Origin of the sequence: Klebsiella sp. CN_Kp100 (assembly GCF_040065315.1) — a bacterium.
GTDB classification, from domain to species: domain Bacteria; phylum Pseudomonadota; class Gammaproteobacteria; order Enterobacterales; family Enterobacteriaceae; genus Klebsiella; species Klebsiella oxytoca.
Map to the genome: position 1 here is coordinate 57,672 of NZ_JBEAIJ010000036.1, position 112,879 is coordinate 170,550.

Sequence of the window (112,879 nt, forward strand, 5' to 3'; positions counted from 1 at the left end):
ACTTAACCATCTGAAGGGATTCACATGACCACAACACGACGCACGCTTCGCCATGCCTGCTGGTATGCATTCATTGGCCCCTATATTGGCCTGCTGTGGGCCATCGTCACCATCGTCATACAGTCGCGCCGTTCGGTGGGTAGTTTCTTTGAATTTGTCTTTTCTGAACTGCCGTATTTTCTCATCGTCCCCTGGGCTGCTGGCGCCATCCCGGCGCTACTGACCGGGATCGCCGTCGCTTTTTTGCCCACGGGCATTCATGCGATTCATTACCGGCGTATCCTCGCCAGCGCGACCATTGGCCTGGCCATATGCGCGGCAATACCGCTAACCGGCGTGCTGCTTTTCTCCGATACCGATCTGACGACCTTTATTCTGCGTGGTCATGGGTTCCGGGTAATCGCAGGTTCTGGCCTGTTCTCCGGACTGATTATGGGATGGCTGATAGCCTATCTGCCGGGCAGGGAGCAGAGAAAAACGCCAAATGAATAAGTTCCTGCATCATATCGGCTGGTTTGCGGAGCTAGGGCCGATGATTCCCAGGCTTCCGCCGCGGATCGCGGCACATCGGTAACCCTTATCCAGACGGCCCGGCTCCTCCGACGACCGCACACCAGCAGCCCCTGCCCCGGTATTCAACACGCGTGAAAACGCTGGATAAAGGGCCCCTGGCAGCGTTAACATAGCGGCGCTTTCCTCTCCGTATTATCGCGGCTGCTGAACCCGATTAATCTGAGAGAGAAAAGACCATGGAAACAACCCGTAGCCGGGACTGGCGCATGGCGCAAAAGCAGCGCAATAAGTCTCGCGATGTTCACACCGCCCTCTTACGTTTTCGTCGCGAGAAAAACTGGAAGCATCTCTATTTGCGTTCAGAAAAATTGCTACGCGCCGCGCAGCTGGGAATGGAATATCCCCGTAAAACTCGTCGCCAGCTGGCGCATCAGGGAATGGAAGAGCTGTTATCGAATTGATCAACGTGCTGTTTGTTTGTAGCCGCAATCAATGGCGAAGCCCGACGGCGGAACAGGTGTTCCGCCGTTATCCTGGCATGAACGTGCGCTCTGCGGGCACGAGCCGGAACGCCAGAAAAACCCTTACTCCTGAACTGATTAACTGGGCGGATATTATCTGCGTGATGGAGCAGAAACATAAAAATCGACTGGTCGCTGAATATCGTCGCCTGGTCGAAAATAAACCGCTTTACGTGCTGGATATCCCCGACGACTACCGCTATATGGACCCCGAACTTGTCGCCCTGCTGAAAGAGCTGGTCCCCGCCCTGCCCGAACTGAGCTAATTTTCTATCACCGTTTTACCCTGACTTCATCCTCGCTTCACAGTAGTGAAATACCTTTCCCGACGGACAAAAAAACAGGGAAGGAAACGATCGTGACAGGACGAATGATTCATCATGCAGGCTGGTTCGTGGCCCTTGGGCCGTTAATACCGCTACCGCTCATTCTCTTTTTACCCAGGGTCATCTCAGTTGATGAGCTCCTCAATCATCTTCCGGAAGTATTATCCCTCACCTGGGGTATTGGCTTTTTACCCGCATTGTTAACCGGCATTTTCATGGCTATCCTGACGGGCCACGCTGATTGCGCCTGGTACTATCGAATGCTGGCAGGCGGGATTGCCGGGCCTCTGATAACGGCCATTTTCTGCGGCATCATCGGCGCCTTTATTCCGATGTTTTTCTATTTAATCCCGCTGTTGCTTATCTCGGCGCTGCCGTCCGGCATCGTTATGGGACTGCTGATTCCCTGGCTCCCGCCGCGGATCGCCCGGCATCAGTAATCATCATCCAGACGACGCCAGTCGTTTTCTAACTGTCGCCGATCGCTGTCCAGCTGGCGCTGACGCTCGTCAAGCTGGCGGCGGCGATCTTCAAGCTGTCGTCGTCTGTCTTCATACTGCCGCTGGCGATCGGCGCTTTGCTGACGGCTGCCCTGATAGCGCCCATCATCATAGTCATCGTCGTCGGAACGGCTATCGCCCGGGTGGTAAGCATCGTTAATAGCCTGCTGAATATTGCCGATAGCGTCGTCGATCACATCGGCGTGCGCCAGCTGGCCGGCGAGGGATAGGGTGCAAAAAAGCAAAGCGGTAGTATAACGTTTCATAAAGCCAGTCTCATCGGTGGGCTGGCTTTACGTTAATCAAGCGCTACCGCGGCGAGTAGCGGAGGAATCTCAAATCCGCTGCTGCTCAATCGCGCCGATCGCGTCTACCCGCCCCTGGTGGCGCCCGCCCTCGAATTCGGCATCCAGCCAGGCATCGACGATCATTTTTGCCAGTTCAAGGCCGATCACCCGCGCGCCAAAGGCCAGAATATTGGTGTTATTATGCTGCCGTGAAAGCTGCGCCGAGTAGGGCTCGCTGCACACCACCGCCCGAATACCGGGATGCTTATTGGCAGCGATAGAGATGCCGACGCCAGTGCCGCAGATCAGGATCCCGCCGTCGACCTCACCAGCGGCAACGGACTCAGCGACGGCGCTGGCATAGCGCGGATAATCGGTACGTTCCGTAGACCATGCGCCTTTATCCACGACGTCAATCCCGCGCTGGCGCAGATGCGCAACGATATCGTCTTTCAGGATAAAACCGACATGATCGCATCCAAATGCAATCCTTTTCATACTTAGCCTCGCCTGTTGTTAACTTTACAAGGATGGTTGGCGTTGTGATTTAAACGCCTAAAAATGCCCCTGGAAACGCTGAAAATAGCATCATCCGGCTCCTTTCTACACGCTGATATTTTACAAATCAAGTCGAAAACGTTATTTAACGCCATATGCACTTTTCAGAAAAAGAACCATATAAATCACACAATAGTATGATTTATAATGAATTTATTACATGTAAAAGTAAAAATGAATTTTAGCAAAACTTCACAATAAACATAACTTTATAAAAAAATAAATTTTGTGAAGTTGGCGGTATCTTTTTTGTTTTGCCTGTGGTGATATAGTGTCGTCTTCATTTTATGGACAAAGAGAAAGCGATGAGTCAGTCAGAATCCAGTTCGCTCCCTAACGGTATCGGCCTTGCCCCCTGGCTTCGCATGAAGCAGGAAGGCATGACCGAAAACGAGAGCCGTATCGTCGAATGGTTGCTTACCCCCGGCAATCTCAGCGATGCGCCGGCCATTAAAGACGTCGCGGAAGCGCTGTCGGTATCAGAAGCCATGATCGTTAAGGTTTCTAAGCTGCTCGGGTTTAGCGGTTTTCGTAACCTGCGCAGCGCGCTGGAGGCCTACTTTTCGCAATCTGAGCAGGTGCTACCGACCGAGCTCTCCTTTGATGAAGCGCCGCAGGATGTGGTGAACAAGGTGTTTAACATCACTCTGCGCACCATTATGGAAGGCCAGTCGATCGTTAACGTCGACGAGATTCACCGCGCGGCGCGCTTTTTCGCTCAGGCTAACCAGCGCGATCTTTACGGCGCGGGCGGCTCCAACGCCATCTGCGCCGACGTGCAGCATAAATTTTTACGTATCGGCGTGCGCTGCCAGGCCTACCCGGACGCGCATATCATGATGATGTCCGCCTCGTTGCTGAAAGAAGGCGATGTGGTGCTGGTGGTTTCACACTCCGGGCGCACCAGCGATATTAAATCCGCGGTGGAGCTGGCTAAAAAGAACGGGGCAAAAATTATTTGCATCACCCACAGCTATCATTCGCCGATTGCCAAATTAGCTGATTTTATTATTTGTTCGCCAGCACCAGAGACGCCTTTATTAGGCCGAAACGCCTCAGCGCGTATATTACAACTGACATTATTAGATGCATTCTTTGTTTCCGTTGCCCAGCTTAATATTGAACAAGCGAATTTAAACATGCAAAAAACCGGCGCAATTGTTAATTTCTTTTCTCCAGGCGCGCTGAAGTAAATAAAAAGCCGATCCCACATAAGTGGGATCAATAAAATTGTATCTTACACCGAGAGTATTGATATGAATAAATATCTGAAACTTTTCAGCGGCGCGGCTATGGGCGTAATGTTATCCACCAGCGCCTTTGCCGCCGCCGATTATGCCGTGGTCTTAAAAACCTTATCCAATCCATTCTGGGTGGATATGAAAAAGGGTATTGAAGACGAAGCCAAAACCCTGGGCGTGAGCGTCGATATTTTTGCCTCACCTTCTGAAGGGGATTTTCAGTCGCAGCTGCAGCTGTTTGAAGACCTGAGCAATAAAAACTACAAAGGTATCGCCTTTGCGCCCCTCTCATCGGTAAACCTGGTGATGCCGGTGGCTAAAGCCTGGAAAAAGGGCATCTATCTGGTCAACCTCGATGAAAAAATCGATATGGATAACCTGAAGAAAGCCGGCGGCAACGTAGAAGGTTTTGTCACCACCGATAACGTGGCGGTCGGGGCGAAAGGCGCAGAGTTTATCATCGACAAACTGGGTGCTGAAGGCGGCGAAGTCGCTATTATCGAAGGCAAAGCCGGTAACGCGTCCGGTGAGGCCCGCCGCAATGGCGCCACCGAAGCCTTCAAAAAAGCGAGTCAAATCAAGCTGGTTGCCAGTCAGCCTGCCGACTGGGACCGCATCAAGGCGCTGGACGTCGCCACCAACGTGCTGCAGCGTAACCCGAACGTTAAAGCGATCTACTGCGCCAACGACACCATGGCAATGGGCGTCGCCCAGGCCGTCGCGAATGCCGGCAAAACCGGTAAGGTACTGGTGGTCGGTACCGACGGCATTCCTGAAGCGCGCAAAATGGTCGAAGCCGGACAGATGACCGCCACAGTCGCCCAGAACCCGGCGGATATTGGCGCTACGGGTCTTAAGCTGATGGTCGATGCTGAGAAGAGCGGCAAAGTCATCCCTCTGGATAAAGCCCCGCAGTTTAAGCTGGTGGACTCCATTCTGGTGACGAAATAAGACTGACCTTGTACTGACGGTTGCCCTCACCCCGACCCTCTCCCCCACGGAGAGGGTGAAAATATAAGGAAAATCTATGCTCACGCCATATATTTCAATGGCGGGGATCGGCAAATCCTTTGGCCCGGTTCACGCATTAAAATCGGTTGATTTAACTATTTACCCCCATGAAATACATGCGTTATTAGGGGAAAATGGTGCCGGTAAATCAACGCTGATGAAAGTTCTGTCGGGAATACATGAACCGACCAAAGGCACCATTACGATTAATAACGTTAACTACGACAAGCTTGATCATAAATTAGCGGCCCAGCTCGGCATTGGAATTATTTATCAGGAGCTCAGCGTCATTGATGAATTAACGGTGCTGGAGAATTTATATATTGGCCGCCATCTGACGAAAAAAGTCTGCGGCGTCAACGTGATCGACTGGAAAGAAATGCGCGTGCGGGCGGCGATGATGCTGCTGCGCGTCGGGCTGAAGATCGACTTAGACGAAAAGGTGGCAAATCTCTCCATCAGCCACAAGCAGATGCTGGAAATCGCCAAGACGCTGATGCTTGATGCCAAAGTCCTGATCATGGATGAACCGACCTCCTCGCTGACCAATAAAGAGGTGGACTATCTGTTTCTGATCATGAATCAGCTGCGGAAAGAGGGCACCGCCATTGTCTATATCTCGCACAAGCTGGCGGAAATACGCCGCATCTGCGACCGCTACACGGTCATGAAAGACGGCAGCAGCGTCTGCAGCGGGATGGTCAGCGAAGTGAATAACGATGACATCGTTCGTCTGATGGTTGGCCGCGAACTGCAAAACCGCTTCAACGCCATGAAAGAGAGCACCGGCAATATCGCCCGCGAGACGGTGTTTGAAGTGAAAAACGTCACCAGCCATGACAAGAAAAAGGTACGCGATATCTCGTTTAGCGTGAATCGCGGCGAAATTCTCGGTTTTGCCGGACTGGTCGGTTCCGGGCGCACCGAACTGATGGACTGCCTGTTTGGGGTTGATAAACGTAGCAGCGGTGAGATTTACCTCAACGGCAAAGCGATCTCCCCCCGCTCGCCGCTGGACGCTTTAAAGAAAGGCATGGGCTACATCACCGAAAGCCGCCGGGAAAACGGCTTTTTCCCCAATTTTTCTATCGCCCAGAATATGGCAGTCAGCCAGAGCCTGAAGCGCGGCGGCTACAAAGGGGCCATGGGGCTGTTCCGCGAAGGCGACGAACGCAAAACGGCGGAAGAGCAGCGCAAGCTGCTGGCGCTGAAGTGCCATTCGGTCGATCAGAACATTACCGAGCTATCCGGCGGTAACCAGCAGAAGGTGCTGATATCGAAATGGCTATGCTGCAGCCCCGAAGTGATCATTTTTGACGAGCCGACGCGCGGTATCGACGTGGGCGCAAAAGCCGAAATTTATAAAGTGATGCGCCAGCTGGCCGATGACGGAAAAGTCATCCTGATGGTGTCATCCGAACTACCTGAAATTATCGCCGTCTGCGACCGCATTGCCGTGTTCTGCGAAGGGCGACTGACGCAAATCCTGACCAATCGCGACGATATGAGCGAAGAGGAGATTATGGCATGGGCACTACCACAAGAGTAAAAGGCGATATGGACGAGAAAAAACCGTTTAACTTCGCGCTGTTCTGGGATAAATACGGCACCTTTTTTATCCTCGCTATCATCGTCGCCATCTTCGGCACCCTGTCGTCAGAGTACTTCCTGACGACCAACAACATTACGCAGATCTTTGTCCAGAGTTCGGTCACCGTGCTGATCGGCATGGGCGAGTTCTTCGCGATCCTCGTCGCCGGGATCGACCTGTCGGTCGGGGCGATCCTCGCGCTCTCCGGGATGGTCACCGCCAAGCTGATGCTGGCGGGCGTTGACCCGTTCCTTGCGGCGCTGATTGGCGGCGTGCTGGTCGGCGGCGCGCTGGGCGCCATCAACGGCTGTCTGGTCAACTGGACCGGGCTGCATCCGTTCATTATTACCCTCGGCACCAACGCCATCTTCCGCGGTATCACGCTGGTTATCTCTGATGCCAACTCGGTGTACGGCTTTTCATTTGATTTCGTTAACTTCTTTGCCGCCACGCCGCTGGGCATCCCGGTGCCGGTGATCTTCTCGCTGATTGTGGCGCTGATCCTATGGTTCCTGACCACCCGTATGCGCGTCGGCCGCAATATCTACGCGCTGGGCGGCAACAAAAACTCCGCTTTCTACTCCGGTATCGACGTCAAGTTTCACATGCTGCTGGTGTTCATCATTTCCGGTATTTGCGCCGGACTGGCGGGCGTGGTCTCCACCGCGCGTCTCGGTGCAGCAGAGCCGCTGGCCGGTATGGGCTTTGAAACCTACGCCATCGCCAGCGCCATCATCGGCGGTACCAGCTTCTTCGGCGGCAAAGGACGCATCTTCTCGGTGGTCATCGGCGGCCTGATTATCGGCACCATCAATAACGGACTGAACATTCTGCAAGTACAAACCTACTACCAGCTGGTGGTAATGGGCGGATTAATCATCGCGGCTGTCGCCCTCGACCGTCTTATCAGTAAGTAAGGAATTTATCATGAAAATTGCTCCCTCTTTAATGTGTATGGATCTGCTGAAATTTAAAGAACAGATCGAGTTTATCGACCAGCATGCAGACTATTTTCACATCGATATCATGGACGGTCATTTTGTGCCGAACCTGACCCTGTCGCCGTTTTTCGTCGGCCAGGTCAAAAAGCTGGCCAGCAAACCGCTGGATTGCCATCTGATGGTCACTCGCCCGCAGGATTACATTAGCCAGCTGGCGCAGGCGGGGGCGGATTTTATCACCCTGCATCCGGAAACCATCAACGGCCAGGCCTTCCGCCTGATCGAAGAAATTCGACGCCACGGTATGAAAGTCGGGCTGATCCTTAACCCGGAAACCCCGGTTGAGACCATGAAGTACTACATTCATAAAGCCGACAAAATCACGGTGATGACCGTCGATCCGGGCTTTGCCGGACAGCCATTTATCCCGGAAATGCTGGAGAAAATCGCTGAACTTAAAGCCTGGCGCGAGCGCGAAGGGCTGAACTACGAGATCGAAATCGATGGCTCCTGCAATAAAGCCACCTATGAAAAACTGATGGCGGCGGGCGCGGACGTCTTTATCGTCGGTACTTCGGGCCTCTTTAATCACGCCGAGAAGATTGAAGAGGCATGGCAGATCATGGTCGAGCAAATTCTGGCGGCAAAAAACGAGGTACAGCCTCATGCAAAAAAAGCGTAACGTCGTCGCGGGCGTGGATATGGGAGCGACTCATATCCGTTTTTGCCTGCAAAAGGCGCAGGGCGAAGCGCTGCACTGCGAAAAGCTGCGTACCGCGGAGGTGATTAACGCCGACGGCCTGGTTAACGGCATTAAAAACCTGCTACAGCAGCAGCTAAACCAACATGATGCCCGCTGCTGCGGGCTGGTGATGGGGTTTCCGGCGCTGGTGGCAAAAGACAAGCGGACGATTATCTCCACCCCCAACCTGCCTCTGGCCGCTGACGATCTGTATAACCTGGCGGACCGGCTGGAAGCGGCGCTGGGCTGCCCGGTGGAGTTTTCCCGCGATGTGAATCTGCAGCTCTCTTTTGATGTGCAGCAGAACGGCCTGCAGGAGCAGGAGGTGCTGGCGGCCTATCTTGGCACCGGTATGGGCTTCGCGGTCTGGCTAAACGGCGGGCCGTGGACCGGCGCCCACGGCGTGGCGGGCGAGCTGGGGCATATCCCCCAGGGCGATGACGCCCTCACCTGCGCCTGCGGAAACCCCGCCTGTCTGGAAACCGTCTGCTCCGGCATTGCGCTAAAGCGCTGGTATGAACAGCAGCCGCGCGCGTACGAACTGGGCGAGCTGTTCGTTCATGCCGCACAGGAGCCGTTTGTGCAGCAGTTGCTGAATCATGCCGCCCGCGCCATCGCCACCAGTATTAACCTGTTCGACCCCGCTGCGGTGATCCTCGGCGGCGGCGTAATGGATATGCCCGCTTTCCCGCGCGACGCCCTAATCACCAGGGTTAAAACCTACGTTCGCCGTCCGCTACCGTATCAGGCCGTACGCTTTATCGCCGCTTCCTCCTCGGCGTTTAACGGCGCCCGGGGCGCGGCGGCGCTGGCGAGAAGCCGTTATTTGACCTAGCCCAATAAGCGCAGCACCGCTTTCAAGCCTGCCCGCTATCCTCCCCGGAAGCGGAGCTGCGCCCCTCCCGGGCTATCCATCATCGTCTGTCCGAGCGCGTCACCTGCTCCCGCGTCGACACGTCAAAACTGACGATAGCCTGTTTTTCGTCAGCATTTCGCCCAAAAAAACAACGTATCATCAGGCGATACCCACAATGAAAACATGGCATAGAAGATGCATAGTGACGGCGCGATAGCGCGTATGCGCCAATTGATTAACTGGAGCAAGACCGATGAAAAAAGTCGTCACGGTTTGTCCGTATTGCGCATCAGGTTGCAAAATCAACCTGGTGGTCGATAACGGCAAAATCGTTCGGGCGGAGGCGGCACAGGGGAAAACCAACCAGGGAACCCTGTGTCTGAAAGGCTATTATGGCTGGGACTTCATTAACGATACCCAGATCCTTACCCCGCGCCTGAAAACCCCTATGATCCGTCGCCAGCGCGGCGGCAAGCTGGAATCCGTCTCCTGGGATGAGGCGCTCGATTACGTCGCCACTCGCCTCAGCGCTATTAAAGAGAAATATGGCCCGGACGCGATTCAGACTACCGGCTCGTCCCGCGGAACGGGTAACGAAACCAACTATGTGATGCAAAAATTCGCGCGCGCCGTTATTGGTACCAATAACGTCGACTGCTGCGCTCGCGTCTGACACGGCCCATCGGTTGCAGGTCTGCACCAATCGGTCGGTAACGGCGCTATGAGTAATGCCATCACCGAGATCGACAATACCGATCTCGTGTTTATCTTCGGGTATAACCCGGCAGATTCACACCCTATTGTGGCGAATCATGTGATTAACGCCAAACGCAACGGGGCAAAAATCATCGTCTGCGATCCGCGTAAAATTGAAACCGCGCGCATTGCCGATATGCACATTGCGCTGAAGAACGGCTCGAATATCGCGCTGCTCAACGCTATCGGGCACGTGATTATCGAAGAAGACCTCTACGATAAATCCTTCGTCGCCAGCCGTTCTGAGGGCTTCGAAGAGTATCGCAAAATCGTCGAAGGCTACACGCCAGAGTCGGTGGAAGAGATCACCGGCGTGAGCGCCCAGGAGATCCGCGCCTGCGCCCGTATGTATGCCAGCGCGAAATCCGCCGCGATCCTGTGGGGCATGGGCGTGACCCAGTTCTACCAGGGCGTGGAAACCGTACGTTCGCTGACCAGCCTGGCGATCCTCACCGGCAACCTCGGCAAGCCGAGCGTCGGCGTCAACCCGGTGCGCGGCCAGAACAACGTTCAGGGCGCCTGCGACATGGGCGCGCTGCCGGATACCTATCCGGGCTATCAATACGTTAAGTTCCCGGAGAACCGCGAGAAGTTCGCCAAAGCCTGGGGCGTCGATAGCCTGCCGGCGCACACCGGCTACCGCATCAGCGAGCTGCCGCACCGCGCGGCGCATGGCGAGGTTCGGGCGGCGTACATTATGGGGGAAGATCCGCTCCAGACCGACGCCGAGCTGTCCGCAGTGCGTAAGGCATTCGACGATCTGGAACTGGTTATCGTCCAGGATATTTTCATGACCAAAACCGCCTCAGCGGCCGACGTTATCCTGCCGTCCACCTCGTGGGGCGAGCACGAAGGCGTCTATACCGCAGCGGACCGCGGCTTCCAGCGCTTCTTTAAAGCGGTAGAGCCGAAATGGGACCTGAAAACCGACTGGCAGATTATCAGCGAAATCGCTACCCGGATGGGCTACAAGATGCACTACAACAACACCCAGGAGATCTGGGACGAGTTGCGGCATCTGTGTCCGGATTTCTACGGCGCCACCTACGAGAAAATGGGCGAGTTAGGCTACGTCATGTGGCCGTGCCGCGATGAGTCCGACGCCGATCAGGGGACCTCTTATTTGTTTAAAGAGAAGTTCGATACCCCGAACGGTCTGGCGCAGTTCTTCACCTGCGACTGGGTCGCGCCAATTGACAAACTCACCGACGAGTACCCGATGGTGCTGTCGACGGTGCGCGAAGTCGGCCACTACTCGTGCCGTTCGATGACCGGTAACTGTGCGGCGCTGGCCGCGCTGGCGGATGAACCTGGCTATGCGCAAATCAACACCGCCGATGCCGAACGTTTGGGCATTGAGGATGAGGCGCTGGTGTGGGTGAACTCGCGTAAGGGCCGTATTATCACCCGCGCGCAGGTCAGCGATCGTCCGAATAAAGGGGCGGTCTATATGACCTACCAGTGGTGGATTGGCGCCTGTAACGAGCTGGTTTCCGAGAACCTGAGCCCGATAACCAAAACGCCGGAGTACAAGTACTGCGCCGTCAACGTTGAGCCGATTGCCGACCAGCGTGCCGCTGAGCAGTACGTCATTGATGAGTACAACAAGCTGAAAGCCCGCCTGCGCGAAAGCGCGCTGGGTTAATCGGACCGCCTCCCCGGAGGCGGTGCTTCGCACCTGGCCGGGCTATCGGACCGCAGAAGACTGTGAATCAATCCCCCCGGATGGCGGCTAACACCTTATCCGGGCTAACGGACCGCAGACGACTGTGAATCTGTAGCCCGGGCAAGGCGCGTCGGCGCCGCCCCCGGGGAAACAGACGACACGATTATTCGGATAAACCATAAGTATCCCCCACGAGTTCCCGGCGTTTTCTTCTTCTTCCCCTGCCTTTATACTGCTCGTTATGTCCTCTACCGATAATAAAAAATGAAATACCTCTATTTACTGCTGGTGATAGCAAGCTTCACCTCAGGCGCCATGGAACCAGGTAGCCAGTATAGACAGCAGGCCGAAGCCGGCGATCCACGTGCACAATATTACCTGGCGGATACTTACGTCAGTTTCGGCGATTTTCCCCAGGCCGAATTCTGGGCGCAGAAAGCCGCAGACAACGGCGATGGCGACGCGCTGGCGCTGCTGGCCCAGCTCAAAATCCGCAATCCTCAGCAGGCCGACTACCACCAGGCTAAAGTGCTGGCGGAAAAGTCCGTACAAACAGGCAGCAAGGCGGGGGAAATTGTTCTCGCCCGGGTGCTGGTGAACCAGCAGGCCGGTACGCCGAACTACCCCCACGCCATCACTCTCTTACAGCACGCCGCGCAGGATCCGGAAAGCGATTCAGCCGTTGACGCTCAGATGCTGCTGGGGCTGATTTACGCCAGCGGCGTTCATCTTCCGGAAGATGATGTCAAAGCGACGCAGTACTTTAAAGAGAGCTCTGCCCTCTCCCGTACCGGCTACGCCGAATACTGGGCCGGGATGCTTTTCCTGCAGGGGGAAAAAGGCTTTATCGAACCGAACCGGCAGAAAGCGCTGCACTGGCTCAACGTTAGCTGTCAGGAGGGGTTTGATACCGGCTGTGAAGAGTTCGACAGGATAAGTAAAAGATAAGAAAAAGCCCGGCGCAGCCCATACGCCGGGCTTGTTGGAGATGTTCACCAGCCGATCTGGCTGGAGTGTTTCGGCCGGGTCAGGCGTTAGCCGCCGACAGAAACGCGACGCTTTTCTCTCAGGCCCGGTGCGATGTCACCGGGCTTTCTGTTTTATTGCGCCGTTTTATCAAATTTGCCCAGCACTTCACGCTCATACGCCAGCGCTTTTTTGCGGTCAAATTTGTGTTCCCACTTGGCGATAACCAGCACCGCCAGCGCGTTGCCCACCACGTTCAGCGCGGTACGCGCCATATCGAGGATACGGTCAACGCCGGCGATAAACGCCAGACCTTCCAGCGGAATGCCCACGCTGCCCAGCGTCGCCAGCAGCACCACGAAGGAGACGCCCGGTACGCCGGCAATCCCTTTCGACGTCACCATCAGCGTCAGCACGAGGGTAATTTCCTGCCAGATGGACAGATCAATACCGTACAGCTGGGCGATGAAGATAGCCGCAATACTCTGATACAGCGTCGAGCCGTCGAGGTTAAAGGAGTAGCCGGTCGGCACCACGAAGCTGGTGATCGACGCTGGCGCGCCGTAGGCTTCCATCTTCTCGATAATACGCGGCAGCACGCTCTCGGAGCTGGCGGTAGAGTAGGCCAGAATCAGCTCATCCTTCAGAATGCGGATCAGGGTCCAGATGCTCAGTCCGCATACCCGCGCCACGATGCCAAGCACCACCAGCGCGAAGAACAGAATGGCGAAATACACCAGAATCACCAGCTTCGCCAGCGGCCACAGTGAAGCGAAGCCGAAGGTCGCCACGGTCACCGAGATCAGCGCGAACACGCCCACCGGCGCGTAGCGCATCACCATGTGCGTCACTTTAAACATGGTTTCAGAGATAGAGCGGAACACCGTGACCAGCGGTTCACGATGGGTAGCGGGCAGCGAGGAAAGACCGAGACCAAATAGCACCGAGAAGAAGATGATCGGCAGCATGTCGCCCTTCGCCATCGAAGCCACGATATTGGTCGGTACCAGCGAGAGGATGGTGCCCATCAGGCCATGCGCGTGGCTCTGTACTTCTGCCGTGGTGTTTTGATATTTCGAAATATCCACCGCCGCCAGCTGCGACATATCAATGCCACTTCCTGGCTGAAAGACGTTAGCCAGGGTAATCCCCAGCACGATGGCCACCGTGGTGATCACTTCAAAATAGATAATGGTTTTCGCGCCGATACGGCCCAGCTGCTTCGCATCGCCTACGCCGGCAATGCCGACCACCAGGGTCGAGATGACGATCGGTACGACGATCATTTTAATCAGATGGATAAAGATATCGCCCGCCGGGGTCAGCAGGTTCGAGATTAACCAGTCACGGCTTTCGGCGTGGTAATGCAGGTAACTGCCCAGAAGTATGCCCAGCACCAGAGCCAGCAAAATTTGCCAGGCCAGGCTGACTTTTGTTTTTTTCTTCACTACAGACTTCCTCGATGAAAGGCGCCATTCCAGGAGGTAATGGCACCCACTGAAAGGGGTATGAATTGTGTTGCGTTGCTTTATGGGGTTATTTAACGCGCAATATCAGTATCATTTGCACGGCATGCTGCGCAAGTCTTTAAGAACAGCGGTTTACTCTGGTTTTATGCATAAACTCGCTAATATCCCCACCTTATCTTGCATAAGTATTTGTTATAAAAAATATTTAATAAATTCATTTTCTATAAATCCATTTCAGAAATTATTTCACCTCAAAGTTTCATTTGATTGATTTTCATTCAGTTCAATCAATGCGTGATCTGTCCCCCAAATAGCAAACAAAGCCGCCAAAGCCCCTACTATTAACGTTTATTTGACATATATTTAACAATCTACAGGAGAAAAAAAGCCATGAGCCAAATACATAAACACTCTATTCCCGCTAATATTGCGGAACGCTGCCTGATTAACCCGGAACAGTACGAGGCGCAGTATCAGCAGTCCGTCACCGACCCTGATGCCTTCTGGGGCGAGCAGGGCAAAATTCTCGACTGGATCAAGCCCTACACGCGCGTGAAAAACACCTCGTTCGCGCCGGGTAATATCTCCATCAAATGGTACGAAGACGGCACCCTTAACCTGGCCGCTAACTGTCTCGATCGCCATCTGGCGGAGCGCGGCGACCAGACGGCCATCATCTGGGAAGGCGACGACGCCAGCCAGAGCAAAAATATCACTTATCGCGAACTCCACCGTGATGTCTGCCGCTTTGCCAATGTCCTGCTCGACCTCGGCATTAAAAAGGGCGATGTCGTGGCTATCTATATGCCGATGGTGCCGGAAGCCGCGGTGGCCATGCTGGCCTGCGCCCGCATCGGCGCTATCCATTCGGTGATTTTCGGCGGCTTCTCACCGGAAGCAGTCGCCGGACGTATCATCGATTCCAACTCCCGCCTGGTGATCACCTCTGATGAAGGCCTGCGCGCCGGTCGCGCGATCCCGCTGAAGAAGAACGTCGACGACGCGCTGAAAAACCCGCACGTGAAGAGCATCGAAAACGTGGTGGTGTTTAAACGTACCGGCGGCAAAATCGACTGGCAGGAAGGCCGCGACCTGTGGTGGAGCGATCTGATTGAGAAAGCCAGCGCGGAACACCAGCCTGAAGAGATGAACGCTGAAGATCCGCTGTTTATCCTTTATACCTCCGGCTCGACCGGTAAGCCAAAGGGCGTACTGCATACTACCGGCGGTTACCTGGTCTATGCGGCCTCAACGTTTAAATACGTTTTTGACTACCATCCGGGCGACATCTACTGGTGCACCGCCGACGTCGGCTGGGTCACCGGCCACAGCTACCTCCTGTACGGTCCGCTGGCCTGCGGCGCGACGACGCTGATGTTCGAGGGCGTACCGAACTGGCCAACCCCGGCGCGCATGTGCCAGGTGGTCGACAAGCATCAGGTCAACATTCTTTATACCGCCCCCACGGCGATCCGCGCACTGATGGCGGAAGGCGATAAGGCTATTGAAGGCACCGACCGCTCTTCCCTGCGCATTCTCGGCTCCGTCGGCGAACCAATCAACCCGGAAGCCTGGGAGTGGTACTGGAAGAAGATCGGCAACGAGAAGTGCCCGGTGATGGACACCTGGTGGCAAACCGAAACCGGCGGCTTTATGATCACCCCGCTGCCCGGCGCCATTGAGCTGAAGGCCGGTTCCGCGACGCGTCCCTTCTTCGGCGTTCAGCCGGTGCTGGTGGATAACGAAGGCACGCCGCTGGAAGGCGCCACCGAAGGTAACCTGGCGATCGCCGACTCCTGGCCGGGCCAGGCGCGTACGCTGTTTGGCGACCACGAACGCTTCGAACAGACCTACTTCTCGACTTTTAAAAATATGTACTTCAGCGGCGACGGCGCGCGCCGTGACGAAGATGGCTACTACTGGATCACCGGTCGCGTCGATGACGTGCTGAACGTTTCCGGCCACCGTCTCGGAACCGCCGAAATCGAATCGGCGCTGGTGTCGCATCCGAAAATCGCCGAAGCGGCGGTGGTCGGTATTCCGCATAACATTAAAGGCCAGGCCATTTACGCTTACGTCACTCTCAACCATGGCGAAGAACCGACGCCGGAGCTCTACGCCGAGGTGCGCAACTGGGTCCGTAAGGAGATTGGCCCGCTGGCGACGCCGGACGTACTGCACTGGACCGATTCGTTACCGAAAACCCGTTCGGGCAAAATCATGCGCCGTATACTGCGCAAAATTGCCGCGGGCGATACCAATAATCTCGGCGATACCTCAACGCTTGCCGATCCTGGCGTGGTGGAAAAACTGCTCGAAGAGAAGCAGGCCATCGCTATGCCATCATAAACTAACCGATCCCCTACACCCTCTCCCCACCAGGGGAGAGGATATAAATACCCACTCCCCAAGGATTTCAGGTAGCAGGAAAGCGGTAAACAGGCTGACTCCCGACAGTTAACTGCCGGGGGGATAAGTGTTGCCGACGACCGGCGCGTGGATGACAAAAGGGAACCTCTGGAGACGCTATGATGAACGATCAGATTTGTCAGCGGATAGAAAATAGTGCGCATTTTAAGGAGCTTGTTGCAGCCCGGCAAAGGTTTGCCGCCATCCTGTCACTGATTATGCTGGTGATTTATGTGGGCTTTATTCTGCTTATCGCCTTTGCCCCCGGCTGGCTGGGCACGCCGCTGCATGCGGGAACCAGCGTCACCCGGGGTATTCCGATTGGTATCGGCGTGATCGTTATCTCTTTCGTATTAACCGGAATATACGTCTGGCGGGCAAATGGTGAATTTGATCGGCTGACAAAAAGCATTCTCAGCGAGGTTAAAGCATCATGAAGAAAGTCCTGACGGCGCTCGCCGCCACGCTCCCTTTGACCGTCAATGCCGCAGATGCCCTCACCGGCGCGGTACAGCGCCAGCCGACCAACTGGCAGGCGATCATCATGTTCCTGATTTTTGTCGCCCTGACGCTGTATATCACTTACTGGGCGTCAAAACGCGTACGTTCACGCAGCGACTACTACACCGCGGGCGGCAACATTACCGGTTTCCAGAACGGTCTGGCGATTGCCGGCGACTTTATGTCGGCGGCCTCGTTTCTCGGTATTTCCGCACTGGTTTACACCTCCGGCTACGACGGGCTGATCTACTCGCTCGGTTTCCTCGTCGGCTGGCCGATTATTCTGTTCCTGATCGCCGAACGCCTGCGTAACCTCGGCCGCTACACGTTTGCCGACGTGGCCTCTTATCGTCTCAAACAGGGGCCGATTCGCACCCTTTCCGCCTGCGGTTCGCTGGTGGTAGTGGCGCTCTACCTCATCGCCCAGATGGTCGGCGCGGGTAAGCTGATTCAACTGCTGTTCGGCCTCAACTACCACGTCGCGGTAGTGCTTGTCGGCGTGCTGATGGTGCTCTACGTCCTGTTTGGTGGCATGCTCGCCACCACCTGGGTGCAGATTATTAAAGCGGTCCTGCTGCTGTTCGGCGCCAGCTTTATGGCCTTTATGGTGATGAAGCACGTCGGCTTCAGCTTCAATAATCTGTTCACCGAAGCAATGGCGGTGCACCCGAAAGGCTCGGCGATTATGAGCCCCGGCGGACTGGTAAAAGATCCGATATCGGCGCTCTCGCTCGGCCTCGGGCTGATGTTCGGCACCGCGGGTCTGCCGCATATTCTGATGCGTTTCTTCACCGTGAGCGATGCCAAAGAAGCGCGTAAGAGCGTGTTCTATGCCACCGGCTTTATGGGTTACTTCTATATTCTGACCTTTATCATCGGCTTCGGCGCCATCATGCTGGTGGGGGCGAATCCGGCGTTCAAAGACGCGGCCGGGCAGCTTATCGGCGGCAACAATATGGCGGCAGTACATCTGGCGGATGCGGTCGGCGGCAACCTGTTCCTTGGCTTTATCTCAGCGGTCGCCTTCGCCACGATTCTGGCGGTGGTTGCTGGCCTGACGCTGGCGGGCGCATCGGCGGTGTCTCACGACCTGTACGCTAACGTGTTCCGCAAAGGCGCGACCGAGCGTCAGGAACTCAAGGTGTCGAAAATTACCGTACTGATCCTCGGCGTGGTGGCGATTCTGCTGGGTATCCTGTTCGAGAATCAGAACATCGCCTTTATGGTCGGCCTGGCGTTCTCCATCGCCGCCAGCTGTAACTTCCCGATTATCCTGTTGTCGATGTACTGGTCGAAGCTGACCACGCGCGGGGCGATGATTGGCGGCTGGCTGGGTCTGCTGACCGCGGTGATTTTGATGATCCTCGGCCCGACTATCTGGGTGCAGATCCTCGGTCACGAAAAGGCGATATTCCCGTATGAATATCCGGCGCTGTTCTCTATCGCCGTGGCCTTTATCGGTATCTGGTTCTTCTCTGCTACCGATAGCTCCGCGGAAGGCGCGCGCGAGCGTGAACTGTTCCGCGCCCAGTTTATTCGTTCGCAGACCGGGATCGGTATTGAGAAAGGTCAGGCGCATTAATGATTACCCCTACCCCGGCCTGACGGCTGGGGTAGGGGTGATTCTAGTTATAAGTGAATGTTATCGTTCCGCTGGCGTTGGCCGTTCCAGGCGTCACTTCAGCCCCGGTTTTGTAATAGTTAGTTGAAAAGATGAGCGAGTTCGATGCAGCAGCGCCGCCGGGATTATTCGGGTAGGTGAAGGTTGCGTAGCTGGCCTCAGCTCCGGCATTCAACGTTACACTTCTGCTGGATGTACTTAAATAAAAACTGGTGTTTAACGGTATAACCTTCCCGTTGAGGCTTAACTGCACACCCACACCGGTTGCTACGTTTTCCCCCGCCGTTAACGCAATAACGCTCCTGTTCGGATTATCGCCGTCGGCTTCAGTCGCCGTCACACGCATTGATATATTGGTTCCGGGCTCGCAGGAAAGCATCAGCGTTTGCTGGGCGGAGCCGGCTGTCGAGGAAAGAGTAAACTCACTCGTTTTCACGGAGCCCATAGGGAAATTCAGCGCGGTCGTACCTGCCGTACAGCCCATCGGCGTCAGCTTGATTTGCGTCGTACCGCTGATGTGCAGTTGGGAAATAACCATCGTGCCAGTGCTATCTTTAAGCGAAACCGATGAGATAGGGTCCTTTATCGACAGAGAGCTGTTGCTGGCGATTGCGCCTCCCGTGGCCACCAGCTGTAGCTGGTAGGCGGGGGAATAGTTTGTTGTGGCATAGTAATCTAAAAACCCCCCTGGTTTTCCAAGATAAAACTCTGAGTCGCCAATATAATGCTCAGTGTAATCAGGGAGAAAATCGTCAGTATCGCCATCATATTCACCGGTAATATTCAGCCAGACTTTCACTCTTAAACCAATACCCGGTACGGATGTCGTATAGATATGATCGCCAGTAAGTGCGCCTGCATTTGCTGAAGACCATTCAAAACGGGCATACATCTTCCCCTCACAGTTCCAGACCTGAGTATTCGAACGCGTTATTCTCCCGGAGTCATAAAGGACCGTTCCGGCAGAATAACTCCCCGCATTAATTAATATTTGTTCGGGTAGATTTGCCATCGTCACATCACCATAATTGGCCCCAGAGCTACAGGACCAACCATAAATAGGGAAAACCAACATCAATAGTAATAAAAAATATTTATTCATATATATCCCTAAACACCTTCCGTCATTTGTATGACACGTTGAAAGTGACCGTATAGGCAACGTTTCCTGGCGTTACTTTGCCGTATGGCGTATACATTCTGGCCGCCATATCAAAGGCGTGCCCGCCAGGGGAGGCCGTAAATGCATAGGTATAACTCTCGTTTGGACCCAGCGTTTTCCCATCCGCGGCACTCACAAGCTGTAAGCCAACATCCTTTGCCCCATCAATCAGCTCACTGACATAAATTGCGGGATAAGTACGATCAAACGGAGCGCCGCTAAACGTTATCGTCACTGAAGACGTACCGGTTGAGCAGTTATCAAATGCCAGGGAAACGGTTGTGGTATCGCTACTGGCCCCCGGTTTACCGGTCAGACGCTGAGAAGAAACCGTCCCCAGGCTGATAGCATTGGACGGTTTTACAAAAACCTCACAGACAGGTTCTTCAATATTGCCGGTGACATTAAAATTGACGGTACTCGTAGCGTCATAGGCCCAGGCAGATGAAGCACTGGCCAGTAGCCCTGCTATTGCAGCTATCGCTAGCCGCAATGGCGATTGAGCATGGTGTATCCGCATCGCTATCATTTTAGTGGTGTGCTCAAAACACAATATATTGAGATTGTTCATCGGCAATCCGCCGTATAAAAAACAATATCGTCAATTGATTTGTTAGATGATAAATCATAATTGACATAACACTGGCGAGTTAAAGCATCGCCCCACTTCACAAATAAGCGGCCTTTTTCTGGCAGCCCGGTCAAATAGGCCTGCCCGGAATCACCGACAATAGCGCTGCGTTTTTGTTTATACTCCTGACTTTCATCCTCTAGCGTAATCACCGCGCCAAACGGCACATCTTTATGATGAAATTGCAAGGTCATCATGGCCTTATAGCCAATCCAGGTATCATATTTAACTTTTACGATCGCATTGCGCGTCGGGACCACCGTTCTGACGATATTATCTATTTCCGCTCCCGAGACCTGCTGTTCATCAAGGGAGAGATTGTTTTCATGATAAGGACGAACGAAAGGCACTACGGCATACCCGGCAGAATCGGTCATGACGTTAGTCTGCCCGCGTACCGCGATATCCCTGACGCCAGGCGCTTCAATCAGCGCAACGCTCTCGCCCAGATAGCGTGACAGCGTTATCCCGCCGGAATGGGCGAGCATCCCACCGCGTAGCGAATAATTATAGTGGGCGCTGTTGCTGTCATAACCGTATCCGGCGGTGACTTCACCTTTTGAGCCCTGGTAGTTGAGGTTGATGTTCCCTGAGGTGCTTTTATCGCTGGCGTTATATCCCTCCTGCACGTTCCAGTTCAGAGAACGATCGGCGAAAGCGGAGCCATTTAAACCAAGACTGTGAGTGGTGTCTCCCACCCGGCTGCTGTTCATATTGTAGCTGGCTGATATATCGGCGCCGAAAGGAATACTCACGGTTAGCGAAATAATGCTGTCGCTGGAAGGCGAGCTATTTTCATTCTGGCCGCTGCTCTGCACATTGCGGTTATAGGCGTAGTTAATGAAGTAGGACATCCGGCCAAACGTATTGCTATAACTCACGCCCAGCGACTCCATCCGCGAGTTATCCCAGTAAGACTCACTGACCAGCGAAAGGGAGAGTGAACCGAATCCGGAGAAAATCTGCGACGCTGAAGCGTCAAAGCGGTCTTTAGTCCGACCGGATGACGAACAGCAGGCGCGATGAGAGTCCGCCCGATCGATAAAGTTCTGCAGAGAATAATAACCATGCGTTGAGTAACGGTACCCGGCAACGGAAAAGTTTGTCCCCGTCTGTGGAAAATCTTTACTAAAGCGCACGCGGTATGACTGCCCTTCGCTGGATGAAGCGTTATCCGATGAGGAATTTTCTTTTATGTCAGCCCAGGACTGAGAAGCATCAAAAGAGAGCGCCCCGACTGAACCCAAATTAAACCCGGCCCCCAGCAGGAGATTACTGTATTTATCCTCTAATTGCTGAAAGCCGCCGTACAGCGTGACGTTGCTCAACGCTCCCCAGGCAACGTTGGATTGTAGAAACTGATACTCCTTTCCGCCCGCGCTTCCCGGGCGCGTCTTGCCGCCGCTGAAAGCGTAATCAACCTGCCCTTCACGTTGTAATATTGCCAGTGAAGCAAACGGCACCACAAAGCTCTGCTCACTACCGTCTGATTCTTTCACCGTCACGTAGAGATCGCCCGCGCTTCCCGTGGGATAAAGATCGTTTATCTCAAAGGCGCCGGGAGAGACCGTTGTTTTATAAATGCTGTATCCGTTTTGATAAACCGTCACGTCTGCGGTCGAGCGCGCGATGCCTTTTATGACCGGTGCGAAGCCGTTCAGGCTGTCCGGGAGCATCTCTTTATCAGAGTTCAGTTGCAGGCCGGTGAAGCTGATGCTGTCAAACACCGCCGAAGAAGTATAGGTTTGCCCCACTATCAGCTGACCTTTCAGGGCGTGGATATCGCGTGAAATATAGCTATAGACGGAGTCCCACTGGCTGCCATCGTCATTATGATTGAGGGTGCTGTAATTACGTAAACGCCACGGCCCAACATTCAACCCCGGCTGCAGGCTGACAAACTGGCTGGAGGTGGAAACGCCTCCATCTCGCGGATCGGTTTTTTGCCCGGAAATGTTGTAATTCAATAGCCCGGCGGTAATGCCCTGCTGCCATCGGCTTTCCGGGACATACCCCCGCGGACGGTGCACTAAAGCCACCTGGGGTAAGGTAAAGTCGATTCGTTGTTGCGAGAGCTGTACCGCTGTCTCCCATCCGGGGATCGCAGACAGTTTTGCGCACTCCGAACCCGCCACGGTAAGCTCAGGATAATCTTCGGTTTTAATCGACCACTCTTTCAGGCGCGCGACGGAAAGACATGGCCGGGATGAAGCGGCGTTATTTTGATCCTGTCGCGTAAAAATGACGGACTCAGAAGCCACAAACGTATGGTTAATATAGACATCCAGGTTGTAGTCACCTGGCGGAATCGTCTCTTCAGAAATATAGGTTAAGTCAACGGCGGAGGTACCGGTTTCGTTTACCTCCAGCAGGTGGGGATTGAAGTACTCACCTGCCATCGCCGGGAGAGGTATTGTGGCAAAGCTGAAAATGAAGGCGGCATAGCCGCTGGTCAATAAAAAGGTATAACGCTTTCCAACGTTATTGAATGATGGCGGTATATTTCGGTCCAGGCATTCCATAATCATTGATCACGCTCCATGTGATTTTCTTTTTGCCCGCAGAAGAGGCATTTGCTACCGGTATTTTTATTGTTGAAAAGGGGGCAACAAGCCACGCTTCAGGTACTGCTTTGCCGTTCACCAAAACTTCAGAGAAATTCATATATAGAGGAGAAACATTTTTCACTTTTATATCTCGCCCTTCAGCAGACCACTGCAGCTTTTCGGCAAAATTTTCTGGTATGGCGCTTTTCAATGCGGCGGGTCGAAAAATAAGCTTTATCCTGGAATTAATCGCAAACTGAACCATATTTTTGTCCGGCGCGTTCTCCATGGCGGGAATCCCTTTAATATTCAACCAGAACATGGATTCCCGATCCTCCGCTAAAGGTTTACCCGAACGTAGAATGCGTACAAATCCTTGCTCTCCGGACTTCAGGCGAAATAGCGGAGGCGTTGTGATGAATGAATCTTTCGCTGGCGAGGCCGCATCGACAACGGAGATCCAGGATTGAACGATATTGGTCACATTATCCTTATTTTGAACAGATACCGTCGTCGACTTTTGTGTGCCATCGAATATCACCCGCGTGCCGCCCACGACTACGCTTGCCTGCGCCGCAGACGCACACAAATAAAAACAAATAAAGTAGAATAATCTGTTCATAATGGAGTCCAGTAAGGGAAAGAGTTACCCTTTCCCTTGGTATTTATTAGCGTCTGAATTAATAGTACGTAACGTTGTAGGTTACCGTTGTCTGAACGGCGCCTTTAGTCGGTTCAGCACTGCCTGCTTTCGCCATTTTTACGGTGAAAGGAATGGTCGCAGCGCCGGAGGAAATATCCACATCGGCGCCTTCAGTATTATTTTTAAGCAGCGCACCCTGGTTATCAAAAATAGCTACGGCAACGCCCGTCGCAGGTGATGCGGAAGCCTGGTTCTTAAAGTAATCGCTATTAGTTTCATCGGCTTCACCGCCAAAGGTGACTCTGGCCTTAGCGTTACCGCCATCAGCCACTTTCGGGCAACCGGTCAGGGTGAAAGAAAAATTCTTGGCCGCGCCATAAGTATTCGCCTTCAGATCCGCGACGGAGGAAGTCCCCATCTCAATGGATGAGACGCCGTTATCGATAGTAGCTGTACAGGTAGTATCAGAGACCGTGCCGGTAAAAGTAATGGTGTTATCCGCCTGCGCCATTGTCACCAGTGAGCAGCCCGCAGAGAAGGCGACTATTTTAGCCAGAGTTATTGCATTCATTTTCATTGGTATTCTCCTGTTTATTAAGATTAACAATCAGTCCATCAATTGTTTATGGCACTCTATTAGAGAAGGGAAACAGGCATCAACTCAATCTATAAGTTATATCAGCGCTTAGGGAAATAAACTGCCTGCTTACAATATTATTTTAAATATTGGAGCAAAAGCTCAAGCTCCACATGAATCCATTCAATAATAAAAGCTCACCTCAATAAGATATCCAAAAACAAGATAACCCTCAATAACTAATGAAGAATAATCCTAAAATCATAAATGAGATTAACCTATAAGATAAAGACATGATTTAAAAATAAACAAATAAAAACAACAGATTGCAAAAACCACTCATTCATACTGCAAATAAATATAGTGATTTATATTTGTGAATCAAGTTAAAATGAGGCGATTTTGAAACATTTAGTTACACTTAAACGTAAAATAAGTGAGATTAACATCGGTGGATAAACTTCATCTACTTTTACATGACTTCATGTTTTCAACGATTCAAGTGTTGATTATATTGGTTGAGGTATATCAAATATGAAATGACAACTGAAATAAATATTGATGATATATATTTTTTCTGTGGTCTATTTCCTTGCGGAGGACAAACCACAGAAAATAATAGTCAGAACATTGCCCAGCGCACCAGCGGCGCGGCCAATACCATCACAACGCCGGAAAGCATCATCACCAGGCTGGCGACGACGCCCTCCTGCGGCCCCAGTTCATAAGATCGCGCGGTACCGGCGCCGTGGGATGCCGCGCCGAAACCCGCTCCTTTAGCCATCCCTTCGCGAATAGAAAGACGCAGAAACAGCACATCACCCACCGCCATGCCGAATACCCCGGTGACCACGACAAACAGGGCGACTAAATCAGGCTGACCGCCCAGCGGTTTAGCTGCCGCCAGCGCAAAGGGCGTGGTCACCGAACGTACCGCCAGGCTACGCTGGATCTCATCGGGCAAGGTAAACAGCCGCGCCAGCCACACCGAACTGGTCACCGCAACAACCGACGCGGTCGTTACTCCGGCCGTCAGCGACATCCAGTGGCGTTTAATAATCGCCAGATTGTCATACACCGGCACGGCGAAAGCGATAGTCGCCGGGCCCAGCAGCCATAGCAGCCAGTGGGCCTCCCCCATATAGCTTTGATAAGAGATATGGCCGAATACCAGCATCATCACCAGCAGGATCGGGGTGAAAACCAGCGGCATCAGGGGCAGTTTATGGAAGCGGCGATAAAGCCGTTTATTGGCAAAATAGAGCCCCAGCGTGACAAGAAGACACAGGACGCTCAGCTGGAAATCACTCATGTTTCATCCTGCTGACTTCATAGCGATACACTTTATCAACCACCCATGCCGTCGCGCCCAGCACCATCATGGTACTTAAGCCAATCACCAGAAAGATGCGCCAGCCCTCCACCATCAGCAGTTGCGCGTAGTTGACGACCGCCACTACCGCCGGCACGAAGAACAGCAGCATCTCGGCCAGCAGCCAGCGGGCGCCGGCGCGTACCCAGTTTAAAGGGATCACCCGGCAGACTATCAGTGTCAACATCATCAGCATGCCGACAAGGTTCGCCGGAAGCGGCAGGTGCAGCCAGTTAACAAAATAGTCAGCGCAGACGAACAGTCCGGCGTAGATCAGTACCTGAACAGGTACCTGAAGACGTTGCATAACGAAGGGCGTCACGCGAGCTGGCGCAAAGGCCATGAGCGGTATTCCTGAAAAAGAAGACAGGCGAGCAGTATAGAGAGCCGCCGGGCCCGGCAGAAATGAATTAAAATCATCACAGGTATAGTCTCAGGGAATAATTATGGATATCCGAACGCTGCGCTATTTTGTCGAAGTGGTGCGCCAGCAAAGCTTTACCCGCGCAGCGGAGAAGTTGTTCGTCACGCAGCCGACCATCAGTAAGATGCTCAAGAATCTGGAAGATGAGCTGAACTGCACGCTGCTGATCCGCGACGGTCGTCGGCTGCTGCTGACCGATACCGGTCGGGTAGTTTTCGAGCGCGGACAGGCCATCCTTGGTGAATTTCATCAGTTGGAGTCGGAGCTAAGCGATATTAATCATCTGCATAAGGGCGTACTGCGTCTCGGCATTCCGCCGATGGTCGGGATGTTGATGGCCGAACCGATTAGCCGCTTTCGCCAGCGCTATGCGGGTGTGGAATTGAAAATCTCCGAATTCGGCGGGCTGACCGTGCAGCAGGCCGTAAGCAACGGTGAACTGGATTTAGCCATGACCGCGCTTCCCGTTGATGAGGCCAGCGGCTTAACCACGCTCTCGCTGTTCAGCCATCCGCTCTGCGTGCTGACGCCGAGAACGGCGCAGTGGGAAGGCATCAGTTCGTTGTCGCCGGAAGCGCTCGCCGCACATCCGCTGGTGATCTACAACGAGGATTTCGCCCTCAGCCAGCAGCTGATGCGGCTATTTACTCAGCATGAAGTTAAGCCGCGTATCGCCGTGCGCAGCGGACAGTGGGATTTTCTGGCCGCGATGGTACAGGCCGGAATTGGCGTCGCGATTTTACCGGAGCCGATTTGCCAGCGCCTCGACCCGCAGAGCTTTTGCTGGATACTGTTACAAAGCGATCTACGCTGGGAACTGGGAATGATTTGGCGGGAAGGCGTGTACATGTCGCACAGCGCGCGGGCGTGGCTGGAGTGCAGTAAGGCGTTCTGGCTGAAGTAAGATGCCGAAAGCGGCACGCTTAACCGCGGCGTCAACGCCTTATCCGGGCTACAGATTCCCAATCGTCTGAGGGGCGGTAGCCCGGACAAGGCGACTCAGGCGCCGTCGCGGACGAGTACGGTGTTACTGATCCTCGATAAGCAGCGCTTCCAGCAGGTCGAGATCGTGCAGCAGCTTCTGCAGCGTCTCGTTACTGATCTGCCGGGTGGCGCGCAGATGGTACAGCTCCCCGCGTTCAGAACGCAGCGCCGCCAGACGGAACCGGCGCTCGAGGCTCTCTTCCAGCATCGAGGTTTCCACATCGTTACGCCCATCAACGCGACGGCGCAGGTTACCAATTACCCGCGAGCTGACCTCAGTCAGCAGCTGATTATCGATGTTTTCTTTGGTATCCGCCGCCAGACGCTCTTCCATTTTCTGAATCGCGACAATCGCCACATCCGCCGTTGCCGCCCGCGCCAGGCGCTCCTCTTTGCGCTGCTGTACATGGTCGGTCGACTCGATATGGCGCAGCAGAATCGGCAGCACAATCACGCCGACAAACAGAGAGAACAGAATCACCCCGGCGGCAAGGAATACCAGCTCATAGCGCGCCGGGAAGACGTTGCCGTCCGGCAGCAGCAGAGGAATCGACAGCACACCAGCAAGGGTAATGGCCCCGCGAACGCCGGCGACGGAGGAGATGAGCAGCTCGCGCGTGGTCCAGGAGCCGAACTCCATCGGTTTCTTTTTCAGGAAACGCTGGCTCAGCTTGCGCATCGTCCACAGCCAGCCAAAACGCACCAGCATCAGGGCGGCATAAATCAGGATGATATCGGTAAACAACATCCAGGTTTCGACGTTGGGATCCGCCTCTGCGGCCACCAGCGAGCTGGAGAGAATATCCGGCAGCTGCAGGCCCAACAGCAGGAACACCATGCCGTTAAACACGAACTCCAGCATCGCCCAGGTGCTGTTGGCGCGCAGGCGCATCGCCAGCGGCGCGCTGCGCATCACGCCGGAACGGGTGATGGTCATCCCCGCCGCGACTGCCGCCAGGATGCCGGAAAAGCCGATGTGTTCAGCGATCAGGTAAGAGGCGAACGGCAGCAGGAACAGCAGCACAATTTGCGTTGCCGGTTCATCGCCGCCCCAGCGGCTAAGGAAGCGCATTGAGCGCCCGTACAGCCAGCTGACCACGAAGCCCGCGAGAATACCGCCGACTGCCACCTTGAAGAACTCCACCGTCGCGCCGCCGACGGTAAAGACCATCGTGCCCATCGCCACCGCAACGGCAAACTTCAGGGAGACCAGGCCAGACGCATCGTTCATCAGCGCTTCGCCCTGCAAAATTCCCATAATTTTTTTCGGAATACGCCCTTCGCCGACGATGCCGGACAGCGCGACGGCATCCGTTGGCGACAGGACGGCCGCAAGGGCAAAAGCCGGAATCAGCGGGATACCGGGAACGATCCAGTAGATGAGATAGCCAATACCGACCACCGTCACCACCACTAACGCCAGCGCCAGACCGAAGATTTCTCGCCCATGCTCAATAAACTCGCGGGTCGGCGTCTTCCAGCCATCGGCAAATAGCAGCGGCGGGATGAACAGAACCAGAAAGAGTTCAGGATCGAATTCAACATGCAATCCGAAGGTAGGCCAGGCCAACAGCGCGCCGATGGCGATTTGGATTAAAGGTAGTGGAACCTGAAAGGGCAGTACGCGTGTAACCACCCCGGAGAGAGAGACCACGAGGGTCATGATGAGTATGGTAAAGAATATTTCCATGTGTTCCCTGTTTGCTGCGTTTTCTTTTTTACACCTGAGGCGTCATGTCTCGGCATAATACGCTACTCAGATTAACGCAAAAGGAAACAGGATGTGGCTTAAAAATTAAACGGGCGGCTAAAGCCGCCCGCCGTTAGCAGGAAAAGTTAAATCGCCCAACCGCCAGCATAGAAGATGACCAGCGCCGCGGCGATAATCACCGTCCCCAGGTTCAGCTTACACCATTCGCCGGATACCAGACGGCCAATCACCAGCGCCGCAAAACCAATCATGATGCCGGTAACGATGTTACAGGTCAGCACGATAAAGACCGCGGTGATGAGCCCCGCCATCGCATCAACAAAGTCGTTGAAATCGATTTTCGCCACGTTGCTCAGCATCAGCAGGCCGACGTACATCAGCGCCGGCGCGGTAGCATAAGCCGGAACCAGATAGGAGAGCGGAGAGAGGAACAGGATCAGCAGGAACAGTACGCCGACGGTCACTGCGGTCAGGCCGGTTTTACCGCCCGCCGCCGTACCGGCAGCAGACTCGATATACACTGCCGCCGGCGCCGCCCCGACCAGGCCGGAGAAGACGCTGCTCAGGGAGTCGGTGGTCAGCGCTTTGCCGCCGTTGATAATCTGCCCGTCTTTATCCAGCAGGTTCGCCTGACCGGCCACCGCGCGGATCGTGCCGGTGGCGTCAAACACCGCGGTCATCACCAGCGCAAGCACGCTTGGCAGCACGACCGGGTTGAGCGCGCCCACGATATCCAGGCTGCCGATCAGCGAGTTGCCTTTATCGTCGCTCAGCGACGGCATGGCGAAGATGCCGGAGAAGTGAACGTTAGGATCGAAGATCAGGCCGATAATCGAAACGCCGATAATCGTCAGCAGGATACCGCCCGGCACTTTCAGTTTTTCGAGGCCGATAATCACCGCCAGCCCGACCAGCGACATAATCACCGGGAAACTGTCAAAATTACCCAGCGCCACCGGCAGACCGTCCAGCGGGTTTTTGATCACCAGACCAACGCCGTTGGCGGCAATCAGCAGCAGGAACAGACCGATACCAATCCCCGTGCCGTGCGCAACGCCCTGCGGCAGGTTACGCAGGATCCAGCTACGAATGCCGGTTGCGGAGATGACGGTAAACAGTACGCCCATCAGGAAGACCGCGCCCAGCGCGACCGGAATGCTGATCTGTTGGCCCAGCACCAGGCTAAAAGCGGTAAAAGCGGTCAGCGAGATGGCGCAGCCAATCGCCAGCGGCAGGTTCGCCCACAGCCCCATCACCAGCGAGCCGACGCCGGCAACCAGACAGGTGGAAACAAATACCGCAGCTGGCGGAAAACCCGCTTTGCCGAGCATCCCCGGCACCACGATGACGGAGTAGACCATCGCCAGGAAGGTGGTAAGACCGGCAACGATTTCCTGACGCACGGTACTGCCGCGAGCAGAAATTTTAAACCAGGCGTCTAATGAACCGCCGGTACGCGCTGAAGGCGTAGACATAGAAAACTTCCCCTGAGAATTTTTATCGTTCGTCTGGATGCGAGGTGGACCATCCACTGCCAGTTAAACGCGATCTCCTTGTGCTACATCGCAGCGCCAGGGGCTGTGAAAAGCAAACGTTTAACTCCGCGCATACAATACGGTGTGAAGAATGACTTTGCTCCCCCCTGTCAGCAGAGGAAATGATGAGCAAAATAAAAAGGCAAACGATTATCCAGCCTTTAGACGGGCCTTTTCAACAGAAGTTTGTCGGATTTAGCTAAATTTCGCTTATGACGTTCATGAAATAACCAGCCGATGCGCAAACGTTATCGTCCATGCGCAATCCGGTAACATTTTTGTATTGCGCTGATAGCAATTTTCCCCTGTCATCGGCTTTAGTAATGGTTCATTCGCCGGGTAAGGTAAATGGGCCCCCACGCTCAATCGCCTTCTGCCAGGCCGGACGCTGCTCTACCCGCTGAACCCACTGCGTCAGATGCGGTAAATCCCCCACCCCGCCGCGCGCCAGCAACGCCATTGCCGGAAAGCTCATCTGAATATCAGCCATACTCAGCTCAGCGCCGGCAAACCAGCGCTGGCGAGAAAGGTGCGATTCAATAAAGCGGGCATGGGTCTCAACCTGTCGGTTAAGCCAGGCCTTTTGCACCCCTTTGCCTAATGCATTGCCCAGCGTGCGTATGCCAAACGGCACCGGGGGCTTGCCCAGGCTGGAAAACACCAGCTTCATCAGCAGCAGGGGCATCAGCGAACCCTCGGCATAGTGCAGCCAAAAGCGGTATTGCAGTTTATCTTCCACCGACTCAGGCTTTAAGCGCCTGGCGCTATCATAGGTTTCCTGTAAATACTCCAGAATGGCGCCGGACTCCGCCAGAATATGGCCGTTATCTTCAACGACCGGCGATTTCCCCAACGGATGAACGCTTTTTAACTCCGCTGGCGCGAGCATATCCTTTCCCCGCTGATAAGAGACAACCTGATAAGGCAGCTGCAACTCTTCCAGCGCCCATAATACGCGCTGCGATCGTGACTGATTGAGATGATGTACCGTTAACATGGGCCTCTCCCGCTGTTTGTTCAAATTAACTATAGGAACAGGCAGCGAATGACGGGAATTTTTCGGCAACCTGAGGCGGCAAAATCAGAGAAAAGAGCCACACTTAAGTTGTCGGCGCAAACCGGAACCTCCATCAATATATTGCGCAATACTGAGGTGAGCCGACGTCGGGGGAAACCCTCCTGCGTACCAGCGGGATAGTGCGAAAGACCAAGACCGGAAAACAACTAAAGCGCCCTGTTGTGGCGCTTTAGTTTTTTTAATCCTCTTCCAGCAGCCGTGCGCCGGTCCCCTCTTCTCCCAGCTTATCGCCCGGGTTGCGTAACGGACAGTCGCGGCGCGACAGGCAGCCGCAGCCGATGCAGCCATCAAGCTGATCGCGCAGCGCGGTCAGGGTGTGAATCCGTCGGTCCAGCTCCTCCCGCCACTGGGACGACAGCATCTTCCACTCTTTGGCGCTGAGGTTATGCCCTTCCGGCAGTACGCCAAATGCATCACCGATAGTGGCCAGCGGAATACCAATGCGTTGCGCAATCTTAATGATCGCCACCGCACGCAGGACGTCGCGCCGGTAGCGCCGCTGATTGCCCGCGTTGCGCTGACTGTGGATCAGCCCTTTGCTTTCATAAAAGTGCAGCGCGGAGACGGCCACGCCGGTTCGTTTTGCCACTTCGCCGGGAGTCAGCAGCATTTTGATGCGGGGAGATTTCTTTTCCATAAAGCGCTTTACCTCAAGTTAACTTGAGGAATTATACTCGCCCGCAGACAAAACGACGAATCGAGAGAGGCCGCTTTATGTCCCATCAGGATATTATCCAAACGCTTATTGAATGGATTGATGAACATATCGATCAACCACTTAACATTGATGTAGTCGCCAGAAAATCGGGATACTCAAAATGGTATCTCCAGCGGATGTTCCGCTCCGTGATGCATCAAACGCTAGGTGATTACATTCGCCAGCGCCGTCTGCTGCTCGCTGCGGAAGCGCTAAGAACCACCCAGCGCCCTATTTTTGATATCGCGATGGATCTCGGCTACGTATCGCAGCAGACTTTCTCACGGGTGTTCCGCCGCGAATTCGACCGTACGCCTACCGACTATCGCCATCAGATTTCCGCCTGATAACGTTGTTGCCAGGGGCAGAGGCTGGTGCGGTCGTTAGCCAGCCACTGCATATACTCCTGCGGCGGCATCGCTTTCGCAAAGAGCCAGCCCTGGCAATATTGCACGCCCCGCTTTTGTAGCCAGGCGACCTGCTCTGCCGTTTCCACGCCTTCAGCGACGATCTTTAAATGCAGGCTGTTCGCCATCTGGATGATATGTTCGGCAATCAGGTGGCTGGTGGTGTTGTTTGACAGCGTATCGACAAAAGATTTATCAATCTTGAGGATATCGACGTTGAGCGCATGGAGATTGTTCAGATTGGAGTAGCCGGTGCCGAAGTCATCGATAGCGATTTCATATCCCGCGTCGCGAAAAGCCTGAATCACCGGCGTCGTTTTCGGGACGTCAATAAACCCGCGTTCGGTCACTTCGATTTTTATTTGTTCCGCCTTGATGGCGTAGCGCCGGACCTTCTCATTGATATGCTCAATCAAGCGCGCGGATTGAAAATCAGCAGCCGAGAGATTAATCGCTACGTACAGGTGCGGATGCCGCGCCAGAAATTCGCCGAGATCGGAAAATACCTCATCGATGACATAGTCGGTAACCTGGGCGATCATCCCTTCGTTTTCCGCCAGCGGAATAAACTCCGCCGGACTCATCACCGGGCCATCAAACCCCGGCCAGCGCAATAACGCTTCGGTACCAACGCAGCGGTGATTTTTAATATCGATAATCGGTTGATAGTGCAGGCACAGCTGGCGACGGCTTAACGCGCGCTGCAGCATATTACGCGGAGAGTGGTACTGCTGCCGCGTGCGCGACCACACCAGTAACAGCAACACGCTGCAAATCAGCCCCAGCGGCAGAGTCAGCGTCACCTGATTATAAAAATTCTGGTAATAGCTGACGCGCGAGGTGGACATGATGACGGCAATCGGGCGAACGGTGGAATGGGCGATGGCATAAACGCGGCCATCCTGCTGAAAGAGCGCCTCTTCAGCGCGAATCAGATGACGTAGTTCCTCAGGATCGGCGTTCTTGCTGACGGAAAAAAAATGGTTCGTTTTGGTATCAAACACGCCCCAGGCGAGATTGCTGTCACTGGATATCAGCGCGCTGAACGAGAGCGGATTAATCACCACCACATAGTGGCCGCGCTGCAGATAGTTCATCGCATAGCCAGGGTAGAAAGGCGTTTCGCGGTAGTAGTAAATCGCGATATCCGGCTTTTTGGTATAGGTTGCGGCCGGAATTTGCCACCCCATCTCGCGGCGTACCGCAGTGGAGCAGAAAAAATGGCTGCCGTTGGCGTAGATTAAGTCGTCGATATAGAGCAGACCGCGTACAATGCCGAGCAGATATTGCTGATGATACGGCGAACACACTTCTCCCTGATACAAACGGGCCTTATCGCGCGCTTCGTCAGCTTCTCGAATAACCAACTCCGTTTTTTGTAGCGCCAGCCGAGAAAACAGCCGCAGCTGATCGGCGGTTTCCGCTTTGGCGCGGATTTGCGCAAACCACAATGCCAGCACCACCGGTAGCAGAATGACCAGCACGATGCCAACAATTCTCAACGCCTTGTGTGGCGCGCTACGACTCATTTACGCTTTTTATCCATGCGATACGCCTTAATCAAGGTGAAAGGCCCCGATGATTCCTCTTACTGTGATATGAATCAGGGTATCTCAGCAACCCACGCTTTGACGTAAAAACCTCATGACTATGAATGATGAATAATACTTGCTAATGCAAGACGTGAGAAACATTCTCAACATAATGAGATTAGCCCCACTATCTAATTCGGTTTATCCGTATAATTCGCCGGAATATGTAATAAAATCCGCAGAACCTAAACCTTATTAAAAAAGAAATGCGCTCGACTATCGCTTATAATCGACCTTCGCAATGAAAGCTCTCCCTCCCCCTTATTAACCACGAACTTTGCAGGGTCAATGAGCGCACGAAAACTCCCATTTTGGACTGGTGAATAAAAGAACAAATGTGATATAGTTCACATTAGCTGATGAAACAAAAACGTTGTTTCATTACGTTTCTGTTTGCCTGAAGATAGCCAGAGCATCGCATCACCGTCAGTCTCGCCAGGTTGTCAAAGGCTTCCAAATTTCGTTGAGGATAGGTTGATGGCTTCCATTACTACCAGTGTCGTACTTTTGCGCTGGCCGCTCGTGAGCGCAGTGCTGATGTTTCTGGCCAGCTCGTTGAACATTCAGCTGCGTAAAAGTGATTATGCCGGTTTAGCGGTAATCTGTAGCTGTATTGGCCTGGCCGCGGCCTGCTGGTTTGCCACCGGTCTGTTGGGCATTACGCTGCTGGACGTGGCGAAAATCTGGGGCAATATCAAGGACGTGATGATTGAAGTCATGAGCCAGACTCCGCCTGAATGGCCGATGATGATGACCTGATTTCGGGCCGCCTTATCCGGGCGGCCACGCCCACACCATCGTGAATGCCCGCACTGGCGAAGCGCCGTTAGCGAAAATCCCCGGTCCGCACTGTGCATAGCCGGGCGACAGGGCCAACAAAAGGGTAGCCCGGAGGACAGGGACTACGTGCCGCCTCCGGGAGGATGTGTCTCTTCTGGCCACCAGAGGAGAGTAAGACCTTTGCCACCGGGAACCTGCTGCACTTTCCCCCCTTTGTGACAATACATCACCTGCATGAACAACAACAATGGCCAGATACGGGTCAGGTTTTACCGTATCTGCTGGCCCAGATCGTGCTGCCCCGACGGCAGCCCCGGTACTGCACGTGGAAAGTCGTTTGGGCAGCGTTTTATGGCGCAGAGCGCCTGGTAACGGCAGGAGTCTGCCGTCGTGGCGGTAGAATGATAAGGACAGGAAGGCCGCTCCCGCAGCTTCTCCCACTGCGCTTCATCGTATCGCGTGATGTTATAAACTTTTACCGCATGATATTGCTCGTTGATTAACACGCTCGATGAGTAGAGTTTTATCGACTCTCCCGGCAGTAATAAAATGTCGGCCTCATACCACAGAATAAACTTTAAAAACCGCAGGCTGGAAATTGAGGAAAAAGCTACCCCGGAATGCGGGCAGACAAGAGTATTATGAATAGTCCATTTCATTTTCTATCCTTGCGTGCATTGCTGATTAATGACTCTATATATTGATAGCATTCATCATAGATAACCGCAAGGCGATCGATTAATAATGTGATATCAGACAATACTCAAAGCGCTTTATACTCACTAAGATGTAGCGTGAATATTGCATTATAACAATGAATGGTTAGCCATAATAATCAACGATAGCGCCAGCAATGAACATACATAAATAAGTATATATTGACAATAAATTACAGGCTACCAAAAGCGGTAGCCTGTAATATTACACCGGGAGTGAGTCAAAAATATCTAAGCGATTGTGCGCATATTAAACGCGGGCATCACCAGGTTTTACCAATATTAAACTGGAACTGCTCAGCTTTATCTCCATCGTATTTTTTAAATGGCTCAGCCCAGGAAAACACCAGCGGGCCTAACGGCGACATCCACTGCACCGCAATCCCGGCAGACATACGGATATGCGAAGGGTCGCCATAGTCCGGGATCCCTGCCGCCAGCGTCTGACCGGTATTTTGCCAGGTGGTACTCCATACCGTACCGGCATCGAGGAATAGCGACGTTCGCAGGCTGTCGGCATATTTGTCATTCACAAACGGCGTCGGCACAATAAATTCGCTGTTCAGGACCGCCATCGCGTTACCGCCAACCGCATCGGATGAAGAATCCAGCGGACAGGTGCTGTAGCTGCTTTCAGAACCATTACAACGATAATACGCTGCTTTTGGGCCAATCGTATTGGACGAAAATCCGCGAACCGACGACGATCCACCGGCATAAAAGTTATCGTAAAACGGCACCGATTTGCCGTTCAGCCCATCGGCATAGCCCGCACGCAGGTGCTCCATCCACACCCAGCTTTTGTTCTCGGTCAGCGGCATATACTGGGTGGTATCGAAAGTTACTTTGTAATAGCTGTTATCCGAACCGGGTACGGTAACCTTGGCGGTCAGGCTGCTTTTATTCCCCGCCCGGGGGAAGAAACCGCGATCCAGATTGTTATAGCTCCAGCCAACGCTGGCAAAATAGTCATTGGCGCTATAGGTCGCACCGCTATCGCCATCTTTGGTGACAACGTCAGGATAGATGCCCCGCGAGTTAAGATAGCTCCAGGTGGTGAGCTCCGGGTCCATATTGGTCAGGCGGTTATGGACATAGTCCAGGCCCAGGTTAAGAGCGTTATTCTCGCTAATCGGGAATCCCAGCGTACTGCCGACGCCGTAGCTTTGCTGGTTGTAACTCCCGGAATCGGCATCCGAGGCGTCGTAGCTGTTGTAAAAGATTTTACCGCCGAGGCTAACGCCATCCACGGTGAAGTAAGGGTTTGTCGCTCCCAGCTCAAGATAGGACTGGTAACTGTTGCGCGTGCCGTTGAAGCTGACGCTATTACCGGTTCCCAGCCAGTTATCCTGGGTGACGCCGAGCTGGTAGCTCACGCCGCTATCGGTGCCGAAGCCCAGACCCACGTTAAAGGAACCGGTATTGCGCTCCTTCACCTTATAGACCACGTCCACCTGATCCTGGCTACCGCTTACCGGTACGATCTGCTTGTCGACGGTTTCGAAAAATCCTGTACGATCCAGCCGCGTTTTTCCCTGCTCGACCTTCTCATCATTCAACCACGCACCTTCCATCTGGCGCATTTCGCGACGTAGCACCGCATCACGGGAAGTATCGTTACCCTGAAAGCGAATCTGGCGTACCGAATAACGGCGTCCGGCATCGACACTGATATGCAAAATGACGCTTTTTTCCGCATCATTAATATCCGATGTGGTGTTCACCTGCGGCCAGGCATAGCCGTATTTTCCCAGCAGCGTCTTAATACTGTTCTCGACCGCCGTGATTTCCGCACCGCTATACCATTTCCCCGCTAAAGGCTTCACCAGCGCCTCAATTTCCTGATTATGCTGCGCCATATCGCCGGTCACCATCGTACTGGCGACTTTATAACGAGCACCTTCGGCAATATTAATGGTGATATATAGCGATTTTTTATCCGGCGTAATACTCACCTGGCTTGAATTTATGCTAAAACGCGCATAGCCGCGATCGAGATAATAGCTACGAAGGGTTTCAAGATCCGCCGCCATCTTTTGCTTTTGATATTTCTTATCGCCAATCACGTTCCACCACGGAACGCTGTCACGTAGCTGCAGCTGATCCAATAATGTTTCTTCACTAAAAGCCTGGTTGCCAATAATATTTATTTGCGCAATTTTCGCCGAGACCCCCTCCTGAAAGACAAACTTTAAATCAACGCGGTTACGCGGCAGCGGGGTGACGACGGCATGAACCTGAGCGCTGTATTTTCCTGTACTGTAATAGAAATCCTGTAATCCTTTTTCTATTTCCGTAAGGGTATTGCGATCCAGCGCGCTGCCTTCTTCAATGCCGCTGGCGGCCAGGTTCTCTTTCAGGGCATCATCCTTAACGGATTTATTGCCGGAAAAACTGATTTTAGCGATGGTAGGCCGCTCTTTTACCTGTACTACCAGCGTGCTGCCATCGCGCAGGATCTGTACGTTGTCAAAATTGCCGCTGGCATACAGGGCGCGGACCGAGTCGCTGATATCCTCATTAGAAACCTCTTCTCCTGTATGAACAGGCATGCTCAGTAGCGCGGCGCCGACGGTAACGCGCTGTAGACCCTCGAAACGAATGTCATCAACCGTATATGAAGTTGATGCATAGAGCGTTAAAGGGGAAATCAATAGACCGGCGATGATACTCGTTTTTTTTAGCATGAAGGTGTCGTCTAGAAGATATTTAGCAATAGCAGATACCTGCCGGGAATAATGCTGTTCATTGCACCAGACAGTTGCTGACGCAATCTTAAATAACCTGAACGAGGCGCAGAATTGCACGCAATTATGACGAGAAAATGGAGAAAATATGGATACGAGAGAATATTGAAAAAAATATTTTTCTACGGAACCTTCCCTCTTGAGCCTGGTCAGATAAGCATTTCCTCATAACATGGAAACTCTATAGTTTTTGTTTTTTTAACTAAAAAAACAAAAAGCCCCCTTTCTCATTGGTTGAAAGGGGGAAAAGATCTTGTTAGGAATGATGCTCTCTGGAATAAACCAGGAACAGGGAGAAATTAACGCATAATCCCGTAGATAAAATGAAGAGATATTGAATAAATTATGCAGCCAGATTTCTATAGTAATGAAATGGGTAGACATTATGCCGCGAAATGAAATTCAGCGTTCAGTGCTTAACGAACTGGTGCAATGGATAAAAAACAATCTTGCAAAGAAGCTCACGATGCAGGCGCTAAGCCGCTTTTCCGGCTACTCCGAATGGCATCTCTTTCGCCTGTTTCGCCACTATTTTAACATGTCGCCGATGGCGTATATCCGCCAGCAGCGAATGCAACTATCCCTTAATTTATTGCAGATCAACCCGCCTTTCCGCATCGTTGATATTTGTCTGATGGCTGGTTATGAAGATATCAGCGCCTTTAACCGAACCTTTAAAAGGTATTATACGATGACACCAACGCAGTTTCGCAGAAGCCTGAACCTGACCTGATAGAGGATCCCCCTCCTCCGCATTGCTGCGGTTGGGAATGGAAGGGGGAAGAGGAACTACTTTAGAATGGAAATGGCAGGATGCCACCGTTAACCGTTTCCGGGATCAAGCAGATCCGATTAACAGGATTCATTGTAGGCTGCTAAGTTGAATTAATTGTGTAGAGGCCGTGGAGATTTTGTCATAATTTATATCACTGGTTTTTCCCGGCATAAAAAATAACAAGCCGGAATAGTTCATTATTCCGGCGGGTGTTTGAATCGTTAATCAGAAATGCGTATTCACGCTGACATAAAACGTCCGCCCCGATTCATTATAAGTTTCCGCACCTGCACCATACAGATAAGCGCCGGTCGTCGAATTTCCCGTCGTCTGCGCGTTACCGGCACGGTAGTGGCGAATATCGAACAGGTTGTCCACTCCGCTGGTCAGGCTCAGGTTTTTATTCACATCCCAGGTCGCGCTAAGACCGACAATGCTGTACGGGCTCACTTCGTTCAGCTCGCTGCCGGAAACAGACTCGCCTTTATAATTGAAGCGTTTAGGTTTCTGGCGGCCATACCAGGTGAACGTGCTCTGCAGCGAAAGATCGTCGCGTGCCTGCCAGCTCAGGGTAGAGTTCAGCGTAAACTGCGGGATCACCGACAGGCGATCGCCGGTGGTCTTATTCTTACTCTGCAGCATCCACGTCAGGTTGTTGCTCCAGTTGACCGTTTCGCTTACCGGGAGATTCAGCGAGCCCTCCAGCCCTTCAACCAGCGCCTTCGGTACGTTTTCCCATTGGTAAATATTGGTGGTGCCGTTGCTGGCCGTCCCCACCGCCGAGTAGCCCGATTCAATCTTGTTATGGTAATCGTTACGGAAGTAAGTCAGCCCGGCCTGATAGCCATTGTGCTTATACTCAAGGCCAATCTCTTTATTGACGCTGGTTTCCGCCTTCAGATCGCTATTCCCCATCAGGTAACAGGCTGAGCTACTGGCATAGCAACCCTGGCCGTTGCTGTAGAGGATATAGTTCGGGTTAAGCTGATAAAGGTTCGGCGCTTTATAGGCGCGGGCGATCCCCAGCTTCAGCGTCCAGTCATCCGCCAGCCCCTGCGAGAGATTCAGCGATGGGCTCCAGTTATTACCGACGATGCTGTGATGATCGAAGCGCAGAGCGGGCGTCAGCATAGTGCTATCGGTCAGCGCGATATTGTCTTCGGTAAACAGCGAGAAGATCTCGGCGCTGGAATAAGGACTACGGCCGGTTGCCGAAACGCCGTCAATGGAGCCATAAGAGAGTGACTGGGTAGTCGACACGCCATCCTTCATCCGCTGCTGGTTCCACTCGGTACCCAGCGTCAGATTCTGCTCAAATCCCAGGGTAAACGGAATATTGACCTCGCTGTGCAGCAGCACATCCGACAGGTCGATATCGGAGAATTCGCTGCTGGAGAAGATCCCTTCCGTTCCGCCCGCCAGCCCCTCGTTCATGCGCGAGTTACGGGTGTGCTCATACTGCGCCCAGGTATTGCTGGTCACGCCGTTATCCCAGCCGCCGGTCCACGTCACGCCGTAAGTCTGACGATAGAGACGGTTAGTCTCTTTACCGTACATACTTTTCACCAACGTGCTGGTGTTAGTATTCTGGGTATCCCCTGCATACAGGTTGCCCTGGCGGCTGTAGCCGGTTTCAAACTCCAGCGCCTGCATTGGCGCAAACTCCCAGCGCAGCTTGCCGTGAATATCTTTATTCACTACCCCTTCGCGTCCTGCAGGATACGATCCCGCATAGCTACCGGTTCGCGCTGCTTCATGACCGGAATTAATATCCTGGGCATCGGCCTGCGTTTTGCTCAGATTTCCCCATAAATTAAAGCTGACCTCATCCGATAGCGGGCCGTTGAGGCTAAAGTTTGTCCGTTTCGTCGCGCCCTCTTTACGGTGCTGAGGCGCGTTCATATAGGTATTCCATGAACCATGCCACTCGCTGGTGGCCGGTTTAGTGACAATATTGACCACTCCGCCCATCGCGCCGTTACCGTAGCGGGCCGCAGCAGGGCCGCGAATGACGTCGATATGGTCGATCATTTCCGCCGGCACCCAGCTGGTATCACCGCGGGTATCGCGGTCGCCGCGCCAGCCATAGCGCACGGAATTACGGCTGGTCACCGGTTTACCATCCACCAGAATCAGGGTGTTCTCCGGCCCCATGCCGCGGATATCGACCTGGCGGTTATTGCCGCGCTGCCCGCTGGTAGAGTTACCGGTGAGGTTGACGCCGGGCTGGGTACGAATCAGCTCGGAGACATCGCGCGCGGGCGGATGTTTACGGATTTCTTCGGCGGTGATGGTGGATACTCCGGGGGCTTGCAGCGTTTGCGCCGCCGCGGTGACCACCATGGTTTCATCGTCATTTACCGCAGTCGTTTCAGATTTCTTCGTATCGTCTGGAGTCGTGCCATCAGCGGCCTGCGCTGGCAGCATCCCTCCCCAGATGGCCATCGGGATCAGCGCGGCCAGCGAGTAGTGTGAACTGTGTTTCATGGAATATGCCCTGTTTTCTTTTTTGCTGTCGGGGCACGCCTTCTTCTTCCGTCAGATAAACAACGGCAATGACTTCCCTGCATAGAGCAACATCTCTTTTTGGCGTAGTCAGGCCCTCCCGCTTAAATAGCGAGATAGCAATCATAATGGGTGGCCAAAATAGATTTATTACTCTGGCAAAAACGAAGAAATAAACGCGCCACGCTATTCTTTGATAGCCTTTGCCGAACAGCAGTAATAGGATTATTGTGCCACACAACGTTATTAGAAATGAGATTTATTATCAAGTCGATAATCATTTATCGCATGAATGTTTTTAGTTAATGCAATAAAAACAAAAAGATATAAATAGCAGAAGCGCATTTAGCAGGAATAGAAATTAAAAAAATGAATAATATCCACATTAAAAAAACATAATTCAATCATATTGCCTCCACAATTAATTAGAGATTTATAGTTTTATAATCTCGCCAAAAATACCGAGCATGCTAATTAATAAAATAATTAAAATAACCGGCTAACCGACTCTCAAACTTGTTCGCGGACATGCTAACGGCCAGAAATTGACTAAAATAAGACCATCCCCCTGCGGAGCACCGCGCCATGAACACTTCGTCGTTCTATCGATACCTTGTCGGCTGGCTGGCATGCTTTGCCGCGCTACTGTGCCTCACATCCGGTTACGCGGCTACAGAGAACAAACGATCAGAACCAGCGGAACGCGACGCCCTGGAAGTCAACGTTGACGATATGCTACAGCCATGGAGGGGAGATTTACCGGGTATGCTCGACCGGCGAACCATTCGCGTATTAACCCCCTTCAGCAAAACTTTTTTCTTTATCAATAAAGGCACCCAGCGCGGCGCGACTCACGATATATTTATGGAGTTTGAACGCAGTCTCAATCAAAGCCTGGCGAAAGAGAAAAAGCTCAAGCATCGTCACCTTAAAGTGCGGATCATCTTTGTTCCGGTGGCCCGTGACCAGCTCATCAGCGCGCTTAACGCAGGAAAAGGGGATATTATTGCCGCCAACCTGACGATCACGCCTGAGCGTCAGCAGGAAATGACCTTTACTGCACCGCTCTATTCTCACGTTCAGGAGCTGCTTCTTTCTGGTCCCGGCTCTCCCAAAGTGGACAATCTACAGCAGCTTTCCGGTAAAACGGTCTTCGTCCGCACCTCATCCAGCTATTACGCGAGCCTGGTCGCGCTCAACGCACGCTTTGCGCAGCAATCACTGCCCCCCATCACCATCGAACCGGCGCCCGAAGCGCTGGAAGATGAGGATCTGATAGAGATGCTCAGCGCGGGCCTGATCCCATTGATCGTGGTCGACCGCCACAAGGCCCTGTTCTGGAAACAGGTCTTCCCCAGGATTCAGGTTCATCAGAACATTGTTCTGCGCGACGAAGGTAATATCGGCTGGGCGGTACGTAACAATAGCCCGCAGCTGCTGGCCCTGCTTAATGCGTTCATCAATAAGAATCGCCAGGGCAGCAGGCTGGGTAATACGATACTGCTGCGCTACCTGAAGGATGGCAGCTACGTTAAAAACGCGGCGGGGCAAAAAGAAAGGCGTAAATTTCTGGCCATGGTGGAGATCTTTCGCAAATATGGCGATCGCTACGATGTTGACTGGCTGCTGATGGCCGCTCAGGGGTATCAGGAATCGCGGCTTAATCAGTCGGTGCGTAGCCACGTCGGCGCCATTGGCGTTATGCAGGTCATGCCGAGCACCGGTAAGGAGCTCAACGTCGGCGATATTAAGCAGCTCGACCCCAATATTCATGCGGGGGTGAAATACATGCGCTGGATGATAGATCGCTACTATGGCGATGAACCAATGACCCAGCTTGATAAGGCGCTGTTCTCGTTCGCCTCTTATAACGCGGGCCCCGGGCGCATTGCCCGGCTACGGGCGGATACTAAAAGGCGCGGTTTTGACCCGAACGTGTGGTTTGGCAACGTTGAGTATCTGGCCGCCGAGAAAATCGGCTCCGAGACCGTAAGCTATGTCAGCAATATCTATAAGTACTACATTGCTTATCGGCTGATCGTGGATGAAATGGCGCGTAAGCAGCAGGCGACCGCGGCTTCTAAAAATCAGGTCGCGTCGGCAGTAAATCCGCCTGCCACACCTGCCACACCTGCCACACCTGCCACACCGTGAATTAATGCAGATAAGCTGTGTCAGAAAATAGAAAAAGCCCCAAACAGGGGCTTTTTCAGAGAGGGCTTTACGACGCTAACGCTTCGTTAGAACGGAATATCGTCGTCAAAGTCCATCGGCGGCTCATTGGAAGGCGCTGCCGGAGCCTGCTGCTGCGGACGCGACTGCGCGCCGCCGCTGAACTGGTTTCCGCCCTGCGGCTGCTGAGGCTGTCCCCAACCGCCCTGCTGCTGACCACCGCCTGCCGGGGCGCCCGCGCCCTGCTGACGACCGCCGAGCATTTGCATCGTGCCGCCAACGTTGACTACAACCTCGGTGGTGTATTTTTCCTGACCGGATTGGTCAGTCCATTTACGGGTGCGCAGCTGGCCTTCAATATAGACCTGAGAACCTTTGCGCAGATATTCGCCGGCCACTTCCGCCAGTTTGCCGAACAGCACAACGCGGTGCCATTCAGTCTGCTCTTTCATCTCACCGGTCGCTTTATCACGCCAGGATTCGGAAGTAGCCAGCGTAATGTTGGCAACTGCGCCACCACTCGGCATGTAGCGTACTTCCGGGTCCTGGCCCAGATTACCGACGAGAATCACCTTGTTTACGCCTCTGCTGGCCATGTTTGTGTCTCCTGAATGCGTTTCTTAATAGTGTAAACGCGCGAGTGTACCATTTCCAGGTGCTATGTTGATAGCTGGGAAGTATGTTCCAGAGAACTCTCGCGGTACGACATTTTTGCATACCTCGCCGGGAAATGCATTCCAATACTGTATATTCAAACAGGTTAAATTGTGTCATAATTAGCCGTTTCTGCCGTTTGTCCTTCTAACAAACCAGGCAATCCGCGTATCTACCGGGAAAGGTGAATGGATAAGATCGAAGTTCGGGGCGCCCGCACCCATAATCTCAAAAATATCAACCTCGTCATCCCGCGCGACAAACTCATTGTCGTCACCGGGCTTTCGGGTTCAGGCAAATCCTCACTGGCTTTCGACACGTTGTATGCCGAAGGGCAGCGTCGCTACGTTGAATCGCTCTCCGCCTACGCGCGGCAGTTCCTGTCGCTGATGGAGAAGCCCGACGTCGACCATATTGAAGGGCTGTCGCCGGCGATTTCCATTGAACAGAAATCAACGTCCCACAACCCCCGCTCTACGGTAGGCACCATTACCGAAATTCACGACTATCTGCGCCTGCTGTACGCGCGCGTCGGCGAGCCCCGCTGCCCGGATCACGATGTGCCGCTGGCGGCGCAAACCGTGAGCCAGATGGTGGATAATGTTCTCTCCCAGCCTGAAGGTCAGCGCCTGATGCTGCTGGCGCCGATCATTAAAGAGCGCAAAGGCGAACATAACAAAACGCTGGAAAACCTCGCCGGGCAGGGCTATATCCGCGCGAGGATCGACGGCGAAGTCTGCGATCTCTCCGATCCGCCGAAGCTGGAGCTGCAAAAGAAACATACCATCGAAGTCGTGATCGACCGCTTTAAGGTCCGCGACGATCTCAGCACGCGTCTGGCCGAGTCCTTTGAGACCGCGCTGGAGCTGTCGGGCGGCACAGCCATCGTCGCCAACATGGACGATCCGAAAGCCGAAGAGCTGCTGTTTTCCGCCAACTTCGCCTGCCCGATTTGCGGCTACAGCATGCGCGAACTGGAACCGCGCCTGTTCTCCTTCAACAACCCGGCAGGCGCTTGCCCGACCTGCGACGGCCTCGGCGTCCAGCAGTATTTCGATCCGGAGCGCGTGATTCAAAACCCTGAGCTGTCGCTGGCGGGCGGAGCGATTCGCGGCTGGGATCGGCGCAATTTTTACTACTTCCAGATGCTGAAGTCGCTGGCGGAACATTATGAATTCGACGTTGAAGCGCCCTGGGGCACGCTCAATAGCAGCGTACAAAAGGTCGTGCTGTACGGTTCAGGCAAAGAGAATATTGAATTCAAATATATGAACGATCGCGGCGATACCTCCGTACGCCGCCATCCGTTTGAAGGCGTGCTGCATAATATGGAGCGCCGTTATAAAGAGACGGAATCCAGCGCAGTACGCGAAGAGTTAGCTAAATTCATTAGCAATCGTCCCTGCGCCAGCTGTGAAGGAACACGCCTTAAGCGCGAAGCGCGGCACGTGTTTGTGGAAAATACGCCGCTGCCGACCATCTCAGACATGAGCATCGGCCACGCGATGGACTTCTTCAACAACCTGAAGCTCTCCGGCCAGCGCGCGCAAATTGCCGAAAAAGTACTGAAAGAGATTGGCGATCGTCTGAAATTCCTCGTCAATGTCGGCCTGAACTACCTGACGCTCTCCCGTTCGGCGGAGACCCTCTCCGGCGGCGAAGCGCAGCGTATCCGCCTCGCCAGCCAGATCGGCGCAGGCCTGGTCGGCGTGATGTACGTACTGGATGAGCCCTCTATCGGTCTGCACCAGCGCGATAACGAACGCCTGCTGGGAACCCTTATCCACCTGCGTAATCTCGGCAACACGGTGATTGTCGTTGAGCACGATGAAGACGCTATTCGCGCCGCTGACCACGTTATCGATATCGGCCCTGGCGCCGGCGTGCACGGCGGTCAGGTCGTGGCCGAGGGTAAGCTGGAAGATATCATGGCGGTGCCGGAATCACTGACCGGCCAGTTCATGAGCGGCAAGCGTAAAATTGAGGTGCCGAAACAGCGCGTACCCGCTAATCCAGAGAAAGTGCTGAAGCTGTCCGGCGCGCGCGGTAACAACCTGAAAGACGTAACGCTGACGCTGCCGGTGGGGCTCTTCACCTGTATTACCGGCGTTTCAGGGTCGGGTAAATCCACGCTGATCAATGACACGCTGTTCCCGATTGCCCAGCGCCAGCTCAACGGTGCCACCATTGCGGAACCGGCGCCGTACCGCGATGTACAGGGTCTGGAACATTTCGATAAAGTGATCGACATCGACCAGAGCCCAATCGGTCGTACGCCGCGCTCCAACCCGGCCACCTATACCGGCGTCTTTACTCCGGTCCGTGAACTGTTTGCCGGCGTACCTGAATCACGTTCGCGTGGCTACACGCCGGGCCGCTTCAGCTTTAACGTGCGCGGCGGCCGCTGTGAAGCCTGCCAGGGCGACGGCGTGATCAAAGTCGAGATGCACTTCCTGCCGGATATCTACGTACCGTGCGACCAGTGCAAAGGCAAACGCTATAACCGCGAAACGCTGGAGATTAAGTACAAAGGCAAAACGATTCATGAAGTGCTGGATATGACCATTGAAGAAGCCCGTGAGTTCTTCGATGCGGTTCCGGCGCTGGCGCGTAAGCTGCAAACGCTGATGGACGTCGGGCTAACCTATATTCGCCTTGGCCAGTCGGCGACTACGCTCTCCGGCGGCGAGGCCCAGCGCGTCAAGCTGGCGCGCGAGCTGTCCAAACGCGGTACCGGGCAGACGCTGTATATCCTTGATGAACCGACCACCGGTCTGCACTTTGCCGATATTCAGCAGCTGCTGGAAGTACTACATCAGCTGCGCGATCAGGGTAATACCATCGTGGTGATTGAGCATAACCTGGATGTCATCAAAACGGCTGACTGGATCGTTGACCTTGGGCCGGAAGGCGGAAGCGGCGGCGGAGAGATCCTCGTTTCCGGAACCCCGGAAACGGTCGCCGAATGCGAGGCTTCATATACCGCTCGCTTCCTCAAGCCCATGCTGAAGTAACCTCACCTGCCTCTTCTCGTCCCGGGAAGAGGCATCATTTCCTCTCATTTTTCTCCCGCTGATATTTTGTGATTTGCGGCCGCACGACATCTGTCATCAGATAGCGTCACGGCCATAAATTGCAGGATGCATCATGTCTTTCAAACACGGATTTTATCAATTCACTCTTATCGCGGCGCTATTGGTGACAACCGCCTGCAGCTGGGTAGACGGCTACAGCAATACGGCCCACCAGCAGCTATTGATGCTGGAACAGCGTCATCTGCAGTTCATCAGCGATGCGGCGACAGCGCCGGTCGACCAACGCTTACTAAGACAAGAGGATCGCCAGATTCGTCAGCTATTTAGCCTGGCATTAAACGACGGCGATGCGCTGCGGCAGAATAATCTGCGCGTGCTGGAGAAGAATTATCAGCGGCTTTACACGCATGTTTCCCGCCAGGATGCAGCGCTGACGCCCTTCACGGCCGGAGCTCTGGCGCAACAAACGGAATATCTTTATCAGCAGGCCATCAGCGGCGAACAGCTGCGCTCAGGGAGATAACCATGTCCATCATTAAAGAAGTCAGCGCCCAGGTGACCGGCGCAGGCGTGAATACGGCAGAATGGCTACAGCTTATGGAGGCGATAGTAAATGATGAAGACAGCGGCATTCGCGACGCCGGAATGCTCACGCTTCAGGCATTACAGGAGAAAGCGCGCGGCTGGTTAAGTCAGGACGACCTCATTCTGCTCCTCGAAGGGCAGCGCGATATTGCCAGCATTCGCGCCAGCAATGAACAGATCGCCATGCAGACGCACCTGCACTCCACGCTGCTTCGCCTGTTTGATGTGACCCTGCTGGCGCTGGGGAGGATTTAACGCTATGGCAATAGTTTACGCTTAGCCTCGGAAAGAGAATCAAGCGCCTGCTGGTATGAAGCATCCACCAGGTAGTAAATTTGCGAATCAGGCAGGGAGCCATCCAGAAACACCGTACTCCAGTGTGCTTTATTGAGATGTTTGCTGGGGCGAACGTCGCGATGCTGCTGCCTTAGCAGTTCCGCAAGCTCGGGGCTGGTTTTTAACGATACCGCAGGCCGATTGTCCTCCACCTCTTTTACCATCGCAAACAGGACGTCCGCCGCTTTGATCTGCGTCGCTTTCCAGTCGCTATGTACGCTTTGTTCAGCGCCCGGCTTTGCCATGCAGTACTGCAATAAATCCGAAATTGTCATTTTTATTCCCCCATTAGCGTCGCGATGATATGGCGCGATCCGCCGTGAATACGATGCTCCCCTAGCCAGATACCCTGCCAGGTCCCCAGCCTGACGCGTCCGTCCTGAACGGGCAGCATCAGCGATACGCCCAGCATCGAAGATTTAATGTGCGAGGGCATATCATCAGGACCTTCATAATCGTGTTCATACGGCGCATTATCCGGTACGGCATGCAGAAAATGTTGTTCCATATCGTAGCGGACGGTCGGATCGCAGTTTTCATTTAGCGTCAGGGAAGCAGATGTATGCTGGAGCAGCAAATGCAGCAGGCCAGTTTTAACTCCCGAAAGCTGGGGAATCTGGCTTAAAACCTCATCAGTGACCAGATGAAAGCCCCGTGATTTCGGGCCTAAGGCCAGAGTTTGCTGATGCCACATAAACCGCTCCTTTTACCGATCAACCTTCCTAAGTGTGCAGCAATAAGCGAAAAGGTAAAACCTCCGACGCGCTATTTTGCACAAAAAAACGGCAGCGCGTCGGCTGCCGTTTGAGCTAATGATGTTTACGCCGATGGATGGCTTAATATTCTGAATTCACAATGACCTCTTCGCCCTGAGCGCCCGCCATCGGCAGCGGTTTATAGGAGGAATTCGAGGCTCGCAATATACGGATCCCACGCGCGCCTACCTCTCGGGCGGCGGAGATATCGTTATCCGAATCGCCGTAGAAGACTTTGATCCCTTTCTCCTGTAGCCACTGCGTTTTGGTGTTCTGACCGGGCTTATCGCCAGCAAAAATAACCGGGTTCATATTCGCTGCCGGGATGAGAAAATCATCCTGTAGGGTTTTCGTTACCGTTTCGGTTTTGGTCTGGCTACGTCCGGTCACAAAATAGATGCTATCGCCGCGCTTCACGTGCATCGCAATCAGCTGGCGCGCCACCTCTTTCGGCATGCTGAATTCATCCCAGCCGTTGTTCATTTTTTCCCAGAACTCCGGATTTTTCAGGTAATCATCGCTGCCGGGGGAATAGGTTTTCTGTCCGCGCCAGAAGCCCGGGCTGGAAAACAGGACGGTATCATCAATATCAAACCCGACGGCCATCGGCTGGCGCCCCAACAGGCTATTTTCAATCTGGGCCACGGAAACCCAATGGATCGGCGCCTGTTCGGCGAGTTTCGCCATATTGGTGCCCGTCCACAGCGGCTGCGGTGTGGAAGCGCGAGCAACGACGGAGCTATTTAGCGTGAACAGTAAGCAGACGGCCCCAAAGGCCAGGGTGATCTTGCGCATATTTTTCCCTAAATAATCGAATCGTTATAATTTTCAATAATGTGTACGCTTATTAATGCATCAAGACCTTACCCCCCGCTGACGCGGATAGGAAGATTTTTCTGCTCTGATGTCATATAAAAAGAGAATGATCACACTTCAGGTAGGGAATTACCCGCGTCATGATTTGACGCGGGCAAAAAAGGACAGGAAAAACTTATATTACAGCAGCAAATGCCTGCGCGACGCGCCGCACGTTGCCTGAATTCAGCCCGGCTACGCACATACGGCCGCTGGCGATCAGGTAGACACCGAACTCATCGCGCAGGCGGTCAACCTGGGCTGGGCTGAAACCGGTATAGCTAAACATCCCGCGCTGCTTAAGCAGGTAATCAAAATCACCGCCCGGCACCGTCTCTTTCAGCACATTCACCAGCTCGTGACGCATGGCCAGAATACGGGTACGCATCTCTTCCACTTCCGCCAGCCATGAGGCTTTCAGCTCGCTGTCGCCCAGTACCGCCGCCACGACCTGCGCGCCAAAGTTCGGCGGGCTGGAGTAGTTGCGCCGTACGGTCGCTTTCAATTGCCCCAGTACACGACCCGCGGTTTCTGCATCTTCACAGACGATCGACAGTCCGCCCACGCGTTCACCATACAGGGAGAAGATTTTCGAGAAGGAGTTGCTCACCAGCAGCGGGATCCCGGCGCGCGCAATGGCGCGGATAGCGTAGGCATCCTCTTCCATGCCGGCGCCAAAGCCCTGATAGGCAATATCGAGGAAAGGAATTAAATGACGCGCTTTCAGCACCTCAACGACGTCGTCCCACTGCGCATTGCTGAGATCGGCTCCCGTTGGGTTATGGCAGCACGGATGCAGTAGCACGATATCGCGCTCCGGTAGCGATTTGAGTTTTTCCAGGAACGCCTCAAAACGCACGCCATTGGTTTTATCATCAAACCATGGGTAAGTACTTACTTCGAATCCAGCCCCTTCGAATATCGCGATATGGTTTTCCCACGTCGGATCGCTAACCCACACCTGCGAGCCCGAGAAGTAGCGTTTTAGGAAATCAGCGCCGACTTTCAGGGCGCCGGAGCCGCCCAACGTCTGAATGGAGGCCACGCGATGTTGCGCCAGTACCGGATGATCGGCACCGAACAACAGCGGCGCGATAGCGTGACGGTAGGCGTTCAGTCCTTCCATAGGTAAATAGATTGAGGCGCCGTGCGGCTGAGCATTAAGGCGCGCCTCCGCTTCGGCAACAGCCTGCAGCTGCGGAATAATGCCGTCTTCGTTGTAATAAAGACCGATGCTGAGGTTTACTTTGTCACTACGTGGATCGTCTTTAAAACGCTCCATCAGGGAGAGAATGGGATCGCCAGCGTAGGCGTCAACTTTCTGAAACACGTGATGTTTCTCCAGGTTTACATGAGGCAAGTCATAACACAATAAACTGGATGCGAAAGAAGGTCGAGGGGATGTTGACCTTCTTTATTCCCTATAGCATAAAGCCTCATAAACTGGAGCAGCACGACGTAAAAAAGGATAATGAATTTATGGATAGCCCCCCGATTGCGGACGTTGATTTTACAATGCTCTGGAAGGAAAGCGGTTATACGATAAAAAATTACGTTAAACCCGCCTCTGATAATCGATTTATAACGCCGCAGACAAGGACAAACGCCATGACTCCCGAGATATTACTCTTGCGTGGGAAAATCAATCAACTTTCTGAAATTACTGAATATATTGAGTTAGAACTCACAGATAACCCTCAATGGGAAGCGCCGTCTGATACCAGCTATTTAAATGAAAAAGATTGGGCTGACCCCGATATTGTTGACAACGTCAGGGCGATGCAGGCCACCAATAAACTTATCAGTTGGTTTGGTGAGGATAATGAGGGGTACGTGGGACTATGGCGTGGTCCGGATAATATTCCTCTGGAGCAGGCACAGGTGGTACGTCTGGATTCAGAAGGGCAATATGAACTGGTAGCAGACACCATCGCAAACTATCTGGCAATCAGTTGTGACGAAGACGAATTCCCACATATCCGCCAGTTACTCACAACCACCGGGTTTAGCGTGGCGAATTCAATCGATGAGATTTGGCAACGCATTGATGACTCAATTGTTCAACCTAATGATTATCGTAACCGGCTTTATAACGACGCACGAATCCTACGCGGAGAAGACCCAATAGAATGAAGTGGCAGCCAGCAATTCTACGAAATAAGTCAGGATGGGCTGGTGGACCATGCCCCGGCAACGCTGCCAGGGCAAACGAGAAAGAACGTTAATCCACGTACTTCATCGACACCCGTGAAGTCAGGCGCGTAATAAGTTCGTAAGCACTTACTTTTGTGATTTCGGCAATACGTTCGACGGGTAAACCTTCGCCCCACAGCACGACCGCATCGCCAGCCTTATCCTGCGCTTCAGGCCCAAGATCGACGCAAATCATATCCATCGCCACGCGTCCGACAATCGGCACCTCACGCCCGTTAACCAGCACCGGCGTTCCGGACGGCGCGGCGCGCGGATAGCCATCGCCATAGCCCATCGCCACAACGCCTAAACGCGTATCGCGCTCGCTGATCCAGGTTCCGCCGTAGCCCACCGGCTCGCCGGCTTTATGCTCGCGGACCGCAATCAGGCTGGAGGTCAGGGACATCACCGGCTGGCAGCCAAAATCCGCGCCGGTGGATCCACCGTCGAGCGGCGACACGCCGTAGAGAATGATCCCCGGACGCGCCCAGTCGAAGTGCGACTGCGGCCACAGCAATATACCGCCGGATGCGGCGATAGAACGCAGCCCCGGTTTCCCTTCCGCGAAGGTGGTAAAGATATCCAGCTGACGTTCGGTCGCGCCGCACTCTGGCTCATCCGCACGGGCAAAATGGCTGACGATATTTACCGGCTGACGGACGTTTTTACACTGGCTCAGGCGCTGATAGAAGGCTTCGGCCTGTTCGGGCAGAACGCCTAATCGGTGCATTCCGGTATCCAGCTTCATCCATACGGTGATCGGTTCGGGTAAGTCGGCATCTTCCAGCGCCGCCAGCTGTTCCGGGCTGTGTACCGCAGTATGCAGACGCTGGGCGGAAATAATCGCCAGGTCAGCGGCTTCAAAGAACCCCTCCAGCAGCAGAATCGGCTGGGCGATACCGCCCGCGCGCAGGCGCAGGGCTTCTTCAAGACGGGCAACGCCAAAAGCATCGGCGTCCGGGAGCGTTCGCGCGGTCTCAAGAAGACCGTGTCCGTAGGCGTTCGCTTTCACCACCGCAACCAGTTTGCTGGCAGGCGCCAGTTCCCGTAATCGTTGCAGGTTGTGTCGCAGAGCGCGGCGGTTAATGACTACAGTTGCCGCTTGCATTTGAATTCCTTAATAAAAGCATCTCCTAAATCCTTCGTGTTGCAGGAAGGCGACAAGCCTGAGAATCCCCGGGAGCTTAGTAAACTAAGTGACCGGGGTGAACAGGCGTAGTCAACGCATCTGCGGCATGAAGGATGACGGAGATTTATTCGTCGTCGTATTGTGGCCCAGCATAATTATCAAAACGCGACCACTGACCGTTAAACGTCAGGCGCACCGTCCCGATAGGACCGTTACGCTGTTTACCAATAATAATTTCGGCGATGCCTTTTAAGTCACTGTTTTCGTGGTAAACCTCATCACGGTAGATAAACATGATTAAGTCGGCATCCTGCTCAATGGAGCCAGATTCACGCAGGTCGGAGTTCACCGGGCGCTTATCCGCACGCTGTTCCAGGGAGCGGTTAAGCTGCGACAGCGCCACCACCGGCACCTGCAGCTCCTTCGCCAGCGCCTTGAGCGAGCGGGAAATTTCGGCGATTTCCAGCGTACGGTTATCGGAGAGCGACGGCACGCGCATCAGCTGCAGGTAGTCGATCATAATCAGGCCGATGCCGCCGTGCTCGCGGGCGATACGCCGCGCGCGTGAACGCACTTCCGTCGGCGTCAGGCCGGAGGAGTCATCAATATAGATGTTGCGTTTTTCCAGCAGAATCCCCATGGTGCCGGAAATGCGCGCCCAGTCTTCATCATCCAGCTGACCGGTTCGAATACGGGTCTGGTCAACGCGCGACAGCGAGGCCAGAGAACGCATCATAATCTGCTCCGAGGGCATCTCCAGACTGAAGATAAGCACCGGTTTATCCTGCAACATCGCCGCGTTTTCCACGAGGTTCATCGCAAACGTCGTTTTACCCATCGATGGACGCGCGGCAACAATAATCAGATCCGACGGCTGAAGACCGGCGGTCTTTTTATTGAGATCGTCATAGCCGGTATTGACCCCGGTGACGCCGTCATGCGGCTGCTGGAAGAGCTGCTCAATTCGCGCCACGGTGGCGTCGAGCACGTCGGCGATATTTTTCGGCCCTTCATCTTTATTCGCGCGGCTTTCGGCGATTTTAAAGACCCGGGATTCGGCGAGGTCGAGCAGATCTTCGCTGGTGCGGCCCTGGGGATCGAAACCGGCTTCGGCGATTTCATTGGCCACCGAGATCATTTCGCGTACCACCGCGCGCTCGCGGACGATATCGGCATAAGCGCTGATGTTCGCCGCACTTGGCGTATTTTTCGATAATTCCGCCAGGTAGGCGAATCCGCCGACGCTGTCCAGCTGCCCTTGACGCTCCAGCGATTCGGCGAGCGTAATCAGGTCGATCGGACTGCCCGACTCCTGCAGGCGCGCCATTTCGGTGAAAATATGGCGATGCGGACGAGTATAGAAATCTTCCGAAACAACGCGCTCGGCAACGTCGTCCCAGCGTTCGTTATCCAGCATTAAACCGCCCAACACCGACTGTTCCGCTTCAATCGAGTGCGGCGGGACCTTTAACCCATCGAGCTGATAATCTCGCTCGCGGGGTTCAGTCTGTGGTTTGTTGAAGGGTTTATTTCCTGCCATAGTGAATGGAGTTACCGAGATAGTGAATGGGTCGAAAGATTACCACATTTCTGGAGGAAGCATGGCAACACGAATTGAATTTCACCAGCACGGAGGGCCTGATGTTCTGCAAGCGGTGGAGTTCACGCCGAAAGATCCCGCAGAGCACGAAATTCAGGTAGAGAACAAGGCCATCGGCATCAACTACATTGATACCTATATCCGCAGCGGCCTCTATCCACCGCCGTCATTGCCGAGCAGCCTCGGCACCGAAGCCGCTGGCGTCGTGAGCAAAGTCGGTAACGGCGTGAAGCATATTAAAGCCGGCGACCGGGTGGTCTACGCGCAATCGGCGCTGGGGGCCTATAGCTCCGTGCATAACGTACCTGCCGATAAGGCCGCTATTTTACCGGACGCCATCTCTTTCGAGCAGGCGGCAGCGTCGTTCCTGAAAGGGCTCACGGTTTATTACCTGCTGCGTAAAACCTATGAGATCAAAGCAGGCGAGCCGTTCCTGTTCCACGCGGCGGCCGGCGGCGTCGGGCTCATCGCCTGTCAGTGGGCCAAAGCGCTGGGCGCTAAGCTGATCGGTACCGTCGGCAGCGCGCAAAAAGCCGAACGCGCTAAACAGGCCGGCGCCTGGCAGATCATTAACTATCGCGAAGAGAATATCGTCGAACGCCTGAAAGCGATCACCGACGGTAAGAAAGTTCAGGTGGTTTATGATTCCGTCGGTAAAGATACCTGGGAAGCGTCTCTTGATTGCCTGCAGCGCCGGGGGCTGATGGTGAGCTTCGGCAACTCTTCGGGCCCGGTGACCGGCGTGAATCTCGGCATTCTCAACCAGAAAGGTTCGCTGTACGTTACCCGCCCGTCGCTGCAGGGCTATATCACTACGCGCGAAGAGCTGACGGAGGCCAGCAACGAGCTGTTCTCGCTGATCGCCAGCGGGGTGATAAAAGTGGATGTTGCGGAGAGTCAGAAATATGCATTGAGCGATGCCCGCCGCGCGCATGAGGTGCTGGAAAGCCGGGCGACGCAGGGCTCGAGTTTGCTGTTGCCATAGTTATGGCTTTTCCCTAAATGAGCCGGGCGACAGGAAGAGGGTAAGTGAATGAATCCCCAGGAGCTGACAACAGTAAGTGACTGGGGTGAATGACAAATCTGTCAGAAACAGATTTGAACGCCGCAAAGCGACGGTCCGTAAGGGCGAGTCTCATGGATGAGACGAGTCACTCAGCAACCAACGCCCCTGCAGCCTGAAGTATGACGGGAGAAGAAGAAAAGTTTAGGGCTTCCCCCTGGGAAGCCCTTACTTTTTTTGTTCGGCTGTATGTAGGGTACAGCTCGATGAATTCGTTAACGCGCTAATAGTGACAGATTTAATAAGCAAAGCCTACGCTGTTTTATGCAAAAAATCTTCAGGTTGTGACATACCGCTCAATACCTTAGTAACGCCAGCGGTTATTACCGCGATAACGGTTCCCGGTTGGCGATTTTATCGCCCGAATCACCCACACCGCGACTACGGCCAGTAGCAGCCAGGGCAGCAGCTTAATCATTAACGCAAACAAACCACCGACAAACATCAGCGCGGTCGCGACCACAATCGCGGCAATAATTCCCAGCAGTGAAACGCCGGTGACCAACAGCATGACAAAAAAGCCAATAACAAATAAGAGTTCCAGCATCGTCTTTCCCCTAAAGAAATGTAATCTACCTTGCTGGATATTACAAAAATCATGCCAAATATAAGTTATTGAATAAAAACAAAAACGCCCGACATGTCAGGTGCCAGGCGTGGTGAATTTGACCAGATTTTAGCGAAAAACTAACGCTTGTCGGCAACCAGTTTCAGCGCCTGTTCCAGTACGTTGATGTCCGCCCCGGCTTTATGCGCATTTTCGCTCAGATAGCGACGCCACTGGCGCGCGCCGGGAATGCCCTGGAAGAGCCCCAGCATATGACGCGTCACGTGCCCCAGGTAGGTTCCGTTACTCAGTTCGCGTTCGATATAGGGATACATCGCCCGGACCACGGAAACCGGGTCAGCATCGACGCCTTCCACGCCGAAAATCTCCCGATCCACCGAGGCCAGAATACCCGGATTCTGATAGGCCTCACGGCCTACCATCACGCCGTCCATATGCTCAAGATGCTCCTTTGCCTCTTCCAGCGACTTAATACCGCCGTTGATCGCCATGGTCAGATGCGGGAAATCGCGCTTAAGCTGGTAAACGCGTGGATAGTCCAGCGGCGGGATCTCGCGGTTCTCTTTGGGGCTCAGGCCTGAAAGCCAGGCTTTACGCGCGTGGATGATAAACATCTCGCATTCGCCCTTCCCGGATACCGTTTCGATAAAATCGCACAGAAACTCATAGCTGTCCTGGTCGTCAATGCCGATACGGGTTTTTACCGTAACCGGGATCGACACGACGTCGCGCATCGCTTTAATACAGTCAGCCACCAGCTGCGCGTTCCCCATCAAGCAGGCGCCAAACATACCGTTCTGTACGCGATCGGACGGGCAGCCGACATTGAGGTTAATTTCATCATAGCCGCGCGCCTGCGCCAGCTTTGCGCAGTGCGCCAACGCAGCCGGATCGCTGCCGCCGAGCTGCAGGGCGACCGGATGCTCTTCCTCGCTGTAGGCCAGATAGTCGCCCTTACCGTGAATAATCGCACCGGTGGTCACCATTTCGGTATACAGCAGCGTGTGGCGCGACAGCTGACGCAGAAAATAACGGCAGTGTCTGTCGGTCCAGTCGAGCATGGGCGCGATGGAAAAACGGTGGGCAGCAAAAGCAGTAGGCGTTGATTCTGACATCATGGCGAATAAATAAGCATCCGGGTAAAAAGGGGCGCTACTATAGCACAAAGATAAACCACTGGCGCATAGCGTCGGCGCGCCCCCTTTCCATCCCGCAATAAACGCTATTTTTTCCGCGGCTTGCCGTCGTGAGGGCCGAAAAACTGCGGCGGATGGTCAACCCAGCGATCCTGACGCGTAGCGGCATAGCCGGGGTTAAGCGGATAGTAGATACGATTAAATTTCTTGTTTGCCTCACCCACGACTAACAGGCGGACCTCCTGTTCGGTGTTATTGAGGAACGTGTGGCAAATACCGGTTCCGGCAGGAAAACCGACGCTATCCCCCGGCTCCAGCTTCCACAGGTAGCCGTTAATCCACACTTCCGGATAGCCTTCCAGCACGTAGATAAACTCTTCTTCGTCGCTTTCCGCATGTGGATAAGAAGTGCGGCGCCCGGGCGGCAGGCGCTCATGGTGGATCCCCAGGCGATTGAGCCGCAGACCGCGCGCCAGCGGCGCACCGATGGAGAAAAGCTCGGTACTGTCAGGGTAGGTGGAATCATCCGCCCCTTCCAGTTCACGCCAGTGTTGAATGCAATCAGGTCGTTTCATCGTTTTCTCCCGAAAATGAGATGCATCAGGTATAGCATAAGGGGGCAAGCCAGAGCGACCCCAGGAGCGTGACGGCTGGGACGAATTGACGCTGCCGAAGCGTATGTGACGCGAAGTGTGACGGGTATAGTCCGCCGGGTCTCGGCGTTTCATCGGTATCGTGATAAAGTAACAGTTTGAGATTCACGCAACCAGAGGACGCTCATGGATAAGACCACTTCGCAACAAATGTTAGCGCATGCTGAAAAGCTCTGCGCGCAGCGTGGCGTGCGCCTGACCCCGCAGCGCCTCGAAGTATTGCGTTTGATGAGCCTGCAGCAAGGGGCAATCAGCGCCTACGACCTGCTCGATCTCCTTCGTGAAAAAGAGCCCCAGGCTAAACCGCCGACCGTCTATCGGGCGCTGGAGTTTTTACTGGAGCAGGGGTTCGTGCATAAAGTGGAATCGACCAATAGCTACGTGCTCTGCCACCTTTTCGATCAGCCAACCCACAGCTCAGCGATGTTTATTTGCGACCGCTGCGGCGGCGTGAAAGAAGAGTGCGCGGAAGGCGTCGAAGATATAATGCATACGCTGGCGGCAAGAATGGGATTCGCGCTGCGCCACAACGTCATTGAAGCTCACGGCCTCTGCGCTGCCTGCGTCGAGGTCGAATCCTGCAGTACGCCGGGCCACTGCCATCACGACCATACCATCCAGATTAAAAAGAAAGCCCGCTGAGGCGTTAGCCGCAGCGGGAATCAAGGGTAGCAGTACCTCCATGTACCGATCGTGCAGGCAATAACAGTGGGTTAAAACACGACGTTTTCGCTACCAGCGGTAGTCGTTTTTGGTTTCCCAATCGGTCACTTCTTTGTCTGCCTGGTCTTTTTCATATCCATAACGTTCCTGGATTTTACCGACCAGCTGGTCACGCTTACCCTCAATGACGGTCATGTCATCATCAGTCAGCTTGCCCCATTTCTCTTTCGCTTTACCTTTGAACTGTTTCCAGTTACCGCCGATTTCGTCTTTATTCATCATGCATTCCTCATCGTTCGGTTATCGTTCGGTGAATGAACAGCCCGCTGTGTTTCGGACATGACTTAACTATAGATGAGTATTCTGAGTAAGATTTATTATTCGGAATCTTTAACCATCAGATGTACTAAATGCACTACGAAAACCAGGTTCCGCGCCGCCAGTGCCGCCGCCAGATCGCTGCCAGGGAAGCGCCGCGCAGAGCGAGAAAGACCGTCAGCGCCAGCCACAGTCCATGGTTACCGAGCGTGAGTACCGTCAACAGCGTCAGGGCAAACCCCGCCGCCGCCGCCGCCATGCTGTTACGCATCTCCGCACCGCGCGTCGCACCGATAAACATGCCGTCCAGCAGGTAGCACCAGACGCCAATGACCGGCAGAATCATCTGCCAGACCAGATAGCGGTCGGCCAGCTGCTGCAGGGAAGGCAGCGAGGTCAGCAACGCAATAATCTGTTCGCCGGCAAGTCCGTAAATCAGCGCAAACGCCAGCGCCACTATCCCTGACTGGCGGCAAGCCGCATGCCAGACAGCCAGCAGCCGTCTATCGTCACGCGCGCCGTAGGCCTGCCCGGAGTGCGCCTCAACGGCGTAGGCAAAACCGTCCAACGCGTAGGCGGTAAAGGTCAGCATCGTCATGAGAACCGCATTGACCGCGACGACATCGGCGCCGAGGCGAGCGCCAAATACCGTTACCGCACCGAAGCAAAGCTGTAGCAGCAGCGAACGCAGCATGATGTCGCGATTCAGCGCCAGCAGGCGACGTATATCGCCGCGCCAGGCGTTTTTTAGCATTAACAGGGAAACGCCGCGCAGCGCCAGCACGCGCCTTGCCATCAGCAGGCCGATAAAGAAAGTGGCGTATTCTGCCGTGACCGTTGCCAGCGCCGCCCCCTGCACGTTCATATGCAGACCCATCACCAGCCATACATCGAGCACAATGTTAAGAACATTGCCGACCACCAGCAGGATCACCGGCGCTCTGGCGTACTGCACGCCCAGCAGCCAGCCCAGCAGGACCAGGTTCGCCAGCGATGCCGGCGCGCTTAGCCAGCGGATCTCAAGGAAGCGTCTGGCCTGTTCGAGCACGGCTTCGCTGCCGCCGACGATGTGCAGCGCCAGGTCGATCAACGGCATCCGCAAGAGCACAATGGCCGCCCCGGCGGCCAGCGCCAGGCACAGCGGCTGCACCAGCGCACGCGCCAGACGCTGCGGATCTTTAGCGCCGTACGCCTGGGCCGTCAGCCCAGTGGTACTCATTCGCAGGAACAACAGCAGCATAAAGAGGAAGCTGGTTGCCGTTGCGCCAACCGCCACGCCCCCCAGATAAACCGGGCTATCGAGATGACCAATAACGGCGGTGTCCACCAGTCCGAGCAGCGGAACGGTGATATTGGAGAAGATCATGGGCAGCGCTAAGCGCCACAGGGCTTTGTCGGCGGCGTTAAAAAACATGGAGAGAGTGCCAAAAAGAGGAAAAACGACGCAGCATCATGCATCAGATGATGCCGCGAGAGGAAGAGTTTACTGCCAGTTGCCGTTGCGAATAACGCCGACGGCCAGGCCTTCAATGGTGAAACTTTGTTGACGAAGATCCACCACGATTGGCGAAAATTCGCTGTTTTCCGGCAGCAGTTCGACGACGTTACCCTGCTTTTTCAGGCGCTTTACGGTTACTTCTTCGTCAATACGCGCCACAACTACCTGGCCGTTACGCACATCCTGAGTTTTATGGACTGCCAGCAGGTCGCCATCAAGAATGCCGATGTCTTTCATCGACATACCGCTGACGCGCAGCAGAAAATCGGCATTCGGTTTAAACATGGCCGGATCGACCTGATAGTGGCCTTCAATATGCTGCTGGGCCAGCAGCGGTTCCCCTGCTGCTACGCGGCCAATAAGCGGCAGGCCCGTTTCTTCTTCCGTCAGCAGACGAATACCGCGGGAGGCGCCGGAAACGATTTCGATTGCGCCTTTACGCGCCAGCGCTTTCAGGTGCTCTTCCGCCGCGTTTGGGGAACGGAACCCCAAGCGCTGAGCAATCTCCGCACGCGTCGGCGGCATGCCCGTCTGGCTGATATGATCCCGAATGAGATCAAACACCTCTTGCTGCCTGGTCGTTAACGCTTTCATTCCGCCCCCTGGGTGTATATACAGTTATGCTGTGAGTATATACAGCTAACGGTGATTTTGGAACCACATTTCACACAAAAATCAGGAGTTTCTTTTCGTTTTGCGAGCCGCTACGACAGGAGTTAGCGGTAATTTGCCCATAAAAGGGTTCCCCAGGTGATCAGCGCGATGACAATCGCCAGCAAAACCGCCGCAGAGCCCATGTCTTTCGCGCGCCCGGAAAGCTCATGATGCTCAGGGCCGATACGGTCCACGACCGCTTCAATCGCGCTGTTGATAATTTCAACTATCATCACTATCAGGACCGAGCCAATTAACAGCACCCGGGTAATGGCATCGACGTCTAACCAGCAGGCAATCACCACGGCAATGATGGCCGCGATGCCTTCCTGACGAAATGCGGCCTCGTTGACCCATGCCGCCCGGAATCCTTTCCAGGAATACCCTGCCGCTTTAATAATTCGGGTTAACCCAGTGGTATTATTGGCCATCAAACAAACCTTTTTATGTAAATGACGTCAATGAGTGTACGCGTTTGCCGCGTTACAACGGAAATTTTGCGCACTTTCTGTTATTCTTGCGGCGCATTTGCATGATTAACCAGAGGCTTCACATCGTCTATGTCTGGCTGGCAACGAATTTACTATAAATTACTGAATTTACCATTAAGGGCGCTGGTAAAAAGCAAGTCGATTCCGGCACAACCTGCTCAGGAGTTAGGCCTGGATACCTCGCGGCCCATTATGTACGTCCTGCCCTACAATTCGAAGGCGGACCTGCTGACGCTGCGCGCGCAATGTCTGGAGCATGAGTTACCGGACCCGCTGGAGCCGCTGGAGATCGACGGCGCCCTGCTTCCGCGCTACGTATTTATCCACGGCGGACCGCGCGTATTCACCTATTACACGCCGAAAGAAGAGTCTATCAAGCTCTTTCACGACTATCTGGATTTGCACCGTAATCATCCCGATCTTGATGTGCAAATGGTGCCGGTTTCAGTGATGTTCGGTCGCGCGCCGGGGCGTGAAAAAGGCGAGGTTAACCCGCCTCTGCGCATGCTCAACGGCATTCAGAAATTCTTCGCCGTTCTGTGGCTGGGCCGCGACAGCTTTGTGCGTTTCTCGCCTTCGGTCTCGCTGCGTAAAATGGCGGACGAACACGGCACCGATAAAACTATCGCTCAGAAGCTGGCCCGCGTGGCGCGTATGCACTTCGCCCGTCAGCGTCTGGCGGCGGTCGGTCCGCGCCTGCCTGCGCGCCAGGATCTGTTCAATAAACTGCTGGCGTCGAAAGCCATTGCCCGTGCGGTAGAAGACGAAGCGCGCAGCAAGAAAATTTCTCATGAAAAGGCGCAGCAAAACGCTATCGCCCTGATGGAAGAGATCGCCGCGAACTTCTCCTACGAGATGATTCGCCTGACAGACCGCGTGCTGGGCTTTACCTGGAACCGTCTGTATCAGGGCATTAACGTGCATAACGCCGAGCGCGTGCGCCAGCTGGCGCACGAAGGCCACGAGATCGTTTATGTCCCGTGCCACCGCAGCCATATGGATTATCTGCTGCTCTCGTACGTGATTTATCATCAGGGCCTGGTTCCGCCGCATATCGCCGCCGGTATCAACCTGAACTTCTGGCCTGCCGGGCCGATTTTCCGTCGCGGCGGCGCTTTCTTCATTCGCCGTACGTTCAAAGGCAATAAGCTCTATTCGACGGTATTCCGCGAATACCTCGGCGAGCTGTTCAGCCGCGGCTACTCCGTCGAATACTTCGTTGAGGGCGGCCGCTCTCGTACCGGACGCCTGCTGGATCCGAAAACCGGTACCCTGTCGATGACCATTCAGGCGATGCTGCGCGGCGGTAATCGTCCCATCACCCTGGTGCCAATCTACATCGGCTACGAGCACGTGATGGAGGTTGGTACCTACGCTAAAGAGCTGCGCGGAGCGACAAAAGAGAAAGAGAACCTGCCGCAGATGCTGCGCGGCTTAAGCAAGCTGCGTAATCTCGGCCAGGGCTACGTTAACTTCGGCGAACCGCTGCCGCTGATGGCCTACCTGAATCAACATGTGCCGGACTGGCGCGAGTCGATCGATCCTATCGAAGCCGTTCGCCCCTCCTGGCTGACGCCGACGGTAAATAACATCGCCTCAGACCTGATGGTACGCATTAACAATGCCGGTGCGGCCAACGCCATGAACCTGTGCTGTACGGCGCTGCTGGCATCGCGTCAGCGTTCCCTGACCCGCGAGCAGCTTACCGAACAGCTGGAGTGCTACCTCGCCCTGCTGCGCAACGTGCCGTACTCTGCGGACGCGACCACGCCTACGGCGTCTGCCAGCGAGCTTATCGACCACGCGCTGCAGATGAACAAGTTCGAAGTCGAGAAAGACACGATCGGCGATATCATCATTCTGCCGCGCGAGCAGGCCGTCCTGATGACCTATTACCGCAACAACATCGCCCATATGCTGGTGATGCCGTCGCTGTTAGCCGCCATCGTCACTCAGCATCGTCGTATTACCCGCAGCGAAATATTGCGCCACGTCGAGATGTTCTATCCGTTCCTCAAGGCCGAGTTGTTCCTGCGCTGGGAAAAAGCGGAGCTGGCGGGCGTCGTCGATGCGCTGATTGCCGAGATGCAGCGTCAGGGGCTTATCGCCGTGAATGACGATGAGGTGAGCGTCAATCCGTCTCATGCCCGTTCCCTGCAGCTGCTGGCCGCAGGCGCGCGCGAAACGCTGCAGCGCTACGCCATCACCTTCTGGCTGCTGAGCGCCAACCCGTCAATCAACCGCAGTTCGCTGGAGAAAGAGAGCCGCACCGTGGCGCAGCGCCTGTCCGTTCTGCACGGTATCAATGCGCCGGAGTTCTTCGATAAGGCGGTATTCAGCACGCTGGTACTGACCCTGCGCGACGAAGGCTATATCAGCGATACCGGAGATGCCGAGCCGGAAGAGACGTTGAAGATCTACCGTATGCTGGCGGATCTGATTACTTCTGATGTGCGTTTGACGATTGAAAGCGTTACCCAGGATGAGCATAACGTTTAAAGCGATATCCCGGCTTGCGCCGGGCTACCAGACCCTGCGGTTTAGTAGCCCGGCTAAAGCTTTTACAGCGCCGCCGGGGAACCCCGCCACATTTACTGCATATACCCCATCGCCAGGCCGAGAAACAGTACCAGCCCCACGTAGTTATTATTCATAAACGCCTTAAAGCAGCTATCGCGTTCGCGTTTAAATATCAGCTTTTGCTGCCAGACAAACAGCGCCGCGGCAATAAACAACGACCAGTAATATTCCCAGCCCAGCCCGCTCAGCCAGCCTACTGCCGCCATCAGACCCAGTACCGCCACCTGTAAAATACCGATGATTAAGCGATCGTTGTCGCCAAACAGAATCGCCGTCGATTTGATACCGATTTTGACGTCATCATCACGATCGACCATCGCATACTGGGTATCGTAGGCCACCGCCCACAGGATGTTGGCGAGGAACATCAGCCAGCAGCTGAGCGGCAGCGATTCGCTTACCGCCGAAAAGGCCATCGGGATCGACCAGCCAAATGCCGCGCCCAGCACCACCTGCGGCAAGTGGGTGTAGCGTTTCATAAATGGATAGACCCATGCCAGCGCCAGCGCCGCTATCGACAGCAGAATGGTCATGGTGTTCAGGGTCAGCACCAGCAGGAAAGAAAGCAGCACCAGCACGACAAACAGCGTTCGCGCCTCCTTTTCGCTGACGTCGCCGCTCGGCAGCGGACGGCGGGCCGTCCGTTTAACGTGGCCGTCAAATTTACGATCGGCATAATCATTGACCACGCAGCCTGCGGCGCGCATTAACCAGACGCCGGCAACAAACACGGCGAGGATCCACAGCGGCGGTATCCCCGGCGTGGCCACCCACAGCGCCCACAGCGTCGGCCACAGCAGCAGCAGCGCGCCGATCGGTTTGTCAGTACGCATCAGGCGGTGAAACGCCAACAGCTTGTTCTGCGTCAGACTCCACTCCATTTCATTTTCCTCTTAATACAACGGCGATGCAGGCAAAAACAGCTCCGTCAGCAGCAGCGGTTTGCCGCTCAACCGGAGGCGGGAACGACGCCCCCAAAGCTCTGCATTACGACCAATTTCAATAAAATCGCGGGTTAGCGTCGATGACGTGAAGAGATAGCGGCCCAGCGGCGTTTGTCCCAGCTGTTGCAGCGCCAGTTCGGGGCCGCTCAGCGTCGACTCCGGCACGATAGTTCGGCCAGCAAGCCAGGGTTCGCCATTAGCGCAAAGGATAATTTCCCGCAGCCAGTAGCGGGATTCGACGGGTAACAGAGGCGCTTCATCTGCCAGCGCTTCGCGTCCAACAAAACCTTCGTTAACCATGATGACGCTGACTCGCTTCCCCTGTTGCTCAAAGCGTTTGGTCATTGAGTCTTCCAGCAATAGCCAGTCGCGCAGATGCGCGTCCAGCGGGGGCATTGCGGCAAAATAACGCAGCGCACGCAGTTGCGTAAGCGCAGGATGTGGCATGCCTGAATCTCCGGTACAAAACGTAAAGGTATTGTATCGCAGAATGGGGCATCGGGGGCGGGCAAACGTCAATATACGATCATCCGCGCAACAGCCCTGCAACAGAAGCTGCCGCGCGATAAAAAAAAGTGCGCCCTGACGGACGCACCTAAAGGCTGTGCCTAAACATCAGCATTGTGGGGAGACGGTCACCCCTTGCCTTTTACACTGCTGATAAAGGTGGAACGAGCAGATTTCGAGCCAAGACGTTCAGCTTCGTTCATCAATTTCAGAGCCTTGTCGATATCGCCTTTCGCAACCGCCTGCTTAATGCCGTTATTGAAGTAGGTTTCGGTATCATCAAGCATCGGTTCGGTTTTCGCCGCTGGAGCCGGGGCCGGGGCGGCGACCGGCGCGCTATAGGCAGGAGCAGCGGTATTACCGACGGTAACAGGCCCCGGACCAGACGAACCGAACAGCGGGCCAACCAGCACGCTGGAGCCGGTAGAGGTTTTTACCTTCAGGCTGATGGTACCGTCGGTGACGTGTTTCGCGATGGGATCCGGAATATCCGGCACCGCATTGCCGGTGCCTTTGGCGTATGCCTTCGCCGGATCGATTAATTTAGTGGTCTGCTGTAAATCCTGCGGCGTGGTAAAGACCAGCACATAAATTTTCTGCTGTCCCAGCGCCGGAGTCAGGCGCATTACGCCCTCCAGACGATCTGAGCTCATCACGCCCGGTTCAAGATAAGTAAAGTAGCTGCTGGGGAAGAATGCAGATGGCGTCATATTCTGATCAAGAATCAGCACGTTCGGTGCATATACCGCAGCTTGTTTTTCCACTTCGCTGGTTAACGTAATATTGAGCTCGCCAATATTCGCCGGAACGCTGTATGCGGCGACCGGACCACTGATTCCGGGGACATTGAGCGTCTGCCCGGCCACGGCGAGCTTTGTGGTTTGCGTTTTGGATTGATCGACCGGCGTCCAGGTGAGCTGCTGCAACGCGGAGGCCGGAATCGACGGCGCGGCAGAGGTGTTCTGCGGCACGAAATTAACATCAGCAAAACTGACTGCAGGTACGCAGGCCATCAGGCCGACGGACAGGCAGAGGGCAACGAGACTTTTCTTCATTTTCATTGTTATCACCTCAATTCCGATGGCCGAGCGGTAGCCAGGCAATAGCGCGCTGGGCCTAAGATAGAGGGGCTTGCGCCCCTCTTTTAGTTACGAACGGTCAGGCTCGATTACCACCAGATTTCCATCTGGGCACCGAAGGTCCACTCGTCGCTATCGCCACGGCTAAAGGTTTTAGCACTGGTGTCGTTATACGCTACGCCGCTATCGTTATAGCCCCATTTCTCATCCCATTTGGCGTACGTTGCGAATACGCGGATTGCCGGACGGGACCAGATGCTGTCACCAGCCTGCCACTGCTGGGCCAGGGTCACTTTATACTGGCTGTTACGATCGCTGGTGCGTTGAGATTTGACGTTGTCGTAGCCGATTTCCATCAGGGTGCTCATGATAGGCGTCCACTTGTACATTGGACGAACGCCGACGGTCCACCACTGGGTACCATTGTTGTTGTCTCGGTCGATATCCTGGTACATACCGACGTACATCAGATCCCAGCTATCGCCGAGAGAGATCGCACCGTGGTCCAGCACGCGCCACATAGATCCATCGTTATTAATGCTGCCACCCTGCGGAACACCTTTACCGCTGGAGGTCATAGAGTCAGTTGCATACTGCAGAACAAATTTGTTAAAGCCTTTCAGCATGCTCTGAGTATGCTCAGCGGTAAGCATCCAGCCGTCTTTGGAAGCGCCCGGCTGCAGAGAATAATCATCAGGGATGTTAGTGTGGCCGTAGTCAACGCCCAGCTCCAGCGTGCCGCCTGGGTTAGTTTCCAGACCGGCTAAACGCACGTCGAATACATCGTTCGGCACGATATTGTCGTAAACGCGATTACCGAACTGGTCGCGATCGGCGAAGGTACCGGAGCCGCCGGATTCAGAAGAACGCGTTGCTGCCAGAGAGAGTTTACCGAAGCCCAGATCGATGTTTTCAATACCCGCACCAGGACCAGAAATATCCCAGTAGTAGAAGTCGATCATATGAACGTCATGACGCTGGTAGAAGCGCTTACCGGCCCAGATGGTGGAACCTGGCAACCATTCGATCAGGTTTTTACCCTGCACGTTAGCTTCACGGAATGCCGGACTGGTAGATTCCCAGTCGTTCTGCTGCGACACAGAGTAGGCGACGTTAGTATCGAAGTAGAAGCTCTTATCACCTTCTTTCCAGACTTCCTGGCCCAGTTTCAGTTCCGCATAGGTTTCACATTCGTTACCAAGACGGTATTTGCTTTGAGCACCGGTTGCCTGGAAGCACTGTTGCTCACCGCCGCTGCCGGTCCAGCCGATACCAGAACGAGCATAGCCGTGGAAATCAACGGCCAGCGCCTGAGCAGACATAACGCCTGCCGCAACGGCGACCGCCAGTGGAAGTTTGCGCAGAGTAATCATCATTCTATCTCCTGAGATCATTGCTTTTCTTTGAACGCTTCGCCTGTTGTTGCGCCTGTTTATCGACGCTGCAGGGTGCACGTTTTTTTTAATGGGAAGCCTTACACGCCCGGCTCTTTATGCAGCCGACGACAAGCGGTGCCATCCTCACGGAATAAATGGCAACGCTCCGGCGGCAAACCGATGGCGAATGTGGCTCCCTCTTCTACCAGCACCACGTCGTTCTGGCGGTAAACCAGGTTCTGACGGATGGATGGGATCTGAATATGAATTTGCGTTTCGTGGCCGAGCTGTTCGACCACCTGGACTTCACCTTCGAGGGTGACGTCGGCAATATCGCTGGGCAGCAGATGCTCCGGACGGATACCTAAAGACATGTTGGCGCCAACCTGAACGCGGGCGCTGTCCACCGGCAGCCAGACCTGCTGGCGGTTCGGCAGCTCCACCTGCACCTGCTCAATGGCGGTAGCGGTGACTTTAACCGGCAGGAAGTTCATCTTCGGCGAGCCAATAAAGCCCGCGACGAAACGATCCGCCGGGTAGTGATAGAGTTCGAGAGGCTTCCCGACCTGCGCGACGCGACCGGCGTCCAGCACCACAATCTTGTCGGCCAGCGTCATCGCTTCGACCTGGTCGTGGGTCACGTAAATCATCGTGCGGCCAAGGCGTTTATGCAGACGGGATATTTCAATACGCATCTGTACGCGCAGCGCGGCGTCAAGGTTTGAGAGCGGTTCATCCAGCAGGAAAACGCGCGGTTCAGCCACCAGGGTACGACCAATCGCCACGCGCTGGCGCTGGCCGCCAGAAAGCGCTTTCGGTTTACGTTCCAGCAGATGGGCAAGCTGCAGAACTTCCGCCACCTGGGTCACGCGCTGGTTGATCAGTTCTTTTTTGGCGCCGGCCAGCTTAAGGCCGAAAGACATGTTTTCCGCGACGGAAAGGTGGGGGTAAAGCGCATAAGATTGAAACACCATCCCGATACCGCGCTCGGCGGGCGGAACATCATTCATTCGGGTATCGCCAATCAGCAGATCGCCGCTGGTCACCGTTTCCAGCCCGGCAATCATACGCAGCAGGGTGGATTTGCCGCAGCCTGATGGCCCAACAAACACGACGAACTCCCCATCCTGGATTTCGAGATTAATATCTTTCGATACCACCACGTCACCCCAGGCTTTCGTTACATTTCGCAGCTGTACGCTCGCCATGCCCTTCTCCCTTCGTTACAACCTGTCACTTAACGACACATTCAAGATGGGCTGACTATGCGGCATTCATAAGTGGGGTAAATCCTCCACCCCCCGGCTTTTTTATGGGGGAGGAGGCGGGAGGATGAGAGATGACGTCTGGCCGCCGGGGGGGACGGGCGGATGCCGATTTCGTGATGTCGCCTGCAAAATTAGCCGCCTTTTTATGTGCGCCAGGACTCATAACCGGCATTTCTGCAATGGAGATCACACAAACGGAGGATGGGGCGTAGACATGGGGAGGATGGAAAGAGGTTGTTAAAAAAGGAAACTCATCATCGTTAAGCCACTCAAGTGTATCCACGAGCACATCACCAAATAGGACGGGTATATGAAAATCAAAACTGGCGCTCGCATCCTCGCGCTGTCTGCATTGACCACGATGATGTTTTCCGCCTCTGCCCTCGCAAAAATTGAAGAAGGTAAGCTGGTTATCTGGATTAACGGCGACAAAGGCTACAACGGCCTCGCTGAAGTGGGTAAAAAGTTTGAGAAAGACACCGGCATCAAAGTCTCCGTAGAACATCCGGACAAGCTGGAAGAGAAGTTCCCGCAGGTTGCCGCGACCGGCGACGGCCCCGACATCATTTTCTGGGCTCACGACCGCTTCGGCGGCTACGCACAATCCGGTCTGCTGGCGGAAATCACCCCGGATAAAGCTTTCCAGGACAAACTCTATCCGTTCACCTGGGATGCGGTTCGCTACAACGGCAAGCTGATTGCCTACCCGGTTGCCGTTGAAGCGCTGTCGCTGATCTATAACAAAGACCTGGTAGCGAACCCGCCGAAAACCTGGGAAGAGATCCCGGCGCTGGATAAAGAACTGAAAGCGAAAGGTAAGAGCGCGCTGATGTTCAACCTGCAAGAACCGTACTTCACCTGGCCGCTGATTGCTGCCGACGGCGGTTACGCATTCAAGTTTGAAAACGGTAAGTACGACGTGAAAGACGTGGGCGTAGATAGCGCTGGCGCGAAAGCGGGCCTGACCTTCCTGGTCGACCTGATCAAGAACAAACATATGAACGCCGACACCGACTACTCCATCGCGGAAGCGGCCTTCAACAAAGGCGAAACTGCGATGACCATCAACGGTCCGTGGGCGTGGTCTAACATCGATAAGAGCAAGGTTAACTACGGCGTTACCCTGCTGCCAACCTTTAAAGGTAATGCGTCCAAGCCGTTCGTTGGCGTACTCAGCGCCGGTATTAACGCCGCCAGCCCGAACAAAGAACTGGCGAAAGAGTTCCTCGAAAACTATCTGATGACCGACCAGGGTCTGGATGAAGTTAACAAGGACAAACCGCTGGGCGCGGTTGCGCTGAAATCCTTCCAGGAAAAACTGGAAAAAGATCCGCGTATCGCCGCCACCATGGCTAACGCCCAGAAAGGTGAAATCATGCCGAACATCCCGCAGATGTCCGCCTTCTGGTATGCCGTTCGTACCGCAGTTATCAACGCCGCTAGCGGTCGCCAGACCGTCGATGCCGCCCTGAAAGACGCGCAGGCTCGTATCACCAAGTAATACGGTTTCCCTTATTCCTTAGGGAGTAAGGTTTGTTGAATACGTTGTTACACGAAATCTTTCGCGCTACATCGAGGCGGCAAGGATGCAAATCCCCAGGCGCTTACATCCGTAAGTGACTGGGATGCGTATCCGCAGCCAACAAAGAGGTAGCGCGAAGGATAAAGTGTAAAGAGGATGATCCCCATGGATGTCGTGAAAAAGAAACACTGGTGGCAAAGTCCGCAGCTCACATGGTCTGTGATCGGCTTGCTGTGCCTGCTGGTGGGTTACCTTGTTGTTTTGATGTACGCCCAGGGGGAGTACCTGTTTGCCATCATGACGCTGATTTTAAGCTCGGTTGGCCTGTATATTTTTTCCAATCGCAAGGCCTATGCCTGGCGCTATGTTTACCCGGGTCTCGCCGGGATGGGGCTGTTCGTCCTGTTCCCGCTGATCTGCACTATCGCTATCGCTTTCACCAACTACAGCAGTACTAACCAGCTTACCTTTGAACGCGCCCAACAGGTGCTGATGGACCGTTCCTTCCAGGCGGGTAAATCCTACAACTTCGCGCTTTATCCGGCGGGAGATGAGTGGAAGCTGGCGCTGACCGATGGCGAGAGCGGCAAAAACTATCTTTCCGACGCTTTTAAATTCGGCGGCGAACAGAAGCTGGCGTTAAAAGAGGCTGATGCCCTGCCGGAAGGCGAACGCGCCACCCTGCGCGTGATTACGCAAAACCGCACCGCCCTGAACCAGCTGACCGCCGTCCTGCCGGATGAGAGCAAAGTCATTATGAGCTCCCTGCGTCAGTTCTCCGGTACCCAGCCGCTGTACGCGCTGGCCAATGACGGTACGCTGACCAACAACCAGAGCGGCGTGAAATATCGGCCGAACGCCGAGGTCGGTTTCTATCAGGCGATTAACGCCGACGGCAGCTGGGGCAGCGAAAAGCTCAGCCCGGGCTACACCGTGACCATCGGCTGGGATAACTTCACCCGCGTGTTCCAGGATGAAGGTATCCAGAAACCGTTCTTCGCGATTTTCGTCTGGACGGTGGTCTTCTCTGTTCTGACCGTGATTCTCACCGTTGCGGTCGGCATGGTGCTCGCCTGTCTCGTCCAGTGGGAAGCCCTGAAAGGCAAAGCGATTTATCGCGTACTGCTGATTCTGCCTTATGCCGTACCATCGTTTATCTCAATTCTGATCTTCAAAGGGCTGTTCAACCAGAGCTTTGGTGAGATCAACATGATGCTCAGTGCGCTGTTCGGCATCAAGCCGGCCTGGTTTAGCGACCCGACTACCGCGCGCACCATGATTATCATCGTCAACACCTGGCTGGGCTATCCGTACATGATGATCCTGTGCATGGGCCTGCTGAAAGCGATTCCTGACGATTTATATGAAGCCTCGGCAATGGATGGCGCCACGCCGTTCCAGAACTTCTTCAAAATTACGCTGCCGCTGCTGATCAAGCCGCTGACGCCGCTGATGATCGCCAGCTTCGCCTTTAACTTTAACAACTTCGTGCTGATTCAGCTGTTGACCAACGGCGGGCCGGACCGGCTCGGCACCACCACGCCGGCGGGCTACACCGACCTTTTGGTGAGCTATACCTATCGCATCGCCTTTGAAGGCGGCGGCGGGCAGGACTTCGGCCTCGCGGCGGCTATCGCCACGCTGATCTTCCTGCTGGTAGGCGCCCTGGCGATTGTTAACCTGAAAGCCACACGTATGAAGTTCGATTAATTGGAATAACCAGGCGTCATTGGCGCGGGAAGTTTGAGCTCGGCCAGCGCGCAAGAACCGGAGCGTACACATAGTACGTGAGGATTCTGAGCACTGCCCGAGTTCAAAATGACAAGCAAAATAGCCTGGAGCGGTATCAAGGGGAGTAAAAATATTATGGCTATGGTTCAACCCAAATCTCAGAAGCTGCGTTTACTGACAACGCACCTCCTGCTGCTGATTTTTATCGCGGCGATTATGTTCCCGCTGCTGATGGTCATCGCTATCTCGCTGCGCGAAGGGAACTTCGCCACCGGTAGCCTGATTCCCGAAAGTATCTCCTGGGAGCACTGGCGGCTGGCGTTAGGCTTCAGCGTCGAACACGCTGACGGCCGCGTCACGCCGCCCCCCTTCCCGGTTCTCCTGTGGCTGTGGAACTCCATCAAGGTGGCCGGCATTACCGCCATTGGCATCGTCGCGCTCTCTACAACCTGCGCTTACGCTTTTGCCCGTATGCGCTTCCCGGGTAAAGCCACGCTGCTTAAAGGAATGCTGATTTTCCAGATGTTCCCCGCGGTTCTGTCGCTGGTCGCGCTGTATGCCCTGTTTGACCGTCTCGGCCAGTACGTACCGTTCGTTGGACTGAATACCCACGGCGGCGTGATCTTCGCCTATATGGGCGGTATCGCGCTGCACGTCTGGACAATCAAAGGCTACTTCGAAACCATCGACGGCTCGCTGGAAGAAGCGGCGGCGCTGGACGGCGCGACGCCATGGCAGGCTTTCCGCCTGGTGCTGCTCCCGCTATCGGTACCGATTCTAGCGGTGGTGTTTATTCTGTCGTTCATCGCCGCGATTACCGAAGTGCCGGTGGCCTCTCTGCTGCTGCGCGATGTGAACAGCTATACCCTTGCGGTCGGAATGCAACAGTATCTCAACCCGCAGAACTATCTGTGGGGCGACTTTGCCGCCGCGGCGGTGCTCTCCGCCATTCCGATTACCGTAGTGTTCCTGCTGGCCCAGCGCTGGTTGGTTAACGGCCTGACCGCAGGCGGAGTGAAAGGTTAATTTTCATCGTTAGATACTCTAATTAATTCGAGTTGTCGAAAGGCGACAAGCCCGATAATCCCCAGCAGCATAGATAACTATGTGACTGGGGTGAGCGGGTGCAGTCAACGCATCAGCAACTTGAAGTATGACGAGTATACCCGCCCCAAATTTCAGAGGAGGGATGACGGTTTCGCGGTAATGCACGACCCCAACCGGGCATTACCGCCGTCGCCCTCAGCTGAAAAAGTAAGGCAAATGCCACTGCTATCCTCAACTGGACCCTACATAAATTCTATTTGTGACTGTTGGTCAGCGGCCCTGGAGGCCGCTTTTTTTTATTCGCGTTTCAGGTACCCGACGTCTCGCAATGAAACTCCCCCTTGCGCGAAAGTCCAGAAGTTCGCAGGCAAAGTGCTGAGCGTTAGCCACCCGCAGCGCCTTGATGCAGCGGCGCCCACCCACCAACGTTTCTTCCGAAGAGAGATAATCCGCCACTCTTTTAAAGAAATTTATTATGTTATTTTGCATTTAGGTTACGATTATTTTCTTTTGCGCGATTCATCACTGCAATTTCATTTACCGCCGTTCTTTTAACAATTAAATAGAGTTGAGATCACATAAAGAATATAACGTAATTGCAATATTAAATTTGATAATTGCCATCCCCGGGTGATGAATACACCATCATTATTACCGATAAGAAGAAATGTGTATTTAAGGCTGGTCAGGATGAATACCCAATATAATTCAAGCTATATCTTTTCGATTACGTTAGTCGCCACGTTAGGAGGACTATTATTTGGCTACGATACCGCAGTCATCTCCGGTACGGTAGAATCCTTAAACACTGTTTTTGTGGCTCCGCAAAACCTGAGTGAATCTGCCGCCAACTCACTGCTGGGCTTCTGCGTTGCCAGCGCCTTGATTGGCTGCATCATTGGAGGAGCGCTTGGCGGCTATTGTAGTAACCGTTTTGGCCGCCGGGATTCGCTAAAAATTGCCGCGCTTCTGTTTTTAATCTCTGGTATCGGTTCGGCCTGGCCTGAATTAGGTTTCACTCCGATAAACCCTGACAACACGGTGCCAGTTTATTTAGCCGGATATGTACCAGAATTCGTTATTTACCGCATTATTGGAGGCATTGGCGTAGGTTTAGCATCAATGCTTTCACCGATGTATATTGCGGAACTGGCGCCGGCAAGCATACGAGGAAAACTGGTTTCCTTTAACCAGTTCGCGATTATTTTTGGGCAGCTATTGGTTTACTGTGTTAACTATTTCATTGCAAAATCAGGTGATGCTAACTGGCTGAATACCAATGGTTGGCGATATATGTTTGCCTCAGAATGCATTCCCGCACTGCTGTTTTTAGGGCTACTGTATACCGTACCGGAAAGTCCGCGCTGGCTGATGGCGCAGGGCAAACAGGAACAGGCGGAGGGTATTCTGCGCAAAATTATGGGCAGCAAGCTCGCCGTCCAGGCAATGCAGGAGATCAATCTGTCACTGGAAAATGGCCGTAAAACGGGCGGTCGTCTGCTGATGTTTGGCGCAGGCGTCATTACTATCGGCGTTATGCTGTCTATATTCCAGCAGTTTGTCGGCATCAACGTCGTGCTCTACTACGCTCCGGAAGTCTTCAAAACGCTGGGAGCCAGCACTGATGTCGCCCTGCTGCAGACCATTATCGTGGGCGTTATCAACCTGACTTTCACCGTTCTGGCCATCATGACGGTTGATAAATTTGGCCGCAAGCCGCTGCAAATTATTGGCGCGCTCGGGATGGCGCTTGGCATGTTCAGCCTTGGCACCGCCTTTTATACTCAAGCATCCGGTTTGGTGGCGCTGCTGTCGATGCTGCTTTACGTCGCCGCATTTGCCATGTCCTGGGGCCCGGTTTGCTGGGTGCTGCTGGCAGAAATCTTCCCTAACGCGATTCGCGGCAAAGCTCTCGCCATTGCGGTTGCCGCGCAGTGGCTGGCGAACTACTTTGTCTCCTGGACCTTCCCGATGATGGATAAAAACTCCTGGCAGGTTGCCCATTTTCACAACGGTTTTTCCTACTGGATTTACGGTTGTATGGGAATTCTGGCGGCGATGTTTATGTGGAAATTTGTGCCGGAAACGAAAGGCAAGACGCTGGAAGAACTCGAAGAGCTGTGGGCACCCGCAGAAGAGAAAACGCTTCAGGCCTCTATCAGATAATAACCACAGCACGCCGCTATCGGAAGCGGCGTGCTGTCTGTTTACTCGCGTTTCAGTCGGTTGGAGTTACACAGCCAGAGCGTAATCACCAGAATCAGGATCGCGGCGGAGTAAATCAGCACCGCCATGGGCGACTCATGATCGATGATAATCAGGCGTACGATGGCGGTGATGCCGATATAAACAAAGTAGCGTAGCGGGAAGTGAAATCCCGATTCAAAGTACTTCACAATCAGCGCGATAAACTCGAAATAGAGGAAGTAGACCACCAGCCCTTCCACCAGCTTGTACTTACTGACAGGTTCAGGGGTAAACAGGACGTGCGCCAGATGCAACGTCTCTTTACCGAGGAATACGATCAGAATGACCCCCAGGCACAGCAGGCCAAGATTCAAAACGGTTTGCATGGCGGTTGCAATAAAACTCACCAACGGACGATAAACCGGCGGCATAGACACCCCTTATAAGCATGATTTCCTGCGATCTGTATAACGCAAAAATGTGATCCAGATCTACATTTGTTATCCCCTTCTCCCCACTGCCCGCCTTGCTCGTATACGACGAAATACGTAAAAAGAGAAAATCTTACTTTCGTCATCGCTGTGAGGCGGTTAACTAAATCCCTTTTTATGTTCAAAAAACAGAATATAAATACTCGGTAAATCAGTTAATTAACCATAATAAGATCACAGTTTTACATTCTTTTAATAAGCGAAAATTTTTCTCTTTAATGCATAAATAACAGGGTTATTAGAGTAAGTTTTTCCTTCAGAATTATCTTAGGATACTCGCCAGTTAATAACGCACAATTAGCGGATTGATTTAAAATATGATTAATGAACGCGCATCCATTTTTATAAAATGGCTAAAACAAGAAGTGGCTCCGGCATTAGGTTGTACCGAACCCGTCGCTATTTCTTTTACTACCGCTTACGCTGCGAAACATTTAGATACGGCCTGTCAAAGTATTAACGGTTTTATTTCTGCGAATCTGTACAAAAACGCGACGGGCGTAACTATTCCAGGAACATCCGTTAGCGGTGTCGCGCTTGCCGCCGCCATTGGCGCTTTTGGCGGCGATGCCGATAAGGGTTTAAAAACGCTGGAGGGGATTACCCAGCAGCATGTCGAATTAGCGCAAAAGCTAATCGCCGATGGCCAGGTTAATATTCGCGTGGAAGATACTCCCGATTTTATCCATCTGGATCTGACCCTGGCCGGTGGCGAAAAGAGCTGCCGAGTGGTGGTTAAGGGCACGCATACCAATATCGTTGAACTTTATATTAATGGCGAAGCGCAGGCTTTAGATAATAAACAGAATACGGTAACGCAGCAGGAAGCGTTAGCAACCTTTTCGCTTGCCGAAGCGTTCAATTTTATAAGCGAAGTCGATTTTGCCGACATCGAATTTATTCTCGAAGCCGCCCGCCTCAATTCGGCGCTGGCAAATGAAGGCAAGAGCAAGAAATATGGTTTAAACATCAATGGTACCTTCTCTGATGCAGTAAAAAAGGGTCTGCTCAGCAACGACCTGCTCAGTAAAGTCATCATCAATACCGTCGCCGCATCCGACGCGCGGATGGGCGGCGCTCCCGTCGTCGCCATGTCAAACTTTGGTTCCGGTAACCAGGGTATCGCCGCTACCATGCCGGTAGTGACGGTCGCGGAGCATCTTAATGCCGATCAAGAGACGCTCGCACGGGCGCTCGCGCTCTCCCACCTGACCGCGATATCGATCCACTCCCGCTATACGCGTCTGTCCGCGCTATGCGCGGCGTCTACGGCAGCAATGGGAGCAGCTGCCGGGATGGCGTGGCTATTTACTCGCGATATGGAAACCATTAACACCGCGATTATTAATATGGTCAGTGATATTACCGGTATGATTTGTGACGGCGCTTCTAATAGCTGCGCGATGAAAGTTTCATCCGTCGTGTCCAGCGCATTTAAGGCTGTATTGATGGCCATGCAAAATAGCTGCGCAAGCTCTAATGATGGGATCGTTTGCGCTGACGTTGAGCAAACGATTAATAATCTCTGTCGTCTGGTTGTTAAGCCCATGGCCTATACCGACAAAGAAATTATCAACATCATGGTTGCTAAATAATCATTAACTAATCTTTCCACGTACCTTACATAAATAATTAATTTCTTAAATAACAGATATTGCTTATGAACAAAAAAGTTATCCTACGGGGCGCCAGCGCCATTCTTCCCTTGTGTATCGGCGACTTTCCCTTTTCATTTATCGTCGGCGCGCTAAGCGTGAGCGCCGGAATGAGCGTCTGGCAAAGTACGGTCTGGTCCACCATTGTTATTGCGGGTTCAGCACAAATGCTGGCGTTGAATATGCTCAAAACCGGGGCGAGCCTCGGGGTAATTATATTCACCACGCTGATTATTAATCTCCGTCATATACTTTACAGCGCATCAATTTCCAGTACCGTACGCGAGGCGTCCTTTTTTAAAAAATGCTTTATGGCCTATGCTCTGACCGATGAGGTGTACGCCACGACGGTGAAAGAGATGGAGGAGAATAAAAAGGATAAATATCTGTTCTACTCTTCAGCCATGCTGACATTTTGGTTCGCCTGGGTTTTAGCCGATTTCCTTGGCGCTCTGGTTGGCGCCTCATTTCCGCATATTGAAAAATACGGTCTGGACTTTGCGATGGTCGCCGCCTTTATCGCCATCGTCGTTCCGCAAATCAAGAGCCAGGCCTGTACCGTCGCCGCCATTGTGGCTGCCGTATCCGGCGTACTTTTGGTTGTGCTGCCCTATTCGTTAGGCATTGTCGTCGCATCCGTATTGGGCGTAATGGCGGGCCTGAGCGTCGATCTCGCCGAAGAGCGTAAACAAGCGCAGGCCGCCGCTAAACTCTCTCTCGAAGGAGCGCTGGAAAATGAGTAATAGCTTTTTTATCGCCCTGACGCTGGGTATGGCCGCCGTGACCTTTCTTATTCGCTTCTCGTTCATTGGTCTCGCCGGGAAAATCCAGATGTCGAACCGGGTCAGCAAAACGCTGCGCTTTGTGCCGGTGACTGTTCTGCCAGCCATCATCACGATTCAGATCCTGAGCGTGAACTCCAGCATGGAGTTTGATTTAAAAAACCCGAAAGTCATCGCCGCGATTATCTGCACGCTTGCCAGCTTCCGACTGGGGCTGGTCTGGGTCGTCGTCAGCGGCGTTGGTTCACTGGTTTTACTTAACTATTTCATGTAACCACTTATCAAGAGGAATCAACAGAATGATTATTTCCACCGCGTCCGCGCCTGCCGCCATCGGTCCGTATGTTCAGGGGGTAAACCTGGGTACCATGACGATGACCTCAGGGCAGCTCCCGGTTAATGCGCAAGATGGCACCATGTCTGACGACATCGCTGTGCAAACGCGCCAGTCGCTGGAAAACGTTAAGGCTATCGTGGAAGCGGCGGGCTTGCAGGTGAAAAATATTGTTAAGACGATGGTTTTCGTCAAGGATCTGAACGATTTTGCTACCATCAACGCGGTCTATGAAGCGTTCTTCGTTGAACACAACGCGGCGTTTCCAGCCCGCTCCTGCGTTGAGGTCGCCAGACTGCCTAAAGATGCGGGTATTGAAATCGAGGCCATCGCCGTCGCCTGATCCCCAGCCGGAGGCTCACCTCCGGCATCTTCTCCTCCCCCACTTTTGAGGTTTACCCGCAGCGAACTTTACGGGCAAAATATCGCCACTTCTTTGCGAGGAACGCAGAATGCTAAAGATTCGTCTTGCACGTCCGGAAGATGCGGCTTTACTCAACGATATGGCGAATGCCAGCTATCGTCATCACTTTACCCACCTCTGGCATAACGCCGATGAAATGGAGCGCTACCTGCAGCAAGAGTATGCCGTGGCCTCACTGGAGCGCAGCCTGGCCGATACGCAGTGCTGCTGGTTAATTGCTGAGGCAGAGGAGCCAATCGGCTTTGCTAAATACGCCTGCCGCCAGGACATCAACCCCGAAGGTCCAACCGGTACGCTATTGCATAAGCTCTATCTGTTACCTGCAACAACGGGCCATCGCTATGGCGAGCAGCTTTTTCACGCCGTCGAGAAGCGAGCAAAAGTTGCCGGTGAACGCTGGCTCTGGCTGGAGGTGCTCGCCGCGAATACCCGCGCCCGCCGTTTTTATGAACGTCAGGGAATGCAGCACGTAAAAGATGTCATCTTTCATTCTGCGACCCAGCAAAGCACATTACACATTTTGGCTAAACCGATCTGAGAGGCAGCATGCATACCCTTCGTGAAACCGCCATTCGCAACGTCGCCTGCGGCGAAAACGTGGTGATTTACCAGCCCGCCAACCTCTATGACTGCACGCTAGGCGATAACGTCTTCGTCGGCCCCTTCGTTGAAATCCAGGGCCATACCCGCGTTGGCAGCGACAGCAAAATTCAGTCCCATACCTTTATCTGCGAGTACGTGACCATCGGCGAACGCTGTTTTATCGGCCACGGCGTAATGTTCGCTAACGATATGTTCCGCGACGGCAAGCCCAACGCCGACCGCGAAAGCTGGGGAAGAATCGTCATTGGCAACGATGTGTCTATCGGCAGCGGCGCAACCATTCTGGCGGTCAGCATTTGCGATGGCGTCGTGATTGGCGCGGGCAGCGTGGTGACAAAATCCATTACAGAGAAAGGCGTGTGGGCAGGAAACCCTGCAAAACTGCTGCGGCGGCTATAAAAAATGCCGGCCACCTGGGCCGGCATTGACAACGTTTTAGCGATTATGCGCGCCAGGATTTATAGCGGTTAATCAGGCCGTTAGTGGAGCTGTCGTGGCTGCTGACTTCAGAACCATCCTTCAGCTCCGGCAGGATGCGGTTCGCCAGCTGTTTGCCCAGCTCAACGCCCCACTGGTCGAAGGTGAAGATGTTCATAATCACGCCCTGGGTGAAAATCTTATGTTCATACAGGGCAATCAGCGCGCCCAGACTGAACGGCGTGATTTCACGCAGCAGGATGGAGTTAGTCGGGCGGTTGCCTTCAAACACTTTGAACGGCACCACGTGTTCCAGCGTCGCGGGATCTTTACCCTGATCGCGATATTCCTGTTCAACCACTTCGCGGGATTTACCAAACGCCAGCGCTTCGGTCTGCGCAAAGAAGTTAGACAGCAGCTTCGGATGATGGTCAGACAGCGGGTTATGCGTAATCGCCGGAGCGATAAAATCGCACGGCACCATTTTGGTCCCCTGGTGAATCAGCTGATAGAACGCGTGCTGACCGTTGGTGCCCGGCTCGCCCCAGATGATCGGGCCCGTCTGGTAATCCACGGCGTTGCCGTTACGGTCAACGTATTTACCGTTGGATTCCATGTTGCCCTGCTGGAAGTAGGCGGCAAAGCGGTGCATATACTGGTCGTACGGCAGAATCGCTTCGGTTTCAGCGCCGAAGAAGTTGTTGTACCAGATACCGATCAGCGCCAGCAGCACCGGCAGGTTTTTCTCAGCCGGCGTGGTGGAGAAGTGTTTGTCCATCGCGTGCGCGCCGGAGAGCAGCTCGACGAAGTTGTCGAAGCCCACGGACAGGATGATGGACAGGCCGATAGCAGACCACAGAGAGTAACGACCGCCAACCCAGTCCCAGAACTCAAACATATTGGCGGTATCAATACCGAATTCACCTACCGCTTTACCGTTGGTGGAGAGCGCGGCGAAGTGTTTCGCTACGTGTTTCTCATCGCCAGCGGTCGCCAGGAACCAGTCGCGCGCGCTGTGGGCGTTGGTCATGGTTTCCTGGGTGGTAAAGGTTTTCGACGCCACCAGGAACAGCGTGGTTTCCGGGTTCACCGTTTTCAGCACTTCGGCGATATGGGTACCATCGACGTTAGAAACAAAGTGCATATTCAGGTGATTTTTGTACGGACGCAGCGCTTCGGTCACCATGAACGGGCCAAGATCGGAGCCGCCGATACCGATGTTCACGACGTCGGTAATCGCTTTACCGGTGTAGCCTTTCCAGCTACCGGAGATAATAGCTTCAGAGAAGGTTTTCATCTTCTCAAGCACGGCGTTCACTTCCGGCATCACATCTTTGCCATCAACCAGAATCGGAGTATTGCTGCGGTTACGCAGCGCAACGTGCAGCACCGCGCGATCTTCCGTGCGGTTAATCTTCTCGCCGGAGAACATGGATTTAATGGCGTCAGCCAGGAAGGTCTCTTTGGCCAGATCCTGCAGTTTGGCCAGCGTCTCTTCGGTGATGCGGTTTTTGGAAAAATCCACCAGCATCAGATCGTCGAACGTGGCGGAGAATTTAGAGAAACGGTCGCTATCTTTCGCGAACAGATCCGCGATGGTAACGTCTTTCATTTCATCAAAGTGTTTCTGTAATGCCTGCCAGGCAGAAGTCTGCGTTGGGTTGATGTTTTTCATTAGCAATACTCTTCTGATTTGAGAATTGTGACTGCGGTCGATTGTAGCGCCGGTGACGAAAAATTGTGATGATTTTTATGTTATGCCGATGATACGCGTCAGAAATTGGGGCAATTTGAGGCAAAACGTCCCTGATAGTATAGACATCATAAGGCTTTTTTCTGTCAGCGACCCGCGCATGAAAAATCCGCATAACCCTGACGTTGACATACTTCGCCTGAACCCTTTATATAACGGCAGTACCTACATATACGTAGGTAGGTATGGATCGCGCATTTCACGCTACAGCGAAAGGGTATTGCAGGGGGGTATAATGTCCCGCGTCCCCCTGGCAAAGTGAAAGACGTCGGTAATTGCCAGAAGAGGTGCGTTGCCCAGGTAACCGTATTGGAGGAGCCAGTCCGGGGAAAATACGTGAGGGGGAGCAACGCCGAGGTGAATAAGCGTCTGGTTACGCTCATCACCGGCCACAGGGGCTGAATCCCCTGGGTTGTCACCAGAAACGTTCGCAGTCGGGCGTTTCATACTCGCCATCTGATGCGCTGCATCGGCAAGCGGGTCTACAAGGTGGAGCACTTCTGGGTGACATCGTAGTTTGTTTATCGCTCTGCGCCCACCCTGTTTTTCGCTCTTCCCTTGTGCCATGGCTGAATAATTTGGCCTGGCTTATTAAGACATTTTGTTGCAATCCGGCTGCGTCCAGCCCCGCCAGGATTGGTTGTCAGGAATCGTTTTAATAAGTCAGGCCCCCTGACACGAGGTTGTTATGACAGACTTAGTTGTAGCCAAATTCGGCGGTACCAGCGTTGCCGACTTTGATGCCATGAACCGCAGCGTAGACGTCGCGCTGCTGGATGCCAATACCCGCGTGGTGGTGCTTTCCGCCTCGGCTGGCGTGACCAACCTGCTGGTCGCCTTAGCGGAAGGGCTGGAACCTGGCGAACGTTTCGCAAAGCTCGATGCCATGCGGCAAATCCAGTTCAATATTCTGGAGCGTCTGCGTTATCCGAACGTGATTCGCGATGAAATTGAACGCCTGCTGGAAAACATCACCACCCTGGCGGAAGCCGCCTCCCTGGCCAGTTCAAGCGCGTTAACCGACGAACTGGTCAGCCATGGCGAACTGATGTCCACTCTGCTGTTTGTCGAGATCCTGCGCGAGCGCGGTATCGCCGCCCAGTGGTTCGACGTGCGCAAGGTTATGCGCACCAACGATCGCTTTGGCCGCGCGGAACCGGATATCGCCGCCTTATCTGAACTCACCGAGCAACTTCTGGCTCCGCGTCTGGCGGAAGGACTGGTGATCACCCAGGGCTTTATTGGCAGCGAAGCGAAAGGCCGTACCACCACGCTTGGCCGCGGCGGCAGCGACTATACCGCCGCGCTACTCGGCGAAGCGCTAAACGCTACCCGCGTCGATATCTGGACCGATGTTCCGGGTATCTATACCACCGACCCGCGCGTTGCGCCGGCGGCGAAACGCATTGACGTTATCGCCTTTGAAGAAGCGGCGGAAATGGCGACCTTTGGCGCGAAAGTGCTGCATCCGGCCACCCTGCTTCCCGCCGTACGTAGCGATATTCCGGTATTCGTCGGCTCCAGCAAAGAGCCAAAAGCGGGCGGCACGCTGGTGTGCAAAAATACGGAAAATCCGCCGCTGTTCCGCGCGCTGGCGCTGCGCCGCAAGCAGACTCTGCTGACCCTGCACAGCCTCAATATGCTGCACTCGCGCGGTTTTCTGGCCGAGGTATTCAGCACGCTGGCGCGTCACAGTATCTCCGTCGATCTGATTACCACTTCTGAAGTGAGCGTGGCGCTGACCATGGATACCACCGGTTCGACTTCAGCCGGCGACACCCTGCTCACCCAGTCGCTGCTGACCGAACTGTCCTCGCTGTGCCGCGTTGAGGTTGAACAGGACCTGGCGCTGGTTGCCATCATTGGTAACGAACTGTCGAAAGCGTGCGGCGTCGGTAAAGAGGTGTTTGGCGTGCTGGAGCCGTTTAATATTCGAATGATTTGCTACGGCGCATCCAGCCACAATCTGTGCTTCCTGGTACCGGGTGCGGATGCCGAAAAAGTGGTGCAGAAGCTGCATCATAATCTGTTCGAGTAACAGCGATAAAAATGGCCCGCCATTTCTGCCGGGCCATTTTTAGTTTCCCATCACCGTGGTCATTAGCAATCTGTCCAACTCCCTGATGTCACCGCTCCGGCTCTCAGGCAGCGCTGGCGGGCTCGCGCCTCTGAGCAGCTCGGACTGAATAAACGCATGCAGTAATGGCCGCCGCGGACCATATTCGGCCTCGCCGGCGCGCTGTTTACGCGCCAGCAGCTCGTCGATTTCCTGACGCAGGCCCGCTTCCAGACAGCTTCCCGCCAGCAGTTCAGCAAAGCGCATCGGCGGCGCCCCTTTTCCCGCCTCAACCCAGCGGACGGCCAGTAGCGGACGCAGCACGTAAAAGTACTTTTTCAACCGCACCTGTTCACCCTGCAGATAGCCGCGAAAATTCTTTCTGGCCATCGAGTAGTAATGCCAGCGGGCGCGTACCGGAGAAAACCACTCCGGTATCAGCCGCTTAAGCGCCTGAACCGTCGCATCATCCTGCTGATACACCACCGGCGAGTCCAGCCATTCGATCAGCGTCGGATTTGCCCCTTTCAGCAGACCCAGCGCCTTACGCCACTCCCAACCGCAGACGTCCAGCTCAGCGTCGATGGGCAGCTCGATAACATCGCGCGGCGCATCCACCCGCAGGTACCACTCAGGGGGATGAACATAGAGAAACCGCACATCATAATCGCTGTCCGGCGAAGCAAAGCCCCAGCCCCGGCTGCCGGACTCGCAGGCGTAGAGCACCCTGACGCCGTAGCGCTGCTCCACCTCCTGTAACTGCCGCCGCACCTTATGGCGCATGGCGGCATCCACACCGTTATACGTCATGTTGTTTATCCTTTTAGATTGACCAGTCCATGCAGCACCTGGTCCAGGCCGCCAAAGACCGAGATTTTATCGATACGCTCCGCCACCCTTTCCAGCGTTTCCAGCTCTTTTAAGCGCAGCGCGACCGGGTTGTTTTCCATCACTTTCGCGGTGTTGAGCAGCGAACGCGTCGCCGCGGTCTCTTCACGCCGGCGGATCACGTTCGCCTGCGCCGATTTCTCCGCCTCCACCAGCTGCGACAGAATAGCTTTCATGTCGCCGGGCAAAACAATATCTTTCACGCCCAGCGAGGCGACTTCGATACCAAATGCCGCCATGCGCTCGGTTACCTGCGCGCTCACCACCTCATCAATGATGTGCTTATCTTCCAGTAGTTCATCCAGCGTTCGCGTTCCGACGGCTTCACGCAGCGCAAACTGCAGTTCGCGATACAGATGATCCAGCGGCTTCGTCAGCTGTCCAAAAGCCCGCAACACATCGCTGTAGCGCCAGTTCGCCGCCAGATTTAAACGCAGATTCACTTTATCTTTGGTCAGAATCTCCTGACCGCCGACTTCCAGCACCTGCAGGCGGGTATCGACCACTTCAGCTTCCACCAGGTGATTGATCTTCCAGTAGGCGCTCAGGCCCGGCGGCAGCAGCGACTGCGTCTCACCATCGACTTTCAATACCCCGACGTGCCAGGCTGGCACCGATACGGTCAGGATCGCTTCGCGACCTTTTACCGTCCCGTGACGTCTCGGCTGCAGCACCGCGTTCATGATCGCCTCGGGGACCTCAACCTGCCGGGTATCCAGACGTAGCAGCTGCATCTCGTCACCGGCGGCCCAGTAAAGTCGACGCGTCGCTGGCGGCAGAATTTCCTGCAGCACGCCGTTGTTATAGAGCGCTCCGGCCTCGTTATCCGTCAGGTCCGCCGCCAGGCAGTACTGTTCGATCCATTCCGCCTGAAAGCGCCGTAAATACTCGGCCAGCGCCTCCGGCACTTCGCTGCCGTCCCTGTTAACGATTAGCACTTCAGGAACGTTGAACCACGGCAGGCGATACTCGCCCGCTTCCAGAATCTGATAGTAATCTCCCTGACGAGAGAGAAGTCCCAGTTGGCCTTTCCGTATAGTGATTTTTTTAGCCATTTTTTATTCCTTATAAAAAGCAGGCGCGGGTGCAGGGGCGAAGTCGCAGGGGAACTCCCTTTTGCCTGCGGCACGGCGCCTTTACCGGCGGCCTGCTGTGGGGAGTGCTGACTGCGCAAAACCCCGTGTATCTCTATGATTAACAAACCAGTTTTCATTGGAGTGAAATCGGGAATCGAACCCATTGGTGGTTATCGGCTGACGGAACGCGCCCGAAAGACGGTCAGTACCGTTTCTGACGTGCCGGCGGGGTTTAACCCCCTGCGAATTCAGCGAAATAACGAAAGGGTTATTGCCAGATGCGTGCCAGGACGAAAAAGTGACGAAATAAATTTTTATCTCATTGATTAAAAGTGATTTATTTTTTAACTCGGTTTTTGCCGTTGCCCGGCTCGGGAGAATTTTTTATCTTTTAGTATCGATAGTTATCTTATGAGATAAATAATGAACAAGCGTCGGGTGGTGATTGGCGTTCTCGGAACGGTACTGGATAAACGCGGCAAGCGGGCTAATCGTTTAAAAAAATGGCGGCCCACCGTTGGGCTATGCCAGCAGGCCGATTTTCCTGTCGACAGGCTGGAGCTCATCCACCAGCCGCACGATGAAAGCCTGGCGCAAAAGCTGATCGAAGATATCGCCCTGCTTTCGCCGCAAACCGAAGTACGCCCGCATAGGGTCGAGATAAACGATCCGTGGGATTTTGAAGAGGTCTACGCGGCGTTTCTCGACTTCGCCAGCCGCTACAGCTTTGATACCGAAAACGAAGAGTATCTGGTGCATATCACTACCGGGACTCACGTGGCGCAAATCTGCTGGTTCCTGCTGACGGAGGCGCGCTATCTTCCCGCCAATCTGCTGCAGACCGGTCCTGCGCCGAAAGGCTCACCGGATGAAGCCATCGCTGCCGGTATTTACTCGGTTATCGATCTGGACTTAAACCGCTATGCCGCGCTCACCAGCCGCTTTCAGCGCGAGCAGCAGCAGTCGGTCTCTTTCCTGAAAGCCGGGATAGAGACGCGCAATGCGACGTTCAACAAGCTTATCGATCGAATTGAGCGCGTGGCGATCCGATCGACCGATCCGATCCTGCTTACTGGCCCAACGGGCGCCGGTAAGTCCTTTCTCGCCAGACGTATTTATCAGCTGCGCCAGTCGCGTCATTTAGTGGCGGGAAAATTTATGGCGGTTAACTGCGCCACCCTGCGCGGCGATAACGCAATGTCTACGCTGTTTGGCCATGTCAAAGGCGCGTTTACCGGCGCGGTCGCGCCGCGCGCCGGACTATTACGCGAAGCCGACGGCGGCGTGCTGTTTCTTGATGAAATCGCCGAGCTGGGGCTGGACGAGCAGGCCATGCTGCTGAAGGCCATTGAAGAAAAAACCTTTTTCCCGTTTGGTTCGGACAACGAGGCGCACAGCGACTTTCAGCTAATCGCCGGAACGCATCGCGATATGCAGCAGTGGGTGGCGGAAGGACGCTTTCGCGAAGATCTTTATGCGCGCATCAATATGTGGCGCTTTGCCCTCCCCGGCCTGGCGCAGCGGCGGGAAGATATTGCGCCAAACGTGGAGTATGAACTACGGCGACTGGCCAGCGAACGGCAGACGCAGATCCGCTTTGATAAAGAGGCCCGCGAGCGCTATCTGGCCTTTGCCTGCTCGCCGCAGGCGCAGTGGCGCGGCAATTTTCGCGAACTCAGCTCATCCGTGGCGCGTATGGCGACGCTGGCCGAGCAGGGGCGCATTACGCAGGCCGTTGCGGAAGAGGAGATTATGCTGCTGAAAGAGAGCTGGCAGCTGACGACGTCTTCTCCTGACATAGCAATGGAAATCGATCTCTTCGATCGCCGGCAGCTGGAAACGGTGCTGGAGGTCTGCCAGCGCAGCGCTTCGCTCTCCGAAGCCGGACGCGAGCTGTTCGCCGTCTCCCGTCAGAAAAAGGCCAATCCTAACGATGCTGACCGCCTGCGCAAGTATTTAGCGCGCTTCGGACTCAGCTGGGAGCTTATCCGCAGCGGAACATGAGCATAATTTGTTTGAATAATATTTCTTAGCACGATAAACAATAGCTATGGCCGGGCTCGATCCCGGCCGGTCAATAACAAGCAAACACAACTTATGTGCAAGGAAAACAACATGCTCGCCACGCTTACGCGGCTGTTCCCATTATGGGCGCTGCTGCTCTCGGTTATCGCTTATTACACGCCATCCACTTTTACTCCCGTTGGCCCGTGGGTCCCGACGCTGCTGATGCTGATTATGTTCGGCATGGGCGTGCATCTGAAAGTCGACGACTTTAAGCGCGTGCTTTCCCGCCCCGCGCCGGTTGCCGCAGGAATTTTTCTCCACTACCTGGTGATGCCGCTCGCCGCCTGGCTGCTGGCGCTGATTTTTCACATGCCGCCGGAGCTTTCCGCCGGCATGGTGCTGGTGGGCAGCGTCGCCAGCGGTACGGCATCCAACGTGATGATCTTTCTGGCAAAAGGCGATGTTGCGCTCTCAGTCACCATCTCCTCGGTATCCACCCTGGTCGGCGTGGTCGCGACGCCGCTGCTGACGCGTCTGTACGTGGATGCGCATATTCAGGTAGATGTGATGGGAATGCTGCTCAGCATTCTGCAAATTGTGGTGATCCCAATTGCACTGGGGCTGGCGGTGCATCATCTGCTGCCGAAAGTGGTGAAGGCGGTGGAACCGTTTCTCCCGGCCTTTTCGATGGTCTGCATTCTGGCGATTATCTGCGCCGTGGTGGCAGGCTCGGCGTCGCATATCGCTTCCGTTGGTTTTGTGGTGATTATCGCCGTTATCCTGCATAACACTATCGGTCTGCTCGGCGGCTACTGGGGCGGGCGACTGTTTGGCTTTGACGAGTCCACCTGCCGCACGCTGGCGATCGAGGTGGGAATGCAGAACTCCGGCCTTGCCGCCGCGCTGGGGAAAATCTACTTTGGCCCGCTGGCCGCGCTGCCCGGGGCGCTGTTCTCGGTCTGGCACAACCTGTCTGGCTCGCTGCTGGCCGGTTACTGGTCAGGGAAGCCGATTGCGGATGAATCGCGTCAAACGGAAAAAGAGAGCTAACAACCCGTAATTTTCCCGGCTTGCGCTGCGCTTAGCCGGGCTACGGTCCGTGCAGCTTGCGGGTTTTGTAGCCCGGACAGGTGCGCAGCACCGCCTCCGGGATTTTCTGCGAGGCACAACAATTTACCGTGAGACGTCCGCCCCTTTACCGTACACTGAAGCCACAGGCTAACTGAGGGCACCACTATGGCACTCCCCCGCATCACTCAAAAAGAGATGACCGAGCGCGAACAGCGCGAACTGAAAACCCTGCTCGACCGCGCGCGCATCGCCCATGGCCGTCCGCTGACCAACGCGGAGACCAATAGCGTGAAAAAAGAGTACATCGATAAACTGATGCTCCAGCGCGAAGCCGAGGCTAAGAAAGCCCGCCAGCTCAAGAAAAAGCAGGCTTACAAACCGGATGCGGAGGCCTCATTTTCCTGGTCGGCAAATACGCCAACGCGCGGCAGACGCTAACGCCCTTTCTTTTTACGCCCAGGCGCAGTAAAGCGTTTGCCGTTCGACGCCGGACGGGAAGACTTCTCGCTGGTTTTTTCCATCGCGACTACCGGGCGCTTAATGCCGGCCGTTTTCGGCTTCGCCTTTGCCTTCGGTTTCGCCTCTGAAGACGAGTTCTCAATCAGCTTGAAGAGATCGATCAGCTCATCGTCGGTCAGATCGCGCCACTCTCCCAGCGGGATCCCCGTCAGGCTGACGTTCATGATCCGCGTCCGCTCAAGCTTCGTCACTTCATAGCCAAAATATTCGCACATCCGGCGGATCTGGCGATTCAGCCCCTGAACCAGGGTAATGCGAAACACAAAAGGCGCTTCTTTTTTCACTTTGCACTTCTTCGTTACCGTGCCGAGAATCGGTACGCCCGCGCCCATTCCGCGAATAAACTCATCGGTCACCGGCTTATCAACGGTGACCAGATACTCTTTTTCATGGTCGTTACCGGCGCGCAGGATTTTATTCACCAGATCGCCATGGTTGGTCAGAAAGATGAGCCCCTGCGAGTCTTTGTCCAGACGGCCGATTGGGAATACGCGTTTGCTGTGGTTTACGAAATCAACGATGTTGTCGCGCTCTCCGTCTTCGGTAGTGCTGACGATGCCAACCGGTTTATTCAGCGCAATCAGTACTAAATCATCCGCTTCGCGCGGCTCAATCAACCGGCCATTGACCTTGACTACGTCGCCAGCTTTAACCTGGTCGCCAATAGTGGCGCGTTTGCCGTTGATAAAAACGTTGCCTTGTTCGATAAAGCGATCGGCTTCACGGCGCGAGCAAATTCCGCTTTCGCTGATGTATTTATTGAGTCGGGTTGACGAGTCGGGCAGCATAACTTCTCCTGAAACACTTCATCCTTCAAGTTGTCTCTGCGATGGCTACACTCACTGATCCCAGTCACATAGATTTCTATGCTGCCGGGCGTCGCTCCCTTGCCGCCTTGATAAAACTTGAATGCTTTCTGTTTAAAAACGAAATATACCCTACCTTGCAGGCGATAAAAAAGAATCGCGCGCTCGCCGCCTGACGCTAAATGTGATCTGTCCCGCCTTTCAACACAAAAGTGTACTTCAGAAAGCCCAGCAACTTTGCCCGGCGAAATAAAGCAGAATCAGGCCCTTATCACTTACGGCACAAATGTGCCGGAAACCGGCGATTAGCAACGCAAATGTGCAACAGAAACGGTCAGAAGATTGCTATGAAAAAGAGGAAAATTTCTTTAAAGCGGGCGCCTGATGGGGTTATATCAGATCGTGAGCGCCAATATCTGATTTGCACAAATGTGCAGGAGCCGACAGTGACGATGGAAAACAGCGACGATATTCGTCTGATCGTAAAAATCGCCCAGCTCTATTATGAGCAGGATATGACCCAGGCGCAGATTGCCCGCGAGCTGGGGATATACCGCACCACCATCAGCCGTCTGCTGAAGCGCGGCCGCGAGCAGGGCATCGTCACTATCGCCATCAACTATGACTACAACGAAAATCTGTGGCTTGAGCAGCAGCTGAAACAAAAATTTGGCCTCAAGGAGGCGGTGGTGGCGGCCTGCGACTCGCTGCTGGAGGAGGATCAGCTCAATCTTATCGGCCTGCATGGCGCACAATTGGTCGACAGGCTGCTGGAGCCGGGCGATATCGTCGGTTTCTCCTGGGGGTGTGCGGTACGCGCGCTGGTGGAGAATCTGCCGCAGGCCAGCCAGTCCCGTCAGGTTATCTGCGTCCCGATTATCGGCGGCCCCTCCGGCAAGCTGGAGAGCCGCTACCACGTGAATACGCTGACCTACGGCGCCGCGGCGAAGCTGAAAGCGGAATCGCATCTCGCCGATTTCCCGGCGCTGCTGGATAACAAATTAATTCGCAACGGTATTATGCAATCCCAGCACTTTAAAACCATTGCATCTTACTGGGATAACCTGGACGTCGCGCTGGTGGGGATCGGTTCACCGGCTATCCGCGACGGCGCCAACTGGCATGCGTTTTACGGCAGCGAAGAGAGCGACGATCTCAACGCCCGCCAGGTCGCCGGTGATATCTGCTCGCGCTTTTACAATATTTATGGCGCGCTGGTAGAAACCGCCATGAGCGAGAAAACGCTGTCTATTGAGATGGCGAAACTCAGGCAGGCGCGTTATTCGGTAGGTATCGCCATGGGCGAGGAAAAATACTCCGGTATTCTTGGCGCCTTAAATGGACACTATATTAACTGTCTGGTGACGAATCGAGAAACCGCCGAGTCGCTACTGAAGTAAATTACAACGATATGATTTCACGCAGCGCTGCTGCGGGGAATCCCTTTATCTGAAGAAACAGGAGTCGATAATGGATACGTGGTTAAACTTAAAAGATAAAATTATTATTGTTACCGGTGGCGCATCAGGAATTGGCCTGGCGATTGTCGATGAATTATTAGCCCAGGGCGCAAATGTGCAGATGAGCGATATTCACGGCGGCGATAAACATCAGCTCGGTGAAAATTATTGTTTCTGGCCAACAGATATTTCCAGCGCCAGCGAAGTGAATAATACCGTCGACAGTATTATTCAGCGTTTTGGCCGTATTGACGGACTGGTTAATAACGCTGGCGTCAACTTCCCGCGTTTATTAGTCGATGAGAAAGCGCCGTCCGGCCGCTATGAATTAAATGAAGCGGCATTCGAAAAAATGGTCAATATCAATCAAAAAGGCGTATTTCTGATGTCACAGGCGGTAGCCCGCCAGATGGTTAAACAGCGCAGCGGCGTGATTGTTAACGTCTCGTCGGAAAGCGGCCTCGAAGGCTCTGAAGGCCAGAGCTGTTACGCCGCGACTAAAGCCGCGCTGAATAGCTTTACCCGCTCATGGTCGAAAGAGTTAGGTAAACACGGTATTCGTGTCGTGGGCGTTGCGCCGGGCATTCTGGAAAAAACCGGGCTGCGCACGCCTGAGTACGAACAGGCGCTGGCCTGGACCCGTAATATTACCGTCGAGCAGCTGCGCGAAGGCTATAGCAAAAATTCGATTCCGATTGGTCGTTCGGGTCGGCTCAGCGAAGTCGCTGATTTTGTTTGCTATCTACTCTCAGATCGCGCCAGCTATATCACCGGAGTCACCACTAACATCGCGGGCGGAAAAACGCGCGGCTAAGGGGGAAAAATGGTTAACGTCATCTTCTGCGCCCACGGCCAGCTGGCCTGCGCCATGCTCGACTCGGTGCGCATGGTTTACGGCGATGTCAACGTCAGCGCCGTGGAGTTTGTACCGGGTGAAAACGCGGGCGACATCGCCGGTAAGCTTGAAAAGTTGGTAAGTACTCACAAAGACGAAGAGTGGCTTATTGCCGTCGATTTACAGTGCGGAAGCCCGTGGAATGCCGCCGCCGGGCTAGCGATGCGCAACCCGCAGCTCCGGGTCATCAGCGGCCTGTCGCTGCCGCTGGCTCTGGAGCTGGTCGATAATCAGCAAACGATGAATGCAGAAGCGCTGTGCCAACACCTGGAACTTATCGCCAGCCAGTGCTGCGTCACCTGGCGGCAACCGGAAACCGTTGAGGAGGATTTCTGATGAACATTACGCTCGCGCGCATTGACGACCGTTTGATTCACGGCCAGGTCACCACCGTTTGGTCAAAAGTGGCCAACGCCCAGCGCATTATTATCTGTAATGACGACGTGTATAACGACGACGTTCGCCGCACGCTGCTTCGCCAGGCCGCGCCGCCGGGCATGAAGGTCAATGTGGTGAATATCGAGAAAGCCGTCGCCGTTTATCACAACCCGCAATATCAGGACGAAACGGTTTTTTATTTATTCACTAATCCGCAGGACGTATTAACTATGGTGCAGCAGGGGGTGAAAATAGCCACCCTGAATATTGGCGGTATGGCCTGGCGACCGGGTAAGAAACAATTAACCAAAGCGGTGTCATTAGACGCAGCGGATATTAATACCTTTCAGCAGTTAGATAAGCTGGGGGTTAAACTTGATTTACGCGTCGTAGCCTCAGATCCGTCGGTTAATATTCTCGATAAAATAGCAGAGCAGTCCGTTACAGAATAATAAAACGCGCCTTTTATTTCACCCTGGCATTCTGGCTGCATCGCGGCGGCAAATGAGAAAGTCACCAGCAGCATAGATTACTATGCGACTGGGGCGAGAGAATGCAGTCAACAAAGAGGCAGCCTGAAGAACATCGTGTAAATGCCGTAAAAGGCAGGGATTTCTATACCCTCGAGGTGACAAATTATGGAAATAAGTACCCTACAAATAATAGCCATATTTATTTTTTCCTGTATTGCCGGAATGGGCAGCGTGCTGGATGAATTCCAGACTCACCGTCCATTAATCGCCTGTACCGTGATTGGCTTAATTCTCGGCGATTTAAAAACCGGAATTATGCTCGGCGGGACGCTGGAGCTCATCGCGCTCGGCTGGATGAACGTCGGCGCGGCGCAGTCTCCGGATTCGGCGTTAGCCAGCATTATTTCCGCCATCCTGGTGATCGTTGGCCAGCAAAGCATCGCTACCGGAATAGCGATTGCGCTGCCGGTCGCGGCCGCAGGCCAGGTACTCACCGTGTTCGCCCGCACCATTACCGTGGTGTTCCAGCACGCGGCGGATAAGGCCGCGGAAGAGGCACGCTTCAGAACAATCGATCTGCTGCACGTGTCGGCGCTGGGCGTTCAGGCGCTGCGCGTCGCCATTCCCGCACTCATCGTTTCTCTGTTTGTCAGCGCGGATATGGTCAGCAATATGCTCAACGCCATTCCGGAATTCGTCACCCGCGGTCTGCAAATCGCCGGCGGTTTTATCGTGGTGGTCGGCTACGCCATGGTGCTGCGCATGATGGGCGTGAAGTATCTGATGCCTTTCTTCTTTCTCGGCTTCCTCGCGGGCGGCTATCTCGACTTTAGTCTGCTGGCTTTCGGCGGCGTGGGGGTCATCATCGCGCTGATTTATATCCAGCTCAACCCGCAGTGGCGTAAACCTGAACCGCAGGCCGCCGCCCCCTCTTCCACCGCCCTTGACCAGCTTGACGACTGATGGAGCCCAACATGGAACAGAAAAAAATTACCCAAGGCGACCTGGTGAGCATGTTTCTGCGATCCAACCTGCAGCAGGCGTCATTCAACTTCGAGCGTATCCACGGGCTTGGTTTCTGCTACGACATGATCCCGGCCATCAAGCGCCTCTACCCGCTGAAGGAGGATCAGGTTGCCGCGCTGAAGCGCCATCTGGTGTTCTTCAATACCACTCCGGCAGTCTGCGGGCCGGTTATTGGCGTGACCGTCGCGATGGAGGAAGCGCGGGCCAACGGCGCCGCTATTGACGATGGCGCCATCAACGGGATCAAAGTCGGCCTGATGGGGCCGCTGGCAGGCGTGGGCGACCCGCTGGTATGGGGCACGCTGCGGCCAATTACCGCCGCCCTCGGCGCCTCGCTGGCGCTCTCCGGAAATATTCTTGGTCCGCTGCTGTTCTTCTTTATTTTCAACGCGGTTCGTCTGGCGATGAAGTGGTACGGACTGCAGCTTGGCTTCCGTAAAGGGGTCAATATCGTCAGCGATATGGGCGGTAACCTGCTGCAAAAACTGACCGAAGGCGCCTCCATTCTAGGCCTGTTTGTGATGGGCGTGCTGGTCACCAAGTGGACCACCATCAACGTCCCGCTGGTGGTCTCGCAAACGCCGGGCGCCGACGGCTCAACCGTCACCATGACCGTACAAAACATCCTCGATCAGCTTTGCCCCGGCCTGCTGGCTCTGGGCCTGACGCTGCTGATGGTGCGCCTGCTCAATAAGAAAGTGAACCCGGTCTGGCTGATTTTCGCCCTCTTCGGTTTGGGGATTATCGGTAACGCACTGGGCTTCCTGTCCTGATTATTCCGCCCGGCGATGCCGGGTCTACTTCAACAAGTTAACCCCAAAGATGGCGCAGTACGGCGAGGCGGCAACTGAATTTATCCCTGGGAGCGTGGATTCACTGCGTGATCCGGGGACGTGAAGGAAGCCAATACAGCCGTCATGCGAAAGATGAAGGGGGTGAGGTGGTAAACATGCAAACAACAACAGCCCTGCGCCTGTACGGCAAACGCGATCTGCGCCTGGAAACCTTTGCACTTCCGGCGATGCAGGATGATGAAATTCTCGCCCGGGTGGTCACCGACAGCCTGTGCCTCTCTTCGTGGAAAGAGGCGAACCAGGGCGAGAACCACAAAAAGGTGCCTGACGATGTGGCGACTAACCCGATCATCATCGGCCATGAGTTCTGCGGAGAGATCATCGCCGTCGGCAAAAAATGGCAGCACAAGTTTCACGCTGGCCAGCGCTATGTGATTCAGGCCAATCTGCAGCTACCGGATCGCCCGGACTGCCCCGGTTATTCCTTCCCGTGGATCGGCGGCGAAGCCACCCACGTGGTGATCCCTGACGAGGTGATGGCGCAGGATTGCCTGCTCACCTGGGAAGGCGATACCTGGTTTGAAGGTTCGCTGGTGGAGCCGCTTTCCTGCGTAATCGGCGCGTTCAACGCCAACTATCATCTGCAGGAAGGCAGCTATAACCATGTGATGGGCATTCGCCCGCAGGGGCGCACCCTGATCCTCGGCGGCACGGGCCCGATGGGTCTGCTGGCTATCGACTACGCGCTGCATGGCCCGATCAACCCGGCGCTGCTGGTGGTCACCGACACCAATAAGCCAAAACTCAGCTATGCGCGCCAGCACTATCCCTCCGAGCCGCAAACGCTGATTCACTATCTGGATGGGCACGATGCCAGCCGCGAAACGTTGATGGCGCTCTCCGGCGGCCACGGTTTTGACGATATTTTTGTCTTCGTCCCTAACGAACAGCTCATCACTCTGGCATCCTCGCTGCTGGCCCCGGACGGCTGCCTGAACTTTTTTGCCGGCCCGCAGGATAAGCAGTTCAGCGCGCCGATCAATTTTTACGATGTGCATTACGCCTTCACTCACTACGTCGGCACCTCCGGCGGCAATACCGACGATATGCGCGCCGCCGTAGCGCTGATGCAGGCAAAAAAAGTCCAGACTGCAAAAGTGGTGACCCATATTCTGGGGCTGAATGCGGCGGGCGAGACCACCCTGGATTTACCGGCGGTGGGCGGCGGTAAGAAGCTGGTTTATACCGGGAAAAACTTCCCGCTGACGCCGCTGGGAGACATTCGCGACCCGCAGCTGGCGGCGATTATGGAACGTCACCACGGTATCTGGTCAAAAGAGGCGGAAGAGTATCTGCTGGCCCACGCGGAGGATATTGCTCATGATTAATCGCGATACGCAGCTATGCATGTCGCTGGCCGGTCGCCCGGGCAACTTTGGTACCCGCTTTCATAACTATCTGTATGAAAAACTCGGGCTGAATTATATCTATAAAGCCTTTACCACCCAGGATATTGCCGCAGCGGTGAAGGGCGTCCGCGCATTGGGCATCCGCGGCTGCGCGGTCTCAATGCCGTTTAAAGAGAGCTGCATAGCGTATCTTGACGCGCTTGCCCCTTCGGCAAAGGCGATTGATTCGGTCAACACCATCGTCAACGACGACGGCAGGCTAACCGGGTTGAATACCGACTACATCGCGGTGAAAAGCCTGATTGACAGCCATCAGCTCGACTCCTCTGCCAAAGTGATGATCCAGGGCAGCGGCGGGATGGGCAAAGCGGTCATCGCCGCCTTTCGCGATGCCGGTTTCCGCGATGTGATTATCGCCGCCCGCCATCGCGATCGTGGACTGGTGCTGGCAAAGCAGTACGGTTTTCAATGGCAGCCAAAGCCGGAAGGGATCGCGGCGGATATTCTGGTTAACGTCACGCCGCTCGGCATGGCGGGCGGTGCGGAAAGCGAAACCCTGGCCTTTAGCCCGACGATGGTGGAACGGGCCGACGTGGTATTTGACGTGGTCGCTCTGCCGCCGGAAACCCCGCTCATCAAACTGGCGAAGAAGCGGGACAAACACGTTATCAGCGGCGCGGAGGTGATTGCCCTGCAGGCGGTGGAGCAGTTTGCGCTCTACACCGGCGTGCGTCCGGACGCGGCGCTGGTCGCTGAAGCCGCGGCCTTTGCCAGAGGATAAGGGCAAACGAAGAGCGCCAGGGAGGGCGCTCTAATAACCATTGATCGGAAAGTCGATTGCAGCGCGCAGCGCAGCCCTTCCCTTGCCTGTGAATCATCACGTGAAACTAAGCGGTTCCCGCTAACCTGTCACGCCCGGTAGAGTCACTCTGCGAGGTACTTTCCAGATTAATTCGGAGAATCCCTGCGCCAAAAATCGCCGCTCCGCTTTGCTCAGCGCGTCTCAGCGTGAGCCACGTCAGCAAGCGGTGAGATATCCTGTGATAACATCCCAGCCCGAATAATCATCTGGTCAAATGGAGAAATTATGGAACTGCTGCTATTGAGTAACTCAACGCTGCCGGGCAAAGCCTGGCTGGAACATGCGCTGCCGACCATTGCCGGGCAGCTAAATGGCCGCCGTTCCGCGGTATTCATCCCTTTTGCCGGGGTGACGCAAACCTGGGATGATTACACCGCGAAAACCGCCGCCGTCTTCAGCCCAATGGGCGTTACGGTTACCGGTATTCACAGCGTCGCGGACCCGGTTTCGGCGATTGAGAACGCGGAGATAGTTATCGTCGGCGGCGGCAATACCTTTCAGCTGCTGAAAGAGTGTCGCGACCGCGGCCTGCTGGCGCCGATGGTGGATGTAGTGAAGCGCGGGGCGCTGTATATCGGCTGGAGCGCGGGCGCTAACCTTGCCTGCCCGACAATTCGCACCACCAATGATATGCCGATTGTCGACCCTAACGGTTTTTCTGCACTGGGGCTGTTTCCGCTGCAAATTAACCCGCACTTCACCAACGCGCTGCCGGAAGGCCACAAAGGGGAAACTCGCGAACAGCGGATTCGCGAGCTGCTGGTGGTTGCGCCAGAGTTGACGATTATCGGCCTGCCGGAAGGCAACTGGATACAGGTGACGCAGGGCCACGCCACTCTCGGCGGCCCGAATCCGACGCTGGTTTTCAGAGCCGGAGAGGAAGCGGTAACCCTGAACGCAGGCCATCGTTTCTGACCCCCCGCCCTTGTCCCGGAGGCGGCGCTGCGCGCCTGTCCGGGCTCCCCCCCCGCAGACCGCGGTATACCTGTAGCCCGGCTAAGCGCAGCGCGAGCCGGGAATGTAAGGCGGCGTCAGCGCTTAATAATCATCGCGCTCATCGTCCTCATCCGGCTGCTCCATCACGCTATAGGCTACCGAGCAGAACAGCGAGTTCAGACGCTTCATATCGCCCAGCAGCGCCAGGTGCAGCGTACTGGTTTCGATACTCTGTACGTTTTGCTGATGCAGGCGATCAACGTGAGCATGCGAGTAACGACGGTTCATAATGCGAAAACGGTGTTTGCTACGGCGCAAGCGGCGGGCGCTCGGTACGTCGCCGGAAAAGAAAACCGACATCGCTAGCTGTAGATTGCTGAGCAGCTGATCGTAGAGCGCATCCAGCTCTTTCAACCCCTCCATGGAGAACGCGCGCCGCGCGGCCAGCGATTTATCGGCGATTTCGCTGCCCATTCGTTCAACGATATCTGAAGCCTGCTCGAGGTTGAGCGCCATTTCGATAATTTCCGCCCAGCGGCGGGATTCCTCATCGGCCAGCTCCTCTTTTGGCATCCGCGCCAGATAGAGCTTAATCGCGGTGTAAAGTACGTTGATATCGTCCGCCAGCCGCCGCAGCTCTTTCTCTTCACGCGGTTCACCGTGCATCACTTTATGCAGGCTTTCCAGCATCTGCTCCATGGCATCGCCGATACGCAGGGTTTCGCGGGCGGCGTTAGCCAGCGCCAGAGCCGGGGTGTCCAGCGCTGAAGTATCAAGATGCTTTGGCTTCAGTCGTGCATCCAGCTCCGGCTCATCGCGAATCAGTCGCTTACAGAGGTTAGCCATCGGCCCGGCGAACGGCACCATGGCGATACAGCGGATCAGGTTGTAGAAGACGTGGAAATAGATAACCAGTTCGGATTTTTGCAGCGGGAGCTCATCCATAACGTTTGCCAACAGATGGACAAACGGCAGGATAATCAGACTACCCACCAGCTTAAACAACAGGCTGCCGAGCGCAACGCGGCGCGCGGCGGCATTAGCGCCGCTGTTGTTTAGCATCGCCAGCAGCCCGGATCCGAGGTTGGCGCCAATCACCAGGCACAGCGCCACCGGGAACGAAATCACGCCGGTGGCGGTTAACGTAGCGGTCAGCAGCACCGCTGCCAGGCTTGAATAGCTGATGATGGCAAATACCGCGCCGATCAGCGCATCCAGCATAATATCGCCGGTCAACGAGGCGAAAATCACCTGCACGCCGTTAGCCTGGGTGATGGGATGCACCGCCTGAACGATCAGCTCCAGCGCCAGCAGAATCAAGCCCAGGCCAATACCCACGCGCCCGAGCTGGCCCGCGCGCGTTTGCTTGCGCCCAAGGAAGAAAATGACGCCGATAAAAATCAGCAGCGGCGAAAGCCAGGACAGGTCGAAGGTCAGCACCCTCGCCATCAGCGCGGTACCAACGTCAGCGCCCAGCACCATCACCAGCGCAGGGGCTAACGCCACCAGATCCTGGGCGACAAAAGAGGTGACCAGCATGGTGGTGGCGTTGCTGCTCTGGACCAGCGCGGTAACCCCGATCCCCGCGCAGAAGGCGAGCGGTTTTTTCTCCACGCTGCTGCTGAGTACACTCCTCAGGCGAGCGCCGTAGACGCGCATCACGCCGGTACGAACAATATGGGTGCCCCACACCAGTAGAGCGACGGCGGACAACAGGTGTAGCAGAGTTAACACGGAATCAGCTTCTCCTTATATTTATTTGTTCCAGAAACTCATAAACCGTTACAGGCCGGATAGCGCTTCGCCTATCCGACGGCAACGATCGCAAGCTCCCTTCAGTATAAGGGTTTATGCACAATAAAGAGACAGGGCGCTCGTTGAGCGCCCTGTTAGTTGTAAGGAAAGATAACGGCTGGTGGATCAGTCGGCATCGTAACCGAGGTTCGGTGCCAGCCAGCGCTCCACTTCCGCCACGCTCATCCCCTTACGTAACGCATAGTCCTCCACCTGATCGCGCTGAATTTGCGCTACCGCGAAGTACTTACTGTCCGGATGGCTGAAGTACCAGCCGGAAACCGACGCGCCGGGCCACATGGCAAAGGATTCCGTCAGCTTCATGCCGGTACGTTTTTCCACCTCCAGCAGCTCCCAGATGGTCGCCTTTTCGGTGTGCTCCGGACAGGCGGGATAGCCCGGCGCCGGGCGTATTCCCTGGTAATTCTCGCGGATCAGCTCCTCGTTGCTGAGGTTTTCGTTCGCCGCATAGCCCCAGTAGACCTTACGCACCCGCTCATGCAGATACTCGGCGAAGGCTTCCGCCAGACGGTCGGCAATCGCCTTCACCATAATCTTGTTATAGTCATCGTGCTGTGCCTCCCAGGCGTCGGCCAGCGCGTCTTCCTCAAGGCCGCCGGTCACCGCAAAGGCGCCGATATAGTCCGCCTTCCCCGACAGCTTCGGCGCGACAAAATCCGCCAGGCAGTAGTTGGCAAAGCCGACTTTCTCGGTCTGCTGGCGCAGATGATGCCCCACCGTCAGCACGTGAGTCCGGGTTTCATCGCGATAGATTTCAATATCGTCGCCGACGCGGTTAGCCGGGAACAGCCCCACGACGCCGCGTGGATTGAGGGCCTTCCCGGCACTGAGCTTATCCAGCAGTTCGTTGGCGTCTTTAAACAGGCGCTGTGCCTCTTCGCCCACGACTTCATCTTCCAGAATGCGCGGATACTTACCGGCCAGCGACCAGGTCATAAAGAACGGCGTCCAGTCGATATAATTACGCAGGGTTTCAATACTGGCTTCCACCTCATGCACGCCCAGACGATGAGCCACCGGCGGGGTGTAGCTTGCCCAGTCAAAGGCCAGGTCGTTATCGCGCGCGGCTTCCAGCGTGACGGGGGGAGTGCGCGGCTTTTTACGTCCGTGCTGAATACGCACCGTTTCGTACTCTTTGCGGGTACGGGCGACAAAATCATCGCGCTGGCTATCGGACAGCAGGGCGGCGACCACGCCGACGGTGCGCGAGGCGTTCTGCACGTAGACCGTCGGGCCGCTGTAGTTCTGCTCGATTTTCACTGCCGTATGCGCTTTCGAGGTGGTTGCGCCACCGATCAGCAGCGGAATAGTAAAGCCCTGACGCTCCATCTCCTTCGCCACGTTGACCATCTCATCCAGCGACGGCGTAATCAGCCCGGAGAGGCCAATCAGGTCGGCGTTAACCTCGCGGGCGGTTTTCAGGATTTTATCCGCAGGCACCATCACGCCCAGATCGACGATTTCATAGTTATTACACTGCAGCACGACGCCGACAATATTCTTGCCGATATCGTGAACGTCACCCTTCACGGTGGCGATGACCATCTTGCCGTTGCTGGAACCTTTCTCTTTGCTGGCCTCAATATAGGGTTCGAGGTAGGCCACCGCCTGCTTCATTACGCGGGCGGATTTCACCACCTGAGGCAGGAACATTTTCCCTTCACCGAACAGATCGCCAACCACGTTCATACCGTCCATCAGCGGTCCTTCGATAACCTCGATCGGGCGCGCGGCCTGCTGTCGGGCTTCTTCGGTATCGAGCTCAATAAATTCGGTAATGCCTTTAACCAGCGAGTACTCGAGACGTTTTTTGACGTCCCAGCTGCGCCATTCCGCCTGCTGGGCGTTGGCGGTATCGTCAGTTTTGCTGCCGCGATATTTCTCCGCCAGATCCAGCAGGCGTTCGGTGCCATCATCGCGGCGGTTCAGAATCACATCTTCAACCGCGTCGCGCAGCTCGGCGGGAAGGTCGTCGTAAATTGCCAGCTGTCCAGCGTTGACGATACCCATATCCATGCCGTTACGGATGGCGTAGTAGAGGAATACTGCGTGAATCGCCTCGCGCACCGGGTCGTTACCGCGGAAGGAGAACGACACGTTAGAGACGCCGCCGGAGATCAGCGCGTGCGGCAGTTCGCGTTTGATATCTTCACAGGCGCCGATAAAGTCCTGGGCATAGTTGTTGTGCTCTTCAATTCCGGTCGCCACGGCGAAAATATTCGGGTCGAAGATGATGTCTTCCGGCGGGAAGCCCACCTCTTCGGTAAGAATGGTGTACGCCCGGCGGCAAATTTCAATTTTACGTTCGCGGGTATCGGCCTGGCCCACTTCATCAAAGGCCATCACCACGACGGCGGCCCCGTAGCGGCGCACCTTTTTCGCATGCTGGATAAACGGCTCAACGCCCTCTTTCATCGAGATGGAGTTAACGATGCCTTTGCCCTGAATACACTTCAGGCCCTTTTCGATAACCTCCCATTTGGAGGAGTCGATCATAATCGGCACGCGGGCGATATCCGGCTCACCGGCGATCAGGTTGAGGAAACGCGTCATCGCCGCTTCGGCGTCGAGCATCCCCTCATCCATATTGATATCGATAATCTGTGCGCCGCTTTCCACCTGCTGGCGCGCCACATCCAGCGCTTCGTTATATTTTTCTTCTTTAATCAGGCGTTTGAATTTCGCCGAGCCGGTAACGTTGGTGCGTTCGCCGACGTTCACAAACAGGCTGTCATCGCCGATATTCAGCGGCTCAAGGCCGGAAAGACGGCAGGCGACGGGGATCTCCGGCAGCTGGCGCGGCGGCAGGCCGGCCACCGCGCGGCTCATGGCGGCGATATGTTCCGGCGTGGTGCCGCAGCAGCCGCCGACAATATTCAGGAAGCCGGCCTCCGCCCATTCGCGAATTTGCGTCGCCATCGTGTCGGCGTCCAGATCGTATTCACCAAAGGCGTTCGGCAGGCCGGCGTTCGGGTGGGCGGTGACGTAGCATTCGGCGATACGCGACAGCTCCTGCACGTACTGGCGCAGTTCGTCCGGCCCCAGAGCGCAGTTGAGGCCGAAAGTGAGCGCATCGGCGTGGCGCAGCGAGTTATAAAAGGCTTCGGTGGTCTGGCCGGACAGCGTGCGACCGGAGGCGTCGGTGATGGTGCCGGAGATCATAATCGGCAGATCGACCCCCAGCGCTTCAAACTCCTCTTTGACCGCAAAGATCGCCGCTTTGGCGTTGAGGGTATCGAACACCGTCTCAATCAGAATCAGATCCGCCCCGCCTTCCACCAGCGCTTTGGTGGATTCACGATAGGCTTCCACCAGCCCGTCAAAGGTGATGTTGCGAAAGGCCGGGTCATTGACGTCAGGAGAAATGGACGCAGTGCGGTTAGTCGGGCCGAGAACGCCTGCCACATAGCGTGGTTTTTCCGGCGTGCGCGCGGTCCAGGCATCAGCGCTGGCGCGGGCCAGTTTCGCCGCCGTAAAGTTGATTTCCGCCGACAGGGATTCCATCTGGTAATCCGCCATCGCGATGGTCGTCGAGTTAAAGGTGTTGGTTTCAATGATATCCGCCCCGGCCGCAAAATAGGCATCGTGGATGGCGGTGATCACTTCCGGCTTGCTGAGAACCAGCAGGTCGTTGTTGCCCTTCAGGTCGCACGGCCAGTCGGCAAAACGCTCGCCGCGGAAGTCCTGCTCACTCAGACGATAGCTCTGGATCATGGTGCCCATGCCCCCATCCAGAACCAGAATACGTTCTTTTAACTGCTGATGCAGTTGCTCAACTTTGCTGCTCACACTCGCTCCCGACAACGCTCAACCAGACCGAAAAAACTCAACGGACCATACTGGCACAAACCGAAGGGGTGGAAAAGAGAACAGCGGGCAAGATGAGACATGTTCAGCTTCACTCATCCGATCAGTCGGGTAGTGATTGCATTATCGCCAAATAAAACGAAAATCATTTCCACGATACAGAAAAAAGGAGTCCGCGATGGCGACCCCCGCTCCCGCAAAACGCGGCAGAAAACCTGCCGCCTCCGCCGCCGCTCCGGCCGGCGGGCAAGTTCAGTCCCTGACCCGCGGCCTGAAGCTGCTCGAATGGATTGCTGAATCTCACGGCAGCGTGGCGCTGACCGAACTGGCCCAGCAGGCCGGCTTGCCTAATTCCACCACCCACCGCCTGTTAACCACGATGCAGCAGTTGGGTTTTGTTCGTCAGGTCGGTGAACTGGGCCACTGGTCGGTGGGCGCCCATGCTTTCGTCGTCGGCAGCAGCTTCCTGCAAAGTCGTAACCTGTTGGCGATCGTCCATCCGATTTTGCGTCAACTGATGGAAGACTCCGGCGAAACGGTTAACCTCGCGGTGCTGGACCCGAGCGATCATCAGGCGATCATTATCGATCAGGTGCAGTGTACCCAACTGATGCGTATGTCGGCGCCGATTGGCGGTAAGCTGCCGATGCACGCTTCTGGCGCCGGTAAGGCGTTTTTGTCGCAGTTGAGTGAAGATCAGGTCACCGGCCTGCTGCACCGTCAAGGTCTGCACGCTTACACCCACGCTACGCTGGTATCGCCGGTGCATCTGAAAGAGGACCTGGCCCAGACGCGTAAGCGCGGCTATTCGTTTGATGACGAAGAACACGCGCTAGGACTGCGCTGCGTAGCGTCATGCATTTATGATGAACATCGTGAGCCGTTCGCCGCTATCTCTATTTCCGGGCCCATTTCCCGCATTACCGATGACCGCGTGACCGAGTTCGGCGCCATGGTGATCAAAGCGGCGAAAGAAGTGACGCTGGCGTATGGCGGAGTGCGCTAAATGAGCGATCTGAAATCCTACTGGCAGGATAAATACCCTTCTGCTTTTTGCTGGTCTTTCGGCGATTCAGCGGAGCTGGCCGACGAGCTGGCGGCCCTGGTCATCGCGGGGAAGAAGCGCGGCACCTGCGGTTCGCTTGCCAGCTATCAGCAGGAGCAGCCGCCCGTGACGCCGGGGGCATATCACATTGTGCTGGACGGCCAGGGCAAAGCCGTCTGCGTGATACGCACCCTGATGCTCAGGCTGATCCGGTTTAATGAAATGAGCCCTGAGCTCGCCGCGCTGGAGGGCGAAGGTGATTTGAGCCTCGCTTACTGGCAATCGGCGCATCAGGCATTCTTTGAACGCGAAGGCACCTGGGCGCCGGATATGGAGCTGGTGTACGAAGAATTTGCGGTTATAGAGGCCGCCTGAACCTGGCCGCCTGTTTACCCTGCCTGTTGCAGGTTGCCATAGCGAACGCAAAAGCGCTGACGGCGACGATAGGCGTAGACGTCTTCCACGTGGCCGTTGCGAATACGGTTTTGCAGCTCCCGCCAGTAGTCGGCGCGCAGCAGGTCGGCGTGCATCTCTTCAAATAGCGGCCCGATACGCGGGTCGGCGCACAGCCAGTGGCGAAACTCCTCCGGAAAAACATCGCCCGGCGAGACGCTGTACCAGGGCTCGCTGGCAAGCTCATCTTCCGGATAGCGCGCTGGCGGGATCTCGCGGAAATTCACCTCCGTCATATAGCAAATTTCATCGTAATCGTAGAACACCACCCGGCCGTGACGCGTAACGCCAAAATTCTTAAATAGCATATCGCCGGGGAAAATGTTGGCGGCAGCCAGCTGACGAATGGCGTTCCCGTACTCCTCGACTGCATCGCGCAGCGCCTGCCCGTCAACCTGCTCCAGCCAGATATTCAGCGGCACCATCCGCCGCTCGATATACAGATGGCTGATCGCAATCCGATCGCCGAGGTCGGTAATTTTCCCACCGGCTTCGGTTTGTAACAGGGCCATCAGCTCGGGCGCAATTTGCCGTTTCTTCAGCACGAAGTTCTCAAACTCCTGGGTGTCGGCCATCCGTCCCACGCGGTCATGCTCTTTGACCAGCTGGTAACAGGCGCGCACGTGAGCGGCAGTCATCTCTTTCTGCGGCGCGAAGCGGTCCTTGATGACCTTAAATACCCGGTCAAAGCCCGGCAAGGTAAACACCAGCATGACCATCCCGCGGATCCCCGGCGCTTCAACAAATTGTTCATTGCTGCGGGAAAGATAGTGCAGGTATTCCCGATAGCTTTCCGTTTTCGCATGCTTCTGGCAGCCAATCGCCATGTACAGTTCGGCGGTGGTTTTACCCGGCAGAATCTCGCGCAGCCACTCGACCAGCGCGCCGGGCAGCGGCGCGTAAACCATAAAATAGGAGCGGGCGAAGCCAAAAACGATACTGGCTTCGGCATGCGTCGTCAGGCAAGCATCGACAAACAGTTCGCCTTCATCGGTACGATGGATTGGCAGAAGAAAAGGCAGCGTGGCCATCGGCGTAACCAATTTGCCTACCAGCCAGGCTGCCTTATTGCGGTAAAAAAGTTCATTCGCCACCTGTAGATACGACCGGGAGAGCAGCTCGCCGCCAAGCGCTTCCTGCAGGCAAACGGTGATATACCCGATATCGCGCGCTCTGTTTTGCCACGGCAGGCGGAGAGGAAGATCGGATAACACTTTGCGTAATAACGTGTCCCAGCCGCGCTCGGGAAAGAAATCTTTCGCCAGCGGCCGCGGTATAGAGCGCAGGCGCCGCTCGGGCTGCGAGCTGAAAATAAAAAGCCGCTCGGGAGTCAGCGAGCGGTGGTCAAACAACCGACAATAGACGGAATTGAAAAAGCTCTCCGCAATTTCGAAGCGAGGGTAATCCGGCAGCAGGCGGGTATAGTGTTCTTTTACCCGCAGCAAAAAGTCGCTATCGGTATTTTTGCCATCGGTAATGCAGCGCAGCTGCTCGACGACCAGGCCGACATGGTGATCGTAGAGATGGATGCGCTGCTTCATTGCCTGCTGGACGGCATGCCAGTCGGCCTGTTCAAAGCGCTGCTGGGCGCCGGAAGTAACTTCAAGAAAACGACCGTACTGGGCGTCGAAACCCTGCAAAATAGTTTGCGCAATCAATAATTCCAGGCCACGTGTCATACCTTCCCCTCTCTCCCTCTCCCCCGGAGAGAGGGAGAGGGGAAATGATCAGAACTGATCTTCTTCTGTAGAGCCGGTTAACGCCGTTACTGATGAGGTTCCGCCCTGGATAATGGTGGTGACCTTATCGAAGTAGCCAGTCCCGACCTCCTGCTGATGGGAGACAAAGGTATAGCCATCTTTCGCCGCCGCGAATTCCGGCTGCTGAACCTTCTCAACGTAGTGCTTCATCCCCTCGCCCTGGGCGTAAGCGTGAGCCAGATCGAACATGTTGAACCACATGCTGTGAATACCGGCCAGGGTGATGAACTGATATTTGTAGCCCATATCCGCCAGCTGCTGCTGGAAGCTGGCAATGGTTTTATCATCCAGCTTTTTCTGCCAGTTAAACGACGGTGAGCAGTTATAGGCCAGCAGTTTGCCCGGATATTTCGCATGGATCGCATCGGCAAAGCGCTTCGCCAGCTCAAGGTCCGGGGTGGAGGTTTCACACCACACCAGGTCGGCATAGGGCGCGTAGGCCAGCCCGCGGCTGATCGCCTGTTCGATACCGGCATGGGTGCGGAAGAAACCTTCGCTGGTACGGTCGCCGGTAATGAACTGACGATCGTAAGGATCGCAGTCTGAGGTAATTAAATCCGCCGCATCGGCGTCAGTGCGGGCAATCACCAGCGTTGGCACGCCCATTACGTCTGCCGCCAGACGCGCGGCAACCAGTTTCTGAATCGCTTCTTGCGTGGGAACCAGCACTTTGCCGCCCATATGGCCGCATTTCTTCACCGAAGCCAGCTGATCTTCGAAGTGTACGGCCGCTGCACCGGCCTCAATCATCGATTTCATCAGCTCAAACGCATTAAGCACGCCGCCAAATCCCGCTTCCGCATCGGCGACGATCGGCAGAAAATAATCGGTATAACGCGGATCGTTCGGTTCAATACCCGCAGACCACTGGATCTGATCCGCGCGGCGGAAGGTGTTATTGATCCGATCGACCACGGCCGGTACTGAGTTAGCCGGATAGAGCGATTGATCCGGATACATGCTGGAGGCCAGGTTGGCGTCCGCCGCGACCTGCCAGCCAGAAAGGTAAATCGCTTCAATGCCCGCTTTCGCCTGCTGTAACGCCTGGCCCCCGGTCAGCGCGCCCAGGCTGTTGACGTAGCCTTTTTTCGCTTCGCCGTGCAGCAGTCGCCACATCTTTGCCGCGCCCAGCTGCGCCAGCGTACATTCCGGGTTAACGGAGCCGCGTAGCTTCACCACGTCTTCGGCGCTGTATGGGCGAGTAATGCCTTCCCAGCGCGGGTTGGTCCACTCTTTGTTTAATTCTTCGATTTGTTGGGTACGGGTTTTCATGTGCAGATGCTCCATATTATTTTCCTGGCTTCCCAGGCATTATTGGTGATGACAGTTTGGTCACGGCCAGCGCGCAAAAACCGGAGCGTACTTATAGTACGTGAGGATTTTGAGTACTGCCCGGGGCCAAAATGGCAAACAAAGTAGCCTGGGCCGTCAGGCCAGCAGGCGGTAACCCGGCAAAGTCAGGAAGTCAATGAGCTCATCGGAAGTGGTGATCTGTTCCATCAGGCGCGCGGCCTCGTCAAAGCGCCCGCTGCTGTAGCGGTGCTCGCCCAGTTCGTCCTGAATCACCCGCATCTCTTCGGCCAGCCACTGGCGGAACAGCGCTTTAGTTACCGGTTGACCGCTGCTGAGCGTTTTCTCGTGATGGATCCACTGCCAGATTGAGGTACGTGAGATCTCGGCCGTTGCCGCATCCTCCATGAGGCCATAAATCGGTACGCAGCCGTTGCCGGAAATCCACGCCTCGATGTACTGCACCGCCACGCGAATGTTGGCGCGCATGCCCTCTTCGGTTCGTTCGCCCTCGCAGGGGGCCAGCAGCTGTTCAGCGGTAATTGGCGCATCGTCTTCACGGGTGACAAATAGCTGATTTTTGTTCTCACCGAGCACGCCATTAAAGACGGCCATCGCGGTGTCAGCCAAACCGGGATGCGCAATCCATGTGCCATCATGACCGTTATTCGCCTCCAGCGATTTGTCCGCTTTTACCTTGTTCAGCACCTGATTGTTCCGCTCAGCATCTTTGCTCGGAATAAAGGCCGCCATGCCGCCCATCGCAAATGCGCCGCGCTTATGGCAGGTCTTAATTAACAATCGTGAGTAGGCACTGAGGAATGGCTTGTCCATCGTCACCACCTGACGATCCGGCAGAACGCGGTCCGGGTGATTCTTCAGCGTTTTGATATAGCTGAAGATATAGTCCCAGCGCCCGCAGTTCAGACCCACAATATGGTCGCGCAGGGCATGCAGGATTTCGTCCATCTGGAATACGGCGGGCAGCGTTTCAATCAGCAGCGTGGCTTTGATAGTGCCGCGCGGCAGCTCAAAACGGTCTTCCGTAAAGCTAAAAACTTCACTCCACCACGCGGCTTCCTGCCAGGCCTGGGTTTTCGGCAGATAGAAATAGGGCCCGCTGCCTTTTTCCAGTAACGCTTTGTAGTTATGGAAGAAATAAAGAGCAAAGTCGAACAGGCTGCCGGGAATGGCTTCCCTGCGCCATGTCACGTGTTTTTCCGGCAGATGCAGGCCGCGCACGCGACAGATCAGCAGCGCCGGGTTCGGTTTAAGCTGATAGATTTTGCCAGCTTCATTGGTATAGCTGATGGTGCCGTTAACCGCATCGCGCAGGTTAATTTGCCCCTCAATGACTTTGCTCCATTCAGGCGCCAGTGAGTCTTCGAAATCCGCCATAAAGACTTTTACGTTCGCATTCAGCGCATTGATCACCATCTTACGCTCTACCGGACCGGTGATTTCCACCCGGCGATCCAGCAAATCCACAGGGATGCCGCGAATTTTCCAATCACCATTACGAATGGAAGCTGTTTCCGAAATAAAATCAGGTAGATTACCGTCATCAATTTCCTGCTGCTGCTGGAGACGCGCCGCCAGGAGTTTATTGCGCTCAGGCGTAAAGCGGCTCACCAGTTCAGTCAAAAATTCGACTGCCTCAGGCGTTAAGATTTGCTTCTCCTGGTCGCCATATGGCTGGCTAAAAGCCAGTTCGTCAGTAATTGTCGCCTGCTGCGTCATGTGCTGCTCCTCTTGGTTGATCCAGTTGGCGCGAACGTAAGATCGTTGTGTAGTTTTCGTTCAGCACAATTAAGACTACGCATTTATTTTTCAAAATCAAAAACAATTTCCATTTTTAATTTAATTCTCATTTAACCTATTGATAACAATATAAATAAAGTTTAATCACAATATGAGCCGCATTTCGGAAATAAAAAAGGCACCCGAAGGTGCCAGAGGCAAAATGCTGAAACGCTTTAGGATCGCGTTGTGTAGAAGATTAATCCAGAGTCGGATTCATATGGCGTAGATCGTATGGCGTGATCTGGTAGACGTAATAATTCAGCCAGTTGATAAACAGTAGATTGCCATGGCTTCGCCAGGTGGCGCGCGGTTTGTTCTGCGGATCGTTTTGCGGGAAATAATTGTGTGGAACCTGGGGATCGAGGCCCGCTTCCACATCGCGGAAGAACTCGCTGGCCAAGGTGTTTGCATCATATTCTGGATGACCGGTCACGAAGGCGATGCGCTTGTCTTTGCTGGCGAACAGGTAGGCATCGCCCTCTTCCGTTTCCGCCAGAATCTCCAGGTCGGTGTAGTCGCGTATCAGCGCCGCCGGGAAATCGGCATAGCGCGAGTGCGGCGCGAGAAAGCTATCGTCAAAGCCGCGGGTTAATAAGGCATGTGGTTGCAGGATATGGTGTTCGTAGACGCCGGAAATCTTCTCAGAGCGCGTCTGTTTAGGGATACCATAGAGGATATTGAGGGCCGCCTGTACAGCCCAACAGACAAATAGCGTTGAGGTAACATGATCTTTAGCCCATTCCAGCACCTGTTTGATCTGCGGCCAGTAGGCAACGTCATTAAACTCAACCAAACCTAAGGGCGCGCCGGTAACAATCAGGCCATCAAAATTCTGATCGCAAATATCTTCAAAGTTGCAGTAGAAGTTGTTCAGGTGTTCCGCTGGGGTATTACGCGATTCGCGGGCATCGATGCGCAGCAGCTGGATATCAAGCTGCAGAGGAGAGTTGGAAAGCAGTCGCAAAAACTGATTCTCAGTCTCGATTTTCTTCGGCATCAGATTAAGGATGAGCACCTTCAGCGGGCGGATTTCCTGAGTCGTCGCGCGAGTTGTCGTCATCACAAAGACGTTTTCATTACGCAAGAAATTGACGGCCGGTAGCTCGTCCTGCACCCGAATTGGCATAACTTTATTACCTCATAACATACGTATAAACGTTTAGACATCCAGACAGCTGAAGATACCCAGGAATAATGTGAATGTCGAGCCTGTAAATGCAGGGTGAGAAAATTTCACGGAGATATTTACGTTAGAATATAAGAACAAATAAAAGGAGCACGTATGGTTATTAGTATCCGCCGTTCACGGCATGATGAAGGGAAAAAACTGATTGCGATCTGGTGTCGATCGGTCGATGCAACGCACGGTTTTTTATCAAAAGCATATAGAGCGGAGCTGGAAGAGCTGGTGAGCTCATTCCTACCCGAAGCGCCGCTGTGGGTAGCAGTAACGGAGGAAGATGAGCCGGTCGCCTTTATGCTTCTAACGGGGGAACATATGGATGCGTTATTTGTTGATCCTGCCGTTCGCGGCTGTGGCGTGGGTAAGCTTTTGATTAAACACGCCTTGTCGTTAGCGCCCAGACTGACGACTAACGTTAACGAGCAGAATGAACAAGCGGTCGGATTTTATAAGAAAATGGGCTTTAAGGTGACAGGCCGTTCTGAAACGGACGATCTTGGAAAACCGTATCCGTTATTGAATTTGGTACATGAGTAATGAAAAGGCCGGATAAGGGTAGACCGATGTCCGGCAGTTTCAGACGACAAAAACGCAAAGAGCCCATCCGTCAGGATGGGCTCTTCACTTGTTTGATGCCTGGCAGTTCCCTACT

The 112,879-nt window shown here is 54.6% G+C and carries 101 protein-coding genes and 1 riboswitch; of the genes, 53 read left to right on the forward strand and 48 right to left on the reverse strand.

What is annotated here, in order from left to right:
- The first annotated feature begins 24 nt into the window (after positions 1-24).
- The 4 genes from ABLV12_RS13325 (at position 25) to ABLV12_RS13340 (ending at position 1,800) form a co-directional block, all read left to right on the forward strand.
- Positions 25-492 (forward strand): hypothetical protein, encoded by a 468-nt coding sequence (locus ABLV12_RS13325; RefSeq protein WP_049128476.1) that lies wholly within the window; start codon positions 25-27, stop codon positions 490-492.
- Positions 493-749: 257 nt separating this feature from the next.
- Entirely contained in the window at positions 750-974 is a 225-nt protein-coding gene (locus tag ABLV12_RS13330) for a hypothetical protein (protein ID WP_004117295.1), read from the forward strand.
- Positions 974-1,300, forward strand: a complete 327-nt coding sequence (locus tag ABLV12_RS13335) for a phosphotyrosine protein phosphatase (RefSeq protein ID WP_024273604.1) — start codon at positions 974-976, stop codon at positions 1,298-1,300. Before ABLV12_RS13330 ends, ABLV12_RS13335 begins: the two co-directional genes overlap by 1 nt.
- Before the next feature lie 92 nt (positions 1,301-1,392).
- A complete protein-coding gene (locus tag ABLV12_RS13340) occupies positions 1,393-1,800 on the forward strand; it encodes a hypothetical protein (protein ID WP_320076910.1) in 408 nt (135 codons plus the stop codon).
- Here the strand turns inward: ABLV12_RS13340 and yjdP are convergent.
- Together yjdP and rpiB are read right to left on the reverse strand one after the other, a co-directional pair.
- Positions 1,794-2,126: a DDRRRQL repeat protein YjdP gene (yjdP, locus tag ABLV12_RS13345; protein ID WP_004109408.1), complete on the reverse strand. Its 333-nt coding sequence runs from the start codon at positions 2,124-2,126 to the stop codon at positions 1,794-1,796. The two genes, ABLV12_RS13340 and yjdP, sit on opposite strands and share 7 nt — an antisense overlap.
- A 69-nt stretch (positions 2,127-2,195) precedes the next feature.
- On the reverse strand, positions 2,196-2,645 hold the full coding sequence (rpiB, locus tag ABLV12_RS13350; RefSeq protein ID WP_004117284.1) for a bifunctional allose-6-phosphate isomerase/ribose-5-phosphate isomerase RpiB: 450 nt from the start codon (positions 2,643-2,645) through the stop codon (positions 2,196-2,198).
- A 365-nt stretch (positions 2,646-3,010) separates the two neighbouring features.
- Here rpiB and alsR point away from each other — a divergent pair, with 365 nt between their 5' ends.
- The 8 genes from alsR to ABLV12_RS13390 all read left to right on the forward strand — a co-directional run bounded on the left by alsR (position 3,011) and on the right by ABLV12_RS13390 (position 12,457).
- Positions 3,011-3,898, forward strand: a complete 888-nt coding sequence (gene alsR, locus ABLV12_RS13355) for a D-allose utilization transcriptional regulator AlsR (RefSeq protein ID WP_004137474.1) — start codon at positions 3,011-3,013, stop codon at positions 3,896-3,898.
- A gap of 63 nt (positions 3,899-3,961) precedes the next feature.
- Positions 3,962-4,897 (forward strand): D-allose transporter substrate-binding protein, encoded by a 936-nt coding sequence (gene alsB, locus ABLV12_RS13360; protein WP_004109411.1) that lies wholly within the window; start codon positions 3,962-3,964, stop codon positions 4,895-4,897.
- Positions 4,898-4,973: 76 nt separating this feature from the next.
- Positions 4,974-6,506 carry a D-allose ABC transporter ATP-binding protein AlsA gene (gene alsA / locus ABLV12_RS13365; RefSeq protein WP_004109412.1) on the forward strand — a complete coding sequence of 511 codons (1,533 nt, stop codon included), beginning with the start codon at positions 4,974-4,976 and terminating at the stop codon, positions 6,504-6,506.
- Complete coding sequence (gene alsC, locus ABLV12_RS13370) at positions 6,485-7,465, forward strand: D-allose ABC transporter permease (protein ID WP_004109413.1); 981 nt, start codon at positions 6,485-6,487, stop codon at positions 7,463-7,465. The genes alsA and alsC overlap by 22 nt, the downstream gene beginning before the upstream one ends.
- A gap of 10 nt (positions 7,466-7,475) precedes the next feature.
- Positions 7,476-8,171, forward strand: a complete 696-nt coding sequence (alsE, locus tag ABLV12_RS13375; protein ID WP_348867099.1) for a D-allulose 6-phosphate 3-epimerase — start codon at positions 7,476-7,478, stop codon at positions 8,169-8,171.
- Positions 8,155-9,066, forward strand: a complete 912-nt coding sequence (gene alsK / locus ABLV12_RS13380) for an allose kinase (RefSeq protein ID WP_348867100.1) — start codon at positions 8,155-8,157, stop codon at positions 9,064-9,066. The genes alsE and alsK overlap by 17 nt, the downstream gene beginning before the upstream one ends.
- A gap of 274 nt (positions 9,067-9,340) precedes the next feature.
- Positions 9,341-11,488, forward strand: a complete 2,148-nt coding sequence (gene fdhF / locus ABLV12_RS13385; protein ID WP_077598988.1) for a formate dehydrogenase subunit alpha — start codon at positions 9,341-9,343, stop codon at positions 11,486-11,488.
- Between the two features lie 285 nt (positions 11,489-11,773).
- Positions 11,774-12,457 (forward strand): tetratricopeptide repeat protein, encoded by a 684-nt coding sequence (locus ABLV12_RS13390; RefSeq protein ID WP_004109426.1) that lies wholly within the window; start codon positions 11,774-11,776, stop codon positions 12,455-12,457.
- A gap of 152 nt (positions 12,458-12,609) precedes the next feature.
- On the opposite strand, the gene gltP is transcribed toward ABLV12_RS13390, so the two are convergent.
- Positions 12,610-13,923, reverse strand: a complete 1,314-nt coding sequence (gene gltP / locus ABLV12_RS13395) for a glutamate/aspartate:proton symporter GltP (protein WP_004109428.1) — start codon at positions 13,921-13,923, stop codon at positions 12,610-12,612.
- 411 nt (positions 13,924-14,334) lie between these two features.
- Here gltP and acs point away from each other — a divergent pair, with 411 nt between their 5' ends.
- From acs to actP, 3 genes are all read left to right on the forward strand, one after another.
- A complete protein-coding gene (gene acs / locus ABLV12_RS13400; RefSeq protein WP_348867101.1) occupies positions 14,335-16,293 on the forward strand; it encodes an acetate--CoA ligase in 1,959 nt (652 codons plus the stop codon).
- 182 nt (positions 16,294-16,475) lie between these two features.
- Positions 16,476-16,790: a DUF485 domain-containing protein gene (locus ABLV12_RS13405; protein WP_004127871.1), complete on the forward strand. Its 315-nt coding sequence runs from the start codon at positions 16,476-16,478 to the stop codon at positions 16,788-16,790.
- On the forward strand, positions 16,787-18,436 hold the full coding sequence (gene actP, locus ABLV12_RS13410) for a cation/acetate symporter ActP (RefSeq protein WP_004109434.1): 1,650 nt from the start codon (positions 16,787-16,789) through the stop codon (positions 18,434-18,436). The genes ABLV12_RS13405 and actP overlap by 4 nt, the downstream gene beginning before the upstream one ends.
- A gap of 43 nt (positions 18,437-18,479) precedes the next feature.
- On the opposite strand, the gene ABLV12_RS13415 is transcribed toward actP, so the two are convergent.
- The 7 genes from ABLV12_RS13415 to ABLV12_RS13445 form a co-directional block, all read right to left on the reverse strand.
- A complete protein-coding gene (locus tag ABLV12_RS13415; protein WP_064396621.1) occupies positions 18,480-19,577 on the reverse strand; it encodes a type 1 fimbrial protein in 1,098 nt (365 codons plus the stop codon).
- A gap of 22 nt (positions 19,578-19,599) precedes the next feature.
- A complete protein-coding gene (locus tag ABLV12_RS13420) occupies positions 19,600-20,208 on the reverse strand; it encodes a fimbrial protein (protein ID WP_004117270.1) in 609 nt (202 codons plus the stop codon).
- Positions 20,205-22,796: a fimbria/pilus outer membrane usher protein gene (locus tag ABLV12_RS13425; protein WP_064396623.1), complete on the reverse strand. Its 2,592-nt coding sequence runs from the start codon at positions 22,794-22,796 to the stop codon at positions 20,205-20,207. The genes ABLV12_RS13420 and ABLV12_RS13425 overlap by 4 nt, the downstream gene beginning before the upstream one ends.
- Positions 22,750-23,436, reverse strand: a complete 687-nt coding sequence (locus ABLV12_RS13430) for a fimbrial assembly chaperone (protein WP_064396625.1) — start codon at positions 23,434-23,436, stop codon at positions 22,750-22,752. Before ABLV12_RS13430 ends, ABLV12_RS13425 begins: the two co-directional genes overlap by 47 nt.
- Positions 23,437-23,494: 58 nt before the next feature.
- Entirely contained in the window at positions 23,495-24,034 is a 540-nt protein-coding gene (locus ABLV12_RS13435; protein ID WP_004117262.1) for a fimbrial protein, read from the reverse strand.
- 622 nt (positions 24,035-24,656) lie between these two features.
- Positions 24,657-25,346, reverse strand: coding sequence for an LrgB family protein (locus ABLV12_RS13440; RefSeq protein WP_016808425.1), 690 nt, complete (start codon positions 25,344-25,346; stop codon positions 24,657-24,659).
- Positions 25,339-25,749 (reverse strand): CidA/LrgA family protein, encoded by a 411-nt coding sequence (locus tag ABLV12_RS13445; protein WP_004109448.1) that lies wholly within the window; start codon positions 25,747-25,749, stop codon positions 25,339-25,341. Before ABLV12_RS13445 ends, ABLV12_RS13440 begins: the two co-directional genes overlap by 8 nt.
- Positions 25,750-25,852: 103 nt before the next feature.
- Here ABLV12_RS13445 and ABLV12_RS13450 point away from each other — a divergent pair, with 103 nt between their 5' ends.
- Entirely contained in the window at positions 25,853-26,734 is an 882-nt protein-coding gene (locus tag ABLV12_RS13450) for a LysR family transcriptional regulator (RefSeq protein WP_016808426.1), read from the forward strand.
- A gap of 123 nt (positions 26,735-26,857) precedes the next feature.
- Here ABLV12_RS13450 and ABLV12_RS13455 read toward each other — a convergent pair whose 3' ends face one another.
- The 4 genes from ABLV12_RS13455 to soxR form a co-directional block, all read right to left on the reverse strand.
- Positions 26,858-28,504, reverse strand: coding sequence for a Na+/H+ antiporter (locus ABLV12_RS13455; protein WP_004109468.1), 1,647 nt, complete (start codon positions 28,502-28,504; stop codon positions 26,858-26,860).
- A 146-nt stretch (positions 28,505-28,650) separates the two neighbouring features.
- Positions 28,651-30,000, reverse strand: coding sequence for an NCS2 family permease (locus tag ABLV12_RS13460; RefSeq protein ID WP_348867102.1), 1,350 nt, complete (start codon positions 29,998-30,000; stop codon positions 28,651-28,653).
- Between the two features lie 388 nt (positions 30,001-30,388).
- Entirely contained in the window at positions 30,389-31,057 is a 669-nt protein-coding gene (locus tag ABLV12_RS13465) for a glutathione S-transferase (protein ID WP_004109473.1), read from the reverse strand.
- Between the two features lie 259 nt (positions 31,058-31,316).
- Positions 31,317-31,775 carry a redox-sensitive transcriptional activator SoxR gene (gene soxR, locus ABLV12_RS13470; RefSeq protein ID WP_004109476.1) on the reverse strand — a complete coding sequence of 153 codons (459 nt, stop codon included), beginning with the start codon at positions 31,773-31,775 and terminating at the stop codon, positions 31,317-31,319.
- Between the two features lie 77 nt (positions 31,776-31,852).
- Between soxR and soxS the strand changes: the two genes are divergently transcribed.
- The gene (soxS, locus tag ABLV12_RS13475; protein ID WP_004109478.1) at positions 31,853-32,182 is read left to right on the forward strand and encodes a superoxide response transcriptional regulator SoxS; all 330 of its coding nucleotides are present in this window, start codon (positions 31,853-31,855) and stop codon (positions 32,180-32,182) included.
- On the opposite strand, the gene ABLV12_RS13480 is transcribed toward soxS, so the two are convergent.
- Positions 32,167-33,771, reverse strand: coding sequence for an EAL domain-containing protein (locus ABLV12_RS13480; RefSeq protein ID WP_004109480.1), 1,605 nt, complete (start codon positions 33,769-33,771; stop codon positions 32,167-32,169). The two genes, soxS and ABLV12_RS13480, sit on opposite strands and share 16 nt — an antisense overlap.
- Before the next feature lie 540 nt (positions 33,772-34,311).
- Here ABLV12_RS13480 and ABLV12_RS13485 point away from each other — a divergent pair.
- Positions 34,312-34,593 (forward strand): YjcB family protein, encoded by a 282-nt coding sequence (locus ABLV12_RS13485; RefSeq protein ID WP_004109483.1) that lies wholly within the window; start codon positions 34,312-34,314, stop codon positions 34,591-34,593.
- A gap of 290 nt (positions 34,594-34,883) precedes the next feature.
- On the opposite strand, the gene iraM is transcribed toward ABLV12_RS13485, so the two are convergent.
- Both iraM and bamA read right to left on the reverse strand, forming a co-directional pair.
- Positions 34,884-35,273, reverse strand: a complete 390-nt coding sequence (iraM, locus tag ABLV12_RS13490) for an anti-adapter protein IraM (protein ID WP_004109486.1) — start codon at positions 35,271-35,273, stop codon at positions 34,884-34,886.
- A gap of 320 nt (positions 35,274-35,593) precedes the next feature.
- Positions 35,594-38,017 carry an outer membrane protein assembly factor BamA gene (gene bamA, locus ABLV12_RS13495; RefSeq protein ID WP_004117254.1) on the reverse strand — a complete coding sequence of 808 codons (2,424 nt, stop codon included), beginning with the start codon at positions 38,015-38,017 and terminating at the stop codon, positions 35,594-35,596.
- 445 nt (positions 38,018-38,462) lie between these two features.
- Here bamA and ABLV12_RS13500 point away from each other — a divergent pair, with 445 nt between their 5' ends.
- A complete protein-coding gene (locus ABLV12_RS13500) occupies positions 38,463-38,810 on the forward strand; it encodes an AraC family transcriptional regulator (RefSeq protein ID WP_016808427.1) in 348 nt (115 codons plus the stop codon).
- A 267-nt stretch (positions 38,811-39,077) separates the two neighbouring features.
- On the opposite strand, the gene ABLV12_RS13505 is transcribed toward ABLV12_RS13500, so the two are convergent.
- Positions 39,078-41,339, reverse strand: coding sequence for a TonB-dependent siderophore receptor (locus ABLV12_RS13505; RefSeq protein WP_004117251.1), 2,262 nt, complete (start codon positions 41,337-41,339; stop codon positions 39,078-39,080).
- 603 nt (positions 41,340-41,942) lie between these two features.
- Here ABLV12_RS13505 and ABLV12_RS13510 point away from each other — a divergent pair.
- Positions 41,943-43,511: a lytic transglycosylase F gene (locus ABLV12_RS13510; RefSeq protein WP_064396633.1), complete on the forward strand. Its 1,569-nt coding sequence runs from the start codon at positions 41,943-41,945 to the stop codon at positions 43,509-43,511.
- Between the two features lie 86 nt (positions 43,512-43,597).
- On the opposite strand, the gene ssb1 is transcribed toward ABLV12_RS13510, so the two are convergent.
- Positions 43,598-44,125: a single-stranded DNA-binding protein SSB1 gene (gene ssb1 / locus ABLV12_RS13515; protein WP_004097799.1), complete on the reverse strand. Its 528-nt coding sequence runs from the start codon at positions 44,123-44,125 to the stop codon at positions 43,598-43,600.
- 246 nt (positions 44,126-44,371) lie between these two features.
- On the opposite strand from ssb1, the gene uvrA reads away from it, so the two are divergent.
- The 3 genes from uvrA (at position 44,372) to ABLV12_RS13530 (ending at position 48,058) form a co-directional block, all read left to right on the forward strand.
- A complete protein-coding gene (uvrA, locus tag ABLV12_RS13520) occupies positions 44,372-47,197 on the forward strand; it encodes an excinuclease ABC subunit UvrA (protein WP_064396635.1) in 2,826 nt (941 codons plus the stop codon).
- Positions 47,198-47,330: 133 nt separating this feature from the next.
- A complete protein-coding gene (locus ABLV12_RS13525; RefSeq protein WP_049127707.1) occupies positions 47,331-47,741 on the forward strand; it encodes a hypothetical protein in 411 nt (136 codons plus the stop codon).
- A gap of 2 nt (positions 47,742-47,743) precedes the next feature.
- Positions 47,744-48,058, forward strand: coding sequence for a hypothetical protein (locus ABLV12_RS13530; protein ID WP_023320177.1), 315 nt, complete (start codon positions 47,744-47,746; stop codon positions 48,056-48,058).
- Positions 48,059-48,060: 2 nt separating this feature from the next.
- On the opposite strand, the gene ABLV12_RS13535 is transcribed toward ABLV12_RS13530, so the two are convergent.
- The 4 genes from ABLV12_RS13535 to tyrB all read right to left on the reverse strand — a co-directional run bounded on the left by ABLV12_RS13535 (position 48,061) and on the right by tyrB (position 51,079).
- Positions 48,061-48,414 (reverse strand): MmcQ/YjbR family DNA-binding protein, encoded by a 354-nt coding sequence (locus tag ABLV12_RS13535; protein WP_004097793.1) that lies wholly within the window; start codon positions 48,412-48,414, stop codon positions 48,061-48,063.
- 2 nt (positions 48,415-48,416) lie between these two features.
- Positions 48,417-48,833, reverse strand: coding sequence for a secondary thiamine-phosphate synthase enzyme YjbQ (locus ABLV12_RS13540; protein WP_016808431.1), 417 nt, complete (start codon positions 48,831-48,833; stop codon positions 48,417-48,419).
- 142 nt (positions 48,834-48,975) lie between these two features.
- The gene (gene aphA, locus ABLV12_RS13545) at positions 48,976-49,689 is read right to left on the reverse strand and encodes an acid phosphatase AphA (protein WP_004109510.1); all 714 of its coding nucleotides are present in this window, start codon (positions 49,687-49,689) and stop codon (positions 48,976-48,978) included.
- A 196-nt stretch (positions 49,690-49,885) separates the two neighbouring features.
- Positions 49,886-51,079 (reverse strand): aromatic amino acid transaminase, encoded by a 1,194-nt coding sequence (tyrB, locus tag ABLV12_RS13550; RefSeq protein WP_004109518.1) that lies wholly within the window; start codon positions 51,077-51,079, stop codon positions 49,886-49,888.
- Between the two features lie 71 nt (positions 51,080-51,150).
- Between tyrB and ABLV12_RS13555 the strand changes: the two genes are divergently transcribed.
- The gene (locus ABLV12_RS13555; protein ID WP_224314153.1) at positions 51,151-51,882 is read left to right on the forward strand and encodes a hypothetical protein; all 732 of its coding nucleotides are present in this window, start codon (positions 51,151-51,153) and stop codon (positions 51,880-51,882) included.
- Between the two features lie 88 nt (positions 51,883-51,970).
- On the opposite strand, the gene alr is transcribed toward ABLV12_RS13555, so the two are convergent.
- Positions 51,971-53,050, reverse strand: a complete 1,080-nt coding sequence (gene alr / locus ABLV12_RS13560) for an alanine racemase (RefSeq protein ID WP_004109522.1) — start codon at positions 53,048-53,050, stop codon at positions 51,971-51,973.
- A 145-nt stretch (positions 53,051-53,195) separates the two neighbouring features.
- Positions 53,196-54,611: a replicative DNA helicase gene (gene dnaB, locus ABLV12_RS13565; protein WP_004097788.1), complete on the reverse strand. Its 1,416-nt coding sequence runs from the start codon at positions 54,609-54,611 to the stop codon at positions 53,196-53,198.
- A 61-nt stretch (positions 54,612-54,672) separates the two neighbouring features.
- Between dnaB and ABLV12_RS13570 the strand changes: the two genes are divergently transcribed.
- Entirely contained in the window at positions 54,673-55,656 is a 984-nt protein-coding gene (locus ABLV12_RS13570; RefSeq protein ID WP_016808433.1) for a quinone oxidoreductase, read from the forward strand.
- Positions 55,657-56,038: 382 nt separating this feature from the next.
- Here the strand turns inward: ABLV12_RS13570 and pspG are convergent, their stop codons facing one another.
- From pspG to ABLV12_RS13585, 3 genes are all read right to left on the reverse strand, one after another.
- Positions 56,039-56,281, reverse strand: a complete 243-nt coding sequence (gene pspG, locus ABLV12_RS13575; RefSeq protein ID WP_064371017.1) for an envelope stress response protein PspG — start codon at positions 56,279-56,281, stop codon at positions 56,039-56,041.
- Positions 56,282-56,421: 140 nt separating this feature from the next.
- Positions 56,422-57,420 carry a tRNA dihydrouridine(20/20a) synthase DusA gene (gene dusA / locus ABLV12_RS13580; RefSeq protein ID WP_016808434.1) on the reverse strand — a complete coding sequence of 333 codons (999 nt, stop codon included), beginning with the start codon at positions 57,418-57,420 and terminating at the stop codon, positions 56,422-56,424.
- 104 nt (positions 57,421-57,524) lie between these two features.
- Positions 57,525-58,013: a cupin domain-containing protein gene (locus ABLV12_RS13585; protein WP_348867103.1), complete on the reverse strand. Its 489-nt coding sequence runs from the start codon at positions 58,011-58,013 to the stop codon at positions 57,525-57,527.
- Positions 58,014-58,217: 204 nt separating this feature from the next.
- Between ABLV12_RS13585 and zur the strand changes: the two genes are divergently transcribed.
- A complete protein-coding gene (zur, locus tag ABLV12_RS13590) occupies positions 58,218-58,733 on the forward strand; it encodes a zinc uptake transcriptional repressor Zur (RefSeq protein WP_004097781.1) in 516 nt (171 codons plus the stop codon).
- A gap of 90 nt (positions 58,734-58,823) precedes the next feature.
- Here zur and ABLV12_RS13595 read toward each other — a convergent pair whose 3' ends face one another.
- The 4 genes from ABLV12_RS13595 to ABLV12_RS13610 all read right to left on the reverse strand — a co-directional run bounded on the left by ABLV12_RS13595 (position 58,824) and on the right by ABLV12_RS13610 (position 61,655).
- Positions 58,824-59,033, reverse strand: a complete 210-nt coding sequence (locus ABLV12_RS13595) for a CsbD family protein (RefSeq protein WP_016808435.1) — start codon at positions 59,031-59,033, stop codon at positions 58,824-58,826.
- A 136-nt stretch (positions 59,034-59,169) separates the two neighbouring features.
- Positions 59,170-60,486: an MATE family efflux transporter DinF gene (dinF, locus tag ABLV12_RS13600; RefSeq protein WP_348867104.1), complete on the reverse strand. Its 1,317-nt coding sequence runs from the start codon at positions 60,484-60,486 to the stop codon at positions 59,170-59,172.
- A 69-nt stretch (positions 60,487-60,555) separates the two neighbouring features.
- Entirely contained in the window at positions 60,556-61,164 is a 609-nt protein-coding gene (gene lexA, locus ABLV12_RS13605) for a transcriptional repressor LexA (RefSeq protein ID WP_004109543.1), read from the reverse strand.
- Positions 61,165-61,286: 122 nt separating this feature from the next.
- Positions 61,287-61,655, reverse strand: coding sequence for a diacylglycerol kinase (locus tag ABLV12_RS13610; protein WP_004109553.1), 369 nt, complete (start codon positions 61,653-61,655; stop codon positions 61,287-61,289).
- 129 nt (positions 61,656-61,784) lie between these two features.
- Here ABLV12_RS13610 and plsB point away from each other — a divergent pair, with 129 nt between their 5' ends.
- A complete protein-coding gene (plsB, locus tag ABLV12_RS13615) occupies positions 61,785-64,214 on the forward strand; it encodes a glycerol-3-phosphate 1-O-acyltransferase PlsB (RefSeq protein ID WP_004117225.1) in 2,430 nt (809 codons plus the stop codon).
- 92 nt (positions 64,215-64,306) lie between these two features.
- On the opposite strand, the gene ubiA is transcribed toward plsB, so the two are convergent.
- From ubiA to malK, 5 genes are all read right to left on the reverse strand, one after another.
- Positions 64,307-65,176: a 4-hydroxybenzoate octaprenyltransferase gene (ubiA, locus tag ABLV12_RS13620; protein WP_004109559.1), complete on the reverse strand. Its 870-nt coding sequence runs from the start codon at positions 65,174-65,176 to the stop codon at positions 64,307-64,309.
- A 12-nt stretch (positions 65,177-65,188) separates the two neighbouring features.
- The gene (ubiC, locus tag ABLV12_RS13625; protein WP_004109561.1) at positions 65,189-65,686 is read right to left on the reverse strand and encodes a chorismate lyase; all 498 of its coding nucleotides are present in this window, start codon (positions 65,684-65,686) and stop codon (positions 65,189-65,191) included.
- A gap of 188 nt (positions 65,687-65,874) precedes the next feature.
- On the reverse strand, positions 65,875-66,807 hold the full coding sequence (malM, locus tag ABLV12_RS13630) for a maltose operon protein MalM (protein WP_004109563.1): 933 nt from the start codon (positions 66,805-66,807) through the stop codon (positions 65,875-65,877).
- A 107-nt stretch (positions 66,808-66,914) separates the two neighbouring features.
- Positions 66,915-68,201, reverse strand: coding sequence for a maltoporin (locus ABLV12_RS13635; protein WP_004109566.1), 1,287 nt, complete (start codon positions 68,199-68,201; stop codon positions 66,915-66,917).
- 98 nt (positions 68,202-68,299) lie between these two features.
- Positions 68,300-69,409, reverse strand: coding sequence for a maltose/maltodextrin ABC transporter ATP-binding protein MalK (malK, locus tag ABLV12_RS13640; RefSeq protein ID WP_004097762.1), 1,110 nt, complete (start codon positions 69,407-69,409; stop codon positions 68,300-68,302).
- 370 nt (positions 69,410-69,779) lie between these two features.
- On the opposite strand from malK, the gene malE reads away from it, so the two are divergent.
- The 4 genes from malE to xylE all read left to right on the forward strand — a co-directional run bounded on the left by malE (position 69,780) and on the right by xylE (position 75,935).
- Positions 69,780-70,970, forward strand: a complete 1,191-nt coding sequence (gene malE / locus ABLV12_RS13645) for a maltose/maltodextrin ABC transporter substrate-binding protein MalE (protein ID WP_004109568.1) — start codon at positions 69,780-69,782, stop codon at positions 70,968-70,970.
- Between the two features lie 186 nt (positions 70,971-71,156).
- Positions 71,157-72,701, forward strand: coding sequence for a maltose ABC transporter permease MalF (gene malF / locus ABLV12_RS13650; RefSeq protein ID WP_004109570.1), 1,545 nt, complete (start codon positions 71,157-71,159; stop codon positions 72,699-72,701).
- A 156-nt stretch (positions 72,702-72,857) separates the two neighbouring features.
- On the forward strand, positions 72,858-73,748 hold the full coding sequence (gene malG / locus ABLV12_RS13655; protein WP_004109572.1) for a maltose ABC transporter permease MalG: 891 nt from the start codon (positions 72,858-72,860) through the stop codon (positions 73,746-73,748).
- Positions 73,749-74,459: 711 nt separating this feature from the next.
- On the forward strand, positions 74,460-75,935 hold the full coding sequence (gene xylE / locus ABLV12_RS13660) for a D-xylose transporter XylE (protein WP_348867105.1): 1,476 nt from the start codon (positions 74,460-74,462) through the stop codon (positions 75,933-75,935).
- Positions 75,936-75,976: 41 nt separating this feature from the next.
- On the opposite strand, the gene psiE is transcribed toward xylE, so the two are convergent.
- On the reverse strand, positions 75,977-76,387 hold the full coding sequence (gene psiE / locus ABLV12_RS13665) for a phosphate-starvation-inducible protein PsiE (RefSeq protein WP_004097754.1): 411 nt from the start codon (positions 76,385-76,387) through the stop codon (positions 75,977-75,979).
- 377 nt (positions 76,388-76,764) lie between these two features.
- Between psiE and ABLV12_RS13670 the strand changes: the two genes are divergently transcribed.
- From ABLV12_RS13670 to ABLV12_RS13695, 6 genes are all read left to right on the forward strand, one after another.
- Positions 76,765-78,042 (forward strand): L-serine ammonia-lyase, iron-sulfur-dependent, subunit alpha, encoded by a 1,278-nt coding sequence (locus ABLV12_RS13670; protein ID WP_348867107.1) that lies wholly within the window; start codon positions 76,765-76,767, stop codon positions 78,040-78,042.
- A gap of 65 nt (positions 78,043-78,107) precedes the next feature.
- Positions 78,108-78,845 (forward strand): AzlC family ABC transporter permease, encoded by a 738-nt coding sequence (locus ABLV12_RS13675; protein WP_004109581.1) that lies wholly within the window; start codon positions 78,108-78,110, stop codon positions 78,843-78,845.
- Complete coding sequence (locus ABLV12_RS13680) at positions 78,838-79,158, forward strand: AzlD domain-containing protein (protein ID WP_004109584.1); 321 nt, start codon at positions 78,838-78,840, stop codon at positions 79,156-79,158. Before ABLV12_RS13675 ends, ABLV12_RS13680 begins: the two co-directional genes overlap by 8 nt.
- Before the next feature lie 25 nt (positions 79,159-79,183).
- Positions 79,184-79,561 (forward strand): Rid family detoxifying hydrolase, encoded by a 378-nt coding sequence (locus ABLV12_RS13685; protein WP_004109587.1) that lies wholly within the window; start codon positions 79,184-79,186, stop codon positions 79,559-79,561.
- Between the two features lie 109 nt (positions 79,562-79,670).
- A complete protein-coding gene (locus tag ABLV12_RS13690; RefSeq protein WP_004109593.1) occupies positions 79,671-80,180 on the forward strand; it encodes a GNAT family N-acetyltransferase in 510 nt (169 codons plus the stop codon).
- A gap of 8 nt (positions 80,181-80,188) precedes the next feature.
- A complete protein-coding gene (locus tag ABLV12_RS13695) occupies positions 80,189-80,644 on the forward strand; it encodes an acyltransferase (RefSeq protein WP_004117209.1) in 456 nt (151 codons plus the stop codon).
- Between the two features lie 43 nt (positions 80,645-80,687).
- Here the strand turns inward: ABLV12_RS13695 and pgi are convergent, their stop codons facing one another.
- Positions 80,688-82,337 carry a glucose-6-phosphate isomerase gene (pgi, locus tag ABLV12_RS13700; protein WP_004097737.1) on the reverse strand — a complete coding sequence of 550 codons (1,650 nt, stop codon included), beginning with the start codon at positions 82,335-82,337 and terminating at the stop codon, positions 80,688-80,690.
- A gap of 352 nt (positions 82,338-82,689) precedes the next feature.
- A riboswitch (Lysine riboswitch) is annotated at positions 82,690-82,923 on the forward strand.
- A gap of 180 nt (positions 82,924-83,103) precedes the next feature.
- Between pgi and lysC the strand changes: the two genes are divergently transcribed.
- On the forward strand, positions 83,104-84,453 hold the full coding sequence (lysC, locus tag ABLV12_RS13705; protein WP_004109599.1) for a lysine-sensitive aspartokinase 3: 1,350 nt from the start codon (positions 83,104-83,106) through the stop codon (positions 84,451-84,453).
- A gap of 39 nt (positions 84,454-84,492) precedes the next feature.
- Here the strand turns inward: lysC and ABLV12_RS13710 are convergent, their stop codons facing one another.
- Both ABLV12_RS13710 and ABLV12_RS13715 read right to left on the reverse strand, forming a co-directional pair.
- Positions 84,493-85,281 carry a nucleotidyltransferase domain-containing protein gene (locus tag ABLV12_RS13710; protein WP_325906011.1) on the reverse strand — a complete coding sequence of 263 codons (789 nt, stop codon included), beginning with the start codon at positions 85,279-85,281 and terminating at the stop codon, positions 84,493-84,495.
- Between the two features lie 5 nt (positions 85,282-85,286).
- Positions 85,287-86,414 (reverse strand): slipin family protein, encoded by a 1,128-nt coding sequence (locus ABLV12_RS13715; RefSeq protein ID WP_004117199.1) that lies wholly within the window; start codon positions 86,412-86,414, stop codon positions 85,287-85,289.
- A gap of 444 nt (positions 86,415-86,858) precedes the next feature.
- On the opposite strand from ABLV12_RS13715, the gene rtcR reads away from it, so the two are divergent.
- The 3 genes from rtcR (at position 86,859) to ABLV12_RS13730 (ending at position 89,951) form a co-directional block, all read left to right on the forward strand.
- Positions 86,859-88,439, forward strand: coding sequence for an RNA repair transcriptional activator RtcR (gene rtcR, locus ABLV12_RS13720; protein ID WP_023329119.1), 1,581 nt, complete (start codon positions 86,859-86,861; stop codon positions 88,437-88,439).
- A 111-nt stretch (positions 88,440-88,550) separates the two neighbouring features.
- Complete coding sequence (gene panS / locus ABLV12_RS13725; RefSeq protein ID WP_004117193.1) at positions 88,551-89,492, forward strand: ketopantoate/pantoate/pantothenate transporter PanS; 942 nt, start codon at positions 88,551-88,553, stop codon at positions 89,490-89,492.
- 186 nt (positions 89,493-89,678) lie between these two features.
- The gene (locus tag ABLV12_RS13730; protein WP_004109613.1) at positions 89,679-89,951 is read left to right on the forward strand and encodes a DUF3811 domain-containing protein; all 273 of its coding nucleotides are present in this window, start codon (positions 89,679-89,681) and stop codon (positions 89,949-89,951) included.
- On the opposite strand, the gene rluF is transcribed toward ABLV12_RS13730, so the two are convergent.
- The gene (rluF, locus tag ABLV12_RS13735; RefSeq protein ID WP_017145134.1) at positions 89,948-90,820 is read right to left on the reverse strand and encodes a 23S rRNA pseudouridine(2604) synthase RluF; all 873 of its coding nucleotides are present in this window, start codon (positions 90,818-90,820) and stop codon (positions 89,948-89,950) included. The genes ABLV12_RS13730 and rluF overlap by 4 nt on opposite strands.
- A 470-nt stretch (positions 90,821-91,290) precedes the next feature.
- Here rluF and ABLV12_RS13740 point away from each other — a divergent pair, with 470 nt between their 5' ends.
- The 9 genes from ABLV12_RS13740 to pepE all read left to right on the forward strand — a co-directional run bounded on the left by ABLV12_RS13740 (position 91,291) and on the right by pepE (position 99,050).
- The gene (locus ABLV12_RS13740) at positions 91,291-92,238 is read left to right on the forward strand and encodes a sugar-binding transcriptional regulator (protein ID WP_348867109.1); all 948 of its coding nucleotides are present in this window, start codon (positions 91,291-91,293) and stop codon (positions 92,236-92,238) included.
- A gap of 70 nt (positions 92,239-92,308) precedes the next feature.
- Positions 92,309-93,112: an SDR family oxidoreductase gene (locus ABLV12_RS13745; RefSeq protein WP_004109619.1), complete on the forward strand. Its 804-nt coding sequence runs from the start codon at positions 92,309-92,311 to the stop codon at positions 93,110-93,112.
- Between the two features lie 9 nt (positions 93,113-93,121).
- Positions 93,122-93,529: a mannose/fructose/sorbose PTS transporter subunit IIA gene (locus ABLV12_RS13750; protein WP_004109623.1), complete on the forward strand. Its 408-nt coding sequence runs from the start codon at positions 93,122-93,124 to the stop codon at positions 93,527-93,529.
- On the forward strand, positions 93,529-94,023 hold the full coding sequence (locus tag ABLV12_RS13755; protein ID WP_004109627.1) for a mannose/fructose/sorbose PTS transporter subunit IIB: 495 nt from the start codon (positions 93,529-93,531) through the stop codon (positions 94,021-94,023). The genes ABLV12_RS13750 and ABLV12_RS13755 overlap by 1 nt, the downstream gene beginning before the upstream one ends.
- 186 nt (positions 94,024-94,209) lie before the next feature.
- Entirely contained in the window at positions 94,210-95,007 is a 798-nt protein-coding gene (locus ABLV12_RS13760; protein ID WP_004109631.1) for a PTS mannose/fructose/sorbose transporter subunit IIC, read from the forward strand.
- An 11-nt stretch (positions 95,008-95,018) separates the two neighbouring features.
- Positions 95,019-95,843 (forward strand): PTS system mannose/fructose/sorbose family transporter subunit IID, encoded by an 825-nt coding sequence (locus ABLV12_RS13765; protein WP_004117183.1) that lies wholly within the window; start codon positions 95,019-95,021, stop codon positions 95,841-95,843.
- Between the two features lie 176 nt (positions 95,844-96,019).
- Positions 96,020-97,252 carry an L-sorbose 1-phosphate reductase gene (sorE, locus tag ABLV12_RS13770; RefSeq protein ID WP_049127837.1) on the forward strand — a complete coding sequence of 411 codons (1,233 nt, stop codon included), beginning with the start codon at positions 96,020-96,022 and terminating at the stop codon, positions 97,250-97,252.
- Positions 97,245-98,054 (forward strand): shikimate 5-dehydrogenase, encoded by an 810-nt coding sequence (locus tag ABLV12_RS13775; RefSeq protein WP_004109640.1) that lies wholly within the window; start codon positions 97,245-97,247, stop codon positions 98,052-98,054. The genes sorE and ABLV12_RS13775 overlap by 8 nt, the downstream gene beginning before the upstream one ends.
- Positions 98,055-98,360: 306 nt before the next feature.
- Positions 98,361-99,050: a dipeptidase PepE gene (pepE, locus tag ABLV12_RS13780; protein WP_004117180.1), complete on the forward strand. Its 690-nt coding sequence runs from the start codon at positions 98,361-98,363 to the stop codon at positions 99,048-99,050.
- 123 nt (positions 99,051-99,173) lie between these two features.
- Here pepE and ABLV12_RS13785 read toward each other — a convergent pair whose 3' ends face one another.
- Together ABLV12_RS13785 and metH are read right to left on the reverse strand one after the other, a co-directional pair.
- Positions 99,174-100,805, reverse strand: coding sequence for a Na/Pi cotransporter family protein (locus tag ABLV12_RS13785; protein ID WP_004109645.1), 1,632 nt, complete (start codon positions 100,803-100,805; stop codon positions 99,174-99,176).
- Positions 100,806-100,991: 186 nt separating this feature from the next.
- On the reverse strand, positions 100,992-104,675 hold the full coding sequence (gene metH, locus ABLV12_RS13790) for a methionine synthase (protein WP_004117169.1): 3,684 nt from the start codon (positions 104,673-104,675) through the stop codon (positions 100,992-100,994).
- Between the two features lie 196 nt (positions 104,676-104,871).
- Here metH and iclR point away from each other — a divergent pair, with 196 nt between their 5' ends.
- Both iclR and ABLV12_RS13800 read left to right on the forward strand, forming a co-directional pair.
- Positions 104,872-105,699 (forward strand): glyoxylate bypass operon transcriptional repressor IclR, encoded by an 828-nt coding sequence (iclR, locus tag ABLV12_RS13795; RefSeq protein WP_004117167.1) that lies wholly within the window; start codon positions 104,872-104,874, stop codon positions 105,697-105,699.
- A gap of 9 nt (positions 105,700-105,708) precedes the next feature.
- Complete coding sequence (locus tag ABLV12_RS13800) at positions 105,709-106,113, forward strand: ASCH domain-containing protein (RefSeq protein WP_097365664.1); 405 nt, start codon at positions 105,709-105,711, stop codon at positions 106,111-106,113.
- A 14-nt stretch (positions 106,114-106,127) separates the two neighbouring features.
- Here the strand turns inward: ABLV12_RS13800 and aceK are convergent, their stop codons facing one another.
- From aceK to metA, 4 genes are all read right to left on the reverse strand, one after another.
- Complete coding sequence (gene aceK / locus ABLV12_RS13805; protein ID WP_123830072.1) at positions 106,128-107,870, reverse strand: bifunctional isocitrate dehydrogenase kinase/phosphatase; 1,743 nt, start codon at positions 107,868-107,870, stop codon at positions 106,128-106,130.
- Positions 107,871-107,918: 48 nt separating this feature from the next.
- On the reverse strand, positions 107,919-109,223 hold the full coding sequence (gene aceA / locus ABLV12_RS13810; protein WP_024274896.1) for an isocitrate lyase: 1,305 nt from the start codon (positions 109,221-109,223) through the stop codon (positions 107,919-107,921).
- Between the two features lie 156 nt (positions 109,224-109,379).
- Positions 109,380-110,981 (reverse strand): malate synthase A, encoded by a 1,602-nt coding sequence (aceB, locus tag ABLV12_RS13815; protein ID WP_348867108.1) that lies wholly within the window; start codon positions 110,979-110,981, stop codon positions 109,380-109,382.
- A gap of 259 nt (positions 110,982-111,240) precedes the next feature.
- Positions 111,241-112,170, reverse strand: a complete 930-nt coding sequence (gene metA, locus ABLV12_RS13820; protein ID WP_004109666.1) for a homoserine O-succinyltransferase — start codon at positions 112,168-112,170, stop codon at positions 111,241-111,243.
- A gap of 156 nt (positions 112,171-112,326) precedes the next feature.
- On the opposite strand from metA, the gene ABLV12_RS13825 reads away from it, so the two are divergent.
- Positions 112,327-112,764 (forward strand): acetyltransferase, encoded by a 438-nt coding sequence (locus ABLV12_RS13825; RefSeq protein WP_004117147.1) that lies wholly within the window; start codon positions 112,327-112,329, stop codon positions 112,762-112,764.
- The last annotated feature ends 115 nt before the right edge of the window (positions 112,765-112,879 follow it).

Coding starts and splice junctions, on each gene's coding strand:
- ABLV12_RS13325 (WP_049128476.1), top strand. CDS start 25: ATGACCACAACACGACGCACGCTTCGCCATGCCTGCTGGTATGCATTC.
- ABLV12_RS13330 (WP_004117295.1), top strand. CDS start 750: ATGGAAACAACCCGTAGCCGGGACTGGCGCATGGCGCAAAAGCAGCGC.
- yjdP (WP_004109408.1), bottom strand. CDS start 2,126: ATGAAACGTTATACTACCGCTTTGCTTTTTTGCACCCTATCCCTCGCC.
- rpiB (WP_004117284.1), bottom strand. CDS start 2,645: ATGAAAAGGATTGCATTTGGATGCGATCATGTCGGTTTTATCCTGAAA.
- alsR (WP_004137474.1), top strand. CDS start 3,011: ATGAGTCAGTCAGAATCCAGTTCGCTCCCTAACGGTATCGGCCTTGCC.
- alsB (WP_004109411.1), top strand. CDS start 3,962: ATGAATAAATATCTGAAACTTTTCAGCGGCGCGGCTATGGGCGTAATG.
- alsA (WP_004109412.1), top strand. CDS start 4,974: ATGCTCACGCCATATATTTCAATGGCGGGGATCGGCAAATCCTTTGGC.
- alsC (WP_004109413.1), top strand. CDS start 6,485: ATGGGCACTACCACAAGAGTAAAAGGCGATATGGACGAGAAAAAACCG.
- alsE (WP_348867099.1), top strand. CDS start 7,476: ATGAAAATTGCTCCCTCTTTAATGTGTATGGATCTGCTGAAATTTAAA.
- alsK (WP_348867100.1), top strand. CDS start 8,155: ATGCAAAAAAAGCGTAACGTCGTCGCGGGCGTGGATATGGGAGCGACT.
- ABLV12_RS13390 (WP_004109426.1), top strand. CDS start 11,774: ATGAAATACCTCTATTTACTGCTGGTGATAGCAAGCTTCACCTCAGGC.
- acs (WP_348867101.1), top strand. CDS start 14,335: ATGAGCCAAATACATAAACACTCTATTCCCGCTAATATTGCGGAACGC.
- ABLV12_RS13405 (WP_004127871.1), top strand. CDS start 16,476: ATGAACGATCAGATTTGTCAGCGGATAGAAAATAGTGCGCATTTTAAG.
- actP (WP_004109434.1), top strand. CDS start 16,787: ATGAAGAAAGTCCTGACGGCGCTCGCCGCCACGCTCCCTTTGACCGTC.
- ABLV12_RS13415 (WP_064396621.1), bottom strand. CDS start 19,577: ATGAATAAATATTTTTTATTACTATTGATGTTGGTTTTCCCTATTTAT.
- ABLV12_RS13420 (WP_004117270.1), bottom strand. CDS start 20,208: ATGAACAATCTCAATATATTGTGTTTTGAGCACACCACTAAAATGATA.
- ABLV12_RS13425 (WP_064396623.1), bottom strand. CDS start 22,796: ATGATTATGGAATGCCTGGACCGAAATATACCGCCATCATTCAATAAC.
- ABLV12_RS13430 (WP_064396625.1), bottom strand. CDS start 23,436: ATGAACAGATTATTCTACTTTATTTGTTTTTATTTGTGTGCGTCTGCG.
- ABLV12_RS13435 (WP_004117262.1), bottom strand. CDS start 24,034: ATGAAAATGAATGCAATAACTCTGGCTAAAATAGTCGCCTTCTCTGCG.
- ABLV12_RS13440 (WP_016808425.1), bottom strand. CDS start 25,346: ATGAGTGATTTCCAGCTGAGCGTCCTGTGTCTTCTTGTCACGCTGGGG.
- ABLV12_RS13445 (WP_004109448.1), bottom strand. CDS start 25,749: ATGGCCTTTGCGCCAGCTCGCGTGACGCCCTTCGTTATGCAACGTCTT.
- ABLV12_RS13450 (WP_016808426.1), top strand. CDS start 25,853: ATGGATATCCGAACGCTGCGCTATTTTGTCGAAGTGGTGCGCCAGCAA.
- ABLV12_RS13455 (WP_004109468.1), bottom strand. CDS start 28,504: ATGGAAATATTCTTTACCATACTCATCATGACCCTCGTGGTCTCTCTC.
- ABLV12_RS13460 (WP_348867102.1), bottom strand. CDS start 30,000: ATGTCTACGCCTTCAGCGCGTACCGGCGGTTCATTAGACGCCTGGTTT.
- ABLV12_RS13465 (WP_004109473.1), bottom strand. CDS start 31,057: ATGTTAACGGTACATCATCTCAATCAGTCACGATCGCAGCGCGTATTA.
- soxR (WP_004109476.1), bottom strand. CDS start 31,775: ATGGAAAAGAAATCTCCCCGCATCAAAATGCTGCTGACTCCCGGCGAA.
- soxS (WP_004109478.1), top strand. CDS start 31,853: ATGTCCCATCAGGATATTATCCAAACGCTTATTGAATGGATTGATGAA.
- ABLV12_RS13480 (WP_004109480.1), bottom strand. CDS start 33,771: ATGAGTCGTAGCGCGCCACACAAGGCGTTGAGAATTGTTGGCATCGTG.
- ABLV12_RS13485 (WP_004109483.1), top strand. CDS start 34,312: ATGGCTTCCATTACTACCAGTGTCGTACTTTTGCGCTGGCCGCTCGTG.
- iraM (WP_004109486.1), bottom strand. CDS start 35,273: ATGAAATGGACTATTCATAATACTCTTGTCTGCCCGCATTCCGGGGTA.
- bamA (WP_004117254.1), bottom strand. CDS start 38,017: ATGCTAAAAAAAACGAGTATCATCGCCGGTCTATTGATTTCCCCTTTA.
- ABLV12_RS13500 (WP_016808427.1), top strand. CDS start 38,463: ATGCCGCGAAATGAAATTCAGCGTTCAGTGCTTAACGAACTGGTGCAA.
- ABLV12_RS13505 (WP_004117251.1), bottom strand. CDS start 41,339: ATGAAACACAGTTCACACTACTCGCTGGCCGCGCTGATCCCGATGGCC.
- ABLV12_RS13510 (WP_064396633.1), top strand. CDS start 41,943: ATGAACACTTCGTCGTTCTATCGATACCTTGTCGGCTGGCTGGCATGC.
- ssb1 (WP_004097799.1), bottom strand. CDS start 44,125: ATGGCCAGCAGAGGCGTAAACAAGGTGATTCTCGTCGGTAATCTGGGC.
- uvrA (WP_064396635.1), top strand. CDS start 44,372: ATGGATAAGATCGAAGTTCGGGGCGCCCGCACCCATAATCTCAAAAAT.
- ABLV12_RS13525 (WP_049127707.1), top strand. CDS start 47,331: ATGTCTTTCAAACACGGATTTTATCAATTCACTCTTATCGCGGCGCTA.
- ABLV12_RS13530 (WP_023320177.1), top strand. CDS start 47,744: ATGTCCATCATTAAAGAAGTCAGCGCCCAGGTGACCGGCGCAGGCGTG.
- ABLV12_RS13535 (WP_004097793.1), bottom strand. CDS start 48,414: ATGACAATTTCGGATTTATTGCAGTACTGCATGGCAAAGCCGGGCGCT.
- ABLV12_RS13540 (WP_016808431.1), bottom strand. CDS start 48,833: ATGTGGCATCAGCAAACTCTGGCCTTAGGCCCGAAATCACGGGGCTTT.
- aphA (WP_004109510.1), bottom strand. CDS start 49,689: ATGCGCAAGATCACCCTGGCCTTTGGGGCCGTCTGCTTACTGTTCACG.
- ABLV12_RS13555 (WP_224314153.1), top strand. CDS start 51,151: ATGTTGACCTTCTTTATTCCCTATAGCATAAAGCCTCATAAACTGGAG.
- alr (WP_004109522.1), bottom strand. CDS start 53,050: ATGCAAGCGGCAACTGTAGTCATTAACCGCCGCGCTCTGCGACACAAC.
- dnaB (WP_004097788.1), bottom strand. CDS start 54,611: ATGGCAGGAAATAAACCCTTCAACAAACCACAGACTGAACCCCGCGAG.
- ABLV12_RS13570 (WP_016808433.1), top strand. CDS start 54,673: ATGGCAACACGAATTGAATTTCACCAGCACGGAGGGCCTGATGTTCTG.
- pspG (WP_064371017.1), bottom strand. CDS start 56,281: ATGCTGGAACTCTTATTTGTTATTGGCTTTTTTGTCATGCTGTTGGTC.
- dusA (WP_016808434.1), bottom strand. CDS start 57,420: ATGATGTCAGAATCAACGCCTACTGCTTTTGCTGCCCACCGTTTTTCC.
- ABLV12_RS13585 (WP_348867103.1), bottom strand. CDS start 58,013: ATGAAACGACCTGATTGCATTCAACACTGGCGTGAACTGGAAGGGGCG.
- zur (WP_004097781.1), top strand. CDS start 58,218: ATGGATAAGACCACTTCGCAACAAATGTTAGCGCATGCTGAAAAGCTC.
- ABLV12_RS13595 (WP_016808435.1), bottom strand. CDS start 59,033: ATGAATAAAGACGAAATCGGCGGTAACTGGAAACAGTTCAAAGGTAAA.
- dinF (WP_348867104.1), bottom strand. CDS start 60,486: ATGTTTTTTAACGCCGCCGACAAAGCCCTGTGGCGCTTAGCGCTGCCC.
- lexA (WP_004109543.1), bottom strand. CDS start 61,164: ATGAAAGCGTTAACGACCAGGCAGCAAGAGGTGTTTGATCTCATTCGG.
- ABLV12_RS13610 (WP_004109553.1), bottom strand. CDS start 61,655: ATGGCCAATAATACCACTGGGTTAACCCGAATTATTAAAGCGGCAGGG.
- plsB (WP_004117225.1), top strand. CDS start 61,785: ATGTCTGGCTGGCAACGAATTTACTATAAATTACTGAATTTACCATTA.
- ubiA (WP_004109559.1), bottom strand. CDS start 65,176: ATGGAGTGGAGTCTGACGCAGAACAAGCTGTTGGCGTTTCACCGCCTG.
- ubiC (WP_004109561.1), bottom strand. CDS start 65,686: ATGCCACATCCTGCGCTTACGCAACTGCGTGCGCTGCGTTATTTTGCC.
- malM (WP_004109563.1), bottom strand. CDS start 66,807: ATGAAAATGAAGAAAAGTCTCGTTGCCCTCTGCCTGTCCGTCGGCCTG.
- ABLV12_RS13635 (WP_004109566.1), bottom strand. CDS start 68,201: ATGATGATTACTCTGCGCAAACTTCCACTGGCGGTCGCCGTTGCGGCA.
- malK (WP_004097762.1), bottom strand. CDS start 69,409: ATGGCGAGCGTACAGCTGCGAAATGTAACGAAAGCCTGGGGTGACGTG.
- malE (WP_004109568.1), top strand. CDS start 69,780: ATGAAAATCAAAACTGGCGCTCGCATCCTCGCGCTGTCTGCATTGACC.
- malF (WP_004109570.1), top strand. CDS start 71,157: ATGGATGTCGTGAAAAAGAAACACTGGTGGCAAAGTCCGCAGCTCACA.
- malG (WP_004109572.1), top strand. CDS start 72,858: ATGGCTATGGTTCAACCCAAATCTCAGAAGCTGCGTTTACTGACAACG.
- xylE (WP_348867105.1), top strand. CDS start 74,460: ATGAATACCCAATATAATTCAAGCTATATCTTTTCGATTACGTTAGTC.
- psiE (WP_004097754.1), bottom strand. CDS start 76,387: ATGCCGCCGGTTTATCGTCCGTTGGTGAGTTTTATTGCAACCGCCATG.
- ABLV12_RS13670 (WP_348867107.1), top strand. CDS start 76,765: ATGATTAATGAACGCGCATCCATTTTTATAAAATGGCTAAAACAAGAA.
- ABLV12_RS13675 (WP_004109581.1), top strand. CDS start 78,108: ATGAACAAAAAAGTTATCCTACGGGGCGCCAGCGCCATTCTTCCCTTG.
- ABLV12_RS13680 (WP_004109584.1), top strand. CDS start 78,838: ATGAGTAATAGCTTTTTTATCGCCCTGACGCTGGGTATGGCCGCCGTG.
- ABLV12_RS13685 (WP_004109587.1), top strand. CDS start 79,184: ATGATTATTTCCACCGCGTCCGCGCCTGCCGCCATCGGTCCGTATGTT.
- ABLV12_RS13690 (WP_004109593.1), top strand. CDS start 79,671: ATGCTAAAGATTCGTCTTGCACGTCCGGAAGATGCGGCTTTACTCAAC.
- ABLV12_RS13695 (WP_004117209.1), top strand. CDS start 80,189: ATGCATACCCTTCGTGAAACCGCCATTCGCAACGTCGCCTGCGGCGAA.
- pgi (WP_004097737.1), bottom strand. CDS start 82,337: ATGAAAAACATCAACCCAACGCAGACTTCTGCCTGGCAGGCATTACAG.
- lysC (WP_004109599.1), top strand. CDS start 83,104: ATGACAGACTTAGTTGTAGCCAAATTCGGCGGTACCAGCGTTGCCGAC.
- ABLV12_RS13710 (WP_325906011.1), bottom strand. CDS start 85,281: ATGACGTATAACGGTGTGGATGCCGCCATGCGCCATAAGGTGCGGCGG.
- ABLV12_RS13715 (WP_004117199.1), bottom strand. CDS start 86,414: ATGGCTAAAAAAATCACTATACGGAAAGGCCAACTGGGACTTCTCTCT.
- rtcR (WP_023329119.1), top strand. CDS start 86,859: ATGAACAAGCGTCGGGTGGTGATTGGCGTTCTCGGAACGGTACTGGAT.
- panS (WP_004117193.1), top strand. CDS start 88,551: ATGCTCGCCACGCTTACGCGGCTGTTCCCATTATGGGCGCTGCTGCTC.
- ABLV12_RS13730 (WP_004109613.1), top strand. CDS start 89,679: ATGGCACTCCCCCGCATCACTCAAAAAGAGATGACCGAGCGCGAACAG.
- rluF (WP_017145134.1), bottom strand. CDS start 90,820: ATGCTGCCCGACTCGTCAACCCGACTCAATAAATACATCAGCGAAAGC.
- ABLV12_RS13740 (WP_348867109.1), top strand. CDS start 91,291: ATGGAAAACAGCGACGATATTCGTCTGATCGTAAAAATCGCCCAGCTC.
- ABLV12_RS13745 (WP_004109619.1), top strand. CDS start 92,309: ATGGATACGTGGTTAAACTTAAAAGATAAAATTATTATTGTTACCGGT.
- ABLV12_RS13750 (WP_004109623.1), top strand. CDS start 93,122: ATGGTTAACGTCATCTTCTGCGCCCACGGCCAGCTGGCCTGCGCCATG.
- ABLV12_RS13755 (WP_004109627.1), top strand. CDS start 93,529: ATGAACATTACGCTCGCGCGCATTGACGACCGTTTGATTCACGGCCAG.
- ABLV12_RS13760 (WP_004109631.1), top strand. CDS start 94,210: ATGGAAATAAGTACCCTACAAATAATAGCCATATTTATTTTTTCCTGT.
- ABLV12_RS13765 (WP_004117183.1), top strand. CDS start 95,019: ATGGAACAGAAAAAAATTACCCAAGGCGACCTGGTGAGCATGTTTCTG.
- sorE (WP_049127837.1), top strand. CDS start 96,020: ATGCAAACAACAACAGCCCTGCGCCTGTACGGCAAACGCGATCTGCGC.
- ABLV12_RS13775 (WP_004109640.1), top strand. CDS start 97,245: ATGATTAATCGCGATACGCAGCTATGCATGTCGCTGGCCGGTCGCCCG.
- pepE (WP_004117180.1), top strand. CDS start 98,361: ATGGAACTGCTGCTATTGAGTAACTCAACGCTGCCGGGCAAAGCCTGG.
- iclR (WP_004117167.1), top strand. CDS start 104,872: ATGGCGACCCCCGCTCCCGCAAAACGCGGCAGAAAACCTGCCGCCTCC.
- aceK (WP_123830072.1), bottom strand. CDS start 107,870: ATGACACGTGGCCTGGAATTATTGATTGCGCAAACTATTTTGCAGGGT.
- aceA (WP_024274896.1), bottom strand. CDS start 109,223: ATGAAAACCCGTACCCAACAAATCGAAGAATTAAACAAAGAGTGGACC.
- aceB (WP_348867108.1), bottom strand. CDS start 110,981: ATGACGCAGCAGGCGACAATTACTGACGAACTGGCTTTTAGCCAGCCA.
- metA (WP_004109666.1), bottom strand. CDS start 112,170: ATGCCAATTCGGGTGCAGGACGAGCTACCGGCCGTCAATTTCTTGCGT.
- ABLV12_RS13825 (WP_004117147.1), top strand. CDS start 112,327: ATGGTTATTAGTATCCGCCGTTCACGGCATGATGAAGGGAAAAAACTG.